This window comes from Tenuifilum sp. 4138str (assembly GCF_041102575.1).
GTDB classification, from domain to species: Bacteria; Bacteroidota; Bacteroidia; order Bacteroidales; family Tenuifilaceae; genus Tenuifilum; species Tenuifilum osseticum.
In genome coordinates, this window is the sequence record NZ_JBGCUE010000015.1 from 1 (window position 1) to 95,061 (window position 95,061).

Annotated in this window: 74 protein-coding genes; 42 read left to right on the plus strand and 32 right to left on the minus strand. The window is 42.0% G+C overall.

All coding sequences use genetic code 11. The annotated features are described in order from the left end of the window. Positions 1-249: 249 nt before the first annotated feature. Together AB6811_RS12550 and pepE are read left to right on the plus strand one after the other, a co-directional pair. Positions 250-630 carry a hypothetical protein gene (locus AB6811_RS12550; RefSeq protein WP_369490843.1) on the plus strand — a complete coding sequence of 127 codons (381 nt, stop codon included), beginning with the start codon at positions 250-252 and terminating at the stop codon, positions 628-630. A gap of 50 nt (positions 631-680) precedes the next feature. Next, positions 681-1,388 carry a dipeptidase PepE gene (pepE, locus tag AB6811_RS12555; protein ID WP_369490844.1) on the plus strand — a complete coding sequence of 236 codons (708 nt, stop codon included), beginning with the start codon at positions 681-683 and terminating at the stop codon, positions 1,386-1,388. A 39-nt stretch (positions 1,389-1,427) separates the two neighbouring features. Here pepE and AB6811_RS12560 read toward each other — a convergent pair whose 3' ends face one another. Further along, complete coding sequence (locus AB6811_RS12560) at positions 1,428-1,940, minus strand: UpxY family transcription antiterminator (RefSeq protein ID WP_369490845.1); 513 nt, start codon at positions 1,938-1,940, stop codon at positions 1,428-1,430. Between the two features lie 174 nt (positions 1,941-2,114). Between AB6811_RS12560 and AB6811_RS12565 the strand changes: the two genes are divergently transcribed. The 8 genes from AB6811_RS12565 to AB6811_RS12600 all read left to right on the plus strand — a co-directional run bounded on the left by AB6811_RS12565 (position 2,115) and on the right by AB6811_RS12600 (position 9,826). Continuing rightward, positions 2,115-2,642 carry a hypothetical protein gene (locus AB6811_RS12565; protein ID WP_369490846.1) on the plus strand — a complete coding sequence of 176 codons (528 nt, stop codon included), beginning with the start codon at positions 2,115-2,117 and terminating at the stop codon, positions 2,640-2,642. A gap of 34 nt (positions 2,643-2,676) precedes the next feature. Next, positions 2,677-3,432, plus strand: a complete 756-nt coding sequence (locus tag AB6811_RS12570; protein ID WP_369490847.1) for a metallophosphoesterase — start codon at positions 2,677-2,679, stop codon at positions 3,430-3,432. A gap of 164 nt (positions 3,433-3,596) precedes the next feature. Continuing rightward, positions 3,597-4,937: a TolC family protein gene (locus AB6811_RS12575; protein WP_369490848.1), complete on the plus strand. Its 1,341-nt coding sequence runs from the start codon at positions 3,597-3,599 to the stop codon at positions 4,935-4,937. Between the two features lie 89 nt (positions 4,938-5,026). Beyond that, positions 5,027-6,331 carry an efflux RND transporter periplasmic adaptor subunit gene (locus AB6811_RS12580; RefSeq protein WP_369490849.1) on the plus strand — a complete coding sequence of 435 codons (1,305 nt, stop codon included), beginning with the start codon at positions 5,027-5,029 and terminating at the stop codon, positions 6,329-6,331. 14 nt (positions 6,332-6,345) lie between these two features. Then, the gene (gene tsaB, locus AB6811_RS12585; protein ID WP_369490850.1) at positions 6,346-7,050 is read left to right on the plus strand and encodes a tRNA (adenosine(37)-N6)-threonylcarbamoyltransferase complex dimerization subunit type 1 TsaB; all 705 of its coding nucleotides are present in this window, start codon (positions 6,346-6,348) and stop codon (positions 7,048-7,050) included. Positions 7,051-7,057: 7 nt separating this feature from the next. Next, the gene (locus AB6811_RS12590; protein ID WP_369490852.1) at positions 7,058-7,825 is read left to right on the plus strand and encodes a DUF3108 domain-containing protein; all 768 of its coding nucleotides are present in this window, start codon (positions 7,058-7,060) and stop codon (positions 7,823-7,825) included. Between the two features lie 108 nt (positions 7,826-7,933). After that, positions 7,934-8,500 (plus strand): elongation factor P, encoded by a 567-nt coding sequence (gene efp, locus AB6811_RS12595; protein ID WP_369490853.1) that lies wholly within the window; start codon positions 7,934-7,936, stop codon positions 8,498-8,500. Between the two features lie 102 nt (positions 8,501-8,602). After that, complete coding sequence (locus tag AB6811_RS12600; protein WP_369490854.1) at positions 8,603-9,826, plus strand: PP2C family protein-serine/threonine phosphatase; 1,224 nt, start codon at positions 8,603-8,605, stop codon at positions 9,824-9,826. Here AB6811_RS12600 and AB6811_RS12605 read toward each other — a convergent pair. The 5 genes from AB6811_RS12605 to AB6811_RS12625 form a co-directional block, all read right to left on the minus strand. Next, positions 9,760-11,256: an O-antigen ligase family protein gene (locus AB6811_RS12605; protein ID WP_369490855.1), complete on the minus strand. Its 1,497-nt coding sequence runs from the start codon at positions 11,254-11,256 to the stop codon at positions 9,760-9,762. The two genes, AB6811_RS12600 and AB6811_RS12605, sit on opposite strands and share 67 nt — an antisense overlap. 37 nt (positions 11,257-11,293) lie before the next feature. Continuing rightward, positions 11,294-12,298 (minus strand): Wzz/FepE/Etk N-terminal domain-containing protein, encoded by a 1,005-nt coding sequence (locus tag AB6811_RS12610; RefSeq protein ID WP_369490857.1) that lies wholly within the window; start codon positions 12,296-12,298, stop codon positions 11,294-11,296. A gap of 117 nt (positions 12,299-12,415) precedes the next feature. Beyond that, entirely contained in the window at positions 12,416-13,711 is a 1,296-nt protein-coding gene (gene tyrS, locus AB6811_RS12615) for a tyrosine--tRNA ligase (RefSeq protein ID WP_369490858.1), read from the minus strand. Between the two features lie 104 nt (positions 13,712-13,815). Next, entirely contained in the window at positions 13,816-14,325 is a 510-nt protein-coding gene (locus tag AB6811_RS12620; protein WP_369490859.1) for a CvpA family protein, read from the minus strand. Positions 14,326-14,335: 10 nt separating this feature from the next. Further along, positions 14,336-14,635: an ArsR/SmtB family transcription factor gene (locus tag AB6811_RS12625; protein ID WP_369490860.1), complete on the minus strand. Its 300-nt coding sequence runs from the start codon at positions 14,633-14,635 to the stop codon at positions 14,336-14,338. Between the two features lie 158 nt (positions 14,636-14,793). On the opposite strand from AB6811_RS12625, the gene AB6811_RS12630 reads away from it, so the two are divergent. Then, positions 14,794-15,756: a polyprenyl synthetase family protein gene (locus tag AB6811_RS12630; RefSeq protein ID WP_369490861.1), complete on the plus strand. Its 963-nt coding sequence runs from the start codon at positions 14,794-14,796 to the stop codon at positions 15,754-15,756. Positions 15,757-15,758: 2 nt separating this feature from the next. On the opposite strand, the gene AB6811_RS12635 is transcribed toward AB6811_RS12630, so the two are convergent. The 4 genes from AB6811_RS12635 to AB6811_RS12650 all read right to left on the minus strand — a co-directional run bounded on the left by AB6811_RS12635 (position 15,759) and on the right by AB6811_RS12650 (position 22,260). Beyond that, positions 15,759-17,072, minus strand: coding sequence for a deoxyguanosinetriphosphate triphosphohydrolase (locus AB6811_RS12635; RefSeq protein ID WP_369490862.1), 1,314 nt, complete (start codon positions 17,070-17,072; stop codon positions 15,759-15,761). Positions 17,073-17,107: 35 nt separating this feature from the next. After that, a complete protein-coding gene (locus AB6811_RS12640; protein ID WP_369490863.1) occupies positions 17,108-19,888 on the minus strand; it encodes a PAS domain-containing protein in 2,781 nt (926 codons plus the stop codon). Between the two features lie 45 nt (positions 19,889-19,933). Further along, on the minus strand, positions 19,934-20,773 hold the full coding sequence (locus AB6811_RS12645; protein ID WP_369490864.1) for a universal stress protein: 840 nt from the start codon (positions 20,771-20,773) through the stop codon (positions 19,934-19,936). Between the two features lie 95 nt (positions 20,774-20,868). Beyond that, positions 20,869-22,260 carry an adenylate/guanylate cyclase domain-containing protein gene (locus tag AB6811_RS12650; RefSeq protein WP_369490865.1) on the minus strand — a complete coding sequence of 464 codons (1,392 nt, stop codon included), beginning with the start codon at positions 22,258-22,260 and terminating at the stop codon, positions 20,869-20,871. 238 nt (positions 22,261-22,498) lie between these two features. On the opposite strand from AB6811_RS12650, the gene AB6811_RS12655 reads away from it, so the two are divergent. The 5 genes from AB6811_RS12655 to AB6811_RS12675 all read left to right on the plus strand — a co-directional run bounded on the left by AB6811_RS12655 (position 22,499) and on the right by AB6811_RS12675 (position 28,214). Continuing rightward, the gene (locus AB6811_RS12655; RefSeq protein ID WP_369490866.1) at positions 22,499-23,293 is read left to right on the plus strand and encodes a universal stress protein; all 795 of its coding nucleotides are present in this window, start codon (positions 22,499-22,501) and stop codon (positions 23,291-23,293) included. A gap of 7 nt (positions 23,294-23,300) precedes the next feature. Then, on the plus strand, positions 23,301-23,894 hold the full coding sequence (locus tag AB6811_RS12660) for a non-canonical purine NTP diphosphatase (protein ID WP_369490867.1): 594 nt from the start codon (positions 23,301-23,303) through the stop codon (positions 23,892-23,894). A 63-nt stretch (positions 23,895-23,957) separates the two neighbouring features. Next, complete coding sequence (gene porZ, locus AB6811_RS12665) at positions 23,958-26,258, plus strand: type IX secretion system anionic LPS delivery protein PorZ (RefSeq protein WP_369490868.1); 2,301 nt, start codon at positions 23,958-23,960, stop codon at positions 26,256-26,258. Between the two features lie 4 nt (positions 26,259-26,262). Beyond that, positions 26,263-26,991 (plus strand): DNA repair protein RecO, encoded by a 729-nt coding sequence (gene recO / locus AB6811_RS12670; RefSeq protein WP_369490869.1) that lies wholly within the window; start codon positions 26,263-26,265, stop codon positions 26,989-26,991. A 98-nt stretch (positions 26,992-27,089) separates the two neighbouring features. Then, positions 27,090-28,214 (plus strand): aminotransferase class I/II-fold pyridoxal phosphate-dependent enzyme, encoded by a 1,125-nt coding sequence (locus AB6811_RS12675; protein ID WP_369490871.1) that lies wholly within the window; start codon positions 27,090-27,092, stop codon positions 28,212-28,214. An 89-nt stretch (positions 28,215-28,303) separates the two neighbouring features. On the opposite strand, the gene AB6811_RS12680 is transcribed toward AB6811_RS12675, so the two are convergent. After that, a complete protein-coding gene (locus tag AB6811_RS12680) occupies positions 28,304-29,152 on the minus strand; it encodes a cyanophycinase (RefSeq protein ID WP_369490872.1) in 849 nt (282 codons plus the stop codon). A 202-nt stretch (positions 29,153-29,354) separates the two neighbouring features. On the opposite strand from AB6811_RS12680, the gene AB6811_RS12685 reads away from it, so the two are divergent. The 4 genes from AB6811_RS12685 (at position 29,355) to AB6811_RS12700 (ending at position 34,743) form a co-directional block, all read left to right on the plus strand. Continuing rightward, positions 29,355-31,880 (plus strand): SGBP N-terminal domain-containing protein, encoded by a 2,526-nt coding sequence (locus AB6811_RS12685; RefSeq protein WP_369490874.1) that lies wholly within the window; start codon positions 29,355-29,357, stop codon positions 31,878-31,880. Positions 31,881-32,060: 180 nt separating this feature from the next. Continuing rightward, a complete protein-coding gene (locus AB6811_RS12690; RefSeq protein WP_369490875.1) occupies positions 32,061-33,014 on the plus strand; it encodes a FecR family protein in 954 nt (317 codons plus the stop codon). Between the two features lie 3 nt (positions 33,015-33,017). After that, a complete protein-coding gene (gene iadA / locus AB6811_RS12695) occupies positions 33,018-34,190 on the plus strand; it encodes a beta-aspartyl-peptidase (RefSeq protein WP_369490877.1) in 1,173 nt (390 codons plus the stop codon). A gap of 19 nt (positions 34,191-34,209) precedes the next feature. Further along, positions 34,210-34,743, plus strand: coding sequence for an RNA polymerase sigma-70 factor (locus AB6811_RS12700; protein ID WP_369490879.1), 534 nt, complete (start codon positions 34,210-34,212; stop codon positions 34,741-34,743). A 50-nt stretch (positions 34,744-34,793) separates the two neighbouring features. Here AB6811_RS12700 and AB6811_RS12705 read toward each other — a convergent pair whose 3' ends face one another. Further along, entirely contained in the window at positions 34,794-35,309 is a 516-nt protein-coding gene (locus AB6811_RS12705; RefSeq protein ID WP_369490881.1) for a hypothetical protein, read from the minus strand. Positions 35,310-35,763: 454 nt separating this feature from the next. On the opposite strand from AB6811_RS12705, the gene AB6811_RS12710 reads away from it, so the two are divergent. From AB6811_RS12710 to AB6811_RS12730, 5 genes are all read left to right on the plus strand, one after another. After that, positions 35,764-36,546 (plus strand): hypothetical protein, encoded by a 783-nt coding sequence (locus AB6811_RS12710; RefSeq protein WP_369490882.1) that lies wholly within the window; start codon positions 35,764-35,766, stop codon positions 36,544-36,546. 10 nt (positions 36,547-36,556) lie between these two features. Beyond that, positions 36,557-38,539 carry a T9SS type A sorting domain-containing protein gene (locus AB6811_RS12715; RefSeq protein WP_369490884.1) on the plus strand — a complete coding sequence of 661 codons (1,983 nt, stop codon included), beginning with the start codon at positions 36,557-36,559 and terminating at the stop codon, positions 38,537-38,539. Between the two features lie 10 nt (positions 38,540-38,549). Then, the gene (locus AB6811_RS12720; RefSeq protein WP_369490886.1) at positions 38,550-39,941 is read left to right on the plus strand and encodes a YfcC family protein; all 1,392 of its coding nucleotides are present in this window, start codon (positions 38,550-38,552) and stop codon (positions 39,939-39,941) included. A 119-nt stretch (positions 39,942-40,060) separates the two neighbouring features. After that, complete coding sequence (locus AB6811_RS12725; protein ID WP_369490888.1) at positions 40,061-43,246, plus strand: SusC/RagA family TonB-linked outer membrane protein; 3,186 nt, start codon at positions 40,061-40,063, stop codon at positions 43,244-43,246. Next, positions 43,231-44,577 carry a RagB/SusD family nutrient uptake outer membrane protein gene (locus AB6811_RS12730; protein ID WP_369490891.1) on the plus strand — a complete coding sequence of 449 codons (1,347 nt, stop codon included), beginning with the start codon at positions 43,231-43,233 and terminating at the stop codon, positions 44,575-44,577. Before AB6811_RS12725 ends, AB6811_RS12730 begins: the two co-directional genes overlap by 16 nt. Before the next feature lie 57 nt (positions 44,578-44,634). On the opposite strand, the gene AB6811_RS12735 is transcribed toward AB6811_RS12730, so the two are convergent. The 6 genes from AB6811_RS12735 to hemW form a co-directional block, all read right to left on the minus strand. After that, positions 44,635-46,014, minus strand: coding sequence for a SusD/RagB family nutrient-binding outer membrane lipoprotein (locus AB6811_RS12735; RefSeq protein WP_369490893.1), 1,380 nt, complete (start codon positions 46,012-46,014; stop codon positions 44,635-44,637). 12 nt (positions 46,015-46,026) lie between these two features. Next, complete coding sequence (locus AB6811_RS12740; RefSeq protein WP_369490895.1) at positions 46,027-49,137, minus strand: SusC/RagA family TonB-linked outer membrane protein; 3,111 nt, start codon at positions 49,135-49,137, stop codon at positions 46,027-46,029. Positions 49,138-49,313: 176 nt separating this feature from the next. Beyond that, positions 49,314-50,033 (minus strand): DUF3784 domain-containing protein, encoded by a 720-nt coding sequence (locus tag AB6811_RS12745; RefSeq protein ID WP_369490896.1) that lies wholly within the window; start codon positions 50,031-50,033, stop codon positions 49,314-49,316. A 438-nt stretch (positions 50,034-50,471) separates the two neighbouring features. Next, complete coding sequence (locus AB6811_RS12750; RefSeq protein WP_369490897.1) at positions 50,472-53,381, minus strand: ATP-binding protein; 2,910 nt, start codon at positions 53,379-53,381, stop codon at positions 50,472-50,474. 105 nt (positions 53,382-53,486) lie between these two features. Then, entirely contained in the window at positions 53,487-58,772 is a 5,286-nt protein-coding gene (locus AB6811_RS12755) for a C25 family cysteine peptidase (RefSeq protein WP_369490898.1), read from the minus strand. A gap of 91 nt (positions 58,773-58,863) precedes the next feature. Then, positions 58,864-59,991 (minus strand): radical SAM family heme chaperone HemW, encoded by a 1,128-nt coding sequence (hemW, locus tag AB6811_RS12760; RefSeq protein WP_369490899.1) that lies wholly within the window; start codon positions 59,989-59,991, stop codon positions 58,864-58,866. Positions 59,992-60,149: 158 nt separating this feature from the next. On the opposite strand from hemW, the gene rpiB reads away from it, so the two are divergent. The 4 genes from rpiB (at position 60,150) to AB6811_RS12780 (ending at position 64,209) form a co-directional block, all read left to right on the plus strand. Then, entirely contained in the window at positions 60,150-60,590 is a 441-nt protein-coding gene (rpiB, locus tag AB6811_RS12765) for a ribose 5-phosphate isomerase B (RefSeq protein ID WP_369490900.1), read from the plus strand. A 37-nt stretch (positions 60,591-60,627) separates the two neighbouring features. Beyond that, on the plus strand, positions 60,628-61,605 hold the full coding sequence (locus AB6811_RS12770; protein ID WP_369490901.1) for a deoxyhypusine synthase family protein: 978 nt from the start codon (positions 60,628-60,630) through the stop codon (positions 61,603-61,605). Between the two features lie 110 nt (positions 61,606-61,715). After that, positions 61,716-63,581, plus strand: coding sequence for a mucoidy inhibitor MuiA family protein (locus tag AB6811_RS12775; protein ID WP_369490902.1), 1,866 nt, complete (start codon positions 61,716-61,718; stop codon positions 63,579-63,581). Positions 63,582-64,038: 457 nt separating this feature from the next. Then, positions 64,039-64,209, plus strand: a complete 171-nt coding sequence (locus AB6811_RS12780; RefSeq protein ID WP_369490904.1) for a hypothetical protein — start codon at positions 64,039-64,041, stop codon at positions 64,207-64,209. 211 nt (positions 64,210-64,420) lie between these two features. Here the strand turns inward: AB6811_RS12780 and AB6811_RS12785 are convergent, their stop codons facing one another. Then, complete coding sequence (locus tag AB6811_RS12785; RefSeq protein WP_369490906.1) at positions 64,421-65,632, minus strand: PP2C family protein-serine/threonine phosphatase; 1,212 nt, start codon at positions 65,630-65,632, stop codon at positions 64,421-64,423. 62 nt (positions 65,633-65,694) lie between these two features. Beyond that, the gene (gene nfo / locus AB6811_RS12790; protein ID WP_369490907.1) at positions 65,695-66,546 is read right to left on the minus strand and encodes a deoxyribonuclease IV; all 852 of its coding nucleotides are present in this window, start codon (positions 66,544-66,546) and stop codon (positions 65,695-65,697) included. Between the two features lie 103 nt (positions 66,547-66,649). On the opposite strand from nfo, the gene AB6811_RS12795 reads away from it, so the two are divergent. The 3 genes from AB6811_RS12795 (at position 66,650) to polA (ending at position 70,357) form a co-directional block, all read left to right on the plus strand. Beyond that, a complete protein-coding gene (locus AB6811_RS12795) occupies positions 66,650-67,012 on the plus strand; it encodes a hypothetical protein (protein WP_369490910.1) in 363 nt (120 codons plus the stop codon). Between the two features lie 111 nt (positions 67,013-67,123). Next, positions 67,124-67,570 carry a 6-pyruvoyl trahydropterin synthase family protein gene (locus AB6811_RS12800; RefSeq protein ID WP_369490912.1) on the plus strand — a complete coding sequence of 149 codons (447 nt, stop codon included), beginning with the start codon at positions 67,124-67,126 and terminating at the stop codon, positions 67,568-67,570. Positions 67,571-67,585: 15 nt separating this feature from the next. Further along, entirely contained in the window at positions 67,586-70,357 is a 2,772-nt protein-coding gene (polA, locus tag AB6811_RS12805) for a DNA polymerase I (RefSeq protein WP_369490913.1), read from the plus strand. Here the strand turns inward: polA and dusB are convergent. Continuing rightward, positions 70,354-71,382 (minus strand): tRNA dihydrouridine synthase DusB, encoded by a 1,029-nt coding sequence (gene dusB, locus AB6811_RS12810; protein ID WP_369490914.1) that lies wholly within the window; start codon positions 71,380-71,382, stop codon positions 70,354-70,356. The genes polA and dusB overlap by 4 nt on opposite strands. 95 nt (positions 71,383-71,477) lie before the next feature. On the opposite strand from dusB, the gene AB6811_RS12815 reads away from it, so the two are divergent. Further along, on the plus strand, positions 71,478-72,395 hold the full coding sequence (locus tag AB6811_RS12815; RefSeq protein WP_369490915.1) for a CPBP family intramembrane glutamic endopeptidase: 918 nt from the start codon (positions 71,478-71,480) through the stop codon (positions 72,393-72,395). Here AB6811_RS12815 and AB6811_RS12820 read toward each other — a convergent pair. After that, positions 72,363-73,118: a hypothetical protein gene (locus AB6811_RS12820; RefSeq protein WP_369490916.1), complete on the minus strand. Its 756-nt coding sequence runs from the start codon at positions 73,116-73,118 to the stop codon at positions 72,363-72,365. The genes AB6811_RS12815 and AB6811_RS12820 overlap by 33 nt on opposite strands. 336 nt (positions 73,119-73,454) lie before the next feature. Here AB6811_RS12820 and AB6811_RS12825 point away from each other — a divergent pair, with 336 nt between their 5' ends. Beyond that, positions 73,455-74,141: a hypothetical protein gene (locus AB6811_RS12825; RefSeq protein WP_369490917.1), complete on the plus strand. Its 687-nt coding sequence runs from the start codon at positions 73,455-73,457 to the stop codon at positions 74,139-74,141. Here the strand turns inward: AB6811_RS12825 and purN are convergent. Further along, positions 74,138-74,707, minus strand: a complete 570-nt coding sequence (purN, locus tag AB6811_RS12830; protein WP_439655723.1) for a phosphoribosylglycinamide formyltransferase — start codon at positions 74,705-74,707, stop codon at positions 74,138-74,140. The two genes, AB6811_RS12825 and purN, sit on opposite strands and share 4 nt — an antisense overlap. Positions 74,708-74,885: 178 nt before the next feature. Between purN and AB6811_RS12835 the strand changes: the two genes are divergently transcribed. From AB6811_RS12835 to rnc, 3 genes are read left to right on the plus strand one after another with little or no spacing between them, the layout of a single operon-like run. Further along, positions 74,886-75,122 carry an acyl carrier protein gene (locus AB6811_RS12835; protein ID WP_369490920.1) on the plus strand — a complete coding sequence of 79 codons (237 nt, stop codon included), beginning with the start codon at positions 74,886-74,888 and terminating at the stop codon, positions 75,120-75,122. A 55-nt stretch (positions 75,123-75,177) separates the two neighbouring features. Next, positions 75,178-76,425, plus strand: coding sequence for a beta-ketoacyl-ACP synthase II (fabF, locus tag AB6811_RS12840; RefSeq protein ID WP_369490921.1), 1,248 nt, complete (start codon positions 75,178-75,180; stop codon positions 76,423-76,425). Positions 76,426-76,434: 9 nt separating this feature from the next. Beyond that, the gene (gene rnc / locus AB6811_RS12845) at positions 76,435-77,229 is read left to right on the plus strand and encodes a ribonuclease III (protein WP_369490922.1); all 795 of its coding nucleotides are present in this window, start codon (positions 76,435-76,437) and stop codon (positions 77,227-77,229) included. Between the two features lie 36 nt (positions 77,230-77,265). Here the strand turns inward: rnc and AB6811_RS12850 are convergent, their stop codons facing one another. The 4 genes from AB6811_RS12850 to AB6811_RS12865 all read right to left on the minus strand — a co-directional run bounded on the left by AB6811_RS12850 (position 77,266) and on the right by AB6811_RS12865 (position 82,615). Beyond that, complete coding sequence (locus AB6811_RS12850) at positions 77,266-77,835, minus strand: L-threonylcarbamoyladenylate synthase (RefSeq protein ID WP_369490923.1); 570 nt, start codon at positions 77,833-77,835, stop codon at positions 77,266-77,268. 1 nt (position 77,836) lies between these two features. Then, complete coding sequence (locus tag AB6811_RS12855) at positions 77,837-78,661, minus strand: glycosyltransferase (protein ID WP_369490924.1); 825 nt, start codon at positions 78,659-78,661, stop codon at positions 77,837-77,839. Further along, complete coding sequence (locus tag AB6811_RS12860) at positions 78,658-80,289, minus strand: glycosyltransferase family 2 protein (protein ID WP_369490925.1); 1,632 nt, start codon at positions 80,287-80,289, stop codon at positions 78,658-78,660. Before AB6811_RS12860 ends, AB6811_RS12855 begins: the two co-directional genes overlap by 4 nt. 109 nt (positions 80,290-80,398) lie before the next feature. Further along, positions 80,399-82,615 (minus strand): sodium-translocating pyrophosphatase, encoded by a 2,217-nt coding sequence (locus tag AB6811_RS12865; RefSeq protein ID WP_369490926.1) that lies wholly within the window; start codon positions 82,613-82,615, stop codon positions 80,399-80,401. A gap of 696 nt (positions 82,616-83,311) precedes the next feature. On the opposite strand from AB6811_RS12865, the gene AB6811_RS12870 reads away from it, so the two are divergent. After that, a complete protein-coding gene (locus AB6811_RS12870; RefSeq protein ID WP_369490928.1) occupies positions 83,312-83,437 on the plus strand; it encodes a hypothetical protein in 126 nt (41 codons plus the stop codon). Positions 83,438-83,808: 371 nt separating this feature from the next. Then, on the plus strand, positions 83,809-84,735 hold the full coding sequence (locus AB6811_RS12875) for a magnesium transporter CorA family protein (protein ID WP_369490930.1): 927 nt from the start codon (positions 83,809-83,811) through the stop codon (positions 84,733-84,735). On the opposite strand, the gene AB6811_RS12880 is transcribed toward AB6811_RS12875, so the two are convergent. The 5 genes from AB6811_RS12880 to purD form a co-directional block, all read right to left on the minus strand. Continuing rightward, entirely contained in the window at positions 84,732-85,118 is a 387-nt protein-coding gene (locus tag AB6811_RS12880; protein WP_369490931.1) for a response regulator, read from the minus strand. The genes AB6811_RS12875 and AB6811_RS12880 overlap by 4 nt on opposite strands. A gap of 2 nt (positions 85,119-85,120) precedes the next feature. After that, complete coding sequence (locus AB6811_RS12885; RefSeq protein WP_369490933.1) at positions 85,121-88,954, minus strand: PAS domain S-box protein; 3,834 nt, start codon at positions 88,952-88,954, stop codon at positions 85,121-85,123. 118 nt (positions 88,955-89,072) lie between these two features. After that, positions 89,073-89,606, minus strand: a complete 534-nt coding sequence (locus tag AB6811_RS12890) for a 3'-5' exonuclease (protein WP_369490934.1) — start codon at positions 89,604-89,606, stop codon at positions 89,073-89,075. 74 nt (positions 89,607-89,680) lie between these two features. Next, the gene (locus tag AB6811_RS12895; protein WP_369490936.1) at positions 89,681-90,676 is read right to left on the minus strand and encodes a DUF6427 family protein; all 996 of its coding nucleotides are present in this window, start codon (positions 90,674-90,676) and stop codon (positions 89,681-89,683) included. Between the two features lies 1 nt (position 90,677). Continuing rightward, positions 90,678-91,979 (minus strand): phosphoribosylamine--glycine ligase, encoded by a 1,302-nt coding sequence (purD, locus tag AB6811_RS12900; RefSeq protein ID WP_369490938.1) that lies wholly within the window; start codon positions 91,977-91,979, stop codon positions 90,678-90,680. A gap of 145 nt (positions 91,980-92,124) precedes the next feature. On the opposite strand from purD, the gene AB6811_RS12905 reads away from it, so the two are divergent. The 3 genes from AB6811_RS12905 to AB6811_RS12915 all read left to right on the plus strand — a co-directional run bounded on the left by AB6811_RS12905 (position 92,125) and on the right by AB6811_RS12915 (position 94,799). Next, positions 92,125-92,610 carry an RNA polymerase sigma factor gene (locus AB6811_RS12905; protein ID WP_369490941.1) on the plus strand — a complete coding sequence of 162 codons (486 nt, stop codon included), beginning with the start codon at positions 92,125-92,127 and terminating at the stop codon, positions 92,608-92,610. Positions 92,611-92,614: 4 nt separating this feature from the next. Continuing rightward, positions 92,615-93,652 carry a hypothetical protein gene (locus AB6811_RS12910; RefSeq protein ID WP_369490943.1) on the plus strand — a complete coding sequence of 346 codons (1,038 nt, stop codon included), beginning with the start codon at positions 92,615-92,617 and terminating at the stop codon, positions 93,650-93,652. Positions 93,653-93,728: 76 nt separating this feature from the next. Further along, entirely contained in the window at positions 93,729-94,799 is a 1,071-nt protein-coding gene (locus AB6811_RS12915) for an outer membrane beta-barrel protein (protein ID WP_369490944.1), read from the plus strand. Positions 94,800-95,061 lie beyond the last annotated feature (262 nt).

The following is a 95,061-nucleotide window of genomic DNA, read 5'->3' on the forward strand; positions in this document are numbered from 1 at the left end:
TGCTATTTAAATGCAATTAAAATTATTTTTGCACAATTTGATTTATATTTTTTGCACAATTTGATTTGACGATTATAGTGGGAGGCTAAAATCAAAAATAAAGATGAAAAACCAATTTTTTTCCATTTTTCATATAAAAATTACATTTTCTGTTACTATGTTATTGTTTCCGATCCTAATGCCTGTTGCGATTTCATCAACTTCAATATATACAGCATTGTTATTGATTACATAAAAAATCATGGGGAATTGAACGAAGGTGTACTTGAACCATTAAATCACTATTTGAACGATGATCCAATTGTTAAATCGTTAGGTAAAAACCCTATCAGGCTATATCCTTTTGTACTCTATAAAAAACAGATATTGACACTTTGTCCCGAGAATATGGCATTTCGACAATTTGGTTCATTTATTGTAAGCAGCACTTTACATTGGTCGAACCTCCGACCCGGCGATATTGTGTACTTATTTGGAACATCGAATGATAAATCGGCCATGATTGAATTACGTAAAGTGGTAAAAAGCATTGACTTGATGGAGTTTTCAGAGCAAAAGGATTTAGCCCTCAATTTTATTCAATCCCTTGAGCTTAAGGATGATGCTTTTATAGTTGCATTTAAGGTTTGATGGTGTTAGTTTTTTTGTATTTTTACCCCAAACAAAATGAATACAAAATCATGGTTCGACTATTACTCATAAGCAACTCAACCAATGCAGGAGAGGCTTACCTAGAGCACCCCAAGAAGGAGATTGAAAAATTTTTAGGTAACATTAAAAGGGTTCTTTTTATTCCTTGGGCAGCTGTTACATTCAGCTACGATGAGTATGAACAAAAGGTTCAGGAACGATTCAGCGAATTTGGGGTTGAGGTTGACTCAATACATCACCATAGGAATGCAAAGTTAGCGGTTCAGGAGGCTGAGGCAATAGTTGTGGGCGGAGGCAATACTTTTAAGCTGCTAAAAACTATTCAGCAGACCGATATTATTGAAGCAGTAAGAAATAAAGTACTAAGCGGAACGCCATACATTGGCTGGAGTGCAGGAGCAAATGTGGCCTGTCCTACCATTTGCACTACTAACGATATGCCAATTACTGAACCCGACAGTTTCAGCGCTTTCAGTTTGGTTAGGTTTCAAATAAATCCCCACTACTTGGATGCAAACCCCGAGGGACATGCTGGCGAAACCCGTGAGCAAAGAATTATGGAGTTCATTGAAATGGACCCTCACGTTTACGTTGTTGGACTCCGCGAAGGAACCATGATAAAGTTGGAAGATGTGCAGTTTAGCCTGATTGGCCCTAAGCCTGCACGGATATTTAAGAAAGGGCAACCCCCGCGTGAGGTTTACCCAGGCGATGATTTAGATTTTCTTTTTGAGTAAAATTACTTTGATAACAAAACAGGGCTTATGCCCTGTTTTTTATTTTTTTACCACCACATACTCGGTAGGTAAAGTAACCATGAGCGAGTGGCTGATATGATCGATTCGGATAACCACCTTCTTTTTGCCTGCATGTTCAACCATTTCACCCTCAATTCCTTGAAGCGAGCCAAATCGGACCTCAACTCTTGTGCCCGGCTCAATTTGTCCATCCACTGCTTCAAGTTCAATATCCTGGACAAGCAGCTGCTTAATCTGATCAATTTGCCTGTCGGGGATAGATACTGCTTTGCCTTCGAATGTTATGTAACGGACTACCCCTTGGGTATTTAGTACATCATAATATCTTTTCGGGTCAATATAGACAAATATATATGAACGGAAAAGGGGCTCATCTACCAATTTTTTTCTATCGCTCCACTGTTTTAGCTTTTTCTGCAAAGGGAGGAAAGTTTCAATCCCCTTTTCTACCAGGCGGGCGTAAACCTTTTTCTCGTTTCTCGGCTTAGTATAAACGGCATACCAACGCTCTAAATCCTTACTTTCCTTCATCTGGTTTTACTTTTATTTTGCAAAGGTAATTGATTTATGGCTTTATTATTGAGCTAAATATCGTTTGGTCAACACAAGCCAATGTGATATAAATTGAGAATTTAAAAAAGTTTTTGTAGTAGATTTATGAGAATAGACTATTTTTGGTATCAAATCAAACTTAAACCAAATTTTATGAAACGTCTCATTTCATTCTACGCTGTGGTTGCTTTTTTGATTTATGTTTTAACCATTTTGCTTGTAAAACTTATTATTAAAGGATACCAAGAGTTTAGCGAGTCCTTTTCTGGTTTATTAATCGAGTCAGCTATGGCAGGGTTTATTTTTGTCTTTCTCTTTTTTGGAGCACTATGGTTAAACCTAAGTAATACTTTAGGTTATTTAGAGTCCGACTCATTTGAAGAGCCTACTTATGGTCATAAATTAAACCTACAGGTAGAAACCCCAATTAGAGAGTTTAGTAAGTTAAAAGAGCGATTTACAAGCAGCTATTCCTACGTTAGGGCATCGGAAAATAGGGCAGCTATTAAATTTCATAACGGATTAACATGGAAAAATTGGGGAGTAGGAGGAATTGCATTTTTTAATGCCGAAAATGGAAACGTCCGAATAGTTTTAGTTCCATTCATAGGATACTCCAATAATGCCACCAAGAAATTAGAAAAAGAAATGAAACGGGTTAAAGAGTTGCTTATGGGTTAATTTTTATGATTAACTTAGCATAAATTTAGTTTAGGTGATTCTTCTTGTAATTTCTGATTTGCATATCGATACAGGTAAAAAGCTTGGCACCTTTGGGTGGAAGGCTAAAGCTTTTATGTCAACACTTGATAAGGTAATTGAGCATTATGGCGTTGATCAGGTAATACTAAATGGCGATATATTTGACCTCTACAAGTATTCCTACAATGAGATTGCCGAAGTAAATGCTAAGATTATTGATTATTTTAACCAAAAAGGTTTTATACAACTCCGCGGCAACCACGACATTTGGGTCCCTCATACACATGACCATTTCTATATTAAGAATTCTGAGGGGAAAACCATACATATTGAACACGGGCATAAAGCCGATTTTTTGAATGGCACACGTATTGGCCGATTTATTAGCGTCACCATGTACTTGTTTTTAAAGTGGCTTGTTCGTTTCCGTTGGGTTGAACGCAAATTTTACAGCGCGGTTGATTACTTTGATGATGTTAACAGAATACCCCGGAAGTACAATACTATCAAGTACCTGATGTATGCCCTTAAGCTGCTTAAAAAGTACGATATGGTTATACTTGGGCATACCCATAAGCTAGAATCGCATAAGGTTTACTACTTGAATAGTAAAAAAATATATTTAAACTGTGGCACCTGCTCACTCGGAAGATTTCAAGCAGTTGTGGTAGATACCGAAAGTTTTGATTTTGAGACAATAAAAATCCCTCGAAAATCGGAATTTGATGTGTCGCAATTGCCTATTTTTAAAAAGAAAAAAGGTAATTAATAGCTATATGAAGCTAGCAGCCAACCTTTTTTAACACTTCTTCATTACTATGGTAGTTTATAAAGTCCTACTTTCGGGGAAGGAATTTTATTGTTATTGATTTTTGTTTAAACTATTTCCAAAAATAAACGTCATACCGTAGGTTCTTAAACAACTTTTTAAGTATGAAAAAATCTATTCTTCCCATTTTAATTTTGTTAACCATAACCTCGGTGGTTTTCTCTCAAGAACTGTGGACACTTGAGCGCTGCATTGAGTATGCACTATCCAATAATATTCAGGTTAAGCAGCAGGAGCTGAACGTAAGGGTAAATGAGGTAAACCTTTTACAGTCCAAAATGGACGCTTTACCAACAATTAATATCAACGGTAATCATTCCTACAGTTTTGGCTTGGTAACAAATTACCTTACCAATACCAAGGAAGCTTTGAATACTCAGGCAACCAGTTTTTCAGTTAGTACGAGCTTACCCATCTATAATGGTTTTCAGCTTACAAACACCCGGAAGCAGAACCATTTTGACCTAAAGGCATCCGTTGCCGATGTTGAAAAGGTTAAGAATAACATTGCACTAACAATTGCATCGCTTTACCTTCAAATCCTTTATCAGCAAGAGCTGGTTGAGATTGCTAAAAGACAGGTTGAACTTTCCACAATGCAGCTGGAAAGGACAAAGGTTTTGGTTTCAGCTGGCAGTTTACCCGAAGGAAACCTCTATGAGGTAGAAGCCCTTGTGGCTTCAGATGAGTTTCAGCTTGTTAATGCTCAAAACCAGTTAAACCTGTCCTACCTAAATCTAACCCAACTACTTGAGCTAAAATCAACAGAAGGATTTCAGATTGCAAAACCATTAATACCTCTAGTAGATAGCATAAAGCTGGTATCAGAAACACCCAGTCAGATTTTTAGTGTTGCTGAGGGAATAATGCCTCAAGTACAGAGCGCAAGGTATAAGTTACAAAGTTCAGAGCTTGGCCTTAAGATAGCCAAAGGCGGTTTACAACCCCGATTATCGTTAGGGGCAAATTACAATTCTGGTGCACAGTACAGGATACAGGATGGTTACACATTTGATGGCGATCCCTTTATAACCCAGATTAAAAATAATGCGAGCAAATCGGTAGGCTTAAGCTTAAGCATACCCATATTCAATGGTTTAAGCGCTCGTAACAGGGTAACCACCGCTAAAATTGGCCTTATGAATGCACAGCTTGCGCTGGAGAGCGAGCGTAATGCATTATACAAGGACATCCAACAGGCCTATGCCGATGCTATTGCAGCAGAAAAAAAAATGCAGGCGTCTTTAAAAAGCAAGGCAGCATCGGAGGAATCGTTCAGGTACACACAGAACCGCTTCAACCTTGGACTGGTAACAGCTCTTGACTTTACTTCGGCCAAAAACAAGTTAGCTCAAGCCGAAACCGATTTACTACAGGCAAAGTATGAGCTGATTTTCAAAACCAAAATACTGGAATTTTACAAGGGATTGCCGCTTAAGCTATAGCCAGTGTTTTGGCAAAATATTGAAAACGAATCCCTTGCCAAACAAAGAGAATGTCAAACTGAAGTAAATAAACCATAAATACTTAAATAATGAAAAAAGGACTTATCAAATACTTACTGGGAGCAGTAGTCATCTTGATAGTATTTGCAGTTGTTGCTAAGAAAAAGGGTTGGATCGGTAAACCATTAACCATACCCGTTTATGTTGAGAAACCTGAGTACAGAACTATTACTGAAGCTATTACAGCCAACGGTAAAATTCAACCTGAGGTTGAAGTAAAAATCAGCTCTGAGGTTTCCGGCGAAATTATTGAATTACCAGTAAAAGAAGGGAATTGGGTTGAAAAGGGTACCCTGCTTTGCCGTATCAAACCCGACACATATATCTCGTTAAAGGAAAGAGCAATTGCTGCCGTTAACTCTGCAAACGCAAGGTTAATTCAAGCCAAGGCCCAACTTGCCCAGTCGGAGTTGTCGTTCAATAGAAGCAAACAGCTCTACGAACAGAAAGCAATATCGGAGTCGGAGTTTGAAACTGCACGAACCAGCTACGAAGTTGCACAGGCTGAACTAAAAGCGGCTAGCTACAGCGTTGAAAGCGCTCAGGCATCGCTGCGCGAAGCCGAGGAAAACCTTCGCAAAACAGCCATATACGCACCAATATCGGGAACAGTATCAAAGCTTAACGTGGAGCTTGGCGAACGTGTGGTTGGTACCATACAAATGGCTGGTACGGAAATTATGCGAATTGCCAACCTTAACCGTATGGAGGCAAGGGTTAACGTCAACGAGAACGACATTGTAAAGGTTAAGATTGCCGATACTGCTTTAATAGAGGTAGATGCATACTTGGGTCGCAAGTTTAAAGGAGTAGTAACTCAAATAGCCAATACTGCTAACGTTCAAGGAATTACAACCGATCAGGTTACCAATTTTGAGGTGCGAATATTTATTCTTGAAAAATCATATAAGGACCTTCTCACCAATTCACAAACCAGTCCCTTCCGACCCGGAATGTCAACTACCGTTGAAATTCTTACCAACACCAAGGAAAACGTACTAACCATTCCGATACTTGCGGTAACAACCCGAATTGACACTGTAAAGAAAACAGGAACTTTGGAAAAGGGCGAAAATAGCAACCAACCTGTTGAGCCCAAGCCTAATAAGGTTGATAAGCCTAAGGAAATAGTATTTATAGCCAAAGGCGATACAGCTCGAATAGTTGAAGTAAAGACAGGCATTCAGGATAACCAGTATATTGAGATTGTTGAAGGACTAAAGGGCGACGAGGAGGTAATTACTGCGCCCTATAGCGCAATATCGCGTAAGCTTAAGGACAAGTCGTTAATCAGAAAAGTTAAAAACAAAGACGACCTTTTTAAAACCGAGTAGCCTGTTTTTATAGAATGGCCAAAATACTTTGCATTGAAACTGGAACATCAGCTTGTTCAGTTGCAATAGGCGATGAAACTGGAGTACTTGGGGTCAAAGAGCTTTTTGACCCCAAGGCTCATTCAACCATGCTGCCACGCCTTATCAGCGATGTGTTAACCGCTGCTAGCTTAACGCCAAGCCAAATTGATGCTGTTGCTGTAAGTAAAGGCCCAGGATCGTATACCGGTTTACGGATTGGTGTTTCAATGGCAAAAGGAATTTGCTATACATCGGGTATCCCGCTTATTGGGGTTTGTAGCTTACAGGCAATGGCTGTAGGTATTACTCTTTCCAATTACAATTTACCTGCTGATGCACTACTTTGCCCAATGATTGATGCACGTCGCATGGAAGTTTACTGTGCGCTCTATAATTCCCAAGGCGAGCCCGTTTCCGATGTTAGAGCAGTAATTGTTGATGAGAACTCTTTTGCAGAATTCTTACAAAACCAAAAAATAGTTTTCTTTGGAAATGGCTCATCCAAGTGTAAGGATGTAATTAAAAGTAAAAATGCTATTTTTATCGATGGTTTTGTGCCTTCGGCACGTTTTATGCTGCCTATAGCATTAAATGCATACAAAAATGAAGAATTTGAGGATACTGCATATTTTGAACCCTTCTACCTTAAGGATTTTGTGGCAACAACCCCTAAGAATAAGATTATTCCCAATCCTTAATGGTTTTGTGTTTGCATTCACTTCAATTTTAAATATAAATGCACACGCCCAGAATGGGAAAAAAGCATTTATAGGAGGAGAACGGTTAAAGTATCAGATTTACTATGGATTTATTAATGGAGGCGAGGCAACTTTACAGGTAAATGAACAAGTTTTCAATGGTAAGCCTGCTTACCATCTATATTTAAACGGGCGGACAGTTGGAATAGCAAACACGCTTTACAATGTAAACGATACCTACGAGAGTTATACCGATCCAGCCACACATTGGCCATACTTTTCCATCCGAAACATTCATGAGGGCCGTTACAGGCATTACAGCACACAAACCTGGGATCACTGGAGCCGCCCCGATTCGTCAATTGTTATAAGTTCAAAAACCGGCAAGGTGGTTGTGTCTAAAGGGTGCCAAGATATTCTTTCATCGGTATACTACCTTAGAAACAAGATGTTGACCATTCCACCACTAAAGCAAGACCAAACCATAATGGTTGATACCTATTTCACCGATGAAAAATACCCGCTTACCGTCCGTTTTAAAGGATATGAAACCATAAAAACAAAATTTGGCCCGGTAAAGTGCATGAAGTTCATGCCTGTTGTTATAACCGGTAGGGTTTTTAAAACCAAGGACGATATGACCATATGGTTTTCCAACGACTCAAACTTTATCCCAATCAGGATAAAGTTCGATATATTTGTAGGTTCAGTTTACTGCGATTTAATAGAGTACAAAAACTTGGCAAACGAATTTACTGCACTGGAAAGAAAGTAACCCCCAGTTGTTTAAGGCCTGCACATCAAATAACTACCGAGTAAACAGGTAGTTTTTAATATTATTTCAATTTTACTATATTTGCAACCCATTGTAAAATAGAATTATATGGCAACTACAGCGGATTTTAAGAACGGAATGTTCATTTTATTCAACGGAAAAATTTACACCATTGTTCAATTTCAACACGTAAAACCCGGCAAAGGAGGGGCATTTGTACGCACAAAGCTTAAGAGTGTTGAGAACGGAAAAGTAATTGAGAACACCTTTAATGCAGGAGTAAAAATTGATGTTGTAAGGGTGGAACGCAGGCCTTATCAATTCCTATATAAGGATGATTTGGGTTATCATTTCATGCATCAGGAAACCTTTGAGCAAATATCGCTGGATGAGTACAAGATTGAGAACCCCGATTTACTCAAAGAGGGACAGTATGTTGAAATGATGGTTGAGGCCGATAATGAGAATATTCTTACCTGCGAGTTGCCACCATTTGTAGAAATGGAGGTAACCTATACTGAGCCAGGACTAAAAGGCGATACCGCATCGTCAACAGCGCTTAAACCTGCAACTGTTGAAACCGGTGCAGTGATTAACGTTCCACTTTTTATTAACATTGGCGACAAAATTAAAATTGATACCCGTACAAGGGAATACTCGGAAAGGGTTAAGTAATTTCAAAATTAATTAGGCTGATATTGTTTTATTAGTAATTTTGTAGTAACTTATTCCTCTTTTGGAATAAGTTATTTTTTTAGGTTAAATCTGTTTTATTTTATGTCGATAACCGCCTCGCAAAATAGGCTAAAGCTGAGTACGTTTAAGCTTAACGCGCTTCTGGGTATGGCTCAGGCTATAAGTGCTGAGCTGAAAACCGAGGAGCTAATCGACAGGTTTAAGCGTATTCTCAACGATGATTTAGGAATTGACAGGATATTACTTTACAAGATAGAGGAGGGCAAGTGGCAATTATTACTTAACAGCAATTGCCCCGAAAAGGTGGTTGAGAACATAAATGTAGAGCGCGATTTACTTCCCTTTAACGAGATAACCTTTGTAGGAGTATCGGAAAACCCCATACTACTTGAGCTCGACGTAATAATACCAGTAATTCAGAATAATCAACCGGTTGGATATGTGCTTATTGGCGATACTAATGAGTACGAGAAAGGGGTAAGCGCAACCATCCGCCATTTGAACTTTGTTCAAACCCTATCAATCATCATTTTTGTTGCCATTGAGAACCTGCGTTTATTCCATAAAAGCTTGGAGCAGGAGGCAATGCGTAAGGAGTTGGAACTTGCATCGCGCATGCAGTCGATGCTTATTCCTTCGCCTGTCGATATGCCCAAATTCCAAGGAGTTCGCATTGGGTCTTACTATAGCCCACACTTTGAGGTAGGGGGCGATTACTATGATGTAATTGCCCTTAGCTCTAACGATTTGGGTTTCTGTATAGCCGATGTTTCAGGTAAGGGTATTTCGGCTGCGTTGCTAATGTCAAACTTCCAGGCAAACCTCAGGGCATTATTCAGCAAGGATATCAGTCTTTCCTCTTTAGTTGAAAAGCTCAACGAGAGGGTTATGGCAACCGCCAAAGGCGAAAAATTTATTACCATGTTTATTGGTCGCTATAACAATCAAACCCGAAAGTTGGAATATGTTAATGCCGGTCACAATCCCCCCTTCATGTTTGTCCGAAATTCCGGTAAAATAATTCAGCTTTCATCGGGTTGTGTTGGGTTGGGAATGATTGATGATATACCAATAATCAATCAGGGCGTTCTAAATATAGATGAGCCAAGCACCTTGCTCTGTTACACCGATGGACTAGTTGAAACCATTGATGGCGATAAGGTGGTTTACAACACAAGGATTTTAGAAAAGAACTTTTCGCGAAACCATAGTGTGCAGCAAATAATAAACACCATTGCTCAGGAGAGGGAATCGGATGCGGATGTTTTTGATGATATATCGATTCTAGGATTCGATTTTGAGTAAAGGTGCTCCATGGCCAGGATTAAAGCAGCATAACCCCAGAAAAGAACTGCAACCTTGTCCATATCCAGAAAGTTATTCATAAAACCATGCACAACATAGGTTATTAACCCATGTAATACGCCTATTAGGATTACCCTGTCAGCGCTTTTGGGTTTTAACTTTAGGGCTAATTTAAAACCTCTGTAAAACAGTATGACAATAATGAGGATGAATGCCAAAGCTGCTGGAAGACCCGCCTCCGATAACAGTCCTAGGTATTCGCTATGAGCATTCCCTTTTAGCCCAAGGTTAGAGCTTTCCCGGGTTTTAAGATACGAAGCCTGGTAGGGGGCATACTGAAACATGTATGTACCGGGGCCCCAACCAAGCAGCGGTTTTTCCTTAAACATTCTAATAGCCGAAGTCCAACGGTTAAGGCGTTCAACATTCGATTCATCGGTTCTAATATTGGCGATAGAGCTAATATGCTTTCTAATATCACCGCTCGATGCGGTTTTGTGCTGGTTTAGCCAAATTAGGATGTTGTCCTGGAAATAGAATATCGACCCAAAAAAAATTATTGCCAGTAGAGCTAAATATCGGAATCGAATTTTAAGCAACCATGCAACCCACACTACACCTGCCACCATTAAGCTAAGCCAGGCCGCTCTTGTGTACGATAGCACAAAGGCTACAATAAGAACAATTGTTAATGCAAGGAAAAGTATTCTCCGCGTTGCTGTGTTGGATGATATGAGTAGAGCAATGCTAACTGGAATTAGCAAAGCCAATACTGCTGCATATGAAGTATGGTCAGTGAAGAATGGATTACATGAACCGTGGGCTACAAACTTATTGAACAAACCATATTCCCATTGCTTTGATAGAGTTATCAGAATTACTACAAACAAACCTATGGAGTAGAAAGCAATAAATCGTTTGAATGTAATAGTCCCCTTAACAAGTAATATGAAGGGTAAATAAAGAAGTACGATGAAATAAAGTGTTTTGAGAATTAAATACTTTAGGGAAACCAAGGGCATTGAACTGGTAATGGAAGTTAAAACTATCCATCCTAAAAAAAAGTAAATAGTTAGCAGTACAGGATGCCAAGTAAACCAACGGTTTTCATGATTATTTGATAGAAGCATAATTATGGCAATAGGAGCTAATGCCACAAGCATTAGCTCCGATGGTAACCATAAATCAATGGATATTTCCTGGAAAAATTCCGATAGAGGAATGGAGAGCGGGCTTATAAATAAGTAAACCAAGTAGAATTTTAAGGGGAAAGATAGGTAAGCCAGTAAAAAAATAAATATGATGGGTAGAATTACAAAAAAATCGCGCTCAGTTCCTATCAGAATAGCATTTATAATAATGAAGATTAAGCTGGAAACAATTATCCACTTATCTTTAACATGGCTTAATATCGATTTAATGATATCCATTAGCGGGGTAAGCTGATCCTGCAAAAGGTATCAACAATTATATTTTTAAGTGCTTAAGATACTCCTGAAGGAAAAGCAAGAAAATTGCAAAAATTATTGCCGCTAAGGTTGAGGTTACAACAATTATACTGCGCTTTGGATAGGCCTTCTTGTCGGGTATATCGGCTTTGTCGATAATGAACTGGGTGGGTATCTCCTGATTTGCCTCAATTCTAGCAACAACTATGCTTTTTCGTAACTCGTTTAATTGTGTTGAAAGATCGGATATTTCAAAAGTATAACGTGTATGTTTTGCTCCAAAACCACCAAGCTTTGCAACCTCCTTATTTAAAATTGAAAGTGTAGATTTGTTGCCCTTTGAAAGTGCGTTTAGGTATTCCTTATAGAATTGGCCTGCCTGGCGCTTGGGATCGATAACGCCATTTGTCATGACAGCAGCAAGTGAATCCTGTAAGCTGTTTAAATCCTGCTCAACCAAAGAATATTGTTTCTCCAATGCTTTTAATGCGTTAACGGCCACCTGAGCTTTTATAGAACGCATAAGGCTATCGGAATACTCAACCACAGTATTAGCAATTTTGGCTGCCCATTCAGGGTCACGATCCATAACCTCAATATTGATACTTTGATAGCGAGTAGGTTTTATTTTGATTTGTTCATCAAATTTTTGGTAACTCCTAAACCTAAAGCCCTTTGATGTGGAGTCGATTTCCCAGTGTTGCTGGAGGTTTAACCTTGAAATTACCTTATCCTTTAAGGTACGTGAACTTAAAACCTGAAGGAACTGTTCCATCTCCTCGGTTTCGCCGAAGGTTGTTAAACCTTCCTGTTTATTTTCGGTAATCAGTTCCTTGGACACCTGATTTGCCACCGGAGGGAATATGGTTGCAGTGGCTTTATATTGATTTTTTACTAAAAGTGATGCAAAAGTGGAAATTATTATCGCAATAATTCCTACAGTAATTATCGTTTTTCGGCCATTCCATATGGTTTGAGCAATGGAAAGCATTGATTTGTCCATGCTAATATCGTTATTGTCCATAGCTGATGAATTAGAATGCTTGATATCCAAATTTCATAATTTGCCTAAAGAAAACCAAAGGCTTGCCGTAAAACAATGCTGCAAGCCTTCAAAGATTTTCCGAAATATATAACGGAATTAATCAACAGCAAGTATAATGCTGTAATTCTTTTTTCCCTTTTGAACAAGTATGTATTTGCCGTTGAGTAATGTTTCGGTACCAATTGTGATGTCGGGATTGTCAACCTTTTGCTTGTTGATACTTAACCCTCCACCCTGAACCAAGCGACGAAGTTCCCCTTTTGATGGGAATACTTTTGTGATTTCGGCAGCAAGAACTGAAAAGGGAATACCCTTGGCAAGCTCCGATTTTTTAACCTCGAAGGTGGGAACACCCTCAAAAACGGAAAGGAAAGTATCCTCATCCATCCGGTTAAGCATATCGGTGGTGGCATTGCCAAATAGCATTTCCGATGCTTCCACTGCTTTGTTGTAGTCGTCCTCGGAATGTACCATAACAGTTACCTCACGGGCAAGTGTTTTTTGCAGTTTACGTAGGTGTGGCTCCTTTTTATGCTCAGCAATTAGGCTATCGATGGTGGTTTTGTCAAGCAGGGTAAAAATCTTGATATACCTTTCGGCATCCTCATCGGAGGTGTTAAGCCAAAACTGGTAGAACTTGTATGGTGAAGTGAGGCGTGCATCGAGCCACACATTACCACTCTCGGTTTTCCCAAATTTAGTGCCATCGGCTTTGGTGATGAGCGGAATGGTTAAAGCAAATGCTTCGCCGCCAAGCTTACGGCGAATGAGTTCTGTTCCGGTAGTGATATTCCCCCACTGATCCGAACCACCCATTTGCAGCTTACAGTTCATGTTTTGATATAGCCAAAGGAAATCGTACCCCTGAACAAGCTGGTATGAGAACTCAGTAAACGACATTCCTTCCTTGGACTCCTCACCAAGTCGTTTTTTAACAGAGTCCTTGGACATCATGTAATTTACAGTGATGTGCTTTCCCACATCGCGGATAAAGCTAAGAAAGTCGTAACCCTTCATCCAGTCATAGTTGTTAACCAGGACAGCCGAGTTGGGTTTACCGCTCTCAAAATCCAAGAACTTTGAAAGTTGACGTTTAATACCCTCCAGGTTGCGCTGTAGGGTTTCCTCATCGAGCAGGTTACGTTCCTGCGATTTTCCACTAGGGTCGCCAATCATACCAGTTGCACCACCAACCAGTGCAATTGGTTTGTGCCCTGCAAGCTGAAACCGCTTTAGAAGTAATATTTGTGCAAAGCTACCAACATGGAGCGACTCCGCTGTTGGGTCAAAGCCAATATATCCGGCAGTCATTTCCTTAGTAAGCTGCTCTTCGGTTCCGGGCATCATATCGTGTACCATGCCCCGCCATTTTAACTCCTCTACAAAATTCACGGCAAACCATTTTAAGTGATTAAACAAAAAAGGCCAAATGATTTGGCCTTCAAATATAGTTCATTTAGAGTAAATAGCTGAAATGAATCTGACTAAATGGTGCATCATTTCGCTTTTAAGCGCTCAGAAATCGATTCAAAGTGAAGGTAAGGGAAAATGCCAGGGGCAAGCTTTGAAAGGGGCTTAAATAGCATTGATTTATTTTTGGTTTGTTCAGAGTAAAAGTTGAACCGCTGGTTGGCTTTTTCAACAAAAACAATAATTACGCTTATTATTATTGCATATTTCAATACACCGAAAACCAAGCCAAGAATCTTATTAACTACACCCAATGGGGTTAGGTTAAAAAACTTATCGATTAGTTTTCCAGTAAAGTGAACAGCAATAACAACAACCACAAAGGTAATGGCAAATGAAACTAGAGGTATATACTGGCCAGTTAAACCAGCCTTTTCCATTAAAAGCATAGCGGTAAAATCGGAGAACCGGATTGCTACCCAAATGCCAAGTAAAAGCGCTGCAAGCGATGTGAGTTGCATAATTAGGCCACTAATAAAACCCCTAACTGCACCAACCGCTAGGAGTATTACAATTATGATATCAAAAGCGGTCATAGTTTAATTATTAAACCGTACACCTTCCTACACAGTCAAGTATCTTACCCAGATTTTCATTCCGGAGGAAATAAACAGTGTTTTTGCCCTCACGCTTGCATGAAAGTACACCCCTATCCTTTAAAATACCCAAATGGTGCGATGCAGTAGATTGCTCTATACCAAGAGTTTCATATATTTGGGTAACGGTCAACTGCCCCGATTTTTCCAACAAGCTAATAATTCCAATTCGGAGAGGGTGGGCAATAGCTTTCAACATGCTTGCAGCCTGCTCAAGCTGCTCAATCTTCAATTCTTCAACCTGTACCATTATTGTTCTGAATTTCAATCATATTAAACACATGCAAATATATTAATATTTTGTTTTACCACCAATTGGTATTTATCAATTTTTTAAACATTGTTAGGGTAAACAGTGTTTAGTGTGGGCGAAATTTGGTTAATTTGCCCTTTAATAGATAAAGATTTATGCTAAACCAGATAAAGGAGCCAATAAGTAATCATTTGAATGACTTTGAGCCATTTTTCAGAAAAAACATGGGCTCCGATATAAAATTGCTCGATCTGATAACTAACTACATTGTGAGGCGGAAGGGCAAGCAATTAAGGCCAATGCTTGTATTTCTGAGCGCTGGGGCTTGTGGCCAAATAAACCAGTCAACCTACGTGGCTGCAGGGATGATTGAGTTGCTGCACACTGCAACACTAGTTCACGATGATGTGGTAGATGAAGCATATGAACGGAGGGGATTTTTTTCAATAAATGCCCTATGGCGTTCAAAGGTAGCAGTACTTGTAGGGGACTTTATCCTGTCGCGGGGTTTACTGGTTGCCATTGAAAATGATCAGGTTGAGATGCTCAGGGTGATTAGTAGTGCTGTAAAGGAAATGAGCGAGGGCGAACTTTTGCAGATTGAACGATCCAGAAAGATGAATATTGATGAGGAAACCTACTACGATATCATTGGAAAGAAAACGGCATCGCTGATCGCCTCGTGCTGCGCCAATGGCGCAATATCAGCAAATGCGACCAAAGATATGGTTGACAGTATGTACCAATTTGGCAAATATCTAGGCATGGCGTTCCAAATCCGCGATGATCTTTTTGACTACCAGCCATCAGGGTTAATAGGCAAGCCTACCGGTAACGATATTAAGGAACACAAGCTTACACTTCCTTTAATTTATGCACTTTCCCAGTCCAATACCCATGAAAGGAGACGAATTATCAGACTAATTAATGGTGGGAAGAAAGCAAACATTGCTGAGATAGTTGATTTTGCAAAGGACAAGGGCGGAATTGATTATGCCTCTAAAAAAATGTTTGAGTTTAGGGATAATGCTAAGCAGATACTTGAAATATTTCCCGATTCGGAGTATAAGAAATCACTATTGATCCTTGCTGATTATATGGTAAGCCGCGAGAAGTAAGATTAAAGCGAGGGTAGTTTAATCCCTTTAAAAAGCTGATAGGTTTCAAGGGCATAAATATCGGTCATGCCTGAAATATAATCAACAACAGCCATCACCTTGGAGTAATTATCGGGGCTTTCAGCAAGGTACTGTTCGGGTATCAGCCTGAGGGCTTTTTTTGAAATCGGCTTGGTAGGCTCAAGGACGGCGCTTGTGAAAATATCGAGTAGCTCCCCAATAATGGTAAAGCCAGCAATTTCAATTTCAACCACCTTGGAATGGTTGTAAACCTGGTTAACAGAAACCTTCCGAATTTCGTCCATTGCCTTTGCAGATGTTCCTTCCATCTGGTCAATAAGCGGTTTTACGGGCTGGCCGGACATAATTTGGTTATAGCTTTTTGAAAAGTTGGAAGAACATTGCTCAATAAGTTTACTGATGGTAATAGCCCTTAGGTAAGCAATGCGTTCGTTTATATCGTTAACCGAGGCAAGGGTTTTACGAATATCCTTTTTCTTACTTGTGGTTTCATCGTCAAAAAAGGAGAGGTAAAGGTCGGTTACAGTACTGGTTGAAAGAATTCCTAGCTTGTGCGCATCCTCAATATCCATCACCTGGTAACAAATATCGTCAGCGGCTTCAACCAGGTAAACCAGGGGATGACGGCAATACCTTCCATTGCTAATCTGAATAAGACCCGTTTGACTGGCTATCTCGTTAAAAACATCGGCTTCAGATTTAAAATAACCAAACTTTTTTTCTTTTAATGTTGAAGGGTAAGGATACTTAACAATTGAGGCAAGGGTTGCATAGCTAAGACGGAAACCGCCGGTTCGTCGGCCCCTAAACTGGTGGGTAAGCAGGCGGAGGGCATTTGCGTTTCCCTCGAACCGGAGCAGGTCGCTTGCTTCCCAGCTATCAAGTTCAGGAATGTGATGGTTGGAGAAAAAATGCCTAAAGGCATCCTCGCCGCTATGGCCAAAGGGAGGATTTCCCAAATCGTGAGCAAGGCAAGCCGCCGAAACAATAGTAGGAATATCGGCAATTAGCTGTGCTGGGCACTCAAACCTTTCGGGTGATAAAAGGTTTAGTATGCTCCGCCCCAGCGATCGGCCAACACTGGAGACCTCCAGGCTATGGGTTAACCTGTTATGCACAAAAACGCTACCCGGGAGTGGAAAAACCTGGGTTTTATTCTGTAAGCGCCGGAACGGGGAGGAAAAAATCAGCCTATCGTAGTCGCGCTGAAAGTTGGTTCGGGTATAGTCAATAGTCGATTTTGATGGCGATTCGCCCGTTCTTATTGGGCTTAAAAGTTTTTTCCAGCTTAACATAGATTACAGGATAAAAAAACCGGGTAAACCCGGTCTTATATTTGATTCTCGGAAAGCAAATGGCTAACGTTGAAAGCGATTTTCATGATCTTGACCACATTCCCTTCAGCATCCCTTATTGGGGTGTAGGTTTCGTAGAACAGGTAGGTTTTATCGTTAATGCTGAACTTTGAGGTTTCCTTTCTAACAATGCCATTATTAAGATCGTCCCAGAACTGTTTGTAGTTTTTACGCTGTTCATCAGTAAATTCCATTTGGTAGGAGTGATGCTTCCCAATAACATCATCGGCGTTAAGGTTAAGCAGCTGAAGGTAAGCCTCGTTAATGAAGGTAACGTTCCCTTCAGGGCTATACTCAATAACGTAGGCGGAATCGTTTATGGCTTTATAGAGGTTTTCAAGTTCAATCACTTTTTTCTCAAGGTCGCGCTTAAAGGCTTCTTCCTTTTCGGATTTCTTTGAAATTTCCTCCTCCATCAATTTGGAAGCGGTAATGTCGCGGGTTATGCCAAAAGTTCCAATGGTTTCGCCATGGGAATTTTTTAGAGGGAGTTTTGAGGTTTCAGCCCAGGTTACCCTACCGTCGTTCATTACCTCCTTTTCAACAATACCGATAATGGGTGTGTCGGTTCTAATAATTCGTTGCTCATCTTCATAAGCAGGGCGGGCGTGTTCCTCAGTAAAGAAGTCGAAGTCGGATTTACCGATAAGCTCTTCTTGCTTTGACATTCCAAAGAATTCGAGGGTTGATTTGCTTACCTTAATGAATCGACTTTTTAGATCCTTAAAGTAGATTTTGTCAGGAAGGTAGTTAAGCAGGGAGTCCAATAGCGATTTTTCCCATTCCAGCTGTTTTTGGTTTTCCTCCATTTCGGCAGTACGCTTCTCAAGCTCCTCCTTAATGGTCTCCAGCTCCTCAAGATTTTGCCTAACCTCTTCCTCCTGAGCCTTCATTTCTTCGGCCTGTTGCTGTGTTTTAGCCAGGAGTTCCGCTGTACGAATGTTAGTTCGTACGGATTGGAGTGTTTGCCCAATACTCTGAGCAACCTTTTCAACAAACTCAATCTGGTAGTCCTCAAACTCATTGAACGATGCCAGCTCAAGAACGCCAAATATTTTATCCTCAACCTTTAGGGGTACAATAAGCAGGTTGCGTGGTTTTGCCTCACCAAGCCCTGAGGATATCGCTATGTAGTTTTCAGGAATATCTTTTAAATAAATTGTTTGCTTCTCAAGTGCACAGGTGCCAACTAGTCCTTCCCCAAGCAGGATATGTTTCTTAATAAATTTTTGTCGGTTATAGGCGTAAGCGGCAGTTAGCTCAAAGTAGGGCTCATCGGTGTTCTCATCGTTGTAAATGAAAAGTCCGCTCTGATTGGCGTTAAGAATACCAACCAAATTTTTTACAATGCTAGCGCTTAAGGCCTCAATGTCGTTATTGTTTTGTCGGAGAATATCGCCAAACCTGGCTAAACCCTCATTTACCCAACGACGTTTTTCCTCGTTACGCTGTCTGATTAGCGCCTCTTCCCTTGCCTTGCGAAGATTCTCATTCATTTCAATCAGCGACTTACCCAAAACATCCTCATCGCTGAGGAGTTCAAGTGAGGTGTCGTAATTACCCATGCCAACCTGTTTAGCAAACTCGGTTTTTTTGTAAAGGCCCTCAACGGTTTTGTTCAGGTGGGTAATCATGGTGCCTATTTCGTCGTTGTTGTCAACATCAACTATCATGCTGTTGTCAACATGACCTTTAGAGAGGCGCTCTAAATTTTGGGTAACTTTAGATATTGGATTGATAAGGAATTTAAGGGTCATAAGGTAAATAAAGCCAGAAAGCAACAAAATGGCTATTAAACCAATAGTAAGGGTTGTCCAAAAAACATGGCGAGCCTCTGCTAAAATGGTTTCGCGCGGTGTAATCAGTACAAAAGACCAGTGTTGTGGGCATTTGCCAACTGAAATGGGGCGGAAAGTAAAGAATGACAACTTTCCGTTGATATCTGTTGCTTCAAATTCAATGGGTTCACCATTAATAACCTTGTCCTGAACGCCATGTGAAGTAAATATGGATTCGTAGGAAAATAGGGCATCGTCGCCAATCAAATCCCTATCGGGATGGGCAATAAACTTTAGCTGAGGAGAAATGATAAAAGCATAGCTATCCTTGAAGGGTACAATGCTCTTAACAACCTGATGGTAGTTTGAAAGGGGAATGTCGAGCCCGGCCACCCCGGCAAAATTACCATCGATAATGCAGGGAGCAATAACGCTGGTCATCAGAATATTTTCGGTTTGTCCCTCGTAGTTGTCAAAGTAGGGTTCCTCCAAACTTTCCGATTTGTTTGTTTTTAGAGTGATATAGTCCGCTGACGATTCAGTTTTTTCAGTTCTTATGGTATTTACCAGTATTTTACCGCCTTCGCGCCACGCATAATTCTTAATACGGCCGTGTTCATAGGTATATCCGGGTTCTACAAATTTAAGTTCCCAGCTATCCCATACGGAAAGTACATCGGGATATTGCTCAAGTATGTTAGTGTAGAGATTGTTGTATTCCTGTATATTTGATGTTTTCCCCTCTTTTATGGTAACTGTCATTGACGAGGCAATGGTGCGTGCAACAGACATATCCCTTTCCAGTGCTGCCTCAAATTTTTTTACCTCCTTGTCGGCTAAAAGGGAAATGCGCGATTTGGCTGTTTCAATGGATAGGCGGTTAAACCTAGCGCTGGTGAGGAAAAGAAGGAAAAAAAGAATAAGAAACGATGTTCCGGTGAATAGAAAAATAATTTTTTCTTTTAACGACAACTTCATGATAGAAGTTAAAAGCATCGTTCTTGGTAGTCTCATAAAAACCTATTAATAAAAACTTTGATACTTTCTAATACGAGGATTAACACACATTACAGGGATATCAAGTTTAGACTCCTGCTTGCTATCGAGGAAATCATCATACTTGTCGGACATGATAAGAACAAGGTCGGCTTCAATTGTGCGGGCAAAGCGGAAAACTTCCCCTTCAAAAGTTCCCTTTTTCTTGGCGGTTTTGATACCGTAAACAATATTTACCCCATCGAGCATTTTTTTGGTGAAGTAGATATTGTTGGCCAGCTGTTTCTTTTTGCCATCATCGGTTAGGAAAGGCTTAATGAGGTTAACGTTACACTTGTAGTACTTGGCAAGGTAAATAATCCAGTGAACAGCTTCCTTGAACTTACGGTCGTAATCTACTGGTATTACAATTTCAATATAGTGTGAGTGGATTGGGGCTTTGCTGACTACAATGAAGGGGAGGGTTGTATCCTTGAAAAATAGATTTTTAAGGTATCGTGATATGCGGTGTTCTTTACTGCCAAATTTATAGGCATAGTAGGCTACAATAAGGTTAACATGGGCTGTAAGAATTAACTCTCTGATAATACGTTTGGGGTATCCTTCCAGGACAAGGGTTTGTGGTTTAAAACCATACTTATGTTCAAGTTCCGAAGCAGCCTTTTCAATTTTGGCATTATAGGTTTCTATCTTCTTGAAATTTACCTTACGGTATATGGAGTCAATAATCCAGGCACGGGGAATGATGTTTAGCAACATGATCTCATTACCTCCGGCTTTTGCGAGCTGAAGGGCATGTTGAAAGGCAGTTTCGGAACCTTCGGTAAAATCCCAGGGAACCAAAATAATTTTTTTAATATTATCCATAACCGGAACTTTTGGTCAGTATTTCAGCTTTAACTATGCAAAATAGCAAATATTTAACAAAATAGTAAAAGTAATACAAAAAAATGTAAAAATCACTACAAAGATGTATCATTTTCTAATTCGTTCATCCATCGCTTAAGATTTTTGAGCTGAACATCCTTGTTTACATTCCTTAATCTACGGGCTGTTTGGGTAAAATACTGGTGTTTCTGGATGAAATCAATCTGTATCAAATTCCAATCGTGTAAGGAACCCACCATGCCATGCTCATGGAGTTCCTTGTAAAGAGCATTTGATACGGGTATAAAATCGGTTCGGCCCAGGTAATCCAAGTCGGCATCGCAAATTATTTCCTCCAGGATGTTTTTGGGTTTTGGGGGTAACTTGGTAGCCATAATGATTTCAGCAACCCGAGCAATTTGTTCGGGAGTATAGCCATAGCGGGGCAATATTTCATGCGCCATTTTCACGCTCATTTCCTCGTGCGTTGCATAGTCAATTAAGTGGCCCATATCGTGAAACAAGGCAGCCGTTCTAACTAAGAGCAAATCTTCATTAGGTATATTTTCGGCTCGACCAATAAGTTCAACTTGTGTATAAACGTCGACAGTGTGTTTTAAATTGTGGTAGTAAAGATTTTTTGGGAGACCTTTTTCCAGCTTCTCAAGAACAAATTCTTCCAGATCGGCTAATCTTACAAGCTGAAGCTCAACCCTAAAATCATTGTTTGGGATATACCTGCTGGACTCGGAAAATTTAGGTAGGAATCCTTCAACAAAGTACATGTTAACATCGCCCTTGTTCTTAATTGGAATTTTCCCCCGGAACTTGCATTCGAATAAATCGCGAACAACCAGATAGGTGTTTTCTGAAATATTGATTTTCCCGGGCTCACTTGCCGATTCCATCCGGCTAGCAATATTTACAGTGGTTCCCCAGATGTCATAGGTCAACTTATTACGACCAACAATCCCGGCAATAACAGGCCCGGTATCGATACCAATTCTTAGCTCCCAGATTTCTTTGCCGTTATTGAGCTGCTGGTTTAACTTTTGCATGCAACCCATCATTTCCACTGCTGCTGCTACCACCTCAAAAGGATTGGTTCTGTTTGGATGGGGAATGCCACCTGCACACATATAGGCATCGCCTATGGTCTTAATTTTTTCAATACCATACTTTTCAACTATGCTATCGAATTCAAAGAAAAGCCTGTCGAGCTGGTCAATGAGTGAATCGGCATTAATTTCATCGGTTATTTTGGTAAAGCCCTGAATATCGGCAAAGAGAACCGTAACCATCTGAAATTTCTGTGCATCAACCTTTCCCTGGTCAATTAGTTCTTTGGCCTTTTCGCGGGGCAAAACCCGTGAGAGCAAGTTTTCGGTTTTCTGTCTTTCCCTGAGTAATTCCTCAGTTCTAACAAAGAGCTTCTGCTGTAGGGCAAAACTCTTTTTGGTGTAGTAGTAACGTACATAGAGTATCATAGCAGCAAGAGTTGCTACTGCCAATAAAGAAAACGCTATTAGGGTTGAAAGGAAAGCCATTTGGTAAAACGCAAAAAATTTCACATACTAAGATAGAGCGATTGCGAATCTTTATCAAATATTTTAACAATTTGTTTAAAAAAATTTCTTTTGAACTCAATAAAAATAATAATTTGATTAAATTTGAAGGTGATTTATGAACGTAATGTTTTAGGGGAAAAGCCAAATAACGACAATTATGACTGCTAAAAAATCAATTTTGGTTCCAACTGATTTTACGGAAGTTGCATGGTTTGCCCTGCAGCATGCCATAAGGGTTTCTGAAGTTGTTAAGGAGCCAATTCACATCTTACACTGTGTTTCGGAGTCAGAAAAACTTGCTGAAGCCGAAAGTAAAATGGCTTCACTTATCGAATCGGTAAAGAGCAAGTATGCTGTTACTCCAAGATCGATAGTCAAAGTAGGTAACTACATGACCGACATAGCTTCAACAGCCGATGAAATAAATGCAAGTATGGTAATTATGGGGTCATCAACCGTAAAGGAGATGGATGAGAATAAGGTTTCGTGGGTGCTAAAGCTAATTACCAGCTGCAAGGTTCCCTTTATAACCATACAGGAACCACCGGTTAACAAGCGTTACGATGATATTGTATTCCCTGTGGATTTTACTATTGAAAACAGAGAGAAACATGAGTGGATATCGTACTTCTGTGATTACTACCTATCCCGTTTCCATATCATTAAGCCCAATACATCGGATCCCAAGCTGATGGCACAGATTGATATAAACCTGGCTTCGGCCAAGAAATTTTTAGATGAGAGGGGCGCCAAGTACGTGGAGTATACCGTTCCCGGCATTAAGAAGTATGAGGAGGAAGTGCTGGACATGGCCGTTAATATTAGAGCTGACCTAATAATAATTATGACCACTCCAACCAGTAAGGATGGTAAATATATTGTTGAACCCGAGGAGCAATATATTCTGGCCAATGCAAGGCATATCCCTGTAATGAGTATTAATCCCCGATAATTCACTTATGGCCGATAGCAGTTTTTCGCTTGTGTTTGCCACCAACAACCCGCACAAGCTTAAAGAGGTACAGCATGCCCTTGGGGATAAGTTTACCTTGGTTACGTTAAACGCTGTTGGTATTACCGAAGAAATACCTGAGGAATATGATACCCTTCAGGATAATGCACTGCAAAAGGCACGCTATGTTTACAACAAAACCGGTCAAAACTGTTTTGCCGATGATACCGGTCTTGAGGTTGAGGCGTTAAACTGGGAGCCAGGTGTATACAGTGCACGCTATGCTGGCGAGGCAAAAAACCCGAAGGATAACATACGTAAATTGCTTAGTAATCTTAAAGGCGTTGAAAACCGTAAGGCTCGATTTAGAACTGTTATCGCATTAATACTTAACGGCGAAGAGTATCTTTTTGAGGGAGTAGTTTGGGGGAAAATCATTGACCAGGAACGGGGAGCCGATGGATTTGGCTACGACCCTATTTTTGTACCCGATGGCTTTACCGAAACGTTTGCCGAAATGCCTTTATCGCTCAAAAATCAAATAAGCCATAGGGGAAAAGCCGTTGAGGAGTTATGCAAATTCCTAAAAAGGAGGTTTTAGCAATATTAATCAATCATTAACCGTTTATTCTTTAGTTACACCTGGTAATATAAATCTTTAGCTATGGTAAAGAGGATATATATCCTTTTATCCTTCATATTTGTAGGTATTTGCAAGGTTCACACCCAACCTGCCATAGGGCAGTGGCGCGATTACTATGCCTTTAACGATGCCCGTGAGCTTAGCATTAGCGGTTCAAAGCTTTACTGTGCAGTGGCAAATGGCTACTTTACCTACGATACCGAAAACGGCGAGCTCAACAAGTACACAACAGTTTCCGGATTAAGCGAGGTAGATATTACTGCATTATCAGCAATACCTCAAAAGCAGATAACGTTAGTTGGGTATAAATCTGGCAACATTGATTTAGTGTATGAAAACACCAAGCGGGTTATCAGCTTGCCATTCATTAAGGATAAGCCCATGTTGGGCAGCAAGTGCATAAACCATTTTTACTACTTCAACTCATTGGTTTACGTTTCAACCGATTTTGGTTTAGTGGTAATTGACCCCGATAGGCTTGAGGTAAAGGATACCTACTTTATTGTTGAAAACGCTGGTACCTTAAAGGTCAACAGGTTGGTTGCCTGGAATGGAAAGTTTTGGGCAGCTACAAACCAGGGCGTTTACAGCGCAAGTTCAAATGACCCTTTGCTAATAAACTATGAACGATGGAGCAGGGAGCAATTCTTTACTGACCCTGCAGCAGAGTGCAGAGGGGTTACAGCCGATGAAACCCACTTGTTGGCTTTGGAAAAAGTTAGCGGTAACGATATTCTATGGATGAATTCTGGTTCTGGATGGGTTGAGGTTGATAGGCCTTTTGACGAAACCCTTGGTGTATCCATAGGCTTTCAGAAAATAGCTGCCTTTAGCAGTAATGCTATTCAGAAATATAGCCTGCAGGGCGAGAAGTTAGAACTTGTTAGCAGTTACCTTTTTGGTGGCACTCCAAAAGTTGCCGATTGTATACCGCTTGAAAACAATGCTTTGGCTGTTGCCGATGAATTCAATGGTTTAGTGATTATTTCCCCTACAGATCAAAGCGTTCATACTCCTACAGGCCCGTTTAGCAACAAATTTTTTCACATTGATGCAAGTGCAAATATGGTTGTTGCGGCATCGGGTGCATACGATGCCGCTTTCGGGAATTTTTGGAACCCGTTTATTGCACATACCTTTTCCGATGGCCGATGGTCGTACTATGCTGATTGGTTTAATCACGATGCGGTTAGGGTGAAGGCTGACCCCCGTAACCCGAATGTTTTTTTTGTTGCAAGCTGGGGTGGAGGTCTGTATAAACTTAATAGTGGAACCCTGGCGGAGCATTATAATCCCGATAACAGCACCCTGCAAAGTGTATTTCCTGGACAGCCATACTGTAGAATAGCCGGTATGGATATAGACCCCAAGGGAAACCTTTGGGTAGCAAATTCTGAGGTTCCAAATCCCATATCGGTGCTAACGGCACATGGGGTATGGAAGTCGTTTCCGTATTACTCAGCAATTGGAACCTCAAGGATTATTTCACTTACCGTTTCGCCATCAGGGATAATCTGGTTGGCTTTAGCCCGCGATAACGGATTGTTTGCCCTTAGCCCCGGTAACGACGTAGAGGCATCAAGTGACGATATCTACCTTAAATTCCGACCGCGCGACGCCAATGGCAATTTATTTTCCAACGAGGTTACAGCACTTGCTTTTGACAGGGATGGTTATTTATGGTTAGGAACCAATCAGGGAGTTTTGGTAAGTTACAACCCACATAGGGTATTACAGGGTGAAACCAGTTTCCAAAAAATCAAGATACCCGATGTAGTGGAAGGACTGGCAGTTTACCTTTTGGAAACCGAGGAGGTTACGTGTATTGATGTTGATGGTGGCAACCGTAAATGGTTTGGAACCGCTAAATCGGGGGTTTACCTTTTTTCGACCGATGGGACAAAACAGATACATCATTTTAACACCAAGAATAGCCCCCTGCCATCAAATACGATACTAAGCATTAAAGCGCATCCGGTTACCGGTGAGGTGTTTATTGCCACCGATAAGGGTTTGATTGCCTACCGTAGCGATGCCAGTGAGCCAGCTAATACGTTTGATAAGATTTACGCCTTTCCCAATCCGGTTCGCCCTAACTATAGTGGGGTTATTACCATAGCCGGGCTTATGGACAATAGCGTGGTTAAAATAACCGATATTGCTGGAAACATTGTTTATGAGACTCGCTCAAACGGTGGTTTAGCCACATGGGATGGGAAAAATAGGAAAGGGCAGAGGGTTGCTACAGGCGTTTACCTAATATTTTGCTCCGACTCAAAAGGCGAGCAGGCTGCTGTTACTAAACTTCTTTTTGTAAAATAGGCCCATGTTACAGCACAATAGGGTAATTGTACTTAGGACTGTTAGGTTTAAGGAGAATAGCCTGATAGTAAGTTGTTACGCACGTGAGCATGGGCGGAATACTCTGTTAGTAAATAACGCTTTCCCTAAGGGGAAAAAAGTGGGGTTGAATGTTTACTTCCAGCCCCTATCCATTCTCGATGTGGTTTACTACTATCGCCCTAACGCTGAGATGTACAGGGTAAAAGAGGTTACCCCTACTTACGCATTCACCAGCCTACATCTAAATCCTATTAAGCTCACGATAACTATTTTTCTCAGCGAGTTAATTTACAGAACGGTAAGAGAACAGGAGACAAACCAGCACCTCTTTTCCTTTATTGAGAGTTCAGTACAAATGCTCGATAACCTCAATACCGGTGTAGCAAACTTTCATCTGATTTTCATGGTGCAGCTTTCGCGGTATTTAGGGTTTTACCCCTTAAACCGATGGAGTCCAGAAGAGCCTTACTTTGACATAAAGAACGGTGTTTTTTGTGGGGTAGAACCCGCTCACGGCTTTGTGCTTGAGAAACAAACCAGCAAGCTGCTTAGTAATGTGATTGATACACCCATGCTCAACCCTGAAATGCTGAGTTTAAATCAAAATCAGCGACAAATACTCATTGAAGCCATTGCCTCGTTTTACCGCTTTCATCTTGGTTCCGGAATACGTTTCAGAACCCTACCAATTCTTATCCAGCTATTCGAATAGCTGCATTCATCAAATAAACCCTGCATTCCATCAAAATTGATATGATAATTGAAATACAATTTGTAATTTTAAACTACAATCATTGTTTTTAATTCACTATGACCCAGAAGGTAGGCGAATTAACAGCTTTAAGCGACGACAGCTTGCAAAAACTAATCAGGGAGTATAGGGCCATTGATATGACTTCTTTAACACCCAACGAGAAGGGATTTCAAGAGTTTATTGATAGTAATATTGATGATTACAATTTTGATATGGATCGTGATGAAAACATGAATCCATACCAGAAACTCTCAAAGTACATACTCAAAAAATACTTTAGGGCGATAAACCCTGAAACCGAGATTGCCTTTGTTAGCGGTGTTAACCTGGCGGTTTTTTTAGCTATTGCTTCAACCGTAAAGGATGGCGATAGCGTGATTGTGTTTGAGCCATTCACTTCAAACCTAAAAACCGCAGTAGAGCTTTGTGGTGCCCGTCCTGTTTACATACCTTTAAGAGCCCCCGATTTCCGCATTGATTGGTGCGAGGTTCAGCGAGCCATTAATGCTACAACCAAGTTAATGGTTATTTCATCGCCTCATCTGTTAACCGGACAAACACTAACAGCTGAGGATTTTGAGGAGCTGCAAAGGTTGATAAATGGAACCAAGATCAAGCTTATCCTAAACGAGTCTATGGCTGAGCTGGGCTATCGTAGCTCTGAAGGAACAAGCGTTAACTTTTACCCAAGACTTTGTCAGGTTACTTACCGTATAGGTTCGCTCAATATTCCTGTTGCACTTAACGATAGTGAAATTGCTTACTGTATTGCACCCGAACCACTAATGGGTGCCTATAAAAATATCCATTCGGCTATTACCTCGAACCCCAACCTAAACCGAGCCGAAGATTTTATCAATATTCTGAGCGCCGAGATAGAAGGGCACATGCTAGCCGATTTTCTGGATGAGAACTACAAGCTCTTACTGGAGACACTCAAGGATAGTAAACTTATTCCCGTAAAGCAATCGGCGGGGTACATGGTAATGCTTGGTTATAAAGGCTACGCCGATATCCGTGATGTTGAAATGGTTGAAAAGTTAATAGTTGAGAAGGGCGTTGGTTTACTGCCACTTTCAGGATTTTACCACGATAGGCAGTGTCATAGGTATTTGGCGATGAATATCACAGTACCGCGAGATGAATTTAAAGAGGCCTTAAGCCGATTGGCTAGCCTATAAGAAGAGCTAAAAGTTTATACTAATAGTATTTAAAAATGGCGAAGATAAACTTCTTCGCCATTTTTTTATTACATCATATGTAGTACCAATTAAGGTAGCTTAAACCTCTCACCGGGTAAAAGAACGTCAATTTTAAGCCCTTTGACCCCAAGGAGCGAATCGCTGGGAATGGGTTTAGATTTAGATGCATCTACCAAAACCACCTGACCTATACCGCAAACAGTTGCACTATCGCCTGAAATGAGCAGTGCGGTAGATTCGTCAATGCCAGCACAGAGATAATCGGGGTTTTCAATGCTGACAGCAATGAGCCTATTAAGCCGTTCACGTTTAACAAAGTGTTGGTCAACAATAATATTTTTTACTAAACCAAGCCCGTCGGTTACCTCAATGTTATTTGGAACTAAATGGCCATACCTTTCATCATCGGGAAATTTAAGCTGTCGGCCAGTAATCATTAGTTTACTCATTACAGCTGCGCCAGCGCTGGTTCCGGCAATAACTGCTCCGTTATGGTAAGCGTATATCAGTGCTTCATGTATGGGAGTGCCGCCTACAATATCCATAAACTTTTTTTGATCGCCTCCGGAGATATAAATAAGCGAGGCCTTTTTAAGGGTGTCAACCCACCACTGTTTTATTGTATCGCCCTTTTGAAAAATAATTGAAAGTGCATTGTTAATCCCCCGTTCAGTAAACTGTTTTGTGGCGTAGTAAGCCGCGCTATCGGGTTCTTCGCTTGCCATGGGTAGCACAACCAGGTAACCCTTTTCCTTAAGTTTTGAAAGATTTATGATTTGCTGTACCATGGCATCGGGGCGTTTCCCACCTCCAATAATATAAAGCTTGCCTTTGCTAGCGCTTTGCTGCGTGCATTTCAGGAACGAAAGCGACACTATACCAAGTAGTAGGTATAAAAGGATGTTTTTCCCTGTCATATTCAAAGTTTTTTAGTAATACAATTAATCACGGGTATGCACTTAATCGCAAAAAAATAATTTCTCTAAATGTTGTTAGGCCAGGATTAATTAGATGATTCAAAATTCAAGTAGCCATCCAGGCTAAAAATAAGTCAACCCATTAAGTGATAGCTTAAAGTTGGGTGTATGAATAGTAACCAAACTTTAAAATTCTATGCCTATGAAGTCGAAAATTTTACTCACCACTCTGTTTGTAGCCATAGTAGCGGCAACTTTTGCTCAGCCGCTATACTGGCGCGAGGATCTGTACGATCCCACAAAAACTTCAACCATAACTCGCGATAATTCTGTTAAAAGCGAGGGTGATTATTCACTCAAGTATGTTTTTACCGACGATGGAACACCCTACTTTATATGCGACACCTTTGCAGTGACAGGAGGGGCAAATTATGAGTTTAAAATAGATTACCTGGATAACGATCCGGCCTGTAAAATTTCAGCAAGGTTGTGGTTTTTCTCTGCACCAAATACCTCATACCTTGAGCGCCAAACCAGCGGAGCAACAACCGATTCGGGCGATTGGCAAACCATAACCATATCGGGAACTGCACCTGCAGGTGCAACCCTGGCCTATGTGGCCATACGCATGGGTACCGATGCTGCCTGGGCGGGAAGTGGTACTTTCTGGGCCGATAATGCACGTTACTTTGAGAATGGTGGAACTACCAACTTAATTAAGAATGGTGGTTTTGAGGGTTGGAAAGTGGTTGAGAATTCAACCATTAAGAATTGGCGTGAGGATCTGTACGATCCCTCCAAAACTTCAACTATTAAACCCGAATTAACCAAAAGCACCCATGGGTTCTACTCGGTTAAGTATACCTTTACCGACGATGGAACACCTTATTTCATTTGCGATACCTTTACTGTAACCGGTGGAGCCACCTATGAGTTCAACATTGATTACCTGGATAACGATCCAGCCTGTAAGATTTCGGCGAGGTTATGGTTTTTCTCAGCGCCAAATACCTCATACCTTGAACGCCAAACCAGCGGAGCAACAACTGATTCGGGTGATTGGCAGACCATAACCATATCTGGGACTGCACCTGCAGATGCAACCCTAGCCTATGTGGCCATACGAATGCAAACCGATGCTGCCTGGGCGGGAAGTGGTACATTCTGGGCCGATAATGCACGCTATTTTGAGAATGGTGGTACCTCAAACCTGATAATGAATGGCAGTTTTGAGGAGTGGGAAGCTCCAACCGAACCAGTATTCTTAACCTATAAGTTTGAAGGATTAAACCCAGTGGTTAATGGGGCTATTGATAAAACAGCCAAGACTGTAACTGCTACAGTTCCTTATGCAACCGATTTAACCAACCTTGTAGCTTCGTTTACTACCAATGGAGCCACCGTTAAGGTAAACGATGTGGTTCAGGAAAGCGGAGTTACACCAAACGACTTTACAAATCCTATCACATACAATTTGGATCTAGGAAGTGTAAACGCTGACTGGGTTGTAACGGTAAATAAAGTTGCTCCTGCTACCGGAAATGATATTCTTTCGTTCAAATTCGAAGGGCTTACACCTCCTGTTACCGGTGTTATTAATGCTGCTGAGCACAAGGTTACCGCCGAGGTTCCGTTCTCAACCGATTTAACAGCCCTTGTGCCAACCATTACGGTTTCAGAATACGCTACCATTTCACCTGCAAGTGGTGTGGCTCAAAACTTCACCAACCCTGTAACCTATACTGTAACTGCTCAGGATGGTTCAACACAGGATTGGATAGTAACCGTAACCAAGGCTGCTGAGGGTCGGACCACTTTGCTTTTTGAGGATTTTGAGAATAAAGTATTAATTCCTTCCGGGTGGGTGCTGATTAACGGCGATGGCTATACTCAAGCACCAGGCGAAGAGCGTTGGCAGGATAGTGCATGGGTGGTTGCAACAACCAATCGTCAGGAGCTACAAGGAACCCAGGTTGCAATGGCTTCATCGTACACCAGCGATATGCCTATGGATGGCAAGGCATACGACTGGATGATTTTACCAAAGGTTGATTTAGGTAATAATACCACCATTGCATGGCAGGCTATGTCAACTACAACCTCGGGTAACTATCCCGATGATTACATGGTAGTAATTGCTCCAGCAGTGGATGGTGTTAATCCTACCATTTCTTACTTTGAAACAGAAGGCAACATTTTGCTTGAGGTTAAGCCGGAGAGCTGGTCGCAGTACGTTGGGCGTCCTGGCCAGGGTTTGGCTACCCGCTCAATCAACTTGCGTAATGCAAAAACAGTAAGCGCTCCCGATGGTTGGTTCAACCGTCCGGTTTGGATTGCGTTTGTACTGATTACCGACCTTTACGTAAATCCCGATACCGGAATTCCAAACAGTTCCCCCGGTGGTTCAAACCTTGCTGTTGATAATATCCACATCTACAACGATGTTCTAAGCGGGATTAGCGATAATGCCAAGAACCTGCTTAATACACTTGTTTACCCCAACCCTGCTTCCGAAAAAGCAACCATTCTTGTCCCCACCCAATTGGGAGGTAAGGTTGACGTTGTAGTAACCGATATTGTAGGGCGAGTGGTTCACAGCACTTCCATAAACGCAACCGAAAATCAAACCCGAGTAAATCTTGAAACAAAAGATTGGGGTAATGGTATTTATATGGTTAGAACCACTTACCGTGGTACAACCGGAATTAATAAGTTAGTTGTAAGGTAGACCTTTACTTTGATCCAAATAAAAGGGCTACCTATTTGGTAGCCCTTTTTATTTAATACTTATTAACCAATTCCGCTTAAGGGAAATGTAATGTATACACGTATTACGATAAATGACTAATTTTACCAATAAAATAAAAAATCAATGAGTTTAAGGCTAAAAGCGAAACAGTTGAAGCGGATGATGCTGGGGATTGCTTCCGAAAAGGAAAAGCAAGAGATTTACAACTCGCACGAATCAAATAGTATGCTTGAGCAGGTTTGGAATAATACCAATTCTGAACTTTCGCAACCATCTTTCGATAAGCAAAGGCTGTTCCAAAAAATTAGTAATCAGATTGATAACAATAATGTACCAGCTATTCGATGGTACCAAAAGCCATCCTTTAGGGTTGCTGCCTCAATTGCTGTGCTAGTTACAATATCTCTTTCAGCAATTTACTTCGTTTGGAACAATAGAAATTTTGCTGAGAAACAAATGTTAACTGTTTTTAGCGGAAGCAATTTGATGCAGCAAGTTGTTCTTCCCGATGGATCGAAAGTGGTGATTAATAAGCAAACAACCATCAAGTACCCCAAAGTATTTAAGGGGAAAGTTCGACGTGTGGAACTTTCAGGCGAAGCCATTTTTGAGGTAACCCATAATCCAAATCAAGCTTTTATTGTGGCTGCCAACAATGTTGAAGTTGAGGTTTTGGGTACAGTTTTTAACGTTATGGCTTACCCTACCGATGGAATGGTTACTGCAACCTTAATTTCCGGTAAGGTTAAATTGAAATACATTGACCCAAGTACAAAGAAGGAGCAAAGTATAACCATTGCGCCAAACCATTCGGCCACATACTATTTTAACCAGAATCGCTTTGAAGTTTCAATGGTTGATGTTAGTAAAGTAACCGCTTGGGAGCAGGGTAAACTAATTTTCAGCGATGAGCCTATTGAAAGTGTTGTTAATAAGCTTAACCGTTGGTATGGGGTTGAAATCTCGCTTAGCAATGACCTTAAAGGGAAGTATAGGTTAACCATGATTGTTGATAACGAAACTATTGATGAAGTTCTGCTTATTATCTCCAAAACTATTCCTATTGGATATTCAAAATCCGATAAGCAGGTATCAATTTACCCAAAACAGTAAAATATGTCAATGTTTACTCTTATAGCTAACGCTGAAGTGTATGCCCCTGATTACATGGAAAAAAAGGATGTCCTGGTTTGCAACGAGACAATCATAGCTATTGGTGATAGCATAAACCCCAAAATGCTGCCCGATAGTGAAGTCGATATAATAGATGCCACCGGATTGAAATTGATACCCGGTTTAATAGATGCCCATGTTCATATCGCTGGAGCAGGAGGCGAAGGTGGCCCATCGACCCGAACGCCAGAGCTACAGCTCAGCCAGCTTATTGCCGGGGGGATTACAACCGTTATAGGTTGCCTAGGTACTGATGGAATAACCCGCTCACCTGAGGCCGTTCTCATGAAAGCAAAATCGCTAAGGGCTGAAGGGGTATCGGCTTGGATGTACACAGGATCGTATCAGGTACCCACACCAACCATTACTGGCTCAATTGCTCGTGATTTAGCACTTATTGAAGAAGTTATTGGTGCGGGCGAGATAGCCCTTTCGGACCATCGCAGTTCGTGGCCTACAACTGCAGAGCTAATCAGGTTGGCTGAGGAGGCCCGGGTAGGAGGTATGCTCGGAGGTAAAGCTGGTATTGTGAACATTCACATGGGCGATGCCAAAAACCCTTTTCAACCCATTCACGATGCGGTTTCGCAAAGCGAACTTAGTTACAGGCAATTTCATCCAACCCATTGCAACCGAAACGATTACATCTTTGAGGATGCCAAAAAATACGGGAAGGAAGGATATATTGATATAACAGCCAGCTCTTATCCTTACTTCCCTGAATATGAGGTTAAGCCATCCAGAGCAATAGTGGAACTGGTGAGGGCAGGTGTTCCCCTAGAGCACATTACAATGACCTCCGATGCAAACGGATCGCTCCCTTTATTTGATAAAAATGGTGAACTGGTTAGGCTTGAAATGGGTCAACCCAAATCTATTTATAACGAAATGATTGATATCCATTTAAAGGAGGGTTTACCCCTTGAAAAGGCATTGACTGTGGTAACATCAAATGTTGCGCGAATACTGAAGTTGAAAAGTAAAGGGAAGGTGCAGGTTGGCACCGATGCCGATTTGGTATGTATTAATAACGATTTTGCGATTGTTCACATAATAGCCAAAGGAAAAATTTTGTTAAGGGAGGGAGTTGCAAGAGCCAAGGGAACATACGAGTAACCAAGAGGTTACAGTTGAGTTGAGTAGGGAAAAGCAAATCGCCCTTAAGGTTATTGAGGGCAACCATGATGCTTTTGCCCAGCTCTACGATTTATATGCCGAAAGGATTTACTACTTTGCCCTCCGCTTTATGATTTCCAAAGAGGATGCCGAAAATGTAACACAGGAAGTGTTTGTAAAGCTTTGGGAAACCCGCGACCGTATTGATGTAAACCTTTCATTAAGCTCATACCTTTTCACCATAGCCAGAAACACCATTTTTAATATCCATCGTAAGCGGGTAAATGAGATTGCTTACCTTGAGCATTTGAGCAACTACCTTGAATCAAATCACGTCCGATTGGAGAATGAAATTATTTTCCGAGATATTCAGGAACAGCTAGAAAGAATAATAAACGATTTACCGCCTCAGCGGAAAAAAGTATTTGAGCTTAGCCGAAAACAAGGACTAAGCCATAAGGAAATAGCGGAACAGCTTAACATCTCCGAAAAAACAATAGAAACGCATATTAGACTTGCCCTGAAAACACTTAGGGAGGGACTAAATCTGTAAATAAAAAGGATGCCAACATTATTGGCATCCTTTTTTACCTATTAACAAATTTATTTTTTCTTACCCATATCAAGGGTTAGGCTACCTTCAAATGAACCTTCAATCTTAAGATCGCTTGTAGAAACGCAGTCAATAGAGATTTTGTAAGTTGTACCCGACTTCTCAATTTTCACTGTGCCAGACTTAACATTTACAATGGTACCCGAAGAAGAACTGAAATCGTAATTCAGGTAGAATCTACCTATATCAAATGTAAATGCATCTTCGGATTGGTTAAAGGTATAGGTTCCTACGGGAAGTTGTTCTTCATTATTAGTGAAAATTTCAAAGTAAACGGCATTACCAGTTTCAGTGTCTCCTTCAACTTCATTTGAAACCAGAATTAAATCGATGTTGTAAACACCAGTTGAAACCTCACCATAAGGAACGTAATAGCCTTTATCAATTTTATAGGTTTTTCCATTGTACTTAAAGGCCTGTTTGATTGTATCCTCATCTTTTGAGCAACTTGTAAAGAATACATTTGCAACTAAAACAACTAAGCTAAGAATAAAAAATTTTTTCATGATTGTAGTTTTTAAGTTTACCTACTCGTAAGCTTTTCGGTTTTCGCTCCCTACTCTTTTTAAATTGGAATTTCAGGTATCTCCTTATTACAAAATTAACGTTTTTTAATTATCTGGGTAAAAAAGTTTGACCAACCATAAAAATTTTTCCATCAACATTGGAATACTCAAGGTTAATATTAAATAATGGAGTTTATCAAGGTCTTGAATGCTAATGCGTTATTACTTTTATCTACCAGTAAAAAATATAATTCTAATAGTTAAATTCTTTAATCGAAAAATTCCATACCTAACCAGCAATCAACAGAAAGTTCTATTGTAATATATCGTTAATATCAGATAACGAAGAAGTTATTTTTATAACCGATTAATTTAAATAAATCTTCCATTTAGAATTTTACTTAAGGGAAAACACAAATCTAACCGTATTACATAAGAAACACCAAGTTGTAAAATGCAGTTAAAAATTACAACCATTGTTTTTTTACTTTTTGCTTCGTGCTCTGGAGAGATTAGCAAATCAAATTTTGCTGAACCCACTTACATTTACCTGGGTGAAAACAGCATCTGCTATTTCTCTACTGATAGCGCTAGAAGAGTTGTTATTTTTACAGATTTTCAAAATAACCGTTTGGATTCCAGTGTGTTGTTTGGAAGGTTAAAAGAAAGATATGTAAATGCGCAAGTTTTCAATTTTAGTCAAATTAATGAAGTTAATCTATCACAAACCTTAACGGGTAGTCTAGATATTTTTGTTGTTCCAAATTCAAACGTTAACTCACTCGATTTGATAGGCTTGTTTAAGAATCTTAAAGGTTTACAGTACTTCTTAGTTGTAAACAAAGCTACTGCAAGGGTATTATTTAGGAAGTTGGCCTACCAGAGTAACAAGAATTCTACAACCAGAAACTTTAAAAATGTGGGCGTTGGGGGCGTTACTATGGTTTCGGGTTTTGATTTTGTTGGTTTACCGGTTGTGTTAGTTCAGTCCGAAGCAGAAAGCCGAATTCCAAAGATGTTATCGGTGGCAATGCAAAATCCTTTGGATTATATAATCAGTGTTGACGATTCTGCTTATATAACCATCCAAAGAAATGTTATCAAGGTTTATGGCAAAGGCCAAATGTTTATGGTTAAACATCCTGAAGCCAGTACAAAGGTTGACAACGGGCTTTTTGGAGGTGAAAATCTTCAGGTGAGCGTTTTTTTGCCCGGCGATAGTTTAGTTATCAAATAGATTTTTAACCATGAAAACAATTACTAAATCGTTATCATTTGCTTTTTTGATGTTGGTAACCCTGAATTATGCAAAAGGTCAAGGTTTTTTGATGCTTGCGGGCGGCGGTGGAGAAAGTAGCGGGAGTTGGAGCGATTTACCCTACTCCTGGGTGGTAACGCAGTCGGCTAACAAAAAGGTTGCCATTATTAGCGTTAACGACGAAACCGATTGGCTACCAAATTACTTCAAGTCATTTGGGGCTAAGTGGACAAAAAATTTTAAGATCGATAGCAAATCGCTTGCTAATTCCCAATGGCTTTATGATAGCCTGATTACCTATGGAGCTATTTTTTTGAAAGGTGGCGACCAAAGTAAGTATTACGAGTACTACAAGGGAACAAAAACCCAACAGGCATTACAGCAAGTATTCAGCAGCGGAGGAGTACTTGCTGGCACTTCAGCTGGAGCAATGATACTTTCCCCCATTGTGTTTACTGCACAGGTAGCTTCGGTTGATCCATCCACCGCACTAATGAGCGCTTACTCATCCCAAATTACCCTTGCAAATGACTTTTTAAATACCATTCAAGGGAATTTAATATTTGATACTCACGTTGCCGAGCGGGGGCGATTAGGCCGAATGCCGGCCTTTATGGCTAGCTGGTATAAGCAGACCGGGCAATTGGCAGTGGGTGTTGGAATAGATGATCATACCGCAATCTGTATTTCGCCTAACGGTATGGCTACTGTTTACGGAACCGGTGCCGTGGGAATTTATAGAGCTAATAGTGCTACAAATCCGTTCGACACCCAGGTTTCAATGCTAAAATCGGATTACATTGAACTAACCCAATTGCTTCATGGAACCACAATCAACCTGAATACTTTTGAGGTATCAGGCTACAGCAACACAATCAATCCGCTGGTAAACGAAATTAATTCTCGAATTACTGTGTTCTTTAGTGGGACTGATTATCCTAGCGATGACGCTTGCGCATACTTTGTAAACCAAGCAGGCGGTAGTGCCGATCCAATTCTTATTGTAACCGGAACCGATCAGACGAGAGCAAACTCACTTAAATCAACATTTACGGCAAAAGGAGCAGCTAAAGTTGATATCATTCAGGGCCTTAGCGCTAACTCATCAAATACGGAACATCAGGCATTGATAAATGCCGCAAAGAAATTTGTTTTTGTGTCGAACGATCGTGTTGAACTCTTTAGCTACCTGAATGCAGCGGGTAATGGGCTGTTGCTTAAAACCAAGCTAAAATCACCCGAAATGGTTTCATTCTTTGTGGGCGATAATGCCCGTTTTGCAGGAGCATCAGTAGTAAACAACTACACCACATCGGGAGCATCGTATAATGGTCAACTTCAGTTCAGCAGTGGTATAGGGTTACTAGAAAATTTATGCATTATTCCTAATGCATTTATCAATAGCCAATACTACGAGAATTGCGTTACCGGTGTATCGTATTTAATGCTAGCCGATAAGCTGAAGAATGGCCTTTTAATTACGGGTTCAACCTTTGCCTGTTACACTTTCGACTCCCGGCAAAAATCATTTCTAAGTAACGTAATGGGCAGTTTCCCGCTGGTGTATTTCAGTAATACAGGGACTAGAGGTGCATTTGCTAATCAGGGGCCTTATAGTCAATCGAGAAATATTGCTGGGTTTGAACGGGTTATGTTGCGCTTTTTGGGAACTGCCGATACGGTTATACTAGGGAATAATGTGCCTACATATACCCCAGAGAACCAATACTTAGGCAAGTTGATAAAAGTTTATCCCAATCCGGCTATCGATTATGTGAGTATTGAGGTATTGAACCCCGGAATACTTGAAATTTTTGATGTAACCGGTAAAAAAGTAATGGAATCCAGGTTAACTGTAACATCAACACTTTCAATATCAAATTTGCATGATGGGATTTACTTTTTAAGATTTAGAGACGATAGGAACGTCCTAGTAACTACTCAGAAACTGTTAAAATTGTCAAAGAACTAAACCTTCACCAATGAGTAAAAAAATTGTTTTTCCCCACACTATTGTCATCATCATTTTTATAATGATAGGTCTTATTCTGTTAACCTGGATTTTGCCTGCAGGTGAGTTTGAGAAGCAGCTAGTAAACGGACGAAAGGTAATTGTTCCCGGAACATACCATCAGGTTAGCGGTTCACCGCAAGGTTTAGGATCGATGCTTACGGCGCCAATAAAGGGATTTATTGAGGCCGCCCAAGTAATAGGCTTTTGTTTGATTGTTGGGGGTGCTTTTGGAATGCTAGCACGTACTAAGGCCATTCCGGCTGCACTGAATAGACTTTTGGAGCGAGGTAAGGATAATCCCCGGCTGAATAGCATAATAGTTCCCATTGTAATGGTATTTTTTTCGCTAGCCGGGGCAACCTTTGGTATGAGTGAATCCACTCTTGTTTTTGTAATGATAACTATACCCTTGGCTATTGCTCTTGGCTACGATTCTATTGTGGGTATTTCGATGTCGTTCATGGCTGCAGGCGTTGGATTTGCAGCAGCAATTACTAATCCGTTTAACATTGGAGTTGCCCATGGAATTGCTGAGTTGCCTTTATTTAGTGGCTGGGAGTTCAGGGTACTGATATGGACAGTGCTAACATCAATAGCCATTTTCTTCGTAATGCGCTATGCAAACCGGATTAAAAGAAACTTACAGATCAGTTCGGTTTATGAAATTGATAGAGACCGAAGTGTTGAGGTCTCTGAAGACTCGTCGATAAAAATATTTGATATAAGGCAAAAAATCATTATTGGTTTGCTATTCATATCGCTAATCCTTTTGGTTTATGGGGCAAACCAATGGAAATGGTTTATAAATGAGATTTCGGCGCTATTTATTGCTTTGGGTATACTTTCAGCAGTAGTTTACAGATTAAAAACCCTCGATGCGGTTGATGCTTTCATTAATGGCGCTAAGGACATGGTTACCGCAGGCCTCATAATTGGTATGTCCAGAGGATTGCTTGTAATTGCATCACAGGGAAAAATAATCGACACTATACTTTATAGCGTTTCCGGGTTAGGCAAGAGCTTACCTCCTGAACTTTCCGTGCAGGTTATTTTCATTTTTCAATCATTGTTTACTTTCCTGGTTCCTTCAGGTTCAGGACAGGCTGCACTTACCGTTCCAATTGTAGCTCCCCTGAGCGATTTACTTGAAGTGGGACGTCAAACCGCAGTTACCGCTTTTCACCTTGGCGATGGACTATTCAGCATGTTGGTCCCAACTAGCGGCGTTACTATGGGAGTCCTTTCAATTGCCAAAATCCCCTATACTACATGGGTTAAATGGTTTATAAGGTTACTTCTGATTCTTTTTGGGGTTTCCATGATTTTATTAGTTTTTGCATTGTACTATTTTGGGAAATAAATGTTTTGGATAATGGATTGTACGCCGCCTCCATTGGGGCGGTTTTTTGTTTAGTGTTGTTTAGATTCTTTTTTTTTGATACATTTCATGGAATTTTTTCGGTAAACTAATCCTGTAGCATGAGGCCAATTCTATCTACTTCAGCAATTTTGTTATTTTTTTACACACTTTGCGCTCAGGATGTAGCGGTATATAGTTTTTCATTTAAAGACCAGAAGCTGGGCGACATTTTAAAGGATATTTCATCTCAAACCGGTTATAAGTTTGCATTCTCTTCATCGGACTTAAATGTCGATACAATAGTTACTTTCTCGGCACGCAAAAAAGCAGCAGCCGATGTATTTAATTTGCTTGGGAAAACCATTGAGTGTAGTGTTGAAATAATTAACAATACAGTTGTACTAAAACCTTTACGGCTAATGCCCCCATTTACTCTAAGGGGAACAGTTGTAGATTTTTCCACAGGCGATTTTATTGCTGGAGCAAATGTTATTACCAGCGACATGAAAGGAACCTATACCGATTCGGCAGGCCAATTCTCCCTAGCCGTTAAGTATGGGCAAACGTTAAACTTTTCGTGTATAGGATACCATCCTTTGAATTACCAGGTAACCACCGATACCGTTGTAAGGCTATGGTTAAAACCAATGCTAAACCCAATTGGAGAAATTGTGGTTGTGGCTTTTGGAAGTGAACAACGTAACCTTTTAACGGGGTCAGTATCGGTAGTTGATCCCCAACGTTTTTCACAGGTAAACGATGCCTCGGTAATGGGTGCTTTCCAAACAAATCTAACCGGAGTACTAATTCAAAACAATGCAGGAACACCCGGCTCATCGGTTAAAATGAATATTCGGGGAATCACATCCATTTCAGCAGGTAACTCGCCTCTTTTTGTGATTGATGGGGTTCCGGTAATTACTGGAAACTACTCGCAGCTCGGTTTTAGCGGGCAAACCATTGATGCCATTTCCGATATTCCGGTAAACGATATTGAATCGATTACAGTTTTAAAAGATGCCTCATCGAGCGCGCTATATGGCACCCGAGCTTCAAATGGGGTAGTGCTGGTTGCTACAAAAAGGGGGCAAGCAAGCGCCAACAGCATATCAGTTGATTCCTACTTTGGGCTTCAACAGGCCAACCGGAAGCTCAACATGCTAAATGCCACCCAGTGGATGAATATGATTAACGAGGAAGCCATTCAACGAGGCGAGCCCCAGGTTTATTCCGATGATTTTATACAAAACAATAAGGTTGATACCCGATGGCTCGATGAAGTATTTCGCGTTGCTCCAACATACAGCCTTCAGCTATCGTTCAGGGGAGGCGATAGCAACTCATCATACTACGTGAGCGGTAACTACTATAACCAGGATGGAATTGTTTTAGGTAGCGACTTTAGTCGCTACGGGTTCAGGGTTAACTACGACTATAGCATAAACCCAAAGTTAAAGCTGCAGGTGGGTAATGGTTTCAGCTTTTCAACTAACAATAGGGTTGAGGGCGACCAATCGCTTAATGGGCCCTTGCCCAACGCCATATCAATGCCACCCATATACCCCGTTTATAACCCCGATGGTACATTCAATAACGATGGTCCCTATGCAAACCCCATTTCGATAGCAAAGGAGGAAAAAAACCTTGCCAAATCGCATAGGAATATTTCAAACCTGACATTAACGTATAAACCAAGCAGCAATTTTCAAATAAACGCTCAAGGAGGTATTGATTACTATAACCTGAATGAACAAACCTTTGCCCCAAAACAAACCCGACAAGGAGCAAAGTACGATGGACTTGGAATTGAGGCAACCAGCAATGTTATTACGTTTTACTATTCATCGTATGCTAATTTTACCAATAAATGGAAAACCGGGAACCTTGAGGTTTTGGGTGGTTTAAGCACTGAGCGATACATGGAGCATGGTAGTTACTTAAGGTCGCAAAGTTTCCCCGGTAATAGCATAGAGTTTTTACAGGGTGGCGCAATACCAGTTCAGGCCAGTTCACGGGAAGTGGATGCGCTGAACCTTTCGGTATTTTCACGTTTGAAATTTCTGTACCTGAACAGGTATATGTTTACATTTAACTTCCGGCGCGACGGATCATCTAAGTTTGGCGAGAGTAACCGTTTCGGGAATTTCCCGGCTATTGCATTCCTTTGGAATGCATATGACGAACCCTTTTACCCCAAACACACCCTATTTCCAAGAGTTAAGTTAACGTTGAGTTATGGCCTTACTGGAAACGACCAAATCAGCGATTTTCGGGCACTCGACCTATTCGCCCCAGGATCAAACTATGGCGGCTCAGCAGGATTACGACCTGCTCAAATTGCCAACCCCAATTTAAAGTGGGAGTCCACCCATCAGTTTAATGCTGGTATTCGGGTCGACTGGTTGGATAGGGTTCGTCTTTCAGCCGATTACTATGTAAAAAACACATTCGATTTGCTTTACCGTTTGCCTTACCCTACTTCTACCGGGTTCAGCTATATCATTTCCAATATAGGAAAAATGCGAAATAGCGGTTTTGAGCTTGATTTAAATGCCGATTTGCTCACTGAGCCAGTTTCCTGGAACGTTGGATTTACAATAACCATGAACAGGAACGAAGTAGTAAGCCTATACCAAAACCAACCTATAAGGAATATTGGGCGAGCCTCCAGTAGTATTGAAGAGGGACAACCCCTATCGTTTTTTTACGGCTACAAGGCTCTTGGTGTGAATCCGGCCGATGGAATGATGATTTACAAAGATTTGAACGGCGATGGTATAATCAACGATTTTGATAAAACACGGATTGGATCCCCATTCCCTGACCTGTTTGGCGCTCTTACAAGTCAACTTACTTACCGTTCGTTTAGCATTAACTTTAACATTTTCTATTCCATAGGTAATGAGATTTTCAATGCAACCCGAATGTACACCGAAACGCTATCAAAATCCAATCAAACCACAGCAGTACTTCGGCGTTGGAGGCAACCCGGCGATATTACCGATATACCTAAAGCATCAACGTATAACAAACTCATTTCATCGAGGTTTGTTGAGGATGGTTCATTTGTAAGGCTGAAGAGCATTAAGTTAACATATACAGTAAACCAAAAAGTGATTAGGAAAACTGCATTTGCTGGTTTGCAGTTTTACATTGCAGGAAAGAACCTGTTAACATGGACCCGCTACAGCGGTATGGACCCGGAAGTGAACTACAACGGTGAAAACTCTATAGTGATGGGCACCGATTTCTTTACCTGTCCACAACCTAAAACTTTAATACTGGGAGTATGCGCAAAATTCTAATATCCATATTGCTCATACCGTTTATAGCCTGCGACGATTGGCTCGATATTAAGCCGAAGAACTATGTTGCCTCCGATGAGGTTTTTACAACCCCCGAAAACCTTTATGCAGCCCTAACCGGTTGCTACGATGCCCTCCAGCTTCAGCATTACTACGGTCGTAGTTTTATCATTGCAGGCGATCTGCTCTCGGACAATAGCGTGGCAAAGGGAACAAAAATTGAGCTTATTGCCCTAGATGAGAATAATTTGACCCCCGATAATATTATTGTTGAAGGGGTTTGGGAGGATATTTACACTGCAATTAATAGGGCAAACTACATCCTTGAAGGAATTCAAGACGTAAATTTTTTAAACGAAACGGAAAAGAACGACATCGTAGGTCAGCTTCGATTTTTAAGGGCTCTGCACTACTTTAACCTTGTTCGCCTGTATGGTGCTGTGCCGCTTAAGCTTAAACCCACAACCAAAAACGATCCCTCAAATTTTCTTCCACGATCTCCCATTGGTAGTGTTTATCAGCAAATTATTTCAGACCTTGATTCCGCTGAAATATCAATTCAAAATATTCAGCCTCAGTGGGCTACGGTTCGTTCGTCAAGAGCGCTAAAAGCTCTGGTCTATTTAACTCTGGCCGATTATCCACATGCCTTGCAGTATGCTAATGAATGTTTGTTGGAAAACTCATACCTGGAATCGGATTACAGCAAGCTATTCGGTTCATATACCGAGCCAAGTGCCGAAATAGTTTTCTACATACCATTCATACCGAGCGATAATAACCGTTTGGCAGAATACCATTTCCCAAACCAGCTAGGTGGAAGATACGAGAATGCTCCTAAATCGGATTTGGTAAGCTTAATAGCACCAAGCGATAAACGTAAGAAGTGGATTGCCGAGTCGCTTTCAACAAGCTCTGGGATCATTTTCTATACAAAAAAATACCCAAACCTTTCTACCGGAGCAAACAACGTTACCGTTTTACGCAATGCTGAACTTTACTTCATCAGAGCCGAAGCGCTATACTTTACCGATTCTGTAGCCCACTTCAATACCATACTTAACGATTTAAATACAGTTCGACAACGAGCAGGTCTTAACCCTATCGATTCGGCCACTGCATTAGGAAAGCTTTGGCCTATCCTGGAGAATGAAAAACAGTTAGAATTTGCCTTTGAGGGCAAGCGTTGGTTCGATTTGGTTAGAACCAACAGGGCTCTTGTAAAAATACCTAGTATTACCTCAGTAAACCAAACGCTTTTCCCAATACCCCAAACAGAAATTCTTTATAATCCTCAAATTACCCCAACCGACCAAAATCCGGGTTACTAAAAAAAAACGGCTCCCATAGGAGCCGTTCTTAACAAACATAACGCCAATGAAAAAAATCTACTCGTCCCACCAGAATCTATCCTGCAGGGTAGGAAGAGGAGTAGGGAAATTTTTATTGTAAAGTCGTTCGGTTTGAGGGTATGCTAACCTCCGTGGAATTGCTCCACCCGGATTTTGTGGATTATCGCCATTTGGGTTTGGAGTAAGAACTGGATAGCCAGTTCTGCGGTAGTCGGTCCAGCTTTCAATGGAAGCAAACATGGCAATGTACTTCTGCCTGATTATGGTTTTCAGCTTATTTTCAAAATCGCCTGTAAGGTTTGCATTTGCAGTAACGTAGCTATCAATGGTTGCCTGTGGCACCGCATCGCCGCAAATCTTGTTGAGGTTTGCTCTTGTGGCATCCTGGAGGGCCGTTTGAGCAAGAGGATCGTTTTCATCGAGCCTGAGTCGGGCTTCGGCTTCAATGAATTTTAGTTCGTGGTAGGTAATCATAAAAACCGGCGAGTTGGGCGAAGTAAAGTAGCTGTTTTCAAGGTTTGCCAATCCAAACTTTTTCTTGTAGTAGAAATCCTTGCGGGGGTCGTTCAGGGCGCTTAAAAGCGAAGTAAATGAAATGTTTGGTATTATATAACCTAAGCGAGCAAATGAATAAAATGGATTATACTCTGAGGCGGAGTAGCCATAAGGGAATAGCATGTCGTCGCTGCTTGATGAAATGGCATTCTGGCAAGCCTCAAGCGCTTTCTGTGCTGGGTTAAAATCGAGTTCGGCTGCTCGCTTGGTAAGGTGCATGTAATACCTTGCTTTAAGGGCGTATGCTACTTTTTTCCATTTGGCAATATCACCACCAAATAGTATGTCGTCGGTTGTGGGTTTACGACCGTTGTATGATTTATTGAAGTTTACAATAGCTGTATCGAGCAGTGTTTGAATGGCTTCATAAATGCTTTTCTGAGTATCGAATTTAGGCGATTTATTATTAGCGCCATCAAGGGCTTCGGAGTAAGGAATATCGCCCCAAAGCGATGTAACATTTCCTAGGCAAAGGGCTAATAGGGTATTCCCAATGCCAACATAGTAAAAGTTACCGTTACCCTTGGCTACTTCAATCATTTTCTTCAGATTAATCATGGGCCCATCGTAGTAGTCGTTCCAGTCCCATTCAACGTAAAGAGCTTCGTTTACAACATACTGCTGCACCTGTCGGGGGTGGTTATCAATACCCTCGTAGTACTGCACAAATATACCTGACATTACCTGGCCTGAGCCAGCCATTAACCGGGCAATGCTTTCCTCGGCAAATGGTAGTATTACGTTCTCGGGTACTTGTGTTGGACTATTGGGATTGATATTCACTTCGCTAATCTCGCACGATACCATTAGCATTAGTGTAGCAATTGCAGTGATTTTTATTGTTTTATTTACCTTTTTCATAGCGCTTGGGTATTAAAAGTTAACCTGAATGTTAAACTCTACTCCCTTGGTGTTTGGCATGTTAAAGTAGTCGCGACCAAGGCTGTTTGATGTACCCGAAAGGTTTGTTTCGGGGTCAATGCCGGAGTATTTTGTGAAAAGCAGCAGATTTCGTCCGCTAACGCCCACCATTAAACCTTTAATGGGGGTTCTGTTCAACCATTTAGTGGGTAAGCTGTAGTTGATGGCAATTTCACGTAAACGTATGTACGAACCATCTTCAACGCCAGCTTCGGAAAGTCCTGCCATTGTTCCAAGACGACTATAGTAATCAAAATTACGCTTTACTGCCACCGTGTTGGGCTCGCCGGTATTTACATTTACACCGGGGAAAACGTAAAGCTCATCCCTATTCTCGGTTTCCTTGTGGGTGCCAAGGTAGCTCATTACATTTTTGGTGCCATTATACACATCGCCTCCCTTTTTAATGTCGACAAGAGCGGTGAGGTTAATTCCCTTGTAGGTGAAAGTATTTCGAATGCCCAAGGTAAAATCAGGATTTGGATTGCCTACTATTCCCGGAACGGGATCAACCAGCGGGTAACCATCGTCGCTAACCAGGATTTGACCCTTGTCGTTCCGGAGGTAACGGGTTCCGTACAGAACCCCATAGGGTTCACCCTTAATGGCAACTGACCGGGTGCTACTCAATCCGGTATTCTGGAACTCGAGTAAAGGAATACCTTCAGGTAAATCCTCAACTATGTTCCTATTACGGGTAAAGTTAACCTGCATATCCCAGGTAAACTTGTCCATCTTAAGCGGAGTTGCGTAAAGTTGTGCCTCAACACCTCTGTTAGTGATTATACCAGCATTTAGCACCATACGGTCGTAACCGCTGGAGTAGGGCACTGGCACTTCAACTATTTGCCCGTCGGTTGTAGAGCTGTAGTAGGCCATATCTAAACCCAGGCGATTATCCAAAAATTTCAGGTCAACACCAACCTCCCACGAACGGGTCTCCTCGGGTTTCAGGTTGTTATTTCCAATGGTTCGCTGGGTGGCAAAAGCGGTTTGTCCGTTTATACCGCCGCTTATGGCCGAGTAGTAGTTCTGTAATGAGTAGATAGGAGCGTCGTTACCCACCTGTGCCCACGATGCCCGAACCTTACCGAAGCTAAAAATTTTATTTTTCAGGTTAAATGCCTCGGTGAAGATGAAGCTACCATTAACAGCGGGGTAAAAGAACGAGTTTTTTCCCTTAGCCAAGGTCGACGACCAGTCGTTTCGACCAGTAGTATTTAGGTACAGGTAGTTTTTGTACGACAACCTGATATCGTAGTATGCGCCAACAATCCTGTAACGGGTGATGTAATCGTCGCCAGTAACCACAGCGGTGTTCGAAAGGTCGTAAAAGTTTGGAAGAATAAGCGAATCGCCGCGCTGCGAGTTCAGGTAGGTGTACTTGTTGTAGTAGTTGTGTCCAAGCAGAACATTTAGCTTGAGATCGTTTGTGATATCCTTTTCGGCTGTAAGTATAAAGTCGGAGTTAAAGCTGTTGAAATTATACAGGCTGGCGGTTACGTAGCCGTTGGTAACGTCGTTAGAGTTATTGTCGAAGAATGAGTTGCGCTGTTCCGAGTAAAAGTCGATACCAGCCCTGTACATGGCGCTAAGCCATGGTAAAATCTGGTAGTCAATCTGGCTGTTGCCAATAATACGGTTAACCTCATCGCTAGAGCGGTTCTTATTTACTGACCAGTAAGGGTTATCGTACTTTGAGTAGTAGTTGCGTTGGGTTCCATCGGGGAACATATATGCACTGGGGTCGTTAACGGGATCACTGGAGCCGTTAGTGAGATCAAAGGTTGGCGTGCATCGCATAAGACCAACCATAACTGCCGATAGGTTACTCCCCTTTTGCGCATAGCTACCCTGTGAATTGGAGTAGGTGGCTGAACCGGAAATTTTTAGCTTGTCCGATAGCTTTGTATCGCCCGAGAGCTTAAAGTTTAACCGTTCAAAGCTGGTTAGGGGAACAACACCATTCTGGTTGAGGTAACCCATTGAGAACAGGTAGCTACCATTATCGGATCCTCCGCTTATGCTATGGTAGGTGTTACTGTTTACGGCAGTTTCAAAGAAATCGTCAATGTTTTTATATGGAATTACCCTTTTATCGGTTGCTGATGGGTCGCTCATGCCTACAATTCGTCCGTTTTTATCGTACGGGTAGTTGATATCGCCATCGTAGCGGAGGGTGTCAATCAGCGGGCCCCAGCTGAAATTGGTTGTGCTGGAGTAGCTGCCATTTGTACCCTGTGCGTAGCGGTACTGTTTTTCGGGGAGTTTGTTAACCCTATCGAAACCCAGTGTTGATTTAAAGGTGATATTCCTGCGGATACCCTTTCCTTTACCCGATTTGGTGGTGATGATTATTGCTCCATTGGCAGCCCGAATACCGTAGAGTGCCGATGCTGCTGCACCCTTCAGAACCGAAACCGATTCGATATCGTCGGAGTTTAGGTCGATGGCGCGGTTGGAGTAATCGTAAACGGCGCTTCCGGCATAATCGTTGTCAATGGGTACACCATCAACCACAAACAGCGGTGAGTTGCCATCGGCGCGCAGCGACGAGCGACCACGTATCACAATATCGGCCGATGCACCGGGTGTTCCCGATGAGCTGGTTACGCTTATACCGGCAATTTTTGAGCTAAGCGCGTTTACAATATTCGACTGGTTGGTGGTGCTGAGCTCATCGCCCTTTACATCCTGTGCGGCGTAGCCCAACGCCTTTTTCTCGGCCTTTATCCCTATTGCGGTTACAATTACATCCTGCAGTACGGTCGATTCCCTGTTGAGCTCAATGCGAATAGTTGCTTGCTTACCCACATTCACCCGCTTTTTGTCGTAACCCACAAAGCTTACCATCAGGAACATCTCGTTTTCACCAAGCTCAATGGAAAACTTTCCCTCAAAATCGGTTGATGTGCCCCGGGTTGTTCCATCAACTACAATGGTTGCCCCCGGCAGGGGTTCACCATTCTCAGCATCAACAACAATACCCGTTAGGGTACGCTGTGCATAAAGACCTGCCGATATGGTTAACATCAACATTAAAAAACAAATATATCGTATCATAGGCTTTAGTTGGTTTGTTTCATGATATACACCCAAAGGGGCCATATCACTTAAACCCAAGCCAAAATTTTGTGCTAGCAGATGTTGTAAACGGGTTTTTGTGAATCAATTGGTATGCGCCATAACCTGCTTACCTGGAAAAGATAAAGCTTTGCAGAGGTTAGTACCTCGGATAATTACCTTTCCCCCTGCGATACAAGTTTTAAAATGTTTTGGTAGGCATCGTGGGTTTGGGAGCTGCTTTTCAGGTTGATTATACAAACCTCGCCACTGTTTTTTGTGAGAACTATGTAAGGCTTACTGCCCGAGTTAATCAGCAGTCGGCATTTGCCAATACTGTCAAAAATAAAAGTGCCTTTATTCACAGTTCCAACGCTAAAGCCGTTGGTGCGTAGCTTTATTTTTGGGATGGCATTAGCAAGTTCAACGCTTGCAACTTCATCGATATTTACTGTAATGCCATTCATACCGCTAAACCTAACGGAATTATTGCCATAAATTACCTTTGTGGGAATAAAACCATAGGTGAGCAAGCTCGCTACAAAGATGATTGCAGCACCAAAAACCAGGAAGTGAAGTTTTGATTTGCTTTTGTTATGGTCAAAGCGCTGCGCCTTAATGGCAAGAGTAGTAACTCCTGCAAGGGTTACAATAACTATCATCAGGTTAGCAACAGTAGTAAAGCCCAGCCACTTAAAAACAAAGTAGCTGCCAATAATGGTGAGCCCTGTAATGGCAAGGCCGTTGCGTATGAGAGTTGACAAACCGTCAATGTCGACATTTTTCTTTTTATCCCTAGGCATGGTGTTATAGCCTGCAATCAGGTTAGGGTAGGCTTTAGCCAGAAAACCAATGGCAGCCATGAAAAGTCCGATTATGATAATAAGAATGTCCATTGTGAGGGGAGTTTTTACTTTAATCACTACTGTTCGGTTAAAAATCTATATCCTTTACGAGGAGTTAAAAGTATTCTATTTTCTATTCTATTACAACTGTTTAACCGCTTTGCGGTAATATGATTTAGTTTCGCCGAAAGTAATGAAATATAATAACCCAAGCCCAACATTTGCTATTCCTCTTAGGGGATAGACTAATCATGTTATATTAATTCTTTAAACTTTAGGCGAACAGTAGTAATAGAGATTCATGTAGCATGCTGTAATTTAGAATGATTTTGACAACCAATGCCAACTTATTACTATTATGTTGAATTGAGATTTGTCAATTGAAGAATTTACTCTTAAAATATTCAATATCCTCTTTGTATAAATGAACTCAAATTCACACGCATTCTAACATTCCGAATCATTCCGAATCATTCAGCTCCATCAATATTAGTTCACCAAAAACCTATCAATTTCCATGAGCATTTGGTTGGTGCGGATGGGTTTTTCCAGAACGGTATCAAAGCCACACTCGGCAAGCTTATTGCTCGATATGGTTTCAGGGTAGGCGGTTTGGCCTACAACCGGTAGCTTTTGGTTTATTGATTTTATGATACGGGTTGCCTCAAAGCCATCCATCTCGGGCATTACCAGGTCCATCAGTATTAGGTTAACGGGCTCGCCATTGCGAACGTAATTTAGGGCCTCAAGGCCGTTACGCGCCCAAATCAGGTTGGCTTTTGTTTTCTGCAGGGCTGCCTTAAAGAATACAAAGTTGGCATCAATATCGTCGGCAATCAGAATGGTTTTGCCGTCCCAGTTAAACTCCTTTAACCCGTTTCCAGCATTAACGTTTTCAAATTTAAGCTTAACAGGAATAAAAGGAATGGTAAAGAAAACGCTTGTTCCCGAGCCGGGCGTGCTGTTAATCCATATCTTCCCGCCCATCTTTTCCACCACATGCTTGGATATGGCAAGGCCTAAGCCCAGGCCACCATGCCTGCGGGTGCTTGAGTTATCGGCTTGGCGGAAGGGATTAAAAATCAAATCCATTTTGTCGGGTTCAATGCCAATGCCGCTATCAACAACGTAGAATAAGAGGTTATTCTCATCCTTAAGTCTGTAACCAAACTCAACAAAGCCATTGGGGGTAAACTTGAACGAGTTTGAAAGCAGGTGCTTTAAAACCTGTTTTATTCGGGACGGATCGCTAAGCACAACCAGGTCGTCCTGGAAAATTTCCTTACGCAGGCTCAGCTTAATACGCGAGCTTCCTCTTTCCTGCTCCTCAAACGTGCTGTATATCTCGTTCATCAGGGCGTTAACGGAGAACTCGGTCTTGCTTATCTTGATATCGCCTGCTTCAATCTGCGATATTTCCAGCAGGTTCTCAATGATTTGAAGCAGTTCCTGTGAGTTCTTGTATATTAAATCGGAAAAGCCGCTACGCTCAAATTGACCCAGGTATGGGTCGGTTAAAACCGATGAGAATCCAATAATGGCGTTAAGCGGCGTTCTTATCTCGTGCGAGATGTTGTTCAGGAATGTGGTTTTAATCCTATCCGATTCCTCAGCCTTGTTTTTGGCAAGTATAAGTTCCTTTTCGTATTCCTTACGGCGAGTAATATTCTCAAGTATTACAAGGATATGCTGAAGTTTCGATTCAAACATTACCGGGGTAAACGAGGCGCTTACCCAAATCCGCTCCCTATTCTTGCCATTTAGCTGTAGCTCACCCTGCCAGGTTTTGCCAGCCCTAACGGAATCGAGGGCCTTTTGAATATGCTTGCCGCCATTATATTCCAGGTTGATATCGGAAATGCTTTTGCTAAAAAGGTTCTCTATGGTTAAGCCGGTAATCTCAGTAAAGTTCGGATTGATGAACTCAAACTCAAAGTAGGGCGATAGGATGGCAATGCTAACCGGAGTAAACTCAATTGCCTTGGATAGCACATCGCGGTAATGCTCAATCTCTTTTTTGCGGGTATTATCAACAAACAGTCCGCCTATCTTTAAACTGTTGTTTACGCCAAGGAATTTGAATTGGTGGAGATTGAAATACCGCATTATTCCGGAGGAGTCCATGAGCTGGAACTCAGTAACATTGTTATCGGCATCCACGCCAATTATCTCAGCCCCCTTGATGAACTCCTTGAAACCGGTATTACAGGTAAGCTGCTTGAGGTAAAAGTTTTGGTAAACAATTTCGTGGGTAAGTCCATCCTCAATGAATACCCCAAAGGGTAAGGAGTCGATAAATACGGTAAACTGATTCTCGGTTTGTCGGAGTATTTCCTCGGTATAGTGAACTCCGGTGATATCTTTAATCTCCTCGGCAACCGCAACGGTGTTGCCATAATCATCCTTTAACGGGTAGGCATGCAGCTCTACTAATATTTTTTTGCCTGTAGGTAGGAACCTTGTCTCCTCGCGTTTAACCTCTTCGGCTCCATTTAGGATACTCCGGACGGGGCACTCGTCAGTGTGGCAGTAAATGCTTCCGAACGATTCGTGGCATAATGGGTGGTTTGGTTTACTGAGCGTAACCGAGGTTAGCTTTTCGTACTCCCGGTTCTGGAATATCACCCTAAAGTTGGTATCAATAACCCTAAGCGCAACGTTTGAGTTGTTAAGTGCCGATTTTAGGTTGATTTGCGCTAGCACTTCGCGGGCATTATTATGTACTGTTTTACCGGAGGAATGAGTACCTGAAAAGCGATAGTTCGACCTTTTTAATAGTGAGTAAATTACAGCTGTAGCCACAACCAACAGCAGCAATGGTAAAGTAAGCAAAACCCAGTTATAACTTTTAACTCCTTCCGCTGCTATTAATGCTGTTTTATCGCCTGTTAGGTTTTTTGCCCGGGCAAGGGTTAATGGCTGGCTAAGTAGGTCATTTTCATTATCAGTTAGAATTGCTAACCGTTTCCCGGTTAAGGCATTGTAAAGGTTAAAAGTTCTAGCAATTGGATACCAATACTCGAATTCGTGGGTACTAGTTTTGAACAGCGCCTTAGCGTAAAACCTGTTGTTATGGAGTAAAAGCACATTGGTGCCAAAAAGCGTGTTATTGTCCAGGTTGAAAAGGGTTGATTCTTCCAGGTTAATGTTCTTCCCAAAAATAATTTCGTTATCATCGTCGTTTTGGTAATCGGCTAGCTTAATGTCCCAGAAACTACGCTCAATATCCCTGATTACATCATTGTTCGCTGACCGAAGGTCGGCACTGATTGTTTGAATGTTCTGCCGGTCGATATTTTGGGCTAATTGCCAAACCACAACCGATAGCGTGGTTATGGCAACCAATGATAATGCCAGAGCAAATTTGTGTAACGAGAAAAACCTGAAAAACCTTGACACTTACTAAACACATTGATTTGTGCCAAATGTAAAAATTTTTGGTCATATAAAAAGAAATGGGCATGTTTTTATGCCCATACTTATTAACAATGCTGGTTGATATGGTTAGTGTACCATTAGCTTTCTATGGTATAACCTACCGTTACTCATTTTAAACCTTACCACGTAAACTCCTGTTGGCAAGTTTAGGTTGATGGTGTGCCTGCTATTGTTGATTTGTTCCCAATGCATTAGTGTTCCGTTTATTGAAACTATGGATACGGATTCAATTGTATCATTTGCCTCAATCCTGATGTGGCTTGTTGCCGGATTGGGGTACATTGATAAGTTCTTGTCGGGGTCAACAATATCGGTTGAGGTTGGGGTGAGGTTTACACTTATGGTTTCTGACTTTGTAGCATCTAAGGTTCCGGAAATGGAGTAGTAGTTGGGGTGTAATACGCTAAACTGTAACCCCTTTTCGTATCCTACTTGGCTAAAGGTAGCTAAGCCATTGGCGTCGGTAAGCTGGTCGGAATAACCGTTAATTTTTACGGTTGCATTGGCAACAGGGCTACCCTCGCTTTGTACATCAAAGGTGATGCTAAAGGTTAGCTGGTTTAGCTGAACTGGAATTTCGATGGGGTTACTGTTTACTGTGAATTCAATCTGTTCCGTGCCCTGGTACCCTTCCAGGCTCACCTCGTATGAGTAGTTTCCATTGGGCAGGTAAAGTGTTGCAATACCATTATGGGTTTTACCTTGCTGGTAAAGCTGGGTGCCGTTATAGATTTTAACTAAGGCGTTATCCAGCGGCCAAGTTCCTTTTGGCCCGGTTCCGGTTATACTAAACATAACCTGATGAACATCGCCGTAAACGGGGGTCAGGAAAACATTTACAGAGCTATCGGAACTTAGCTCCAACCAAAAATCGGTGCTAACAAAACCCTCCTTTTGAATGCTTACGGTTTTTAATCCTCTGTTTACGGTGAATGAGGCTAATCCCTCGCTATTGGTTTCGCCTAAAAGGGTATCAACAAATACCTTGGCATTAGGGATTTTGTTGCCGTTTATATCGGAGATTGTAAACTGTACATTGTAGCTAACCGGTGTAAGGTTAATATTGTGATTACCACCACCTGCTTGAACCGTTATGATTGTATCCTTTGCATAGTAACCATCAGCGGTGAGGTTAAACGTATAATCTCCAGCAGGGATATAAATGGTTGCCATCCCAAGGTTCGATGTGTAGTAGGTTTGGTTGTTAACCAGTATTTTGGCCAGTGGTATGGCGGCTAGGTCAAGGGCAGAACGCACCAGTAGTTGAATGGTATCGTGTTTGGTCAAATTAACATCAATTGTTTTAGCGGAGCCGGCAATTTGGGTGGAACCCAAAACTGGTTCATAACCATTGGCTCTTACTATGTAGCTGTATGTTCCGTTGGATAGATTGAAGTTAACCGAACCCGAACTCGATGTAAATTTAATTCCATTTGCAGTACTTACAGTTGCGCCGGGTATGGCACTACCATTGTTTTTAACATTGAAAGTTACTGGATAAGTGGTAATGCTACCTGTAGTAGTAATCTTTGCCTTCCATCCTGTTCCAACCGTGTTCAAATCGGAGACAAACTTGAATGTCAACTCGCCGTTTGCGCTCGTCGAGGTATATGTTGGTGGCATATTATCCCCACAGTATTTACCAAGTTCAGGGCTTTGTGTGCTGGGGCCATCATAAACAATCAGATAATCATAGCTACAGGTTGAGTGCGACTCCACATCAAACTCCATGAATTGAACCTTTACCTTTTGACCGTTATTTCTTGGCTTGAAGGTAATTGTGTAATTCTCGTTATTACCATAATTCGAGGTAGGTCCGCCAGTGTCGTAGAACCATAGGCTGTCCACTTCAATGGTAGAGTTGGTAATTAATACCTGTCCAATTACTGATGCTGTAGTAAAATTCCAAACCTCGCAGGGTTTATCGCATAAACCCAAATGGTTGCCGGGCATTACACGCCAGTAGTAATTGGTTTGCGGCATGAGCGGAATATCAACATACGCCTCGGTAACCCTTTTTAGTAGAACTAAAGAATCGGGGTTGGTTCCTATGTAAACATCGTAGAAAAGGGCATCGGAGGTGGCCCCCCACGATAACCGATTATATTCAACATTAAGCTCATTATTCCCGGGTTTTGGGCTTTCAATACACTTGGGCAATTGCTGTGGAGTAAAACATTCCAGCTTTGCCTTCCACCCTGAGGCCGTTGTTGAGCCATCGGATGTGAAACGGAATGTAACACTGTTTCCGCTTGTATAAAAGGGAGCGGGGCCGGTATTGCCATTAAACGGGTTGCCAGCAATGGCATTTGAAGTAATGCCAGCACCATCGTAAATGTGGAGGTAATCGTATCCCAATTCGGTGCTGAACGATGTAAACTCAACACTATATCGCTGAATATCGCTTAGGGTTTCAAAAGTTAGTGTATAGTTCTCGCCGTTAGTGTAGTTGGCGGCCTCGCCACCGGTGTCGGTAAAAATAGTCCCACAGGTTTTAACGGTACCATTAGTCATTTTGGTAGTTCCAAAAAGTAAGACTGGTACCTTGCTAGTAAACTGATCCGAGGCATTGCTGTAGCTAACGGAGCTATAGTCTATGTCAATGGGGATTGTATCGTGGGTTAGGTTTGGTGATGTGCTTACCCGCAGGGTAAGAACTGCTTTTTCGTCAGGCTGAATGGTTCGATTTGAAATGGGTTCAAAGTTGACACTTACCGCGTTGAGGAGTGAATCGGGAATGGTTGCCTGTGCCGAGAAATCGGGAATGGCAGAACCTCCTTTATTTTGGAATTCAAACTTTAGATCAACCAATTCGTTACGGTCAAGTTGCGAATTTGAGTTGCCCATTAACGTATCAACTACAGCGTATCCGTTAAAAACTATTTTTGGAGCGGCGGCTGTTATCCTTAAATTCGATGTCCATGATCCTTCGGTTGAGGTGAAGGTAATTGGAAAAACCTGTGTGTACTTGTCGGTGATATTGGAGGGAATGCTGAATGTATATGCTGCATTTACCCATTTTTCCGATTCGGCATCTATACTACCAATTCCAATTGAGTCGGCTGATGTAAGCGAAATTAGGCCTGTACCTGCTGAAATTTTTGCTCCAATGTTTGTTGCATTGGTTTTGCCAACATTTTTCACCAGTAGGTTTACCTTGATGTTTTCGCCATAATCGGCAACAGAGTTGCCATTTGCTTCAGAGTCATCTATTTCACTGGTCGATAGGGTTAGGTAGGCATTTTCAGCCACAACAACCCGAATGGTATCAATAAAGGGTTGGGTTAATGGACGAGTTGCTGTAAGTACAATCTTTCCTGGCTCCGTTAAAACGGGAACAGCAATATCGATTACGTTGTCGGTGTCAAAAAATTTTGTTCCAATTATTTGACCGTTGGCAGTAAGCGAAACGTATGAGTTTGCTTTGGCACCAACAGTAATTGAGTTAATCCCAACAGCCACAGCAGCAGGGAAGGTTACCTGATTGGTTTCGGGTACTTTAAAGTATGGGGTAAGTGAGGGATCGCCAAGTACATTGTAGGCTTCCCAGTAGTAGGTGGAATTGACTTGGCGGGTGTAGTCGTTTAGTTCAGCTTGGGTAACGGCAAGGTTACCGCAAAACATTATAGCTCCAGCGGTGGTGTAGGCGCTAATAAATGGAGCATCGTAGCCACCGGTTGTGGATTCTTCAAAGCTGGGAACGTACCCATTGTTATCGCCGCTCATGGGGAAAGCACCAACCGCCCAGTACATATCCTCCTTCCAGTAGCTATTGGGCGATGAACCAATGTAGGTAACAGCACCACCGTTTGCTTTACGGAGCCATGCCTCACCAACTGACTCAGAGTAACCAAAATTACCCGACAGGCAGCAGTTTGCTACTACAAATGGGTACTGCTGGTTATTAGTGAATGTTTCTACAGCGCTAATGGTAAGTGCTGGATTTTGCCATTCGGTTTCGCCACAGTGAGCGGTATAGTTTATGAATCCTACAGCAATCCTTTCGGGATCGTAACACCCTGTATAGCCCGATGATGCTGATGGATTATTAGGATCGTTTGTAACCCCATACTCGTAAATGTTACTCCATCCGCTTGATGGCTTGAAATGGGTTGCTGTTGCATACTTTATGGTTGGCTGTGCTATAGCCGGGTTCCAGGTTGCATCGGCACCTGCTATCAATGTGGAATTGTTCAGGTATGATGCATCGGCAAACTGAAACCTTTCGTAGTAAAGAATCTTGTTGATAATGGCCGTAAGTTCAGCCTCGCTGGTGGCCGACAGGCGGCCGTAGTACATCTCCGGGAACTTATCGCCATCAACACTGGCGTAGTAAAGGTCGGTTAGCTTACCCGATTGTGAACCGGTTGCCGATGCGGGAACCTGATCAACATCACCCACAATAACCAGAAAGGTTGGTGCAGGATTTTCAGGTGTAGCTGAGTTGTAAACGCTTTGTATGTATGTTTTAATGGCATCGGAGGTTGCGCCAATCTCGTCGGTATACTTTACAGTTACACTAAAACCCTTTTGGGTTTTCCACTCCACGAATGGCTGTAATGCGGTTTGGAACATTCGGTGCGACACAATAAGCATACTAACGGGGTATCGGGTTAAGTCGGGGTGGGTATCGTAAATAGCGCCCCCGGCGTTTAACATCGATTTGTAAACCACATCGAAGTAGGGCGAATAGAAAGGATCGGAAGCGGGAGAACTTTTTGTGATGCCCCCTTGAACTGTCACATCAACATCAATATCATTAAATATCCTGATTTTTTGTTTGGAGGGGTTGTAGTCAATAGGTCGCACCGTAAGGCGAGCAATGGTGTAACCCCTAAGGTTACCAAGAATTTCAACGGAAACATCGGGCTTTACAATCTGAAACGATGATTTGCGGTAAGCCTCTGGCTTTAGATGGAATGGCAGCTGTAGCGTATCCTGATCCTTACGTGCCGATGGCTGAACAGGGAACAATGGGTTACTAATGCCTTTTGCGGTGAGTTCAATTTCATCGGTAGTATACTTGCTGACCCTAGCCGAAACAGAGGCGCCTAGCGGAATACGTATTAACTTTTTAATAACAGGCAGTTCAGGTTCACCTATACCACCATCGGGCATAGAGTTTTTAAACCATAGCTTTGTGTAGGTTTCTCCGGTAATTGCCTGTTGCTTATCCCAACTGAGTTCATCAATACTGATACTAAAGCGGAAGTTATTCTGCGAGGTGGCATAGAATTTTTCAGGGTTAACCTTTTCGGGTTTCATGCCATTAGCCTGCAATGCAATTTTTTTAGGCTGCGAATTTGCTGTTAGGGCAAATGAAAGAAAGATTAAAGCTAAAATTTTTTTCATCAGTTCAAAATTTTAAATAATCCCGCAATATAGTAAAACGAATATATCAACTCAATGGTTGCAATAATTTTTCCAAATAAGGGTCAGTAATTTAGACCATAAGTAATTCAGCCACAATAGAGTCGCTAATAAAGTAATAGCTGGGTGGAATTTTAAGGATGTTGTTTTCCATTACCATTTTACCCGACGCAGTAAAGGGTATGATTTTTTTGCGAAGACGGTTATATATTTCAGGTGAGAATCCATTCGCAACCTCTTCAAGGTTTACACCCCACATAGTCCGTAGGCGGGTAATGAGTAGCTCATTAAAGCGGGTAACCTCACCGATTGCTTCCATGTTTTTGGGAAAATTGGCTGAGTCAACTTCCTTTTCCCAACCGGTAATGGACGATGGATTCCACCATCGCATTGACCTGTTGAATGAGTGTGCCGATGGGCCTAAACCAAGGTATTCTTCGCCCAACCAGTAACCGCTGTTGTGTTTTGAGATATAGCCCGGTTTTGCCAGGTTCGATATTTCGTAGTGAATGAAACCATAATTTTTGGACATCTCACATAGCAAATCGAACTGGGCCTTGCTCAGCTCTTCATCAAGGGGAATTACAGTTCCCTTGGCTACCCTTCGGGTAAGCGGGGTTCCCTCCTCGTAGGTAAGGTGGTAGCACGATAGGTGCTGAATATCTAACCCAAATGCTACATTTAACGAGTGTTCCCAACTTTTCAACGTTGAATGGGGTAGCCCATAAATTAAATCGATGCTGATGTTTGCAATACCCGCTTTCCTAAATATACGAATAGCCTCAACTGCTTTATCAACATCGTGTCGTCGGCCAAGAAAAATCAACTCATCATTGTTAAACGATTGAATGCCAATGCTTACCCTGTTAACACCAATTGCTTGGTATTGCTCAGCCAGCTCAAGGGTAACATCGTCGGGGTTTACCTCAATGGTAATTTCTGCATTGGGGTCAACTCCAAAAAAATCACCTAAACCGGAAATAATTCTCTTGATATTGCCAGTAGGCAATAGCGATGGTGTACCACCTCCAAAGTAAATGGTTTTTACTATTCTATCAGCTATTAAAGGGTTCCTGAGGCTGAGCTCTTTAAGCACAAAATCGGTAAAATGGTTATCCATTTTAGCTTCGCCCACCGAGTAAAAGTCGCAGTAGCTGCATTTTTTCCTACAAAACGGAACATGTATGTAAATTCCTGCCATGGTATCCGATTGCTTAAGCAAAGCTAAATGATTGTACTTAAAACATAAAAACACTTTATCTTTGCAAAGGTAATGATTAGCTGGGATGATTTAAGTGGAATTCAGTATTCAGAAATCGAAACGTTGTATTTTTAGAGAATCTTGAATCTGTTACAAATATGAGTAAACCTACACTTGCCATTGCGTCGGATCATGCGGGATATTCAACCAAAGAGGAGCTTAAGAAATATCTTGCTGAGCTGGGGTATAATGTTTGGGATTTTGGAACACACAGCGACGATAGCGTTGATTACCCTGATTTTGCTCATCCGTTGGCAACTGCCATTGAAAAGGGCGATTACCAGCTAGGAATATTGCTTTGTGGCAGTGGTAACGGGGTATCAATTACAGCCAATAAGCACCAGGGGGTACGGTCGGCATTGTGCTGGTTACCGGAAATTGCTACTCTTGCCCGCCAGCATAACGATGCTAATGTTTGTGCCATTCCTGCCCGCTTTGTTAGCGTTAGTGAGGCCAAACAAATAGTAAAGGCTTTTCTTGACGCCAAGTTCGAGGGTGGCCGTCATACCCGTAGGGTTGAGAAAATTCCTGTGAAATAGAATACCATCAATGAATTAAACATTAAAACTATTAGCAATGGACAGCAGTAAACCTATAACTTCGTTTATTGAGAAGCACTACCTGCACTTTAACTCAGCAACCCTGGTTGATGCAGCAAAGGCATACAAAGCCCACATTGAGAGCGGCAAGAAGATGATGATTACCCTGGCCGGTGCCATGAGTACCGCTGAGCTTGGTATCAGCTTAGCCGAAATGATACGCCAGGATAAGGTTCAGATCATTTCGTGTACCGGTGCTAACCTTGAGGAGGATTTAATGAACCTGGTTGCCCACAACCACTACAAGCGCGTACCGCACTATCGCGATCTTACCCCACAGCAGGAGTGGGAGTTGCTTCAAAGCGGCCTGAACCGCGTTACCGATACCTGTATTCCTGAGGAGGAAGCATTCCGCAGGCTACAGTCGCACCTATTCGATGTTTGGAAAGAGGCACAGGATAAAGGTGAACGTTACTTCCCTCACGAGTATATGTACAAAATGCTAAAGAGCGGTGTGCTAGAGCAGTACTACCAGATTGACCCAAAGAATTCCTGGGTGATAGCCGCAGCTGAAAAGAATTTACCTATCGTAGTTCCGGGTTGGGAGGACTCAACCATGGGTAACATTTTTGCCTCATACTGCATTACCGGTGAGCTAAAGCCTTCAATTGTAAAATCGGGTATTGAGTATATGATGTTCCTTGCCGACTGGTACACCAACAATGCCGGTAATAAGGGAGTAGGTTTCTTCCAGATAGGCGGAGGTATCGCCGGCGATTTCCCAATTTGTGTGGTTCCCATGCTACATCAGGATCTTGAACGTACCGGAGTTCCTTTCTGGAGCTACTTCTGCCAAATCAGCGACTCAACCACCAGCTATGGCTCTTACTCGGGTGCAGTACCCAATGAGAAAATTACCTGGGGAAAACTCAATATCGATACCCCAAAGTTTATCATTGAGTCCGATGCCACCATTGTGGCACCACTCATTTTTGCCTACGTGCTGGGTTGGTAACAGAAAGCATCTTTCAAATTCATACTTATTGGCCAGGGACAATCCTTGGCCTATTTTTTTGGCTCGTTGGAATAAAATTTGTTAACTTACGTTGAATTAAAAAATAATTTATGAAACGAATAGCAGGTATTTTAATGTTAGTGCTACAGGTTTTACCTTATACCATTTCAGCACAAAAAGCCGTTGAGGTTAATTCAAATATCACCGATGTGGCTGTTTACCTCGATGCCGCCTCAGTAACCCGTAAGGCACAGGTTAACCTTCCTGAAGGGCGAACAAAAATTAGCTTCACAAGCCTTTCCCCTTACATCGATTTTAAAACAATTATTGTTAAAACCCCCGATGGTGTGTCAATTGAAGGCGTAAACCATTCAAATAACTTTATAGGAAAAAAGGAGAGGAATGAGGAGATTGAGATTCTAAATAAAAAGTTAAAGGAACTCGAGGCACAAAGAAAATCAATAAATACAAGTATAGCTGTAGTTAACGAGGAGATAAGTTTTTTGAATGAAAACAAAACCATTAGCGGTAAAAATGAGGCTGTTCCGGTACAAATACTCAAGGATGCATCAGCTTACTATGGGACGAGGTTAAAGGAGCTACGTTTCAAGAGCCTCGAACTAAATGACCAGCTGAGTGAGGTAGAAATAAAAATTGATGAAGTAAATCGGCAGATTTCAACAATAAGTTCCAAACCTGTACTACCCACTGGTACAATTGATGTATTGCTTGAAACGGAAAGCATTAGGAATGGTGTACCCATTGAGGTAAGCTACCTTGTAAAAAATGCTGGTTGGTTACCCCGTTACGATATAAGGGCAAATGCCCTTAACCAACCGTTAAGTTTGGTTTACAAGGCCAATATTAGGCAGGAAACTTCCGAGAACTGGAAAAACGTAAATCTGAAATTATCCAATGCCGAGCCCAATGTATCGGGTGTGGCCCCAAAACTTAAAACCTATGTGCTGAACTATGGGGTACAACCCCCACGGTACACAAAAACAAATAGCAGGGTAGAGGGGTTTGTTCGCGATCCCGACGGTATGCCAATTCCTGGGGTTACCATAGTTGTTCCTGGAACTACCATTGGAACCGTTACCAATGCCGAAGGTTTTTACACTATCAATATCCCAACCGATTCCAGAACTTTAACCTACAGCTTTGTGGGATATAAAACCCAAACATTACCCGTAAACTCTGGCCGAATTGATGTTACTCTTGAACCCGATGAGGTTAGATTGGAAGAGGTTGTTGTAACTGCTCTTGGTGTATCATATGCGGATACTGAACAACCTGCATACAGAAAGTCGCAACCTAAACCCAAGGTAACCGCAGCTGCTGTAAGCGAAATGGGAGTTATTGAAAAGCCAACCAACGTTGAATTTGAGGTTAGTAAACCATTCACGTTAGCTTCGGAAAATAAGTCGCAGGAGGTAAAATTACTTACCTACGAGGTTCCAGCATTTTACAGGTACTATTCAGTACCCAAAGTTGAAAAGGGTGCATACCTATCGGCATATATACCCAGTTGGGAAATGTATAACCTGCTCGATGCTGAGGCAAACGTTTACTTTGAAAACACCTACATTGGTTCAACGCTTATTGACACGCGCTCAGCGCTTGATACCCTTGCAATATCGTTAGGAGTTGATAAATCTATAGCCGTTAAGCGCGAAAAAATAAAAGATTTTACTCAAAAGCAGCTGATTGGTACCTACAAGGAGGAGACCCGGAGCTGGAAAATAACTGTAAAAAATAATAAGAATCAGGATATACAGATAACAGTGCTCGATCAGGTTCCCATATCGACCAACGAGGAAATTAAAGTAACTGTTGTTGAGCAAAGCAATGCATTGGTTAATCCCGAAACAGGAGAGGTGAAATGGGATTTAACAGTACCGGCAGGGCAGTTTAAGGAACTCATTTTAACCTACAAGGTTAAGTTTCCGAAAAATAGAAACTTGTATGTGGAGTAACAAAAACATGAATATTTAAACACCCATGGTTAAATGCGATAACCATGGGTGTTATCTTTTTTTTATACCATAAAATATTTATGCTGTCAAATATCAACCCAATTGGCTTTTTTAAAATGAAAAGGTATCTTTATGTAATACTCTTATTTTTTTCATTCACCTATGTAGGAGCACAAGAGGTCAATGATACTTGTAGGTTGCGTCCTTTATCAAGTATCTACCTAAGCATACTTGGTGATGCTTCAATGGTTTCACTAAGTTATGAGCGGTTTTATTCCATAAAACCGAATTTGCATTTTTCTGCAAAACTTGGTGCTGGCTACAACGAGGAGTTTAATATATGTATCTATTCTCCATGTCCGGAACCGCATAAATCACAACTATCCCTCACCATGTAACATGCAATATAGGATTTTCAAAACATTTTTTTGAGGTAGGTTTGGGTGGTACTGTAATCATGGGAAAAACAACTCAACCCTACATTTTGTATCCCATTTTGGGTTACAGGTTCCAATCCTTAAAGAAGAAGTTAAATTTTAAAATTTTTGTAGAGTATCCTTTTTCAGGAGCTGAAACCGATGATATACTGTTTGTTCCAGTGGGTGTAAGTATCGGTGAAACCTATTAGCTAGATTTTGATTCAAAAAATAAATTGAGATAATAGGTGGATTTCTATTTAAAAATCAGATTTTTTAAATAGATGACTTGCAGTTTTTAAAAATATAACTTTCATGACAATATTTTTCGATTTTACACTATCCAAGAAAAAAATAGGTTTCCCGAGTTTGGTTCAATTTTCAGCAGTGAATAAATGATACAATAGAATAGCTTTAATAAAGCTATTCCTTAGCCCTGATTTTTATGCCCATAACCAGAACATCGTCAACCTGTGTGTTGCTGCCCTTCCAGTCGTGAAATTTCTTTTCAAGAATTTCTTTCTGTTCAGTAAGCGGTTTTGAGCTTATTTGGCTAAGCAGGTTGTAAAACCTTTTCTTGGAAAACTTTTGCTGTTCAGTTCCTCCGAATTGATCCTTATAGCCATCGGAAAATAGATAAAATATATCATTATCCTGAACACTTATGGAGTGATTGGTAAACGGTTTCTCTTCCTTGTAGGCTACTCCAACTGGCATTTTATCGGCATTAAACTCAAAGATCTGGTTATTTCTACTTAGCAAAAGGTTATTGTTTGCGCCGGCATACTCAACAATGCCTTGACGGGTGTGGAAAATACAAAGCTGTAAATCGAACCCATCGCGGGGGCCAGAGTCAAAGCTGGTTTGCTTAAGTGCCTCCTTGGTTTTGTTTCGCATGGTGTTTAAAAAGTCTGCAGCGTTACCGCTGAAGTTATAGCAGATTTCATTCATTAGCGATATTCCTAACATACTCATAAAAGCTCCTGGCACCCCATGACCGGTAGCATCGGCAGCAGCAAAGAATACCATGTCGTTTTGGTAGTATGTCCAGTAAAAATCACCGGAAACAATATCCTTGGGGATGTAAAGTATGAAGTAATCGGCAAAAAACTCCTTGAGCTGACTCTCAACAGGCAAAACTGCTTTCTGAATGTTTCGGGCATAGTTAATGCTCTGGATAATCTGATTTTTTTGAATTTCAATCATTTCCTTTTGGGCTACAACCCTTTCATTTTGTCTGATTAATTCATCGAGGCGGTTCTGGTATAGCCCAATTATGTATTGTCGCCACGAGGGGTACTTAACAAACCATGTGTTTGACAACTCCTTGGGAACCGGAATTATTTTTGATTTTTGCTTTGCCTTGGCATAGGTTATTGCCGGAGTATCAATCATAGCCGATGTAAACGAAACAATACAGGCTACTCCCGGTTTAACCTCATACAAATCGGCTTCATGTCCTTCGCTGTCGCGTGCAAAAACACGAACCGACCCTTCAACGCCCAAAGGTATATGCGATGCAACATTCCCGTGCATGGGTATCTCCATGCCAGCATCAATTTCCATTACCGGCAACTGCTTAAGCTCGTTAACCAATGCCTCCTCAAATTCCGGGTAAAGGGCTTTTATTTCCATGGCGCATTTTTTTATGTAAGTTATTAATTTATTAGGGAATAACGAGTTTTTTAGCCTGATATTTACTCCTTAGCATTTGCAAACTTCATTAGCATCTTAATTTCCTCAGCCCAGCGCGACTCATCGGGTGTTTCAAGGATAATTGGGATTCCATTAAAGCGTGGGTCGGTCATAATGAGCCGGAAAGGCTCAATTCCCAAAAGGCCATCGCCAATGTTCTCATGGCGATCTACACGGCTGCCTAGCCCTTTTTTGGTGTCGTTAAGGTGAATGCCCTTAAGGAATTTAAAACCAATCACCCTATCGAAATGGCTAAAGGTTTTGGCAAAAGCTTCGGGTGTCGATATATCGTATCCGGCCGTAAAGGCATGGCATGTGTCAATACAAACTCCAACACGCGATTGGTCGTTAACGTGGTCGATAATAAACCTTATTTGCTCAAAGGTGTAGCCAAGGTTACTTCCCTGCCCCGACGTGTTTTCAATTATCGCCGTTACTCCTTGTGTGCGCTCCAAAGCCATATTAATTGATTCGGCAATGAGCAAAAGGCTCTCCTCTTCTGAAATTTTATTCAAATGGCTACCCGGATGAAAGTTAAGCCTATCGAGGCCAAGCTGCTGGCAACGCACCATTTCATCGAGAAATGCATTGCGCGATTTTTCTAGCGCATCGCTATCGGGGTTACCAAGGTTAATAAGGTAACTATCGTGTGGTAGAATTTGTGAGGGTGTGTAGCCATACTTCTCACGGTTTGCTTTAAAAGTATCAATGCTTTTCTGGGTGAGTGGCGGTGCTTCCCATTGGCGTTGGTTCTTTGTAAAAAGTGCAAACGCTGTGGCTCCTATAATATGGGCATTTACGGGGGCGTTCTCAACCCCACCTGCCGCACTTACATGGGCTCCAATAAACTTCATGACAGTAATGTTGAAATGGTTCATCAATTTGCGTAAATTTACTCAATAAACAAAGACTTTGAGTTTGCGTTCACTATCTTTGTAAAAATTGAATTTTATATACATGGATAGCTTAACAGGGAAATGGACATTTTCTGAGGAGTTTGAGTGCGGTACCGATAAGGGTTTTGCCTTTCTGGAGCAAAAAGGTGATCTTATTGTTGGATACCTGGAGTACGAAGAGTGTATTGAGGATGAAGAGCCATTCATGGTAAGGCAAATTGTTGAGGGTAACGTTCATGGTCACACTATTGTTCTAAAAGGCGTGGAAGTGATGCACCCCGATGGGACTCCCATTCTGAATTACAATCTCGATGTGCTTGAGGGTACTTACACCCATGAAAAAAAGATTGTGGGTCACAGCTACGATTCCGAGGATGTTTGCGGGGTATTTGTGATGACAAGAGTAGTTGGAGAAGAATTGTAAACGTTGGGGAAAGGAATATTTTTAACATTTAACCTAAAACCCCATAAATCGCATCAACACCACGAACCTTAAACCTTTAACTTTTAACTTTTAACTTGTAAACTTACCCATATGCCAAAAATCCGTTTAACCAAAGAGTTTCGGTTTGAGATGGCCCATGCCCTTGAGGGCTACGACGGCCTTTGCCGACACATGCACGGTCATTCCTACATACTTGCGGTTACCGTTATTGGTGAGCCTATCGATAAACAAGGGCACCCAAAGCTGGGTATGGTTATGGATTTTGGCGACCTAAAACGCATAGTTAACCCCCTAATTGTTGATAGGTTTGACCATGCTGTGGCCGTAATGGCCAATACACCAACGCATGCAAAGCTTAGGGAGGCCGGTTTCAATCGTATTGAGGCCTTGCCATTCCAACCCACCTGTGAGAATATGATTCAATACTTTGCTGAAATTATAAAGGCTAATCTTCCGGTTAATGTAACACTACATCACCTAAAACTTAACGAGACTGCCACATCGTATGCCGAATGGTATGCAACCGACAACCTGTAACTGTTTACCAAAACCATGAAAAAACGCCTGCTATTGCTCGATGCTTATGCCCTAATTTACAGGGCATACTATGCCTTTATCAATCGCCCAATGCGTAACAGCAAGGGAATGAACACATCGGCTATTTACGGTTTTATCAGGGCCACACTCGATGCTATCAAAAAGTTTAACCCTACCCATGTGGCGGTAGCATTCGATGTATCGGGAAAAACCTTCAGGAACGATATTTACCCCGATTACAAAGCCCAGCGCGATGAAACGCCTGAGGATATTAGGGCATCGGTTCCTGTTATTAAAAACCTTTTAAACGCACTTAACATTCCAATTATTGAAAAGGAGGGCTTTGAGGCCGACGATGTTATTGGCACACTTGCCACAAAGGCAAACCCCAAGGAGTTTGAGGTGATAATGATGACTCCCGATAAAGACTACGGTCAACTTTTAAGCGAGAACATTATTATTGCCAAGCCTGGTAGGAGTGGAAACGAGATGGAGATTGTTACTGCAGAGCAATTCTGTAAGGATTACGATATCCAAGATCCAAAGCAATTTATCGATATTCTTGCCCTTTGGGGCGATGCCTCCGATAATATCAAGGGTGTTAACAAGGTGGGTGAGAAAACCGCTGCTAAGCTAATTTCCCAGTTTGGGAGCATCGATAACCTACTTCAAAATCTCGATAAGCTTAGCCTGGCACAAAGGGAGAACTTTGAGGCTGCACTTAACATTATTCCGCTTAACCGTAAGCTGGTAAGTATTGTTACCAATATCGACCTCAACGTTGATATTGAAAACGACCTTGCCGTGAAATCGCCAAAAACCCATGAGCTAGTGCCAATACTGGAGGATCTGGAGTTTAGGTCGATGCTCAAGGAGTTTACTGCAACGCCAAAAGCGGAAAAGCCACAGTACGTCCAGGGCTCGCTGTTCGATATGCCTGCAGCCGAAACACCAAAGCCAGCCATTAACCTCAAAACCATTAACGATTTTGAGGTTGATTACCGCATTGCGCAAACCCCAGAGGAACGTAGAATTTTGATTAAAGAACTGCAAAATTCCAGTGAGTTTGCATTCGATACCGAGACAACTGGGCTTGACCCAATATCGGCTGAGCTGGTTGGCTTATCGTTTGCCATTTCGCCGCGTAAGGCTTGGTGGGTTCCCGTACCATCGGATCAAAACCAGGCAAAAGAGGTGGTTAAGGAGTTTGCCAATGTATTTGGTACCGAAACCATTGCCAAGGTAGGACAGAACATTAAGTTCGATATGCAGGTGCTGCTAAGCTATGGAATTGAAATTAAGGGACACCTTTACGATACCATGCTTGCCCATTACCTGTTAGAACCCGATTCGCGCCATAATCTCGATTACCTTTCCGAAATCTACCTGAGCTACAAGCCTATTAGCATTGAGGAACTTATTGGGAAGAAGGGTTCCAAGCAGGGTAGCATGCGAAACGTTGAGGCTTCACTAATTACCCGATATGCCTGCGAGGATGCCGATTTAGCTTTGCAGCTCAAGCATGTACTGTTCTATAAGCTCGAGGAGCAGGGCTTAACCAATCTGTATTTTGCCCTTGAAGCACCGCTAGTTGAGGTGCTTACTTACATGGAGCGCAATGGTGTATCGCTCGACACCAAAAGCTTAAAGGATTACGGGGAGATTCTCTCAGCGCAGCTGGTTGAGCTCGAAAGCGTGATACGCCAAATGGCCGGAGTGCCTGATTTGAATATCTCATCGCCCAAACAGCTTGGCGAGGTTCTATTTGAAAAGCTTAAGATATCGTCCGATGCCAAGCTTACCAAAACCAAGCAGTACTCAACCAACGAGGAGGAACTCCAGAAGTATATCGATGCCCATCCTATTGTTACCAAAATATTGGAGTTTAGAGGCATAAAGAAATTGCTTTCAACCTATATCGAAACCCTACCCACGCTGGTAAATCCAAAAACTGGGAAAATACACACTTCGTTCAATCAAGCGGTGGCTTCAACCGGAAGGTTAAGCTCTAACAATCCTAACCTACAAAATATTCCCATACGCGATGAGAACGGGCGGGAGATTCGGAAGGCTTTTATTCCATCGCCAGGCGATTACCTGCTACTATCAGCCGACTACTCCCAAATAGAGTTGCGCCTTATGGCGCATATGAGTGCCGACCCCGCCATGCTCGAGGCTTTTGAAAAAGGGCAGGATATTCACGCTGCAACCGCAGCAAAAATATTCAGGATACCCCTGAATGAGGTTACTGCAGACCAACGCCGGAAGGCAAAAACAGCCAACTTTGGAATGATATACGGCATATCAGCGTTTGGCTTATCGCAGCGGTTAGGTATTTCAAGAACCGAAGCAAAGGAGCTGATTGATGGCTACTTCACAACCTACAAGGGAGTGAAGGAGTACATGGAAAAATGCGTATCGCAGGCTCGTGAGCGGGGATGGGTTGAAACCATTTTTGGACGTAAGCGCTACCTGCCCGATATCAACTCAAACAACCAGGTGGTTCGTGGGCTTGCTGAGCGGAACGCAATTAATGCTCCCATTCAGGGCTCGGCCGCCGATATCATCAAAATGGCGATGATTAGAATTCACGACGAGTTCAAGAGTGGCAAGCTAAAGTCCAAAATGATAATTCAGGTACACGACGAGTTGGTATTCGATGTTTACCGCCCAGAGCTAGATGAGGTAAAAGCAATTGTAAAGAAATGCATGGAGGGTGCAGCCACACTAAGCGTTCCGCTGGAGGTGGAGATTGGTACTGGCAGCAACTGGCTTGAGGCGCACTAGTCTTGCTTGTCGGCCCAGGGCGAGGGATTAATGGACTCGTCAACCACATATTCGCCATAGCGTTCAGCTATTAGGCTTAGGAGTGAGTAAACCTCATCGGGGTTAAGTGTGGTTAGTAGTTTTAGCCTGATATCCTTGAAGTGTGGTAATCCTTTAAAGTATGAACCAAAATGCCTTCGCATTTCGAGCATTCCGGTTTTGGCTCCTTTAACCTGCAGCGAACGCTCAAAGTGCAAGCGGGCAATTTCAACCTTTTCAGCGGTAGAGAGGGGTTTCATAAGCTCACCGGTTTTAAGGTAATGCTTCACCTCAGCAAAAATCCATGGACGACCATAGGTGGCGCGCCCAATCATAATTCCATCAACCCCGTAACGGGTAAACATCTCCTTGGCCTTAATTGGACTATCAATATCGCCGTTGCCTATAACGGGAATGTGCATCCGAGGATTACTCTTAACCTCACCAATGAGTGTCCAATCGGCTTTGCCGGTGTAAAGTTGAGCGCGGGTGCGGCCATGAATGGTAATGGCCTTTATCCCAACATCCTGAAGGCGTTCAGCAATTTCAACAATATTTTTCGATTGGTCGTCCCAACCCAAGCGGGTTTTAACTGTAACTGGCAAATGGGTAGCCTCCACAATTCGGCGAGTCATCTCAACCATTTTGGGAACATCGCGCATCATACCTGAGCCTGCGCCGCGGTTGGCAATCTTTTTAACCGGGCATCCAAAGTTTATGTCAATAACATCGGGGTTTGCCTCGGTAGCAACCCGGGCAGCCTCAACCATGCTCTCAATTATATGGCCGTAAAGCTGAATGCCAATGGGTCGTTCGTAATCGTAAATGGTTAGTTTTGCTACGCTGCTCCCAGCATCGCGGATAAGCCCATCGGCATTAATAAACTCAGTATACATCATATCGGCACCAAAGTGTTTGCACATATAACGGAACGATGGGTCGGTTACATCCTCCATGGGAGCCAGTAACACTGGTTTATCGCCTAAATCAATATTCCCTATTTTCATCCATTTGATTTTGCCATGCAAAAATATCAAAAGAAAACTGTTAAAGGCTTTGTTGAAAGCTGATATGAATTACTTTTGTAAAAATTTTTTAGTTTATGGAATATGGGTCTTTTGAATCAAAATCATTTATTGGAAAGATGGTGATTTTTGGAGCAATCATTTTTGTTAGCTCCACGTTTTTTTCGTTAATTGGAATATTGCTTCTAGGCTTAATGTATGGTGCATCGGGAGTGCAGGTTGTTTTAGGAAACAACCTAACTAATTTAAATGCTCTAAAGCTAATACAAATTCTACAAACCACAGGAATTTTTATTATACCAGCCATTCTATCGGCCTTTCTTTTTTCCAAAAAACCATGGAGTTACCTATGCTTTGAAAAGGTGAAATTCCAAACAATACTCAAAACATTTATTATAGTACTTATCTCGCTTCCGGCCATAAACCTTTTGGCATCTATCAACCAGCTGATTCCCATGAGCGACTGGATGGTAGAGATGGAAAGGAAGGCAGAGGCTATTACAAAGGCCTTTCTGTTAACCGGTAGTATTTGGGCTTACCTGGTTAATATATTGATGATTGCCATCCTCCCCGCAGTAGGTGAGGAACTCATTTTCCGGGGAATCCTTCAGCGGAGGCTAGTTGAGTATACGCGCTCGCGATGGGTTGGTATTTTGCTTGCGGCTGCGCTGTTTAGCGCTATACACATGCAGTTTCAAGGTTTTATACCCCGTTTTGCGCTGGGCGTTGCATTTGGTTACCTGCTTGAGGTTACAGGTAGTATATGGGTTCCCATAGCTGCGCATTTCTTTAACAATGCCATTGCCGCCACAGGTTATATGCTTATGGGTATGGGTGCGGCCGATAAGAGAATTGAAAATATTGGTGGTATATATGACCTTTGGATACTTGGGCTTGTTAGCCTGATAGCAACTTCGCTGCTTATAGCAAGCATTAAAAGGGAGTTTGAACGGGAAAGCGAACTAAAACAGACGGGGGATAGCGTTATCGAGTAGCGATAACCCCTTTATCTCGTTTTTTCTATAAACGTAAACTAAACCGTAAGCGGTTGCCTTTTCCCTGCGTTCCTCATCCGAGAGGTCTTTGAAGTGTTCCTCCACTTCGTTCCAGATGGTTAGGATTATTTCATCGGCTTTTTTACGGAGTTCATTCAGCTCATTAAGCATGCGCTGGGTATTGTGTTGGAGCACTTTTTGGTAGTTATAGGCTTCAAGAAACTGGTCGTAGCGCACCTTAACAACAGCAATAGTGGGGTTGGTAATTGGTGTCATCCCTTTACGGGTGCGTGCCATTTCACCCTCAATTATCTTTTTGCCCCATTCTATAAGGTCTTTTTCAGTATTGAGTGAGGGTAGTTTTGACTCATCAATATCCATACCGTAATGTTCTCGTACTGCAGGCTGTAGTTCACCCCGGGCAATGGCCATGTTTACTACCTGAATAAAATGCGAAAGATACAACCTAGCCTTTTTTACCAGTTGCTGGTAATCCTTACTTCGTTCAACCTGAGTATCGTATGCAGCTTTATAGTGCGCTATAGCCTTTTCGAATGAGTTTATGAATAGTTCAACCTTTGAAAATGTTGCCTGCGAAAAGGCTAATTCCTGTGGGTGGGTATTTTTACCCATTTTATAAGCAGCTTTAAGCGCGCGAAGGCGAGCGCTATCGGTGTTGGGTAATCGGCGGTAGGGCATGGCACTAACAATTTTGTTTTGCACTGAACGATAAAAGCTTATCACTTGCGAATATAATCTAAGAAATGAAAAAATCAACTCTATTCGCTAAAAAAAATTAAGGGAATTTAGCTAAAAATAAGCAACTTACTCTGGAAGGCCTATTTTATGGGCTTTTTTAATTATATTTTTCTACATGAAAAATTTCTTACGAAAACGTCAAGTGATTTTTTAATTGACGAATTCCTCTCAAAAAGTTTCCGCTTTCCCATTCTAATAGCCCGGTTGAATTTGTCAATTCAAGACAATTTGAATAAAGTATTGACAAAAACAAAGTATTGATTTAACTTGCTCAAAAGTTTCGATACTGTCCCAAAAAGGATGAATAAAAAATACATTGCGATTTTATTCAGGTTACTGGTTTATGCGCTAATGCTTCAAGCATGTAAAATTGCCTATGTACCAAATACCTTCAACAGCCCTTTGCTCCGAAATAAGGGTGATGCTCAGTTCAATGTTTGGGGTGGTTCATCTGGCCTGGAGGCTCAAGCTGCAGCTGCAGTAACCGATAATATTGGACTGATGGTTAATGGACAATTTCAACAGGATAAAAAGGTTGAGAACGATATTGAGGTTACTGAAAAGTGGAAGTTAGTTGAAGGAGCCATTGGCTACACCGAACGTTTTAGCGACATGGGTATATTTGAAATCTATGCGGGAGGAGGTGTTGGACAAGTTCCTGCCAAGTTCAGGAATATTACCTGGGACGGGCCACCCGATATTACCTTTAACCGATGGTTCATACAACCCGCTTTGGGTTTCTGTAACGACTGGCTCGATTTCAGCGTGGTAAACCGACTGTCGTTGGTTGACATTAGTCCACAAAAAAACTGGTTCTATGAACCTGGAATTGTGGGTAAGATTGGTTACAAGCGTATTAGACTTGTGGGATGTTTTGGTTTTTCATTCCCGCTCCGTGGCCACGATAAACGGTACTGGGATAATCAATTTGTAACCATTTCGGTTGGGTTGCATGTAAACTTCGGGAAGCGAATCCTTGAGGACTAGCCCATTTTCTCTAAAAGCGTTTCAATAACTTTAGGGTAATGCTCCCATTCAAGCTCATGTATCCTTTGAGCTAGGGTTTCGGGTGTATCGTTGGGTAAAACCGAGCAGCGTGCCTGAAATATTATATCACCCTCATCGTAGTGTTCATTTACATAATGAATGGTTATCCCCGATTCCGTTTCCCCTGCTGCAATAACTGCCTTATGAACCCTATCTCCATACATGCCCTTACCACCATACTTAGGGAGTAGAGCTGGATGTATATTCACAATACGATTGTTGAAGTGCCGAACCATTTCAACGGGAACCATTTTCAGGAATCCGGCCAAAACAATAAAATCAATTTTTTGCTCAATTAGCTTACTCAACACACTCCCATTCCTGAGCTCATCCATGGTAAAAAGAAAAGTTGGTATCCCTAAACGCTTAGCCCTTTCCAGAACAAACGCATTAGGGTTTTCGGTGGCTATTAGAGTAATTTTAAGCTTTGGATTGGACAAAAAGTGTTTGGCAATATTCTCGGCGTTGGATCCTGATCCCGATGCAAAAATGGCTATGTTGAACATAATCAGGCAGATAAGGTTTAAATTTAAACGACTGTCAAAAAAAAATTGTTAACAAGCGTCAAAAATATGAACAAAAAAATTACTTTTGCCACGTTTTTACCATCTGATTTGTTTTCAGGTGAAAATAAGTTTTTCTTTGTGATTTGAAAACTCAATTTACTAACTAAATTTTAAAACTATGTCAGACATTGCAACTAGAGTTAAGTCGATCATTGTTGACAAGCTTGGAGTAGATGAGAACGAAGTAACTCCTGAAGCTAGCTTTACCAACGATCTTGGTGCCGATTCACTTGACACCGTTGAGCTGATTATGGAATTCGAAAAGGAATTCAACCTTTCTATTCCCGATGAGGAAGCTGAAAAGATCAGCACCGTTGGTGATGCTATCAAGTACATTGAACAGCACAGCAAGTAATTAACTATTAACCGGCAAGGCAAATTTTGGTTTTTAAACTAAAACACTTTTTTATATGGAAATGAAACGTGTTGTTGTTACTGGTGTTGGAACCATTAACCCCTTAGGGAATAACATTCAGGAATACTGGACTAATCTTGAGAATGGAGTTAGTGGTTGTGAACTCATTACAAGTTTCGACACGTCGAAATTCAAAACCAAATTTGCCTGCATGGTAAAGAATTTTGACCCGAATAACTACTTCGATCGCAAGGAGGTTAAAAAGCTTGATCCTTATACACAGTTCGGGCTGGTGGCAGTAGAAGAAGCCATGAAGGATTCAGGCATTAACCCCGAGGCCATTGACCTCGATATGGCCGGAGTAATTTGGGCATCGGGTATAGGGGGTTTACAAACCCTTACCGAGGAAATGAGAGGCTATTTCGGTGGTGATGGAACACCCCGATTTAGCCCCTTTTTCATTCCTAGGATGATTGCCGACATAGCAGCCGGGCATATCTCCATGAAGTACGGTTTCCGTGGACCAAACTTCTCAACCGTATCGGCCTGCGCATCGGCTACCAACGGTATTATTTGTGCTCTCGATGTAATCCGAACCGGGAAAGCTAACGTTGTTGTAACCGGAGGTTCTGAGGCCTCAGTTAACGAAGTTGGCGTTGCTGGATTTAATGCGCTTCAGGCACTATCAACCCGTAATGATGAGTACAAGTCTGCTTCACGCCCATTTGATGCAACACGCGATGGTTTTGTTATGGGTGAAGGAGCTGGAGCTCTGATACTCGAAGAGTACGAACATGCTAAAGCCCGTGGGGCTAAAATTTACTGTGAGCTGGTAGGCGGCGGCATGTCGGCCGATGCATACCACCTGACAGCACCTCACCCCGAGGGGCTTGGAGCCCGTAAGGTTATGGAAAATGCCTTACGCGATGCTGGCATGAAACCTGAGGATATCGATTACATTAACGTTCATGGTACAGCCACTCCACTTGGCGATGTTGCTGAAACAAAAGCCATTATCCAAGTTTTTGGTGAGCATGCCTACAAGCTAAATATCAGCTCAACAAAATCGATGACCGGTCACCTGCTTGGCGCTGCCGGTGCCATTGAGGCTCTTGCTGCAGTTATGGCCGTTTATAAAGATGTGGTACCACCAACCATCAACCTAAAAGAGGTTGATCCTGAAATTGACAGCAAGCTTAACCTAACGCCAAATGTTGCGCAAAAGCGAGTTGTTCGTGCTGCTTTAAGTAACACCTTTGGTTTTGGTGGACACAACGCATCCATCATCGTAAAAAAGATGTAGTTTTTCATCGTGTTAAAATTCTTAAGTAAACCCATACGTCGGTTACGCTTAACGGCCGCCGATAAAGAATTTTATCAGAATCTTAAAAAAATTTTGGGGTTTGCCCCCGATAATCTTGATGTTTACAAGCTGGCGCTGGTTCACAGGTCAGCTTCGCTTATTATATCGCCTGGTCAAAAGGTTGATAATGAAAGGCTGGAATACCTTGGCGATGCCATCCTCGATGCCATTGTGGCCGACTACCTATTTGCTGAATTCCCCAATAGCGACGAGGGTTTCCTTACTAAAATGCGGGCAAAGATTGTTAGCCGCAACAATATGAACCAGCTTGCAATCAGTATTGGGCTACCTGACGTGGTCAAGGTAAATAATGGTGCCCTTAACCACCAAAAGTATATTTACGGTAATGCCCTGGAAGCCATAGTTGGCGCCATGTTTATCGATAAGGGATTTAAGTTTACCAGCGATGTGGTGGTAAACAACTTCCTACGGCACCATATCAACCTTGAAGAGCTGGAAAGCATTGAATACGATTACAAGAGCCGAATTCTGGAAATTGCGCAAAAGCTGCACATTAAGGTTGCCTTTGATACTCACGATTACGGCGATAATAAGCAAAAACCACAGTTTGAGGCAATACTCATCTGGAATGGGAAGGAGATTGGCCGTGGCTTAGGCCAATCGAAAAAGGAAGCAGAACAGAAAGCCTCAATGCAAGGAATTGAATTAGCTGAGGGTGAATTACAAAGCGAAAAACAAAAGGAAGAAACACCGAACGAAGATCCCAGCAACGAACTAATTTAAACCATTTGGCGCACACCGCTCAGCAAAAGGTTTTGCTTACTCCCTAAAAATTCTAACCTGGTTTCCTTTTCCTAGGGCAATAATCGACGATGGTTTTCCAGTAGATTCGGAGTCGAACGTTTCGGGAACAACAAAATTGACCGATGAAATTAATTCTTGTGAAATTTCGTTGAAGTTTTTTGGAAATGGGTTTCCACTGTAGTTGGCCGAGGTTGATACTATTGGGCGGCCAAACCTTGAAATAAGCTGCTGGCAGAATTTGCTCCGGGTAACACGGATGGCAATAGTCCCTTTTTCCCCGTAAACCGATGGGGCAAGGTTTTTGCCCTTATCAAATACAATGGTTAGCGGTTTATCGGATAATTCAATTAGATCCCAGGCCATTTCGGGGATATCGACAACATATGAAGGGATTCGGGCTGGCAAATCGACTAAAATAATAAAACCCCTACTATCGTTGCGCTTTTTTAATGCCATCAGTTTGGCAACCGCCTCCTCGTTGGTGGCATCGCAGCCAAGACCCCATATGGTATCGGTGGGGTAAAGGATAATGCCACCCAAGCGTAAAATTTTAATTGTTTCGTCTATTATTGTCTTGTCTTCCATCTTACAGTTTGACTAATCCATTTTTACAGATAAATTCGTTTCTTTTTTGCTTTTCAAGCATCATTCTGATATTTTCTTCCTGATTGCTCCAATTCTCTTTATGATACAGGTGATATTGCACGGAAACATTTCGCACCGATTTTAATTTATAGCCAGCTTTTGCAAAGCGCCAGGTAAGATCGATATCCTCACCTATGGCTGGTCGGGTATAATCCTCATCAAAGCCGTTTATTGCATATATGGCACTTTTGGGGAACGACATGTTACAGCCTTTAAGCTGATGCATGGTTCTAAGGCGAGGAATTAACCCCATTGCTCCATTTGGGTTAATAAAAAAACCCTCCTCAATGAAACGTGCACCGTTTTTCCTTATGGTAAAGTAGTTTGAAAGTAAATAGGCGTTCATTCGATCTGCCGATAATTTACCTTCATAGATGAGTTTTGATGAGTAAGCATCAAGTTTAACCCTTTTGCCAGCCAGTATAGCCTTTTCATCAGCCCACTTAATATGGAATTCCATAAATCGGGGGTGAAGCACGCAATCCTCATCAATAAAAACTAGGTAGTCAGTATTGGATGCTGCAATGGCTCTGTTTAAGGCAAGGTTCTTGCGCCAGCCAATATCCGGTTGAGTGAGGTGGTAAAGCGGAACTGGTGATTTAAGTTGTTCCACAAAAGCCTTAACATGTTCATGCTCGGCATCTTCGGAAATAATAATCTCAAAACGCATATCGCTTTGAGCAAATACTGAGTTCAATACAACTTTTAGGAACTCGGTATTTTTATAGGTTGAAATTATTAGTGAGGCTAATAATTCTTTTTTCACAGCTGTATGTATTTATCAATACCGTTTGATGTCCACTTCAACTTTTTCCGCTTTACTTCCTTTCTGATACGATAATTCTTATCCCAAGTGCTTTTTGTGCGGTACGGACGAGGATGATCCAGATGGACACAAATTGCGCTATATCGGATTTGCTTTCCTTTAATACCATAATTCATTAACCTCTCGCCTAACTCGCGGTCAAGCCCGCCATACTGCATATCCTCATTATAACCGTTTACTGAAATAATATCATCTTTCCAACCGCTTACATTGTGCCCATTCCAGGTTGGCCTAGTTGTTGTAATGGCGTTTAATATCTTTTGTATAAATGGGTTTTGGGTTAGCTTTAAAAATTTATAGGTAAACGGTTGTCCGTTTTTCATGAGCCACGATGAAATGAAAGGTGCCCCCTCTTGAATATCGGTATAAGAAATATTTGCGGAAACCGATTTTACTAATTTCAGATAACCCCCGCTAAGAAACTTTCCTCGCCTAGCATTGCTAATGTGAACTTCAACAAAATCGCGACGGGGTATGCAATCACCATCGGTAAAAATTAAATAATCGGAATTTGTTTTTAGAATTGCCTTGTTGAGTATCTGGCATTTCTGAAATCCGTTGTCGGGATGCCACACATGTATAATGTTTAGCAAACCTCTACTTTTAAACTCATCAACAACCTGTTTGGTTTCATCGCCCGAACCATCGTCGGCTATCAAAACCTCAAACCGCTTTTCGGTTTGGTGCTCAAACCCCCATAAGGTTTTCCTTAGCCATTCAGGTTGGTTATAGGTGGTTATTATAACCGAGGTCAATGGCTTGTTGCCTACCGGCATATTTAAAAGGTTTAAAAATGGGAAGGGTTGCCTTTTACGATTTATTTTGTAAAGTTTACGAAGCTTAGCGTATTTTAAAAAGCAATGTTTAGCCAAAAGGCTGCTAATGACTAAACCGTTAAAACCAGATAAGAACCCCCGACGGAAAAAATATGAGTGGATGAATCGCCATGAAGTATGAAAAAGAATTTTAAAATAACCAGCCTTAACTCCCATTTTATAGTACTCCTTCGCCGAAATGGTTGAGTATAGGTTTACTTCGTTGATATGCTCCTCGTACGACTGGTAACGCCAGTGAAGCAGATGACCCTTTAGGGTAGCAACCGTAGCCCCGTGAGCCATTTTCACCACTTCGTGTATATTAGCTCCATGCCATTTACCCTTTCGCCTATCGAATAATCTAATTCGTTTTTCAGGATAATAATCGGTGTGTAATATCCATTTACCACAGTAATTATTGAGGCGGAAAAACCTGTAGCCATCGAACTTCCAGTTATTTTTAACATCAAGCACCTCCTTTTCCAGTTCCACCGACAGGGCCTCGTCGGCATCGAGAGCAAGGATGTAATCGTAGATGGCTTGCGATATGGCGTAATTCTTCTGATCCCGAAAACCTTCAAACTCATGTTGAATAAAACGAACTCCCAACTCCTTGCAAATTTGCTCGGTTTTATCGGTCGAGAAACTATCAACCACCAAAATCTCATCGGCAACACGTTGAACCGAGCGAATACAACGCTCAATATTATTTTCCTCGTTGAGGGTTATAATAACCGCAGAAATCTTTACCATTACGTAGATTAATTATTCTATGATTCTTGGCAAAGGTATGATTTTTTGCTTGTTTACTACAATCAAAAAGACCCGACTTACGCCGGGTCTTTCATTAAAGGCATAAATTTTATAATATGCTAAAGGATGCGGTTAGCCCTGCCATTACTATTGATACCATGCTCATGAGCTTGATAAGGATGTTAAGGCTGGGGCCTGAGGTGTCCTTGAATGGATCGCCTACAGTGTCGCCAACAATTGCTGCTTTGTGGTTGTTGGAACCCTTGCCGCCAAAGTTCCCCTCCTCGATGTATTTCTTGGCATTATCCCAAGCTCCACCTGAGTTTGCCATAAAAATTGCAAGAACAAAGCCTGCGGCAAGACCACCGGCAAGTAATCCCAAAACACCTGCTACGCCAAGAACCAAGCCGGTAACAATGGGTAAAATTATTGCCAAAAGCGATGGCAGAATCATCTCGATTTGAGCACCGCGAGTTGAAATGGCCACGCAGCGAGCATAATCGGGTTCGGCTTCACCTTCCATGATGCCCTTAATTTCACGGAACTGACGACGAACTTCCTCAACCATTTTTTGTGCAGCACGACCAACAGCGTTCATGGTTAAGCCACTAAACAGGAAGGCCATCATGGCTCCAATAAAAACGCCAACAAGCACAACGGGGTTCATCAGGTTAACCTGGTAGTAGTTCATAAAGTCCACAATGGTTGCCTTTGCGGTATCAATGGTGTCGCCATTGGCAAGTGTAATTACATTCTCACCAATACGGATTAACCCAATTTTAATCTCCTCAATGTAGGAGGCTAAAAGCGCTAGGGCGGTTAAAGCTGCGGAGCCTATGGCAAATCCTTTACCAGTAGCTGCAGTTGTATTACCCAAAGCATCAAGTGCATCGGTACGTTTGCGAACCTCGGGGTCTAAGTGGCTCATTTCAGCGTTACCTCCAGCATTGTCGGCAATTGGACCGTAAGCATCGGTAGCCAGGGTAATACCCAGTGTAGAAAGCATTCCAACAGCGGCAATACCTATACCGTATAGGCCTAACTGAATGTTTTGGGCATCGAGCATGTGCTTAACATCGAAATTGATGGCCGAAAGGAATGCAATTAGTATTGCTATTGCAATGGTAATAACAGGTATGGCAGTTGACACCATTCCTAAACCCACCCCTGAGATGATAACCGTAGCTGGTCCGGTTTGAGCGCTTTCAGAAATCTTGCGGGTAGGCTTATATGAGTGCGAGGTGAAGTATTCCGTTGATAGTCCAATTATAATGCCAGCCAGCAACCCTGTAACAACCGAGAAGGATATTCCCATCCAGTTCTGCAGGCCTAATGCGTAAAGGATTACAAAGGTAAGGATTGCAATTAGTGCTGAGCTCACGTTAACGCCCACACCCAACGAGCGAAGCAGGTCACGCATGGTTGCGCCCTCTTTGGTACGAACCATATAAATGCCTAGAATGGAAAGCACTATGCCAACACTAGCAATTAACATGGGTGCAAGGATTGCTTTGTACTGCATGTCTACTCCGGTTGCAGCAAATGCTGTTGCCCCTAGGGCTGCAGTGGCAAGAATTGACCCTGCATAAGATTCGTATAAGTCGGCACCCATACCGGCTACATCGCCCACATTATCGCCCACGTTATCGGCAATGGTGGCTGGGTTGCGGGGGTCATCCTCCGGGATACCTGCCTCAACCTTACCTACAAGGTCGGCACCCACATCAGCGGCCTTAGTATAAATACCACCACCCACACGGGCAAACAGTGCTTGGGTTGAGGCACCCATTCCAAAGGTAAGCATTGTGGTGGTAATGATGATTAACTTATGAGAGCTATCGGGTTCATCGATAAAGTAGTTGAGGATCAGATACCATAAGGAAATATCGAGTACTGCCAGACCAACCACAACCAATCCCATTACTGCACCCGACCTGAATGCTACCCTAAGGCCATGGTTTAGGGAGTTCTTAGCAGCGTTAGCCGTTCGAGCCGATGCATAGGTGGCGGTTTTCATTCCAAAAAATCCGGCTAAACCGGAAAAGAAACCACCGGTTAGGAATGCAAACGGTGTCCATTTGTTTTGCACTCCCAGTCCAAATGCCAAGTATACAAAAAGCAGCATCAGCACAATAAATACAATAAACACCACCTTGTACTGCTGCTTTAGGTACGACATGGCACCCGTACGCACGTGCTGTGCAATCTTTTTCATCAGGTCAGTACCCTCATCTTCCCTCATCATCTGCCTAAAAAAGTGGTAAGCAAACGCCAGGGCAATCACCGATGCAATCGGTACAATCCAGAACAAATTGTCAATAATCATAGGTTTAATAATTTAGGTTGTTATTGATATATTTAGATAGATAATTTTCATATAAACATTTAGCTAATATACGAAGTGTAATTTAAGCTGAGTATATTCGAACAAAAAAAAGAGGTTGACTTAAAAGTTTTTTCATTAACAAATTTTATTAAAAGATGTTCGTTGAAAGATTCAATAACTTTGGTTTGGTAGAATTTAAATTCTGTTTTCAATTTCGTTTAGTTACCAAAAGTAAACCACCATTTGTCAAACTGATCTAGTCGAAGGGTTCAGTGTACCGAGTACCTTATGGGTGGTATTTAGTGTTTGGTGAAAATCTGCGTAAATCACCCCAATCTGTGCTATCTGTGTTCTATTGAATTTCTATCAACTATCAACCATCAACCATCAACTAAACTGGTATCACAGGGTTACACAGTGTAACACGGTGTTACACAGAATGGCACTCACGAACAACGATTCACGAACAACGAACAACGCATCCTGCCCTGTAGGGGCTAAACATTTGTAACTCCCAAACGACTCCCACCCGTATAGCGATGCATGCAGTGCATATGCCAAAGAGCAAGGGTGAATCGTTGCATCGCAATAGAAAGGCAATGCAAAGAGCGATTTACACGTTCTTTCTTGTCTTGATACAAGAAAGAACCAAAGAAAATCAAGGCTGAAAAGCCTGACCCGAAGGGTGCCCCGAGGGTGGAACTGCTGTGCGATACAATTCGCCACGCCTCCGGCGTGACTCATCTGGTATCGCTTACAAAGCCCACCGCAACGTTCCACCCCCGACCCATTGTCGGGTCAGGCTTTTATGCCACTACATAAGCCATTCCTATTGGTCGAGGAATTTTGTAAGTTAAAAGTTGTAAGCTCAAAGAGAAGCTTCGACTGGGCTCAGCATTACAGGGGGAGTTCGAATGCCAAAGGTTTTATCGTTCCAAGGCCCAATAAATTGGGACTCACCACTAGAAATATCCCTAAAAAGCATTGGTTCTAATTTATAAGTCAGCTAAAGAATATTCACAAAAAAAGCATTACATTCAAATTTGATGGTAGTATTAAAACAAAAAAAATTAACTTTGCACGGTCGGAAAAAAAGTCAAATTTCAATATGGACGATTATCACCCTGATAGTTAACCCGGAATAGAGGTAATGTACTATACCTCTATTCTATAAAATTTTGGAGGGATAGTACATGATTTCATTCTGGAAAAGGGACATTGGTTTACATCCAACTGCCGAATGGGAACCCTACTGCTGGGTAAACGTCGAAAATCCTACTAACGAGGAAAAACGCTATTTGCTCGATGAGCTCGGGGTACCCGATGCTTTCTACAACGATATTGAGGACGTTGACGAGCGCCCCCGTATTGAGTATGAGAACGGGTGGTTTTTTATCCTGATGCGATTACCTTATAAGAATACCGATCTGAAAATTCCCTACACCACAGTCCCTCTTGGTATTATTTTTAAGGATGAGGTATTTGTGTCAATCAGTTTCTACCGTTGCGAGGTGATCCCTGATTTCATTCAATTCTCGGTTCGTAAGGGAATTTTAATAAAGGATCATTTCGATCAGGTACTCAGGATAATGCTATCGTCAAGTGTATGGTTCCTGAAGTACCTAAAACAGATAAACAACGACATTAAGGAGGCCGAAAACCAGCTTGAACGTTCCATCCGTAACGAGGAACTACAGGATCTGCTTCGCATTGAGAAGAGCTTGGTGTTCTTTACCACATCGCTAAAGGGCAACGATATACTGCTGCACAGGATAAAAAACCTGCGTAGCTACCGCGATACCTATAATCCGGAACTGTTGGAGGACGTAGAGATTGAGTTACGCCAGGCACAGGAAACTACAAGCGTTTACTCCGACATTCTAAGCGGTATGATGGATGCTTACGCTTCGGTTATATCCAATAACTTAAACATTGTGATGAAGCGTTTAACCTCTATCTCCATTGTGCTTATGATTCCAACACTAATTGCTAGTTTTTATGGGATGAATGTTCCCAATAACATGGAAACTCATCCCTGGGCATTTGGTGCTATAGTTATTGCATCGATAACTATATCTGTTTTTGCTTTGCTGATATTCATGCGGAAAAAGTGGTACTAATCAGCGGTTGTTCGGGTAGCCTTATTTACAGCTGAAATAATTTGATCAACCTCAAACGGTTTCTGTATGTAACCGCTTACCCATCCCTCGTTAATAGCATGGTATATTTCGGGCGAAATATCGTAGCCTGTCAGGATGAAGCAGGGTATTCCCGGTTTTACCTTTGCTGCCTCACGGGCAAATTCAAGCCCGTTCATACCAGGCATTTTCATGTCGCAGAAAATAACATCGATGTTTGGGTTTTGGGTAAGTTTTGTTAACCCATCAGCACCGGAGTTGGAACTTATTACCTGGTAATACCTCCGGAAGTTTACCTCAAAAAGCAGTACGTTTGTTGGCTCATCGTCGATGTGGAGCACGCTGATATTTCCTGTTGCATCCATGGCTAGCTCGATTTAGGTAAAACTACTGTAACTTTTGTTCCTTTGCCCCTTTCGGAGTGTATGTTAATATTCCCTTTGTGTTCCTTTATGATGTTGTAGGTGATGGATAACCCCAGCCCTGTTCCCACTCCAGGCTCCTTGGTGGTAAAGAACGGATCGAAAATCTTTGTCAAATTTTCGTGGTCAATTCCGCATCCGGTATCCTCAAAAATCACCCTACAGGTTTTGTCCGTTGATTTTGTTGTTATGGTTATTTTCCCTGTGCCATCGATAGCTTGAATGGCATTGATGAGAATATTCATGAACGATTGGTGTATTTGGCCCTCGTTACAGTAAATACTTGTTGAATCCTCGTTGTAATGCTTTATGATCTCAATTCTATCGCGGTACTGATTGGAAAGTAGTATCAGACAGTTGTCAATCACCCTGTGTAAATCAACATTTGAGTGTTTTGTATAGTCGGCACGGCTATACTGGTTAAGGCTTCTTACAATCTGGGCTGAGCGTTTAACTCCTTCCTTGATAGCATCAACTAATGGCTGTAGCTCGCTTTTTTGTGCTTTAAACTTATCGTTGATATATCCCTCAATGGCAATAATGCCTCCCTGTATGAAATTCAGGGGGTTATTTATTTCGTGAGCAACCCCAGCCGCAAGCAAACCAAGCGATGCCATTTTCTCCGATTGGATTAGGGTTTGCTGAGCGTTCTTTAGTTCCTGTAAGGTTTCTATTAGCTTTTCGCGCTGATTGTAAAGTTCCTCGTTGGCTGAGGTTAGCTCCTCGTTTACTGCCTCGAGTTCCTCAGTGCGTTCTTTTACAAGTAGCTCCAAGTGGTTTCTATAGGTTTCAAGTTCCTGTTGGGTTTTCTTTATTTCTGTAATATCAATGGAAATCCCCCTTAACCCAACAACTATTCCATTATCAACTATAGGGGATGAGTACACAAGAGCAGGGAATCGTTCGCCATTCCTGCGTTGTGCTGGGTACTCAAGCCCAGGTGCAGTCTCCCCCTGCAGCCGTCGTTTAAAAAGCCTGATAGTTTCTTCCCTAAATTCAGGAACAATGGTTTCAAAGATATTCACCCCTTTTTTAAAGTCCTCATAGGTGTAACCCATATTTTCCAGCCCATACTTGTTCACAAAGGTTACCATTCCGTTTAGGTCAATTTCCCAAATGGACTGGGGTAGGAGTTCGGTAAGCTCACGGAATCGCCGCTCGCTCCGTTCTAGCTTTTCCTGGGCTTGTTTTATTTGGGTGATATCGGTAATGGTTCCTATATAACCATTGATTCCATCGGCATTTTTTTCGGGCAAAGCATTGCCCAGAACCCAAACCACTGTACCATCGGGTTTTAAGAATCGGTATTCAGTTGATGAGCTTTCCTCTAAATTAACCCTTTCGTACCAACCATCGAGTATCTTTTGCCTATCCTCCGGATGAACAGCCTTAATCCAATCATCGCCTTTTGCCTGTTCGGGTGTTAATCCGGATAGTTCGCACCACTTTGGATTAACATAGGTGGTTTTACCCTGAGCGTCGGTTCGGAAGATGCCTACGGGCGACATGTGGGAGAGGGTCTCGAAAAGCATCATGGTTTCATGGTATGCTTTTTCGGCTTTTCGGAGTTCGGTGATATCAACTATTGCTCCAATAGAACCAGTTACAGCACCATGAGCATTGTAAACAGGTGCGCCACTAACCATGCAATCGACCATTCGGCCATCTTTGGCCTTGAACTGCATTTCGTAAACATTCTTTATCCCCTGTTTCCGTTGATTATTTGCCTCAACTATTTCATGTCGCCTTTCCTCAGGAATTAAAAACTCATTTCCTACTTTCCCAATTACCTCTTCCGGCTTATATCCAAACATCTCTGTAAATCGGGTGTTCACAAATAGTATACGGTCGTTGTTATCGACCATCATAAGCGCCTCATTCAGGCTTTCAACCACAGTTCTATAGAGCTGTTCCCTCTCCTTGATTTCTTGTTCAGCCTTTTTCTTTTCGGTTACATCAATTAGAATCCCTCTAAGCCCTTTTGGGATATTGTTTTCGTAAACAACGCTTGAGAATATGTTGGCTGGGAAAATTGAACCATCCTTTCTGAGGGCAAGGTACTCCTCGTCAGATGTTTTACCTTCAATAAAGAGTTTTTTAATATTTTGGGCAACCCTCTGCCTATCTTCAGGGGCAATGAGGTCGATAATGGTGATGCCTTTCTCCAGATCCTCCTGGGTATAGCCGAAAAGTTTGAACCCAATGTTGTTGGCATAGGTAAATCGCGCATTTAGGTCAACTTCCCAAACAACCAGGGGTAAAAGGTCGGCTAGTTCACGGAACTTACGCTCCCGGTACTCCAGTGCTTGCTGGGCAATTTTCCTGTCGCTTACATCGCGGACTACAGCTAGCACTCTGTTTTTACCATTAATAAAAGTGAACTTAAGCGAAACCTCAGACCAGAAAATTGAGCCATCGGATCGTTTGCTTTGCCATTCAAAAACAGCACTACCAGCCTCTATTGCTTGTTTTATCCGTTCCTGGGCTCCATTAGTATCGTATGGTTCAATTCCTGAGGAGAAAAAATCGACATGCTTACCTATTACCTCTTCCTTACTATGTAATCCATACATTTTAAGCATCTGGTCGTTTACATCGATAATTACTCCTGTTTCGGCATCGTGAATAAAAATAGCTTCGCTGGTAGAGTTGAAGATTTCAAGGTAGTTTTGGAAACTTTCAACCGCATTGGCTTTCTGTTTTTCTGCCTCACAGAGCGCATCCTCGATACGTTGCTGGTATTTACGGCGCTCAAAGATGTTGAGAACGAGGTAAAAAATAAGCAGCATACCTATAGCCATAACAAAAGTTGCCACCCATACCACCTGCCTTGAACGTGACGATGCTTTCTCAATGGGTATTTCGCTAATTACCATCCAGGGTTTATCGCTCAGGTATAGGTTAATTGGATAGTAAAACCGAAATACTCTTTCTTTTAGGTAATTTGAATAGGTTTCAGCAGAAACTTCATTTCCCATAAAGGCCTTGGCGGTATAGGCACTATCGGCTCTACTTTCTTCTAGGTAAAAATTTTTCCGAATTTTAGTAGAATCGGGATAGCTAACAATTAACCCTTTAGGGGAAACCAAGTATAAAAATCCGGTGTCGAAAAGTTTTACTGAAGATATTGCATTCTGTAGAAAGTTAAGGTTTATGTCAACCCCCACAACACCTAGGAAGGTTGTATCGCTCATTATTGGAACGGAAATGGTACATCCAAAATACAGATTGCTATAGTTGGTGTACCTGAACAGATATGGTTCAGAGAGAACCGCACTGCGCTTTTGTTTTGCATCGGTATAAAAGAACGATTGGTAATCGTTGCATGGAACAATCTCAGAGTATAATGTATCGTTATCGCGAAAGTATGTTATCCCGAGACGTCCATTGCAAGGGAATTCATTGCTATGATTAAACCGGGAATCATTCTGGTCGTAAGCATTGGATTCCCATAGAACCCAAGCCCCTAAAATATTAGGGTTGCTGGTAAGAACGTCCTTTAAAAGATTCTTAATATCGTTGCGGGTTCCATTTTTTTGCTTCAGTATTATTGCACGTTGCTGAATTGAATTAGCAACCACATAGGCTGCAGTGAAATAGAGCTGGGTTTCGCCAGCAGTTTGACGAAGCACCTCCTTTGAGACCTCCTTGGACGATTCATAAATGTGTTTACGCTGGTTTACTGCCAGGTAGATAAACATGAAAATGAACACGCTGGCCGTAAGCAATGCTGCAAGTATTGCTGAATAGGGATGTGAGTATAGTTTACGAATACTCATTTTATTCGTAGGTGTAGTTTCCTATACGTAAAGATAGAATATTTTATATGGAAAAAAATTTGATTGAGCCGATAATTTTGACCAAAAGCGTTTTAGCTAATACCAGGGTATTAAAATGTTACCTTTTGGCTTTAACAAATGGGGTAAAATCCCCGTTAGTTTCAAAAAGAATTTTCTCAAAGAGTTTTGTTGTAGCCAGCGCATCGCCAGCAGCCCTATGGCGATTCTCAATTTCAATTCCTAAAGTGTTGCAAATGTTGCCCAGGCTGTATGAGCCATATCCCGGGAAAACCCGTCGGCTAAGCTTAACGGTACAGAGCACTTCGCGGTGATAATCATAGCCCAAACGTTTAAACTCAGCCTGAATAAACCGGTAATCGAATGGTGCATTGTGGGCTACAAATATGCATTCGTGTGTAAGCAATACCACCTCCCGAGCTATTTCGTAGAACTTTGGCGCATTGGCCACCATTTCATTTGTGATACCCGTTAGCTGTGTAATGTAGTATGGGATTATGGTTTCAGGGTTAACCAGTGTTTTAAACTCGTTGGTTATACAATTTCCGTCATGAATGTAAATGGCAATTTCAGTTATCCTATCGCGCTGCCAGCTACCGCCCGATGTTTCAATATCAACTATGGCATATTTCATTTACATAACAGTTAAGGGTATTGCTACCAGTGGCATATGAACTCTATTCACACCAATACTAACAAAATTTTTTTTCAAATCAGCATTACAACCTGAACCACTATTGCACCAATAATTGGTAACCACAGCAAAAGTTCGTTCCAAAAGTTCTGTTTAGCATCAGCAAAATATGATGACATGATGAATGCTGAGGGTATAGCAGTAAAGTAGAATATCTCATACGATACACCTGGAACTAAAAAGAATGATACAACCCCAATCAGAAAAAGGTAAAGGAAAATGGAGTAGTAGCGGCGAATGATAATTTTTTGAAAAGCCAATTTTTGATAGGTACCTATAAGCGATACCCCGAAGGGAATTGCCAGAAAACTTCCAAAAATCCAAAATAGTTTATCATCAACAGCAGGTTCCGATTCGGTGAAAAGGCTTGTAACAAAAGCATAGTATGGTTTAAGAATATCATCGTTAATAATGAAAAGTACAAGCATGTAAATAAGCCAGGGAACGATAAAGGCGAATAGCAAAACAAACCATTCCCTAACATTGAAGGGACGCAGTACTAGCAAAGTAAGTAGTGCCCAAACTGCAATAGATACTGCAGGAGCATAAAACAAGGTAGCTAAACCTATTGCTAATCCTGCCCTAAAAAGGTTGTCGAGGGGGGCGTTTTTCTGGTAAATGACAAATAAATGGTCGATGCTGAGCAGCACCAGGAATACTGATACCAGCGCTGGGTTTAACCGTTGAATAGGTAAAAAGGCTGCAGCGCATAGTGCATAAAACAGAATTGGCAGGTACGACCGATTCTTTAATATGATAAACTTATTGTTTAACACCAGCAGGTAAATTCCTGAAATAAAGAAAAGGATTACAGCTGTTAGCTTGTACCCAATAGGGTAATGGCTAAGTAAATTGGCTAAAGCTTGGTAGAACGGCATTGGAAAACTATCGAAAAGGAATGAGTAGGTTGGCGATTTACCCATAAGGGTGGCAAGCCAAATTGCAAACAGGAGAAGCAAAATGAACGCTATTGCTCCAAATCTACTTTTTTGGGCACTTTTGAGAAGCATACTATTGGTTTTGCAGTTTTTTTAAATCGTTGCCAATGTCGTTTCGGTAGTACAGCTTATCGAATTTGATGGCTTTAGCAAGGGTGTACGATTTTTCAAGAGCTTGGTCGATGCTGTTGCCCAGCGCCGAACAGGCAAAAACTCGTCCGCCAGCAGTAACCAGTTTACCGTTGCTTATGGAGGTTCCGGCGTGGAATAGAATAGCATTAGAGGGAATAGAAGCAGGTGTGGCTATTTCCTTCCCTTTCTCGTATGAATTTGGGTAGCCCCCCGATACAACAATAACCGTTGTTGCGGTTTGGGAATCAACCTCAATGGATGCTTCCGATAACCGATTCTGTGAGCATGCCAGCAGGGCTGCAAGCAGGTCGGATTTAATGCGAGGCATTACCACCTCAGTTTCCGGATCGCCCATCCTAACATTGTACTCAATTACGTAAGGATCGCCATTTACGTTCATTAGCCCAATAAAAATAAAGCCTTTGTAAGGGATAGCATCGTTCCTGAGTCCATTTATGGTAGGTTTTACAATACGCTCCTCAACCCTTTTCATAAAATCCTGATTGGCGAACGGTACAGGCGACACAGCCCCCATACCTCCGGTATTTGGCCCGGTATCGCCTTCGCCTATGCGCTTGTAGTCCTTTGCCTCAGGGAGGATTATGTACGAGTGGCCATCGGTTAGCACAAAGACCGATAGCTCTATTCCGCTCAGGAACTCCTCAATCACAACCTTTTGGCTTGCAGCCCCAAATTTACCCGCAAAAAACTCCTGGAGGTTTGCGCATGCCTCGTCGTACGATGGCACAATAACCACTCCCTTTCCGGCTGCAAGGCCATCGGCCTTGAGAACGTATGGGGGATTTAGGGTTTTGAGAAAATCTTTGGCCTGGTTGAACTGCTCCGCTGTAAAGGTTTTATACTGAGCGGTTGGGATTCCATGTCGGAACATGAACTCCTTTGCAAAATCCTTGCTACCCTCAAGCATAGCACCTAATTTTTGAGGGCCAATTACCGGTATATGCTTAACGTTACTATCAGATAGGAAGGAATCGTGAATGCCCTGTACAAGAGGTTCTTCCGGGCCTACAATCACCATGTCAATTGCATTCTGAACACAAAAGCTCTTAACCTCATCAAAATTTAAAGGGTTAATAGCTACGTTCTGTCCGTGGTAGCCAGTACCGGGGTTGCCCGGGGCTATAAAGAGTTGTTCCAAAAGGGGACTTTGCGAAATTTTCCATGCCAAGGCGTGCTCACGGCCGCCAGAGCCAAGTAAAAGTACATTTAGTTTCTTATCCATCGTTCAAGGCAGGTGTTTGACTACAAAGGTAGTTATCGTTTTAAAATGGAAGGTGATTGGCGCAAAACAATTTTTTACTCAATGTTGTAACTTAAATGAAACTTAATCGTCATACATTTGAAAGTTGATAACCAAGTAACGGTTCATGACCGCCGAAGAGTTTAACAGATGCGTTGACTTATACTCCGATAGCATTTACCGCTTTGCGCTAAAGATGCTAAAGAATACCGATTTGGCAATGGATAACGTTCAGGATTGCTTTGAGCGGCTATGGGTAAAACACCGTGAGGTGGACTTTGCAAAAGCAAAATCGTACCTGTTTACCTCCGCATACCATGCTGCCATTGATAGCATAAGGAAGGAAAAGCGGAAGCTAGAGTATGCAGGTGAAGCATTTTTTGAAACATCAACCTCTAACGGTTATTCCGATGCCAAGGAGATAGTTGATAAGGCTATTGAGAAACTCCCTGAAATCCAAAAATCGGTACTCCTGCTTCGTGATTACGAGGGGTACTCGTACGAGGAGATTGGCGAAATAACAGGGCTTAACGAGTCGCAGGTTAAGGTTTACATCTATAGGGCAAGGTTGTTCCTGAAGGAGCAACTGGTAAGTATTGATAATTTGATTTAGGGCTATGACAATAAACCGAAATAACTACGAACTTTTTATCATCGATTACATCGATGGTAAGCTTAGCCCTGAGCTTACCGATGAGCTTATGGTTTTCCTGAATCAAAACCCCGATATTGCAATAGAGGTTGAAGGGCTAGCCGAAATTAAGCTTACTCCAACTCCGGTTAAAGCACCAATGGCTAAGGAAACACTAAAGCGATCGACCAGTTTAACCGAAAGCGGTATTACCGAGGCCGATTACCTTTGCATTGCCGAGCTGGAGAATGATTTAACGGCCCAAGAATCCTTGCAGCTAAACGAGCTTAAAAAAAATCACCCCGATATTGCAAGACTCTCAACCCTATACAGTAAAACCAAATTAATAGCAAACCCAGCAGAAATCTTCCCCAGGAAAGCCAGCCTAAAGCATGCCCGTATAACCCCAACATTATCGCGCATTGCCTATGCAACTGCAAGCATTGCAGCTGTTCTGCTTATTGGTATCTACATAAACTCGTTACTTATCAGCAGGATGGACAGCAATACACTGGTGGCAGTACAAAGCCCAACCACCACCCCTGAACAGGAGAATAATAAACCTGCTGAAACCATTGAGCTAACCAAACCAATTGACAATACGGTTCAGGAAACAAGGCGTAAACCCAACTTACAACATTCCAAACCCGCTACTACAGTTAGGGTTGCCCAGGTTGCTCAGGTTACTGAAAACACTAATAGGGTAAGTGACGAGGAAATTGAACCAATAGCCACCATTGAGCCTCAGGTTACCCAAACAGCTCAGCAGGAGGCACAACCCAATATCAACATAAATAAAAGCAACAGCTTAACTGCTCATGGTTCTATTTCGGCCAAACAGGTTCAACCGCAGACAAAGGAACTCACCATTGGCGACATCGCCCTTAAAGGCGTACAAAAGCTTGCCCAATCGGTTGGAATAAATGTTGATGTAAAGCAAACCGAAGGCAATCAGGCCAAAAAAATTGTTGTAGAATCGAGGCTGCTGGCCGTTTCGGCAACTATTTTACCAAAAGAGGAATAACTACCCCTGTAACATTTTTCGCATTCGGGCGTCGTATGGTAAAACAACCGAATGTTAAACTAAATCTGATAAAACAATGAAAAAGTTTTTACTTGTGGGATTGATGTTTTCCGTTATTACCCAACTTAGCGCACAGAACAAGGAGGACATACTTCGTAATCTCGAAAATCCCGACACACTTAAACAGCAAAGCGCACAAACCTCAAGCGATAAGCAACCCATGGTAATTGTTCGCAAAATTGTAAAGGTTGTTGATGGCGATTCAATTATTGAGGAACGTATCGACACCGTTACCTCGGTCAATGCTGTAACTGTTGATTCGGACAACATGGCCTGGGTTAACACCATGGGCGATACTATTAAAGCCGCCAAGGGCGATACAGTGGTAGTAAGACTCGGTAAGAAAAAGATGGTGATTGTTGATTCCAAGGACAAAACAGTGATTGAAATCCCTGAAAAGGGTAAAAAGTCCGACGAAATTATTGAGTACAGGGAGGTGAAAAAGTTCAAGGGACATTGGTCGGGTTTTGAGCTGGGTATAAACGGATTCATGGATAAGAACCATTCCATGACGCAAACCGGCGATATAGCCTGGATGGATTTAAAGCAGGCACGCTCATGGAACACCAATATCAACTTTACACAGTATAGCATTGGATTTGGAACCGATAAGGCAGGTCTTGTTACCGGTTTGGGTCTTGAGTTTAACGATTACCATTTCTCCAATCCCATAACCCTTAAGGTTGAAAATGGCGTAACCGTTGTGGATAGCTCCTACATTCAGGCCGGCTATAAGGTGGAAAAGACAAAGGTTACCATGTCGCACCTAACTCTTCCGCTGCTCCTTGAGTTTCAGATACCCATGGGCGAAAAGCGTAAGGACAGAATTTACATCTCCGCCGGTGTAATAGGTGGTGTAAGGCTTGGCTCTCACACCAAGGTGGTGTACGACGATGGCTCACTCCATAAGGATAAAAACCGCGGCGATTTTAACATTGCTACCCTACGGTATGGGTTAACCGCCCGCATGGGTTACAAGGGCATCAGGCTTTTTGCCAACTACTACCCAGTTCAACTATTTGAAAAGGATAAAGGCCCTGAGCTATATCCCTTCTCGGTAGGTCTTGTTCTGGTTCCTTTTGATTAGTTTACAGTTAATGGTTAGGTTACAAAAGGCGGGTAAAACCCGCCTTTTGTAGTTGATGGTGTAAACAGACCTCACCCCTACCCCTCTCCTGACAGGAGAGGGGAGAAGCAATTTGGAAGCCTTATGGTGGAAAAAAAGTTTTGCTTTTCATGGGAGATCTAGAGGGGGGCTTTACACGTTGCACATTTATAATCGTCAAATCAAATTGTGCAAAAAATATAAATCAAATTGTGCAAAAATAATTTTAATTGCATTTAAATAG

What these genes read in the sequence shown, in the direction of transcription:
- pepE (WP_369490844.1), top strand. Translation starts at nt 681, where the DNA reads ATGGTTCGACTATTACTCATAAGCAACTCAACCAATGCAGGAGAGGCT.
- AB6811_RS12560 (WP_369490845.1), bottom strand. Translation starts at nt 1,940, where the DNA reads ATGAAGGAAAGTAAGGATTTAGAGCGTTGGTATGCCGTTTATACTAAG.
- AB6811_RS12565 (WP_369490846.1), top strand. Translation starts at nt 2,115, where the DNA reads ATGAAACGTCTCATTTCATTCTACGCTGTGGTTGCTTTTTTGATTTAT.
- AB6811_RS12575 (WP_369490848.1), top strand. Translation starts at nt 3,597, where the DNA reads ATGAAAAAATCTATTCTTCCCATTTTAATTTTGTTAACCATAACCTCG.
- AB6811_RS12580 (WP_369490849.1), top strand. Translation starts at nt 5,027, where the DNA reads ATGAAAAAAGGACTTATCAAATACTTACTGGGAGCAGTAGTCATCTTG.
- tsaB (WP_369490850.1), top strand. Translation starts at nt 6,346, where the DNA reads ATGGCCAAAATACTTTGCATTGAAACTGGAACATCAGCTTGTTCAGTT.
- efp (WP_369490853.1), top strand. Translation starts at nt 7,934, where the DNA reads ATGGCAACTACAGCGGATTTTAAGAACGGAATGTTCATTTTATTCAAC.
- AB6811_RS12600 (WP_369490854.1), top strand. Translation starts at nt 8,603, where the DNA reads ATGTCGATAACCGCCTCGCAAAATAGGCTAAAGCTGAGTACGTTTAAG.
- AB6811_RS12605 (WP_369490855.1), bottom strand. Translation starts at nt 11,256, where the DNA reads ATGGATATCATTAAATCGATATTAAGCCATGTTAAAGATAAGTGGATA.
- AB6811_RS12610 (WP_369490857.1), bottom strand. Translation starts at nt 12,298, where the DNA reads ATGGACAATAACGATATTAGCATGGACAAATCAATGCTTTCCATTGCT.
- AB6811_RS12620 (WP_369490859.1), bottom strand. Translation starts at nt 14,325, where the DNA reads ATGACCGCTTTTGATATCATAATTGTAATACTCCTAGCGGTTGGTGCA.
- AB6811_RS12625 (WP_369490860.1), bottom strand. Translation starts at nt 14,635, where the DNA reads ATGGTACAGGTTGAAGAATTGAAGATTGAGCAGCTTGAGCAGGCTGCA.
- AB6811_RS12630 (WP_369490861.1), top strand. Translation starts at nt 14,794, where the DNA reads ATGCTAAACCAGATAAAGGAGCCAATAAGTAATCATTTGAATGACTTT.
- AB6811_RS12635 (WP_369490862.1), bottom strand. Translation starts at nt 17,072, where the DNA reads ATGTTAAGCTGGAAAAAACTTTTAAGCCCAATAAGAACGGGCGAATCG.
- AB6811_RS12640 (WP_369490863.1), bottom strand. Translation starts at nt 19,888, where the DNA reads ATGAAGTTGTCGTTAAAAGAAAAAATTATTTTTCTATTCACCGGAACA.
- AB6811_RS12645 (WP_369490864.1), bottom strand. Translation starts at nt 20,773, where the DNA reads ATGGATAATATTAAAAAAATTATTTTGGTTCCCTGGGATTTTACCGAA.
- AB6811_RS12650 (WP_369490865.1), bottom strand. Translation starts at nt 22,260, where the DNA reads ATGATACTCTATGTACGTTACTACTACACCAAAAAGAGTTTTGCCCTA.
- AB6811_RS12655 (WP_369490866.1), top strand. Translation starts at nt 22,499, where the DNA reads ATGACTGCTAAAAAATCAATTTTGGTTCCAACTGATTTTACGGAAGTT.
- AB6811_RS12660 (WP_369490867.1), top strand. Translation starts at nt 23,301, where the DNA reads ATGGCCGATAGCAGTTTTTCGCTTGTGTTTGCCACCAACAACCCGCAC.
- porZ (WP_369490868.1), top strand. Translation starts at nt 23,958, where the DNA reads ATGGTAAAGAGGATATATATCCTTTTATCCTTCATATTTGTAGGTATT.
- recO (WP_369490869.1), top strand. Translation starts at nt 26,263, where the DNA reads ATGTTACAGCACAATAGGGTAATTGTACTTAGGACTGTTAGGTTTAAG.
- AB6811_RS12675 (WP_369490871.1), top strand. Translation starts at nt 27,090, where the DNA reads ATGACCCAGAAGGTAGGCGAATTAACAGCTTTAAGCGACGACAGCTTG.
- AB6811_RS12680 (WP_369490872.1), bottom strand. Translation starts at nt 29,152, where the DNA reads ATGACAGGGAAAAACATCCTTTTATACCTACTACTTGGTATAGTGTCG.
- AB6811_RS12685 (WP_369490874.1), top strand. Translation starts at nt 29,355, where the DNA reads ATGAAGTCGAAAATTTTACTCACCACTCTGTTTGTAGCCATAGTAGCG.
- AB6811_RS12690 (WP_369490875.1), top strand. Translation starts at nt 32,061, where the DNA reads ATGATGCTGGGGATTGCTTCCGAAAAGGAAAAGCAAGAGATTTACAAC.
- iadA (WP_369490877.1), top strand. Translation starts at nt 33,018, where the DNA reads ATGTCAATGTTTACTCTTATAGCTAACGCTGAAGTGTATGCCCCTGAT.
- AB6811_RS12705 (WP_369490881.1), bottom strand. Translation starts at nt 35,309, where the DNA reads ATGAAAAAATTTTTTATTCTTAGCTTAGTTGTTTTAGTTGCAAATGTA.
- AB6811_RS12710 (WP_369490882.1), top strand. Translation starts at nt 35,764, where the DNA reads ATGCAGTTAAAAATTACAACCATTGTTTTTTTACTTTTTGCTTCGTGC.
- AB6811_RS12715 (WP_369490884.1), top strand. Translation starts at nt 36,557, where the DNA reads ATGAAAACAATTACTAAATCGTTATCATTTGCTTTTTTGATGTTGGTA.
- AB6811_RS12720 (WP_369490886.1), top strand. Translation starts at nt 38,550, where the DNA reads ATGAGTAAAAAAATTGTTTTTCCCCACACTATTGTCATCATCATTTTT.
- AB6811_RS12725 (WP_369490888.1), top strand. Translation starts at nt 40,061, where the DNA reads ATGAGGCCAATTCTATCTACTTCAGCAATTTTGTTATTTTTTTACACA.
- AB6811_RS12730 (WP_369490891.1), top strand. Translation starts at nt 43,231, where the DNA reads ATGCGCAAAATTCTAATATCCATATTGCTCATACCGTTTATAGCCTGC.
- AB6811_RS12735 (WP_369490893.1), bottom strand. Translation starts at nt 46,014, where the DNA reads ATGAAAAAGGTAAATAAAACAATAAAAATCACTGCAATTGCTACACTA.
- AB6811_RS12740 (WP_369490895.1), bottom strand. Translation starts at nt 49,137, where the DNA reads ATGATACGATATATTTGTTTTTTAATGTTGATGTTAACCATATCGGCA.
- AB6811_RS12745 (WP_369490896.1), bottom strand. Translation starts at nt 50,033, where the DNA reads ATGGACATTCTTATTATCATAATCGGACTTTTCATGGCTGCCATTGGT.
- AB6811_RS12755 (WP_369490898.1), bottom strand. Translation starts at nt 58,772, where the DNA reads ATGAAAAAAATTTTAGCTTTAATCTTTCTTTCATTTGCCCTAACAGCA.
- hemW (WP_369490899.1), bottom strand. Translation starts at nt 59,991, where the DNA reads ATGGCAGGAATTTACATACATGTTCCGTTTTGTAGGAAAAAATGCAGC.
- rpiB (WP_369490900.1), top strand. Translation starts at nt 60,150, where the DNA reads ATGAGTAAACCTACACTTGCCATTGCGTCGGATCATGCGGGATATTCA.
- AB6811_RS12770 (WP_369490901.1), top strand. Translation starts at nt 60,628, where the DNA reads ATGGACAGCAGTAAACCTATAACTTCGTTTATTGAGAAGCACTACCTG.
- AB6811_RS12775 (WP_369490902.1), top strand. Translation starts at nt 61,716, where the DNA reads ATGAAACGAATAGCAGGTATTTTAATGTTAGTGCTACAGGTTTTACCT.
- AB6811_RS12780 (WP_369490904.1), top strand. Translation starts at nt 64,039, where the DNA reads ATGGGAAAAACAACTCAACCCTACATTTTGTATCCCATTTTGGGTTAC.
- AB6811_RS12785 (WP_369490906.1), bottom strand. Translation starts at nt 65,632, where the DNA reads ATGGAAATAAAAGCCCTTTACCCGGAATTTGAGGAGGCATTGGTTAAC.
- nfo (WP_369490907.1), bottom strand. Translation starts at nt 66,546, where the DNA reads ATGAAGTTTATTGGAGCCCATGTAAGTGCGGCAGGTGGGGTTGAGAAC.
- AB6811_RS12795 (WP_369490910.1), top strand. Translation starts at nt 66,650, where the DNA reads ATGGATAGCTTAACAGGGAAATGGACATTTTCTGAGGAGTTTGAGTGC.
- AB6811_RS12800 (WP_369490912.1), top strand. Translation starts at nt 67,124, where the DNA reads ATGCCAAAAATCCGTTTAACCAAAGAGTTTCGGTTTGAGATGGCCCAT.
- polA (WP_369490913.1), top strand. Translation starts at nt 67,586, where the DNA reads ATGAAAAAACGCCTGCTATTGCTCGATGCTTATGCCCTAATTTACAGG.
- dusB (WP_369490914.1), bottom strand. Translation starts at nt 71,382, where the DNA reads ATGAAAATAGGGAATATTGATTTAGGCGATAAACCAGTGTTACTGGCT.
- AB6811_RS12815 (WP_369490915.1), top strand. Translation starts at nt 71,478, where the DNA reads ATGGAATATGGGTCTTTTGAATCAAAATCATTTATTGGAAAGATGGTG.
- AB6811_RS12825 (WP_369490917.1), top strand. Translation starts at nt 73,455, where the DNA reads ATGAATAAAAAATACATTGCGATTTTATTCAGGTTACTGGTTTATGCG.
- purN (WP_439655723.1), bottom strand. Translation starts at nt 74,707, where the DNA reads ATGTTCAACATAGCCATTTTTGCATCGGGATCAGGATCCAACGCCGAG.
- AB6811_RS12835 (WP_369490920.1), top strand. Translation starts at nt 74,886, where the DNA reads ATGTCAGACATTGCAACTAGAGTTAAGTCGATCATTGTTGACAAGCTT.
- fabF (WP_369490921.1), top strand. Translation starts at nt 75,178, where the DNA reads ATGGAAATGAAACGTGTTGTTGTTACTGGTGTTGGAACCATTAACCCC.
- AB6811_RS12850 (WP_369490923.1), bottom strand. Translation starts at nt 77,835, where the DNA reads ATGGAAGACAAGACAATAATAGACGAAACAATTAAAATTTTACGCTTG.
- AB6811_RS12860 (WP_369490925.1), bottom strand. Translation starts at nt 80,289, where the DNA reads ATGGTAAAGATTTCTGCGGTTATTATAACCCTCAACGAGGAAAATAAT.
- AB6811_RS12865 (WP_369490926.1), bottom strand. Translation starts at nt 82,615, where the DNA reads ATGATTATTGACAATTTGTTCTGGATTGTACCGATTGCATCGGTGATT.
- AB6811_RS12875 (WP_369490930.1), top strand. Translation starts at nt 83,809, where the DNA reads ATGATTTCATTCTGGAAAAGGGACATTGGTTTACATCCAACTGCCGAA.
- AB6811_RS12880 (WP_369490931.1), bottom strand. Translation starts at nt 85,118, where the DNA reads ATGGATGCAACAGGAAATATCAGCGTGCTCCACATCGACGATGAGCCA.
- AB6811_RS12885 (WP_369490933.1), bottom strand. Translation starts at nt 88,954, where the DNA reads ATGAGTATTCGTAAACTATACTCACATCCCTATTCAGCAATACTTGCA.
- AB6811_RS12890 (WP_369490934.1), bottom strand. Translation starts at nt 89,606, where the DNA reads ATGAAATATGCCATAGTTGATATTGAAACATCGGGCGGTAGCTGGCAG.
- AB6811_RS12895 (WP_369490936.1), bottom strand. Translation starts at nt 90,676, where the DNA reads ATGCTTCTCAAAAGTGCCCAAAAAAGTAGATTTGGAGCAATAGCGTTC.
- purD (WP_369490938.1), bottom strand. Translation starts at nt 91,979, where the DNA reads ATGGATAAGAAACTAAATGTACTTTTACTTGGCTCTGGCGGCCGTGAG.
- AB6811_RS12905 (WP_369490941.1), top strand. Translation starts at nt 92,125, where the DNA reads ATGACCGCCGAAGAGTTTAACAGATGCGTTGACTTATACTCCGATAGC.
- AB6811_RS12910 (WP_369490943.1), top strand. Translation starts at nt 92,615, where the DNA reads ATGACAATAAACCGAAATAACTACGAACTTTTTATCATCGATTACATC.
- AB6811_RS12915 (WP_369490944.1), top strand. Translation starts at nt 93,729, where the DNA reads ATGAAAAAGTTTTTACTTGTGGGATTGATGTTTTCCGTTATTACCCAA.